This is a genomic window from Lysobacter firmicutimachus, from assembly GCF_037027445.1.
Taxonomy (GTDB): domain Bacteria; phylum Pseudomonadota; class Gammaproteobacteria; order Xanthomonadales; family Xanthomonadaceae; genus Lysobacter; species Lysobacter firmicutimachus.
In genome coordinates, this window is sequence record NZ_JBANDL010000002.1 from 3670506 (window position 1) to 3785848 (window position 115343).

The 115343-nt window shown below is 68.1% G+C and carries 86 protein-coding genes and 1 pseudogene (1 of these 87 only partly in view); 54 read left to right on the forward strand and 33 right to left on the reverse strand.

Going from position 1 to position 115343, the window contains the following annotated elements; all coding sequences use genetic code 11:
• Positions 1 to 157: 157 nt before the first annotated feature.
• From V2J18_RS15960 to V2J18_RS16005, 10 genes are all read right to left on the reverse strand, one after another.
• On the reverse strand, positions 158 to 1747 hold the full coding sequence (locus tag V2J18_RS15960; protein WP_336132310.1) for a right-handed parallel beta-helix repeat-containing protein: 1590 nt from the start codon (positions 1745 to 1747) through the stop codon (positions 158 to 160).
• Between the two features lie 506 nt (positions 1748 to 2253).
• Positions 2254 to 4149, reverse strand: coding sequence for a M61 family metallopeptidase (locus V2J18_RS15965; protein WP_336132311.1), 1896 nt, complete (start codon positions 4147 to 4149; stop codon positions 2254 to 2256).
• Between the two features lie 19 nt (positions 4150 to 4168).
• A complete protein-coding gene (locus V2J18_RS15970) occupies positions 4169 to 5239 on the reverse strand; it encodes an alanine dehydrogenase (protein ID WP_336132312.1) in 1071 nt (356 codons plus the stop codon).
• Between the two features lie 198 nt (positions 5240 to 5437).
• Positions 5438 to 8257 carry a collagenase gene (locus V2J18_RS15975; RefSeq protein ID WP_336132313.1) on the reverse strand — a complete coding sequence of 940 codons (2820 nt, stop codon included), beginning with the start codon at positions 8255 to 8257 and terminating at the stop codon, positions 5438 to 5440.
• A 297-nt stretch (positions 8258 to 8554) separates the two neighbouring features.
• Complete coding sequence (locus tag V2J18_RS15980) at positions 8555 to 11401, reverse strand: collagenase (protein WP_336132314.1); 2847 nt, start codon at positions 11399 to 11401, stop codon at positions 8555 to 8557.
• A 264-nt stretch (positions 11402 to 11665) separates the two neighbouring features.
• A complete protein-coding gene (locus V2J18_RS15985; RefSeq protein WP_079248164.1) occupies positions 11666 to 14500 on the reverse strand; it encodes a collagenase in 2835 nt (944 codons plus the stop codon).
• 724 nt (positions 14501 to 15224) lie between these two features.
• Positions 15225 to 17066 carry a right-handed parallel beta-helix repeat-containing protein gene (locus tag V2J18_RS15990; RefSeq protein ID WP_336132315.1) on the reverse strand — a complete coding sequence of 614 codons (1842 nt, stop codon included), beginning with the start codon at positions 17064 to 17066 and terminating at the stop codon, positions 15225 to 15227.
• Between the two features lie 371 nt (positions 17067 to 17437).
• On the reverse strand, positions 17438 to 19735 hold the full coding sequence (locus V2J18_RS15995) for a S9 family peptidase (RefSeq protein ID WP_336132316.1): 2298 nt from the start codon (positions 19733 to 19735) through the stop codon (positions 17438 to 17440).
• Between the two features lie 153 nt (positions 19736 to 19888).
• Positions 19889 to 22912, reverse strand: coding sequence for a TonB-dependent receptor domain-containing protein (locus V2J18_RS16000; RefSeq protein ID WP_336132317.1), 3024 nt, complete (start codon positions 22910 to 22912; stop codon positions 19889 to 19891).
• A gap of 422 nt (positions 22913 to 23334) precedes the next feature.
• Positions 23335 to 24216, reverse strand: a complete 882-nt coding sequence (locus V2J18_RS16005; RefSeq protein WP_064747916.1) for a sulfite exporter TauE/SafE family protein — start codon at positions 24214 to 24216, stop codon at positions 23335 to 23337.
• A 332-nt stretch (positions 24217 to 24548) separates the two neighbouring features.
• On the opposite strand from V2J18_RS16005, the gene V2J18_RS16010 reads away from it, so the two are divergent.
• From V2J18_RS16010 to V2J18_RS16020, 3 genes are all read left to right on the forward strand, one after another.
• Positions 24549 to 25469 carry a dihydrodipicolinate synthase family protein gene (locus V2J18_RS16010; RefSeq protein WP_064747903.1) on the forward strand — a complete coding sequence of 307 codons (921 nt, stop codon included), beginning with the start codon at positions 24549 to 24551 and terminating at the stop codon, positions 25467 to 25469.
• Positions 25470 to 25615: 146 nt separating this feature from the next.
• Entirely contained in the window at positions 25616 to 26305 is a 690-nt protein-coding gene (locus V2J18_RS16015; protein WP_336132318.1) for a GntR family transcriptional regulator, read from the forward strand.
• A gap of 119 nt (positions 26306 to 26424) precedes the next feature.
• Positions 26425 to 26880, forward strand: coding sequence for a transposase (locus tag V2J18_RS16020; protein ID WP_336132319.1), 456 nt, complete (start codon positions 26425 to 26427; stop codon positions 26878 to 26880).
• A 385-nt stretch (positions 26881 to 27265) separates the two neighbouring features.
• Here V2J18_RS16020 and V2J18_RS16025 read toward each other — a convergent pair whose 3' ends face one another.
• Together V2J18_RS16025 and V2J18_RS16030 are read right to left on the reverse strand one after the other, a co-directional pair.
• On the reverse strand, positions 27266 to 30286 hold the full coding sequence (locus V2J18_RS16025; protein ID WP_064747905.1) for a TonB-dependent receptor domain-containing protein: 3021 nt from the start codon (positions 30284 to 30286) through the stop codon (positions 27266 to 27268).
• Positions 30287 to 30426: 140 nt separating this feature from the next.
• Positions 30427 to 33780, reverse strand: a complete 3354-nt coding sequence (locus tag V2J18_RS16030; RefSeq protein ID WP_336132320.1) for a TIM-barrel domain-containing protein — start codon at positions 33778 to 33780, stop codon at positions 30427 to 30429.
• 323 nt (positions 33781 to 34103) lie between these two features.
• On the opposite strand from V2J18_RS16030, the gene V2J18_RS16035 reads away from it, so the two are divergent.
• From V2J18_RS16035 to nagA, 5 genes are read left to right on the forward strand one after another with little or no spacing between them, the layout of a single operon-like run.
• On the forward strand, positions 34104 to 35258 hold the full coding sequence (locus tag V2J18_RS16035) for an SIS domain-containing protein (protein ID WP_064747907.1): 1155 nt from the start codon (positions 34104 to 34106) through the stop codon (positions 35256 to 35258).
• Positions 35251 to 36192, forward strand: a complete 942-nt coding sequence (locus V2J18_RS16040; protein WP_064747908.1) for an ROK family protein — start codon at positions 35251 to 35253, stop codon at positions 36190 to 36192. Before V2J18_RS16035 ends, V2J18_RS16040 begins: the two co-directional genes overlap by 8 nt.
• Before the next feature lie 19 nt (positions 36193 to 36211).
• Entirely contained in the window at positions 36212 to 37534 is a 1323-nt protein-coding gene (locus V2J18_RS16045; RefSeq protein ID WP_336132321.1) for a D-tagatose-bisphosphate aldolase, class II, non-catalytic subunit, read from the forward strand.
• Positions 37535 to 37568: 34 nt separating this feature from the next.
• Positions 37569 to 38345 carry a DeoR family transcriptional regulator gene (locus V2J18_RS16050; RefSeq protein ID WP_064747918.1) on the forward strand — a complete coding sequence of 259 codons (777 nt, stop codon included), beginning with the start codon at positions 37569 to 37571 and terminating at the stop codon, positions 38343 to 38345.
• Positions 38342 to 39448 (forward strand): N-acetylglucosamine-6-phosphate deacetylase, encoded by a 1107-nt coding sequence (gene nagA / locus V2J18_RS16055; protein ID WP_336132322.1) that lies wholly within the window; start codon positions 38342 to 38344, stop codon positions 39446 to 39448. Before V2J18_RS16050 ends, nagA begins: the two co-directional genes overlap by 4 nt.
• A 151-nt stretch (positions 39449 to 39599) precedes the next feature.
• On the opposite strand, the gene ssb is transcribed toward nagA, so the two are convergent.
• Positions 39600 to 40154 (reverse strand): single-stranded DNA-binding protein, encoded by a 555-nt coding sequence (gene ssb, locus V2J18_RS16060; RefSeq protein WP_336132323.1) that lies wholly within the window; start codon positions 40152 to 40154, stop codon positions 39600 to 39602.
• Between the two features lie 309 nt (positions 40155 to 40463).
• Here ssb and V2J18_RS16065 point away from each other — a divergent pair, with 309 nt between their 5' ends.
• Entirely contained in the window at positions 40464 to 41462 is a 999-nt protein-coding gene (locus tag V2J18_RS16065; RefSeq protein ID WP_064747914.1) for a polyprenyl synthetase family protein, read from the forward strand.
• 874 nt (positions 41463 to 42336) lie between these two features.
• Here the strand turns inward: V2J18_RS16065 and V2J18_RS16070 are convergent.
• From V2J18_RS16070 to V2J18_RS16085, 4 genes are all read right to left on the reverse strand, one after another.
• The gene (locus tag V2J18_RS16070; protein WP_064747808.1) at positions 42337 to 43134 is read right to left on the reverse strand and encodes a dienelactone hydrolase family protein; all 798 of its coding nucleotides are present in this window, start codon (positions 43132 to 43134) and stop codon (positions 42337 to 42339) included.
• 237 nt (positions 43135 to 43371) lie between these two features.
• Positions 43372 to 44763, reverse strand: coding sequence for a UDP-N-acetylmuramoyl-L-alanine--D-glutamate ligase (gene murD / locus V2J18_RS16075; protein ID WP_336132324.1), 1392 nt, complete (start codon positions 44761 to 44763; stop codon positions 43372 to 43374).
• Entirely contained in the window at positions 44744 to 46102 is a 1359-nt protein-coding gene (gene murL / locus V2J18_RS16080) for a UDP-N-acetyl-alpha-D-muramoyl-L-alanyl-L-glutamate epimerase (RefSeq protein ID WP_336132325.1), read from the reverse strand. The genes murD and murL overlap by 20 nt, the downstream gene beginning before the upstream one ends.
• A gap of 57 nt (positions 46103 to 46159) precedes the next feature.
• The gene (locus V2J18_RS16085; RefSeq protein WP_336132326.1) at positions 46160 to 48757 is read right to left on the reverse strand and encodes a bifunctional aspartate kinase/diaminopimelate decarboxylase; all 2598 of its coding nucleotides are present in this window, start codon (positions 48755 to 48757) and stop codon (positions 46160 to 46162) included.
• Positions 48758 to 49077: 320 nt separating this feature from the next.
• Here V2J18_RS16085 and V2J18_RS16090 point away from each other — a divergent pair, with 320 nt between their 5' ends.
• Entirely contained in the window at positions 49078 to 49959 is an 882-nt protein-coding gene (locus V2J18_RS16090; protein WP_064747804.1) for a PhzF family phenazine biosynthesis protein, read from the forward strand.
• 197 nt (positions 49960 to 50156) lie between these two features.
• Here V2J18_RS16090 and V2J18_RS16095 read toward each other — a convergent pair whose 3' ends face one another.
• The 3 genes from V2J18_RS16095 to V2J18_RS16105 all read right to left on the reverse strand — a co-directional run bounded on the left by V2J18_RS16095 (position 50157) and on the right by V2J18_RS16105 (position 52088).
• Complete coding sequence (locus V2J18_RS16095; protein WP_064747803.1) at positions 50157 to 50819, reverse strand: glycine zipper 2TM domain-containing protein; 663 nt, start codon at positions 50817 to 50819, stop codon at positions 50157 to 50159.
• A gap of 102 nt (positions 50820 to 50921) precedes the next feature.
• Positions 50922 to 51623, reverse strand: coding sequence for an alpha/beta hydrolase (locus V2J18_RS16100; RefSeq protein WP_336132327.1), 702 nt, complete (start codon positions 51621 to 51623; stop codon positions 50922 to 50924).
• A 33-nt stretch (positions 51624 to 51656) separates the two neighbouring features.
• The gene (locus V2J18_RS16105) at positions 51657 to 52088 is read right to left on the reverse strand and encodes an OsmC family protein (RefSeq protein ID WP_064747801.1); all 432 of its coding nucleotides are present in this window, start codon (positions 52086 to 52088) and stop codon (positions 51657 to 51659) included.
• A gap of 347 nt (positions 52089 to 52435) precedes the next feature.
• Here V2J18_RS16105 and fusA point away from each other — a divergent pair, with 347 nt between their 5' ends.
• The 14 genes from fusA (at position 52436) to V2J18_RS16175 (ending at position 65943) form a co-directional block, all read left to right on the forward strand.
• Positions 52436 to 54484, forward strand: a complete 2049-nt coding sequence (gene fusA / locus V2J18_RS16110) for an elongation factor G (protein WP_064747800.1) — start codon at positions 52436 to 52438, stop codon at positions 54482 to 54484.
• A gap of 176 nt (positions 54485 to 54660) precedes the next feature.
• Positions 54661 to 55080 (forward strand): DUF4087 domain-containing protein, encoded by a 420-nt coding sequence (locus V2J18_RS16115; RefSeq protein ID WP_336132328.1) that lies wholly within the window; start codon positions 54661 to 54663, stop codon positions 55078 to 55080.
• Positions 55077 to 56309, forward strand: a complete 1233-nt coding sequence (locus V2J18_RS16120) for a mechanosensitive ion channel family protein (RefSeq protein ID WP_336132329.1) — start codon at positions 55077 to 55079, stop codon at positions 56307 to 56309. The genes V2J18_RS16115 and V2J18_RS16120 overlap by 4 nt, the downstream gene beginning before the upstream one ends.
• 49 nt (positions 56310 to 56358) lie before the next feature.
• Complete coding sequence (locus V2J18_RS16125) at positions 56359 to 56739, forward strand: thioredoxin family protein (RefSeq protein WP_222423752.1); 381 nt, start codon at positions 56359 to 56361, stop codon at positions 56737 to 56739.
• 94 nt (positions 56740 to 56833) lie between these two features.
• Positions 56834 to 57460 carry a LysE family translocator gene (locus V2J18_RS16130; RefSeq protein WP_336132330.1) on the forward strand — a complete coding sequence of 209 codons (627 nt, stop codon included), beginning with the start codon at positions 56834 to 56836 and terminating at the stop codon, positions 57458 to 57460.
• Between the two features lie 122 nt (positions 57461 to 57582).
• Positions 57583 to 58305 (forward strand): tellurite resistance TerB family protein, encoded by a 723-nt coding sequence (locus V2J18_RS16135; protein WP_336132331.1) that lies wholly within the window; start codon positions 57583 to 57585, stop codon positions 58303 to 58305.
• Positions 58306 to 58471: 166 nt separating this feature from the next.
• On the forward strand, positions 58472 to 59014 hold the full coding sequence (locus V2J18_RS16140) for a hypothetical protein (RefSeq protein WP_336132332.1): 543 nt from the start codon (positions 58472 to 58474) through the stop codon (positions 59012 to 59014).
• A gap of 134 nt (positions 59015 to 59148) precedes the next feature.
• Positions 59149 to 59853 (forward strand): hypothetical protein, encoded by a 705-nt coding sequence (locus V2J18_RS16145; protein ID WP_336132333.1) that lies wholly within the window; start codon positions 59149 to 59151, stop codon positions 59851 to 59853.
• Entirely contained in the window at positions 59853 to 60632 is a 780-nt protein-coding gene (locus V2J18_RS16150) for a hypothetical protein (protein ID WP_336132334.1), read from the forward strand. Before V2J18_RS16145 ends, V2J18_RS16150 begins: the two co-directional genes overlap by 1 nt.
• Before the next feature lie 19 nt (positions 60633 to 60651).
• Positions 60652 to 61116, forward strand: coding sequence for a putative toxin-antitoxin system toxin component, PIN family (locus V2J18_RS16155; protein ID WP_336132335.1), 465 nt, complete (start codon positions 60652 to 60654; stop codon positions 61114 to 61116).
• A 46-nt stretch (positions 61117 to 61162) separates the two neighbouring features.
• Positions 61163 to 62005: an AraC family transcriptional regulator gene (locus tag V2J18_RS16160; RefSeq protein ID WP_064747791.1), complete on the forward strand. Its 843-nt coding sequence runs from the start codon at positions 61163 to 61165 to the stop codon at positions 62003 to 62005.
• 58 nt (positions 62006 to 62063) lie between these two features.
• A complete protein-coding gene (locus V2J18_RS16165) occupies positions 62064 to 63029 on the forward strand; it encodes a DMT family transporter (protein ID WP_336132336.1) in 966 nt (321 codons plus the stop codon).
• A gap of 114 nt (positions 63030 to 63143) precedes the next feature.
• Positions 63144 to 65198: a TonB-dependent receptor family protein gene (locus V2J18_RS16170; protein WP_075575094.1), complete on the forward strand. Its 2055-nt coding sequence runs from the start codon at positions 63144 to 63146 to the stop codon at positions 65196 to 65198.
• A gap of 322 nt (positions 65199 to 65520) precedes the next feature.
• Positions 65521 to 65943 (forward strand): DUF4288 domain-containing protein, encoded by a 423-nt coding sequence (locus V2J18_RS16175; protein WP_064747810.1) that lies wholly within the window; start codon positions 65521 to 65523, stop codon positions 65941 to 65943.
• A 131-nt stretch (positions 65944 to 66074) separates the two neighbouring features.
• Here the strand turns inward: V2J18_RS16175 and V2J18_RS16180 are convergent, their stop codons facing one another.
• The 4 genes and pseudogenes from V2J18_RS16180 to V2J18_RS16195 form a co-directional block, all read right to left on the reverse strand.
• On the reverse strand, positions 66075 to 68330 hold the full coding sequence (locus tag V2J18_RS16180) for a DUF5916 domain-containing protein (protein WP_336132337.1): 2256 nt from the start codon (positions 68328 to 68330) through the stop codon (positions 66075 to 66077).
• 188 nt (positions 68331 to 68518) lie between these two features.
• Positions 68519 to 69778: a DUF3734 domain-containing protein gene (locus V2J18_RS16185; protein ID WP_336132338.1), complete on the reverse strand. Its 1260-nt coding sequence runs from the start codon at positions 69776 to 69778 to the stop codon at positions 68519 to 68521.
• Positions 69779 to 70113: 335 nt separating this feature from the next.
• Positions 70114 to 70914, reverse strand: coding sequence for a 3-hydroxybutyrate dehydrogenase (locus V2J18_RS16190; protein WP_064747787.1), 801 nt, complete (start codon positions 70912 to 70914; stop codon positions 70114 to 70116).
• A gap of 826 nt (positions 70915 to 71740) precedes the next feature.
• Positions 71741 to 72205, reverse strand: a pseudogene (locus V2J18_RS16195) (SET domain-containing protein); the annotation flags it as partial.
• A gap of 188 nt (positions 72206 to 72393) precedes the next feature.
• Between V2J18_RS16195 and V2J18_RS16200 the strand changes: the two are divergent.
• The 15 genes from V2J18_RS16200 to V2J18_RS16270 all read left to right on the forward strand — a co-directional run bounded on the left by V2J18_RS16200 (position 72394) and on the right by V2J18_RS16270 (position 88059).
• On the forward strand, positions 72394 to 72867 hold the full coding sequence (locus V2J18_RS16200) for an SUF system Fe-S cluster assembly regulator (RefSeq protein ID WP_064746634.1): 474 nt from the start codon (positions 72394 to 72396) through the stop codon (positions 72865 to 72867).
• A gap of 15 nt (positions 72868 to 72882) precedes the next feature.
• Positions 72883 to 74358: a Fe-S cluster assembly protein SufB gene (sufB, locus tag V2J18_RS16205; RefSeq protein ID WP_064746633.1), complete on the forward strand. Its 1476-nt coding sequence runs from the start codon at positions 72883 to 72885 to the stop codon at positions 74356 to 74358.
• On the forward strand, positions 74355 to 75047 hold the full coding sequence (locus V2J18_RS16210) for a hypothetical protein (protein ID WP_336132339.1): 693 nt from the start codon (positions 74355 to 74357) through the stop codon (positions 75045 to 75047). Before sufB ends, V2J18_RS16210 begins: the two co-directional genes overlap by 4 nt.
• A 73-nt stretch (positions 75048 to 75120) precedes the next feature.
• Positions 75121 to 75885, forward strand: a complete 765-nt coding sequence (sufC, locus tag V2J18_RS16215) for a Fe-S cluster assembly ATPase SufC (protein WP_064746631.1) — start codon at positions 75121 to 75123, stop codon at positions 75883 to 75885.
• Entirely contained in the window at positions 75882 to 77216 is a 1335-nt protein-coding gene (sufD, locus tag V2J18_RS16220; RefSeq protein WP_064746630.1) for a Fe-S cluster assembly protein SufD, read from the forward strand. The genes sufC and sufD overlap by 4 nt, the downstream gene beginning before the upstream one ends.
• 103 nt (positions 77217 to 77319) lie before the next feature.
• A complete protein-coding gene (locus V2J18_RS16225; RefSeq protein ID WP_336132340.1) occupies positions 77320 to 78555 on the forward strand; it encodes a cysteine desulfurase in 1236 nt (411 codons plus the stop codon).
• Entirely contained in the window at positions 78552 to 79100 is a 549-nt protein-coding gene (locus tag V2J18_RS16230) for a GNAT family N-acetyltransferase (RefSeq protein WP_336132341.1), read from the forward strand. Before V2J18_RS16225 ends, V2J18_RS16230 begins: the two co-directional genes overlap by 4 nt.
• A gap of 186 nt (positions 79101 to 79286) precedes the next feature.
• Positions 79287 to 79610, forward strand: coding sequence for a Rieske (2Fe-2S) protein (locus tag V2J18_RS16235; protein WP_336132342.1), 324 nt, complete (start codon positions 79287 to 79289; stop codon positions 79608 to 79610).
• 448 nt (positions 79611 to 80058) lie between these two features.
• Complete coding sequence (locus tag V2J18_RS16240; RefSeq protein ID WP_064746626.1) at positions 80059 to 82356, forward strand: TonB-dependent receptor; 2298 nt, start codon at positions 80059 to 80061, stop codon at positions 82354 to 82356.
• Between the two features lie 120 nt (positions 82357 to 82476).
• On the forward strand, positions 82477 to 83163 hold the full coding sequence (locus tag V2J18_RS16245) for a Fe2+-dependent dioxygenase (RefSeq protein ID WP_064746625.1): 687 nt from the start codon (positions 82477 to 82479) through the stop codon (positions 83161 to 83163).
• A gap of 56 nt (positions 83164 to 83219) precedes the next feature.
• On the forward strand, positions 83220 to 83852 hold the full coding sequence (locus tag V2J18_RS16250) for a PepSY-associated TM helix domain-containing protein (protein ID WP_336133126.1): 633 nt from the start codon (positions 83220 to 83222) through the stop codon (positions 83850 to 83852).
• Between the two features lie 57 nt (positions 83853 to 83909).
• The gene (locus tag V2J18_RS16255; RefSeq protein ID WP_064746623.1) at positions 83910 to 84425 is read left to right on the forward strand and encodes a DUF2271 domain-containing protein; all 516 of its coding nucleotides are present in this window, start codon (positions 83910 to 83912) and stop codon (positions 84423 to 84425) included.
• A gap of 115 nt (positions 84426 to 84540) precedes the next feature.
• Positions 84541 to 85350 (forward strand): DUF4198 domain-containing protein, encoded by an 810-nt coding sequence (locus V2J18_RS16260; RefSeq protein WP_336132343.1) that lies wholly within the window; start codon positions 84541 to 84543, stop codon positions 85348 to 85350.
• A 112-nt stretch (positions 85351 to 85462) separates the two neighbouring features.
• The gene (locus V2J18_RS16265) at positions 85463 to 86416 is read left to right on the forward strand and encodes an FAD:protein FMN transferase (protein WP_336133127.1); all 954 of its coding nucleotides are present in this window, start codon (positions 85463 to 85465) and stop codon (positions 86414 to 86416) included.
• Positions 86413 to 88059: a sulfite reductase subunit alpha gene (locus V2J18_RS16270; protein ID WP_064746618.1), complete on the forward strand. Its 1647-nt coding sequence runs from the start codon at positions 86413 to 86415 to the stop codon at positions 88057 to 88059. The genes V2J18_RS16265 and V2J18_RS16270 overlap by 4 nt, the downstream gene beginning before the upstream one ends.
• Positions 88060 to 88074: 15 nt before the next feature.
• Here the strand turns inward: V2J18_RS16270 and V2J18_RS16275 are convergent, their stop codons facing one another.
• Together V2J18_RS16275 and V2J18_RS16280 are read right to left on the reverse strand one after the other, a co-directional pair.
• Positions 88075 to 88695: a HutD/Ves family protein gene (locus V2J18_RS16275; RefSeq protein ID WP_336132344.1), complete on the reverse strand. Its 621-nt coding sequence runs from the start codon at positions 88693 to 88695 to the stop codon at positions 88075 to 88077.
• Between the two features lie 559 nt (positions 88696 to 89254).
• On the reverse strand, positions 89255 to 89593 hold the full coding sequence (locus V2J18_RS16280; protein ID WP_064749266.1) for a ComEA family DNA-binding protein: 339 nt from the start codon (positions 89591 to 89593) through the stop codon (positions 89255 to 89257).
• A 220-nt stretch (positions 89594 to 89813) separates the two neighbouring features.
• On the opposite strand from V2J18_RS16280, the gene V2J18_RS16285 reads away from it, so the two are divergent.
• Together V2J18_RS16285 and V2J18_RS16290 are read left to right on the forward strand one after the other, a co-directional pair.
• Complete coding sequence (locus tag V2J18_RS16285; protein ID WP_336132345.1) at positions 89814 to 91307, forward strand: M20 family metallopeptidase; 1494 nt, start codon at positions 89814 to 89816, stop codon at positions 91305 to 91307.
• Between the two features lie 507 nt (positions 91308 to 91814).
• Positions 91815 to 92057: a GlsB/YeaQ/YmgE family stress response membrane protein gene (locus tag V2J18_RS16290; protein WP_064749268.1), complete on the forward strand. Its 243-nt coding sequence runs from the start codon at positions 91815 to 91817 to the stop codon at positions 92055 to 92057.
• 312 nt (positions 92058 to 92369) lie between these two features.
• Here V2J18_RS16290 and cysN read toward each other — a convergent pair whose 3' ends face one another.
• On the reverse strand, positions 92370 to 94358 hold the full coding sequence (gene cysN, locus V2J18_RS16295) for a sulfate adenylyltransferase subunit CysN (protein ID WP_336132346.1): 1989 nt from the start codon (positions 94356 to 94358) through the stop codon (positions 92370 to 92372).
• Entirely contained in the window at positions 94358 to 95332 is a 975-nt protein-coding gene (gene cysD / locus V2J18_RS16300; RefSeq protein ID WP_425606040.1) for a sulfate adenylyltransferase subunit CysD, read from the reverse strand. Before cysD ends, cysN begins: the two co-directional genes overlap by 1 nt.
• 286 nt (positions 95333 to 95618) lie before the next feature.
• Between cysD and V2J18_RS16305 the strand changes: the two genes are divergently transcribed.
• From V2J18_RS16305 to V2J18_RS16320, 4 genes are read left to right on the forward strand one after another with little or no spacing between them, the layout of a single operon-like run.
• Positions 95619 to 97454 carry an assimilatory sulfite reductase (NADPH) flavoprotein subunit gene (locus tag V2J18_RS16305; RefSeq protein ID WP_425606041.1) on the forward strand — a complete coding sequence of 612 codons (1836 nt, stop codon included), beginning with the start codon at positions 95619 to 95621 and terminating at the stop codon, positions 97452 to 97454.
• On the forward strand, positions 97454 to 97693 hold the full coding sequence (locus tag V2J18_RS16310) for a hypothetical protein (protein ID WP_141233555.1): 240 nt from the start codon (positions 97454 to 97456) through the stop codon (positions 97691 to 97693). Before V2J18_RS16305 ends, V2J18_RS16310 begins: the two co-directional genes overlap by 1 nt.
• Complete coding sequence (gene cysI, locus V2J18_RS16315) at positions 97690 to 99429, forward strand: assimilatory sulfite reductase (NADPH) hemoprotein subunit (RefSeq protein ID WP_336132347.1); 1740 nt, start codon at positions 97690 to 97692, stop codon at positions 99427 to 99429. Before V2J18_RS16310 ends, cysI begins: the two co-directional genes overlap by 4 nt.
• Positions 99426 to 100175 (forward strand): phosphoadenylyl-sulfate reductase, encoded by a 750-nt coding sequence (locus V2J18_RS16320; protein ID WP_064749271.1) that lies wholly within the window; start codon positions 99426 to 99428, stop codon positions 100173 to 100175. The genes cysI and V2J18_RS16320 overlap by 4 nt, the downstream gene beginning before the upstream one ends.
• Positions 100176 to 100633: 458 nt before the next feature.
• On the opposite strand, the gene V2J18_RS16325 is transcribed toward V2J18_RS16320, so the two are convergent.
• The gene (locus tag V2J18_RS16325; protein WP_336132348.1) at positions 100634 to 101617 is read right to left on the reverse strand and encodes a LysR family transcriptional regulator; all 984 of its coding nucleotides are present in this window, start codon (positions 101615 to 101617) and stop codon (positions 100634 to 100636) included.
• Positions 101618 to 101941: 324 nt separating this feature from the next.
• On the opposite strand from V2J18_RS16325, the gene cysG reads away from it, so the two are divergent.
• The 7 genes from cysG (at position 101942) to bluB (ending at position 108479) form a co-directional block, all read left to right on the forward strand.
• A complete protein-coding gene (gene cysG, locus V2J18_RS16330; protein ID WP_064749273.1) occupies positions 101942 to 103405 on the forward strand; it encodes a siroheme synthase CysG in 1464 nt (487 codons plus the stop codon).
• A gap of 40 nt (positions 103406 to 103445) precedes the next feature.
• The gene (gene cysK, locus V2J18_RS16335) at positions 103446 to 104426 is read left to right on the forward strand and encodes a cysteine synthase A (protein WP_064749274.1); all 981 of its coding nucleotides are present in this window, start codon (positions 103446 to 103448) and stop codon (positions 104424 to 104426) included.
• A gap of 427 nt (positions 104427 to 104853) precedes the next feature.
• On the forward strand, positions 104854 to 105903 hold the full coding sequence (locus V2J18_RS16340) for an aminoglycoside phosphotransferase family protein (protein WP_064749275.1): 1050 nt from the start codon (positions 104854 to 104856) through the stop codon (positions 105901 to 105903).
• Complete coding sequence (gene murU, locus V2J18_RS16345) at positions 105900 to 106628, forward strand: N-acetylmuramate alpha-1-phosphate uridylyltransferase MurU (RefSeq protein WP_336132349.1); 729 nt, start codon at positions 105900 to 105902, stop codon at positions 106626 to 106628. The genes V2J18_RS16340 and murU overlap by 4 nt, the downstream gene beginning before the upstream one ends.
• Positions 106629 to 106696: 68 nt before the next feature.
• On the forward strand, positions 106697 to 107251 hold the full coding sequence (locus tag V2J18_RS16350) for an RNA 2'-phosphotransferase (protein ID WP_064749277.1): 555 nt from the start codon (positions 106697 to 106699) through the stop codon (positions 107249 to 107251).
• A gap of 2 nt (positions 107252 to 107253) precedes the next feature.
• Complete coding sequence (locus V2J18_RS16355) at positions 107254 to 107748, forward strand: O-acetyl-ADP-ribose deacetylase (RefSeq protein WP_064749278.1); 495 nt, start codon at positions 107254 to 107256, stop codon at positions 107746 to 107748.
• 20 nt (positions 107749 to 107768) lie between these two features.
• On the forward strand, positions 107769 to 108479 hold the full coding sequence (gene bluB, locus V2J18_RS16360; RefSeq protein WP_064749279.1) for a 5,6-dimethylbenzimidazole synthase: 711 nt from the start codon (positions 107769 to 107771) through the stop codon (positions 108477 to 108479).
• Between the two features lie 152 nt (positions 108480 to 108631).
• On the opposite strand, the gene hda is transcribed toward bluB, so the two are convergent.
• The 3 genes from hda to V2J18_RS16375 are packed head-to-tail and all read right to left on the reverse strand — an operon-like array spanning position 108632 to position 111603.
• On the reverse strand, positions 108632 to 109357 hold the full coding sequence (gene hda, locus V2J18_RS16365) for a DnaA regulatory inactivator Hda (RefSeq protein ID WP_064749280.1): 726 nt from the start codon (positions 109355 to 109357) through the stop codon (positions 108632 to 108634).
• Positions 109354 to 110523, reverse strand: a complete 1170-nt coding sequence (locus V2J18_RS16370; protein ID WP_064749281.1) for an AI-2E family transporter — start codon at positions 110521 to 110523, stop codon at positions 109354 to 109356. The genes hda and V2J18_RS16370 overlap by 4 nt, the downstream gene beginning before the upstream one ends.
• Positions 110524 to 110526: 3 nt before the next feature.
• Positions 110527 to 111603, reverse strand: coding sequence for a DUF2066 domain-containing protein (locus V2J18_RS16375; RefSeq protein ID WP_336132350.1), 1077 nt, complete (start codon positions 111601 to 111603; stop codon positions 110527 to 110529).
• Between the two features lie 324 nt (positions 111604 to 111927).
• Here V2J18_RS16375 and purM point away from each other — a divergent pair, with 324 nt between their 5' ends.
• Together purM and V2J18_RS16385 are read left to right on the forward strand one after the other, a co-directional pair.
• Complete coding sequence (purM, locus tag V2J18_RS16380; protein WP_336132351.1) at positions 111928 to 112992, forward strand: phosphoribosylformylglycinamidine cyclo-ligase; 1065 nt, start codon at positions 111928 to 111930, stop codon at positions 112990 to 112992.
• Positions 112993 to 113148: 156 nt separating this feature from the next.
• Positions 113149 to 113760 (forward strand): DUF2238 domain-containing protein, encoded by a 612-nt coding sequence (locus tag V2J18_RS16385; RefSeq protein ID WP_064749283.1) that lies wholly within the window; start codon positions 113149 to 113151, stop codon positions 113758 to 113760.
• A 786-nt stretch (positions 113761 to 114546) separates the two neighbouring features.
• On the opposite strand, the gene V2J18_RS16390 is transcribed toward V2J18_RS16385, so the two are convergent.
• Positions 114547 to 115343, reverse strand: the 3' end of a protein-coding gene (locus V2J18_RS16390; protein WP_336132352.1) for a tetratricopeptide repeat protein. It continues 1360 nt past the right edge of the window; 797 of the gene's 2157 nt are visible here — the last part of the coding sequence; the start codon falls outside the window, past its right edge; it ends in the stop codon at positions 114547 to 114549.

A 115343-nucleotide genomic window follows, 5' to 3' on the forward strand; every position in this document is an offset into this window, starting at 1 on the left:
CAGATCGCTCGCTTCGGAGCGATCCGAGCGCGGGAAAGCCCACCCGCGCCCATTCGTTCAACGGAGCCAATGCATCGATGTCTCGCCGCGAGTACGCCAGCGACCCGTTGCGAGCCACCAGGCCGAGCTATGAGCGCTCCATCGTCGTGCTCGTGCGTCAATTGACCGTGCACGTCAGGGTGACGGTCACGGATGCGCCAGCGGTCAAAGTGCCCAGCGCGACACCGGCTTCCAGCGCGGCAAGGGAAATAGGCGACGCCGGACAGCCCGCGCCGCTGCAAGTGGGGGGCGTGGTGCAGGTCAGGCCGACCCGACCGGCCGGATCTTGCACCACGGCACCGGTCACCGAACTGGAACCGTTGTTGGTCACGACTATGGCGTAGGTCGTGGTGGCGCCGCGAGCGAGACTATCGGCAGGCTGGTCGCTGGGACCGACGCCCGGCGTGTTGGTCTTGGTGATCAGAAGATCCGCCGTAGCCGGGCCGCTGAACTCCGAAGTCGATCCGATCGAGGTCGTCGCGGTCGCGACACAACCCGCGTTCTGGCACCTCGTAGCGGTCATCCTCAAGCTTGCAGGAGCAGCCCCGGAGACCGTGCAACTGCTAGGCGCGGTTGCGCTTACCCCCGTGACCACGCAAAAGCCAAGCCAGACTTGGCCCTCACCGAACCCTGTCGGGTCCAGACCTCCGGGATTGTTGTAAAAATCGATCCGATAGCCGTTGGCATTGGCCGCGGCATCCAAAGTGAAATTCACTGTGGTTCCGCTGATCCCCGACAGCACGGGAAAGTTCTGCAGCTCATTGGGGCCGGTGTCGCCATCGCCGGCATCGTTGAGCGTTACTCCGTCGTTGGTCAGATCGATGCCCAAACCGCCGTTGCCCGAAATGTTGGTATTGGCATAGACGGCATTGCCGGTGGCCGTAGCGCCCGTTATCCGAACGCCGTCGCCGGTGTTCCCCGTTATCGTATTGCCCGTTATCGTATTCTGGCCGATGACCGTATTGGCGTTGCCGGTCAATGCGATGCCCGCTCCGCCGTTGTTGGTCAGAATATTTCCTTGCACCAGGTTGTCGTTGATCTGGGTCGCCCCGACGACTCCAGCCCCTTCGAAAGCGATGCCTGAACCGATGTTTCCGGTGATCGTATTGTTGGTCAGCGTATTGCCGTCGGTATTGCTGCCGACGCCGCCGAACTGGGGTACCAAACGGATGCCGGCGAAGTTCGTTCCGGTAATGTTGTTGGAATCCACCAGCACGTTCGTGGCGCTTGCGACGCCGACGCCGTAATTCGTCCCGCTTATGGTATTGCCGGTAACCGTAGCGTTGTAGCCCGCGATCGCCGGGTTGTTGAAGATGCTGATGCCATAGAAACCGTTGGTGATGGTGTTGTTGGTCACCGTGCAGTTGTCGCTATTGAAACAGCGGATGGCGTCCACGCCGCCAACGACGCCGGTGAACGTATTGCCGCTGATGACCATGTTGCTTACGCCGCTTACCGCCACGGCTGGCTGACCGAAATTGGTGATGCCGATATTCAGCAACTGGCTGTTCGTGGCCGTCGATAGGAACGAGAGGGCCGAAAAATTTCCGCCGCCGCCATTCAGCGTGATGTCGCCGCCGCCGTTTATCACTACCGTATCGCTGATCGCCGGAAGCGCGGCTACCAAGTTGATGGTGCCCGCGCCGCTGAACACGATCGTGTCGTCGACGATCGCCGTCAGATCCGCTGCGGCTAGCGCCGCGCGCAATGTCGTACAACTGAAGTTCGGGGCGATACCGGTACAAACCGGGGGGGGTCAATGTATCCGTTAGGCCGGTGACGGTATAAGTCGCGCCGACCGCCGCCCCGGACATGAAGATTAGACAGAAGGCCGCGTATCGCCATCGACGTAACGGTGCGCGCGACCCATTATTGCGCCGTCGATCTTCTACCGCCGGCTCCTTCGCACCGTCCGTCGGCGACCGCTGCGCAGCGAAAGCCCGATCGGCCGCGTCGAGAGGACATCGCAACGCGCCCGCCAGCCGATGGGTGCGCCCTCCGCGGCACGCATTGCGAAAATGCCCAAATACCGGAACGACGGAAGTAGTGCCCATCGACGCCCCCTTTAGTCGAAGACCGTGACTGCCTCACGCTCCCTTTCGATCATCCTTTAATGCCCATCGACATAGCAACAGGTTTGATTGTCGGATTTATGCTGCAAGCAAAAATCGTGCCAAATCCTCCGATAGGACGAAGGCAGTGCAGGTGGCCGCCTCACTTCGGCGCATAAATTTCCGACAAGCGATCCGGACGCCCTTGGATTCGCTCGAGCTTGGGATACCTGTGGCCTCCGCGGTAGTCGATGCGGACCGATTTGATTGCATCGCCATCCTTGATCAGCAAGTCGATCCCCCGCCCCGCCTCTTTCGCAGCCGACACCGCATCCTTGAGCCGCTCGCCATTGCTTGCGTAGCCGTCGATCGCGATTACAGTGTTCCCGGGCGCGATGCCAGCTTCGAAAGCCGGCCCGTCCCAGCGCACGCTGGCCACCACGGAATCGGCCTTGGACATGCTCATCCCCAGCGAGTAGGTCAGATCCACGGTCTTCGTCTTTTCTTCGGAGAACTTCTCGAAGTCGCCCGGAACCTCGCCGTACACCAGCGTCCAACCGCTCGCAGCCAGACCGTCCAAAGGCGGCGCATGAGCGCCGAGGCGGTCGCGCAGATAACCGGCCCAGTCGAACTCGACGATTCCGTCGAGCGCCGACACCACTTGTTCGAAATCGTAGGCTTTGACCCGATAGTCTCCGTTCCTGCCGCCGAAGAACGCTCGGGCGAAGTCGTCCAGAGAATGCCGTTCGCCGCTGAGTTCGCGCAACTTGGCGTCGACCGCCAGCCAGACCAGTTGCGCGCCGGCATAGTAGTCCTCGGCGAGCTGGTAGCTGGTGTACGACTTCGGCCTGCGTTGGGCGATGACCGGGTCGTAGACGGTGTCCTGCAACGTGCGCCAGGCCAGACCGGGCCGATCTTCGCTATAGCGCGCCGCGGTCTGCGCCAAGGCCTCGCGGGCGAACTCCGGCCGCCATAAGCCGGAGCGCGCGGCCAGGACCTGTCCCCAATACTTGGTCTGACCTTCGTAAACCCACAGCAGATCGCCGCTAAGCGGCGAGTTGAAGTCGGACGACACGATTCCGGCCGGACGCCGGTACTTGCCGTTCCAGGCATGAACCAGCTCATGCGCCAGCAGGTCGTGCCTCAGCACGCCGGGGCCATCCCAGGAAGTGAAATAGTCGACGTCCAAACCGTTTTCGCTGGAGCGTTGATGCTCCAGGCCTATGCCCCCCATTTGCCCAGACAATGAGAACAGGAAATCGTAGCGGTCGAACGGATGCGATCCGAACAACTTGTACGCCTGGCTCAGCAATTCGCGATGGAACCGGATCTGCTCGGGCGTAGCCTCCAGGTACTTTGCAGCGTCGGCAAAAACGTTGAGCCGCACCGGCGTCTGCGCCCCCGGGCTCAGATCGAACTGCCGGTAGTGACGTCCGGCGAATACCGGCGAATCCAGCAAGGTATCCAACGACACCGGGCGATAATTCAGGCACCCGCCCTGGTGCGATCCGACCTCCAGCGCCGAGGCCGACTGCCAACCGCTCGGCAACTTCAACCCCGCGGCGACCTCGACGTCGCGCACGTCGCTCCCGGCCGGATACAGCACGACTTGGTTCCACTGCACGTTGAGCATGTCCGGCGTCATGACCACTCTCCCCTGGGTACCGCCGGTGGGGGTAAGCATGTCGAAGCTCAGCTCCAGCTCGGCCACACCGTCGGGCACGACCAATCTGAAGGCGTAGACATTCAGCGCATCGCGATGCCAGGCGATGGGCCGACCGTTGCCGAGGATGCGCAGACCGGCGAACTTGTCGATCGGACCAACCGGCGAGTGATGCCCCTGAATCCATTGCGGAAACAACAACGTCAGCGCGCCCGGCCGCACCGGGACACGCTGACGCACGCGCAGGACCCGCCGCGCCACATCGGTGGCGTCGACTTCCAGCCGAAGCGTGCCCGGCGGTCGCGCCTGGTCGGGCGCGACCGCCTGAGCATCCGGCGACGACAGCGAAACGGCGATCAACAGCGCCGGAGCGAGAATTCGAACGGCAAGGGTCATGGTCTTCTCCGACGATGGCTTACAGCGCCATGCCCTTCAGCGCCGGATGGATCAGCTTGCCGCCCTCGACGTTGATGCCGCGCACCAGGGCCGGGTTGTTGCGCCACTCGTTGCCGGCCGCCAGCTTGTTGACCCACGGCAGGATCGCCGCGCAGATCGCTTGCGAGGAGGTCTGCGGCACCGCGCCGGGCATGTTGGTCACGCAGAAGTGGGTCACGCCCTCTTCGACGTAGGTCGGCTCCTTCCAGGTGGTCGGGCGCGAGGTCTCGAAGCAGCCGCCCTGGTCGATCGAAATGTCGACCACCACGCTGCCGTCTTCCATGCCCTTGAGCATTTCTCGGGTCAGCACGTGAGGCGCGCGCGCGCCGGTGACCAGCACCGCGCCGATCACCAGGTCGGCCGAAGCCACTTCGCGCGCGACCACGTCCACGTAGGGGTACAGCGCGGTGACGTTGTTGCCCAGGCGCATCATCTGGTCCATGCGGTCCTGGCGCATCTCGAACACGGTGACGTTGGAACCGCCGGCCGCGGCCAGCGCCGCCGACGCGCCGCCGGCCTGGCCGGCGCCGAACACCACCACCTTGCCGCGCTCGGTCGACGGCAGGCCGCCGAGCAGCTTGCCCTTGCCGCCCATCGGCTGGTGCAGCAGGTGGGTACCGACCTGCACGCCGATCTTGCCGGCGATGATCGACATCGGCGCCAGCAGCGGCAGGTCGCCGTTGGGCAGCTCGACGGTCTCGAAGGCGACGCCGGTCAGGCCGATGTCCAGCAGCTGCTTCGTCAGCACCGGCTCGGCGGCCAGGTGCAGGTAGCAGAACAGCAGGTGATCGCGGCGCAGATGCTGCAGGTCGCCGGCGATCGGCTCCTTGACCTTGACGATCAGCTCGCCCTTTTCGTACAGCGCGGCGGCGTCCGGCGCGATCTTCACGCCCAGGCGCGTGTAGTCCTCGTCCTTGAAGCCGCTTTTGATGCCCGCGTCCTTTTCCAGCCAGACCTCGTGGCCACGCTTGACCAGGTCGCCCGCCGCGGCGGGAACGAGCGCCACGCGCCCTTCGAGAGTCTTGGTTTCCTTCGGTACGCCGATACGCATTGCAGTCTCCAGTGCGGCCCAGAAAAAACGCCGCATGCGCGGCGCTTGGGCCAGTTCGCCTAAGTGGTGGTTTCGTGTAGTGAACGCGCCGATGAGTAATACAGGCGACGGCGCACGCCTTTGAACCAAGCTTCGTCTCTCGACGATTCCGAAAGCGGGGCGTGGCAGCCGCGACGCCTCGCTTCGTTGTCGCAGCGATCAGTTAGTAACGAACTGCGAGGAGATGGTCATGCCGCTCGCCACGCCCCCCTTGCTATATACCGCCAAGGTATGCACGCCTGGGATCGGCCGATCTATCAGGATCGACTCGCCGTTGCCTGGCTGGATAGAGCGATACATGTTCCAGGTCTGGTCCGCCCAGGTGACCGGGGCCGGATTAACGGAAGACGGACCGAGGACATAGAGATCCGCCTCGCCGGTACCGCCGCCGAGAGTTATCCGAAGCTGCTTGATACCCACGGGAACCGTCACATAGAAGGCAGCCCGATAGGTGCCGCCATACAGAACCGTAGACGCGGTGCGCTTACAGCTCTGGCCCAGGCGACGCGCATCCGGGTCCGAGCACGTCGGAAATTCCGCAACAGTGACCGAGTCCCGAACGATACTCTCGGCACCCTTGTCGTCGACGACTTTCAGCGTTACGTCATAAGTACCCGGGGCCGAAAAGCGCTTGACAGGAAACAAGCCGGTTACTGTGGCGCCATCGCTGAAGGACCAGGTCTGAGAGGCGATACTGCCGTCCACATCCTTTGAATAGTCGGCGAACTGAACCGTCAGACCACTAATGATCGACTTGAAATCGGCCGTCGGCGGCTTGTTCATGGGGCAGCCTTGTGCGCCCACATTCCCGACGCAGGCAAGCCAGTTTTTGAAGTCGACATCGAGCGATGTGCCGATATCATTCATGTAACCGGCGTAGTCGCTGTAGTCAGGAGCAGAACGCAGATACGACAGGATCGAGCTCACTTTTCCAGGGCGCTTTTCGAACATATAGCGTACCGCGAGATAGCCCCATTGATAGGTTCGAGTCTGTCCGCTGTTCTTATCGTTTTTGAAGATCGTACTGATTGGATAAGTCGCCAACCGAGCTTGCGCAATCGCCTGGTGCGCTCCGATCTTCATGTATTCATAGGACACGTACTCGGCGAGACCTTCGATCCACCATCTGGTCTTTGCCGTCTGACCCAACGCGTAATCTCCGTACGTGTTAAAACGCCCATCTAGGTAGTGAACGTATTCGTGATTTAGGTTCCAGATCGAAAACTTGGCCCTCTCCCATTGCGCTTCGTGCGCAATGAATTTGGCCTGATTACCTACCGCGGCCGGTTTCCCTTCGAGGTACTTACCGCCGTTATTAGTGTCGATCCCAAACAGGGCGTGGCCATAGGCGTCATACATAAACTTGCTGTTGAAGGCGAACACCTCCAGCGAAGAGGTATTATCGTCTGCTACCGGCACCTTATTCGTCATTAGCTTGCTGTGAAAGAAGCTCTCCTGGCCCGATAGCTCGGCGCATGTCGCCGACAGCTCCGACGCGAGCATTGATTGCGCACGGATCTTCAATGTCGAGCTGCACACGTGGGTATCCGGAAAGACGTCTGCCATGACGCTTTCCTTGTAATTGCAGGTTCCATATGCGGAGCAATTGGCGGCATCGTAACTGCTCACCGCTTCAGCCAAGCGCATCCAAACCCCGGCGGTGACCGATCCATTAATAGGCGACGATTTTGCTAGCAGATTTTTCACTCGAGATGAGGCTGCAGCCTCGGCTGCGCCACCATGCTGCATGAATCGGGTCATCTCGCCGACCGCACTCATTATCACATAATAGTGCTTACTGTAGAGAACCAAAAAATTTCGGTCGACGAGGTTATAAAGCGAGGTAATGATCGAGGTGTCCGTCTGAACGTACTGTCCGAGCTCACTCCCAATTTTATTTTTCTTGGAAAGGGCGATTAAAGTGCGATCAAGCGCCAACCTCATCCAATTGTAGTTATTCCATGAATTGTCGTATCTCGCATACATGTCTTTGAACACAGGTAGCTTGTACGTTACAGAGTCGGATCCGATAACGAGGATGAAGTAACTTTCGAGTACCTCGCCATTGGCATCGTCGACCTTCTTAAAGTTGGTATTGGCCGAAAACTTGTCTAATGCGTTTCGGATAGCTGCAGTCAGGCTAGTTCCGTACTCTCCGACCGCCGACTTTTGGTAGTACTGCACATAATACCCAGCCCGCATGAAGTACATCAGGTTCAGTATTCCGTTGCTGTTCGTCCCGTCATAGCCTGCCGAGTGACTCGTGATCGCATTCGCGACAGTTATCATCTTCGATTCCGCGAACGTGGCCCCCGCATCCGTGCCCGTCAGGCTATGCAAGGTGTCGAGGCAATCGAGGCTGGCGGCCTTTATGCTGGACACCAGTTCGCTACCGCTCACGCTGGAGAACTGCTTCGAATCGCAGGTTTCGGTCGTTGCCGCGACGGCGCCGTCCTCGAGCCCAGCCGGGCCTTCGACTGGTTCCGACTTGGCTCGTGCTTTCTCTTCCAGCTGCCGCGAGGGACGCGGATAGAGTTCCTGTCCCGGCCGCAGCGGATTGTTGTAGTCGGACGCCAGGCGGACCAAATCCGGATCAATCAGCGGGCCAAGATCCGGCAGAGCCGTGATTCCGTGATGATCATGCAGCACGCTGAGCTCCATCTCCAACGTGCCCGGCGGTCCGCGACGAGGGTCGTGGCGATCCGCATCCCGGCCTTGAGCCTCGCTTCCACGCAAGTCGCTCTCGTCGCTGGACATGCTGTCGGGGCGAGGATCGGCCTCTACACGTGCATGCAAGGACCGCGCTCCGACCTGTCCGGGCTCCGCATGGGCGGCGTTCGAAGTCGCTCCGCTGTCCCTCCCTGTGAGCGTTGCGGTTGCGCGCGAAATAGCCGCGACCAGCGCATTGCTTTCGCCGGACGCCCCGCCCCCCATCGTCGAGAGCGCGGCCACCGCGATTATCGCGGTGCAGGCCGCCACTCTGCCCTTCGTTTTCCCAACTGACATGAATCACCTCATATCAACGACTGCTGCTGTGATGCGGCACTGGCTGCTCGACGTCCTTGCTCGTACCGTTCGGCTTAGCTGCCTATAACGCGCTCGGGCCGCGACTCGTTTCGCGTTCGCGAATAAGCGGATCCCACCCGCCAGAATCGAAAGGGATACACTCACAGGCTTCGATGGCGATGCTTAGCTTGTAAAGCGCGCAGCCCCGCCCCTACCCATGTGACGCCGCGGGCGAGGCATCGTCGCCTCGCTCGTTTTCGTGCGGTCTTTTCAGTTCATCAAAAACTGCGCAGTAATAACGCCGGCCACCGGCGTTGATGGGGTAACCGAGTTGTTATGGATCATCACCGTGTGGTCGCCCACGGCTGGACGATCGATCAGGATCGCTTCGCCGCTGCCGTCCATGACGGATTTGTGCATGAACCTGTACTGGCTGGCCCAGGGCCCATTGTTAGGAGGCATGACGTAAAGATCGGCATTTCCCGCTTCGCCGCTCACCGTGAGGCGGACCTGCTTAACGCCCGCCGGAACTTTCACATAGAAATAGGCGCCCCCTGGATTCGTAACGAAGCTGCGTTCGCAGTCCTGGCTGAAACGCCGGACGTCCGCGTCGGGGCAAGACGGGAGAGCCGATACCGTGACGGTTCCCGTAGTGCTGCGCTTGCCTCCGTTATCGTCCTCGACGGTCAGGCTGACCTCGTACGTGCCCGCAACGGCAAACCGCTTGACCGGCCGCGGCCCTTTGGCCGTCGTTCCGTCGCTGAAGAACCAGGTCCGAGAGGCGATGTGGCCGTCGGCGTCGGTGGAATAGTCCATGAACTGAACCGTCAGCCCGCTGGAAACCTTTCGAAAAGCGACGCTCGGCAACTGATTGCCTGCGCACCCTTCGGCGTCGACCGTGCCCACGCAGGTCAACCACGAACGGAAGTCGGCATCGTTGCTGGTGCCGATGCTGGTCATGAAATTCGTGTAACCGGCATACTTGCCGGGACGCAGGTAGGACAGAATCGAATCCACCGAGGGGCGTTGCCGCTCGAACATATAGCGTGCCGCCAGATATCCCCAGCCGTACACCCGGGCGTCCCCTACGCCATAAACGTTCTGATATATCGTGCTGATCGGATAGGTCGCCAGCTTCGCTTCCGCTACCGCCAGCGACGACCCGACCTTGGTGTAGTCGTGATACATGTATTCGGCCAAACCTTCGGTCCACCACACTGTCTTTGCGGTTGTGCCGAGCGCGTAATTGCCATACATGTCGAATCGCCCATCCAAGTAATGAACGTATTCGTGATAGAGATTCCAAATATCGAACTTCGGCCTCTCTTCCGGCCGCACATTCTCATAAGCGTGGAATCTGGCTTGGTTGCCCGGTCTCGCAGGATCTCCCTCCAAGTAGATGCCGCCATTGTTCGTGGGGGCGCTGTACAGAACGCCGGCATAGGTGGTGTACATACGCCGGCTGTCGTACACGACCAACTCCAGCACGGCATTGTTATCGTCCGTTACCGGAACCTTCCCGGTCCTGAGCCTGTCGTGGAAGTAGCTCTCGATGCCTGCAAGCTGCGCGCAGGTCTCAGCCAACTCGGACGGAAGCATGGATTGCGCGCGGATCTTCAGCGTCGGGCTGCAGGTATGGACCGGCTGAAACACCTGTGCAATGACGGATTCACGGAAATTGCAGACCCCGTATGCGGAGCAGTTGGCCCTGTCGCTTTCCTCCACTGATCGAGCAGAAACCAGCCACAGCTTCGCGGTCGCCGAACCGAATGCGGGCGATGAACGCCCAATCAGCTGCTTGATCCGAGCCGATGACTCCGTCCTGGCGGCACCGCTGTATTTCAGGAACCTGACCATTTCCAGCGCCGCATTTTCGACCACGTAGTACTTGTCCGAGTACAGCGCGGCGAAGTTCCGGTGGACAAAATCGTAAAGCGCGTTGACGATCGAGGCATCCGTCTGAGCCAGCGAAGCCATCTCACTGGCTTCGAACAGATGCACGCGACTCAACGCGCCGAACGTTACGTCGACCGCCCGCTGCATCCAGGCATAGTTGGCCCAAGCGCTGGCATTGGACTGACTCCCCCAAATCCCGGTGTAACGAGAGTACAGATCCTTGTACACAGCAAGCTTGTAAGTCACCTCGTGCGCATTGTCGATCAGCACCATGTACTCAGTCAGGATCTCGCCATGAGCATCGTTGACCAGAGTGAAATTAGCGTTGCCGGAGAACCGGTCCAGCGCCGACCTAAAGGCCGTCTTCAGCTCAGGCCCATATACCCCTACCGGCCTGTTGTAGTGCTTGAGGTAATAACCAGTATGCAAGAAGGTCATCAGATTCAAGATGCCGCTGCTGTTGGTTCCGTCGTAGCCGACCGCCTCGCCAGCCATGGCATTCGCCACGGCCATCATCTTCGACTCTGGGAACGTCGCACTGATGTTCGAATCGCTGAGTTGTTGCAGCCGTCCCAGGCATTTAATGGTGGTGGCCTTGATCCGGGCCACAAGCTCGCCTCCGCTCAGGCTCGCGAACTGGGTCGGATCGCAAGCCTCTTCCTCCCCGGCGGCTGCGGCGCCTTCGGCGCCAGGCGCTCCGTCGACGGAGGCCGCCTTTTCGAGTTGACGCGAGGGGCGCGGATAGATGTCCTGATCCGGCGACAAGGGATTGCTGTAGTCCGAAGCCAGAGCGATCAGCGTCGGGTCCAATTGCGGCTCCATGTCATCCAACGTCGCTGCGGGATCGCGACGCGAATGCAGCGCACTCAGCTCTGCCGCCAATGTTGGCGGCGGAAGCGAGCTCGCCCGCCTCCCGCCCCGTTGCGCCAACGCATAGGCCATCGGGGCGGACTGCCCCTCGCCTGTTTTCAATCCGCTTGCATGATCGAAGTCGCCAGCGGTATCGGCGACTTCTCGCGCCTTGCGCGACTGCGTGTGCGCTTCGGCCGACTCTGCGCCCGAATCGTCGCCGAGACCCACGAGCGTGCCGGCAGCGTGCGCAATGGCCTTGGCGATTCCGGTTCGCTCGTCCGCGACGCCCGCCCCCAGCATCGAAAGCGCAACCACGGCCACGGCAACGCCGCCAGCCGACAATTTCCTACCCGAGCCTGTCCACGACATGACTTACCCCCCATTTCAACAACGGCGATACGGCCGGTTGCGCAAATTTCGTTCGGCGCACCTGTTTCGCTGATTGCCAAGCGCATAGACCGCGACGATTGCAGCGGACCGCGACAGAAGAAGCGACGCGATGCCCCGCGGAATAGGCACCATGCCGTGTATCGGACGATGAACTGGACCCTTGAAAAGAGCCGTTTCCGCACCCGTCGCTTGCGCCGGGTGCGATAAACGGACGGGGCCGACTCAACGCCCCCATCCGACAGCTCAATTCATTACGAACTGGGACGTAATCGTCGCCCCCATGGCTGCGACCGACGCACCGTTGCGCACCATCAACGCGACATCGCCGGGCATGGGACGGTCGATCAGAATCGACTCGCCATTCCCCTGATTGGTCGATCGATGCGTATACGCACTCGGTCCTGCCCACGTCGTCGAAAGCGGGGCCATCGCGAATAGGTCCACATCCCCGGTTCCATCGGCGAGCGTAATCCGCAGCTGTTTGACCCCTTTCGGAACCGTCACGTAGAAGTACGCTGCGCTAGGATTGGTCGCCACGGTCCGTTTGCAATCCTGACGCATACGCCGCACGTCCGGGTCGGCGCAGGTCGGCAGCTCAGCGACGGTAATCGACTGCGTCTTGCTCTGCGCCATACCGTTGTCGTCGACGACGGTCAAAGTGACGCTGTAGGAACCCGGCAATGCGAAGCGCTTGATGGGCATCGGTCCGCTTGCCGAGGTACCGTCGCTGAACGACCACGACTGCGAGGCAATGTGGCCGTCGACATCGGTGGAGTAGTCCATGAACTGGACCGTGAGGCCGCTGTCGATCGACTTGAAGTCCGCCACCGGCGCCTTGTTTCCGGCGCAGCGGGACGCCGTCACATCGGCGACACAACCCAGCCACCAACGGAAATCGTAGTCGTAGTCGTAGTTCGCGTTGGTTCTGATGCCGTCCATGAGGACCGCATAGCCCGCGTAGTCTCCAGGCCGAAAGTACGACAAGATCGAAGTGACTGAGCCACGCTGCCGCTCGAACATGTAGCGCGCTGCCAAGTATCCCCAGCTATAGACCCGGTTGTTGCCGCTCGCGTAGTCGTTCTGGAAGATCGTGCTGACCGGATAGGTCGCAAGCTTGGCTTCCGCGATCGCCTTGGGCGACCCGGTCTTCATGTATTCGTGCGAGATGTACTCTGCCAAGCCTTCGATCCACCAAACGGTCTTGTACTTGACACTGAGCCCGTAGTCTCCGTAGCGATCGAAACGGCCGTCCAGGTAGTGGACGTACTCATGGTTGAGATTCCAAATCGAGAACTTCGGCTTTTCCCACTGCGCCTCGTGAGCGAAGAAACGCGCCTGATTTCCGGCGGCGGACGGGTTCCCCTCGATATAGATGCCTCCGTTTCTTGTGTCGATACCAAACATCGCCCCGGCATAAGTCGTGTAGGCGCGATAGTCGTTGAACACCACGAGCTCCAGCGACGCGTTGTTGTCGCCAGCCACAGGAACGTTTCTCGTGTATAGCTTTCCGTGGAAGAAGCTCTCTTGCCCCGTCAACTCCGAGCAGGTCGCTTCCAGCTCGGCTGCCAGCATCGACTGCGCTCGGATCTTCAGGGTCGGGCTGCACACATGCGTACTCGGCAGAACTTCAGCCATCAGCCTTTCCTTCATGTTGCATGTGACATATGCCGAGCAATTGGCGGCGTCAAACCAAGACACAAATTGGGCTACCCCCACCCAGATTCCGGCCGTAGGGGACCCGACAGCTGGCGATGATTTGGCGACAAGTTCCTTGATTCCTGACGAGGCTTCCGACTTGGCGGCGCCGCTGTACTGTAGGAAACGCGCCATTTCCCGCGCGGCGTTTTCCACCTTGTAGTAGTCCTCGTTGTAGAGGTTGGCGAAATTTCGGTTGGCGAAGCTTCTCAAATCCGAAATGATCGAGGTGTCCGATTGAATCATCGACACCAACGCATTCTTCTCATCGGTATGGGCGCGCCAAAGCGCGAGGAATGTCGTGTCGACCGCCCAACTCATCCACTCGTACTGCCTCCAGCTTATGGAGTAGCGCGCGTACAAGTCCTTGTATACGCCGATCTTGTAGACGGTCTGATCGGAAGCTTCGATAAGATTGAGGTATTGGCTCAGGATTTCGCCGTGCTCGTTGTTCACCAGGGCGAAATTGGCACCGGCCGAGAACGCATCGAGGGCCGCACGAAGAGCGTTCGTCGTCTCCTGGCCGTACGGACCCACCGGCCGCCCCTGGAACTTGACGAAGTATCCAGTGTTCAGGAACCTCATCAACCCCAGTATGCCGCTGCTATTGGTCCCGTCGTAGTTGACCGCTTCGGCCGCCATCGCATTCGCCACGGCAACCATCTTCGACTCGGCGAATGTCGCACTTGTATCCGAATCGCTCAAGCCCGTCAGCATGTTGTAGCAACGCAGGCCATAAGCTTTAACGCGAGAGACCAGTTCGTCACCATCGACGCTTACGAACTGCGTCGGATCGCCGCACTCCGACTCGGCCTGGATCGTTGCGCTCCCATCGGCGCCGGCGGCCCCTTCGATGCTCCCTGACGTGGCCGAAGCGCCCTCTTCAAAGCGACGGGAAGGACGCGGAAACACTTCCTGCCCCGGCTGCAGGGGATTGTTGTAGTCGGTGGCCAACCGGATCAGCGCGGGATCGATTTGCGGCGCGATCTGCGCCGGGTCGGTGATCACACCGCTCTGGCCGTGCAGCGAGCTCAGTTGCATCTCGGGCGTCAAAGGCGACAGGCGCGCCGCTTCCATCCTTCTGCGCCAAGCCTGCGCTTGATCGGAGGCCCCGTCGCCTGTACCGGCCGGGCGAACGCCCGTTCGATCGTCTCCTCCGACGGTCGCTGCCGTAGCGCGCTGTCCTGATGTCTTTGCCCTGTCCATCGACGATGCAGCGGCCAACTGTTCACCGCTGCGATTCAGAGTCTCGGCGATGCGCGAAAAGACCGATCCGACGCCCCCCACTCCTCCGTCCGCTTCGGCGCCGAGCAGCGATATCGCCGCCACGGCGGCTATCGCGGTGCAAACCAGCCCCTTTCTTCTGATACGTTCAAGCGACATGTTTCACCCCTTACATGCTTCTGCAACGGTGATGCGGCTTCGAATGCGCAACTTCCATGCGTAACGTGTTTCGGTCGGTTCCATGGCGCTTGAAAACCGCAGTGATTGCGATCGATCGCACCAGGCCTTATCGGCTACTCGTCGGCGCGATCGCTGCAGGAACGCTCATCGTCGATAGGCAATGGCCTCCTTCCAGATGCGCGTGAGGAAACCGCCGCGGCAGCGGCGCCGCCCCAACGGAGGCGAACAGCGGCCAAGTCCCTGGGCGCAGCCACGGACAGCAGTGAGCGGCCGGTATCGGAGCAAGCCATCGCGTGCGCCACCGGTTCCAGGCGCCGCAACGTCCGCGCGTTTTCCGACCGGCATCGACTCCACGGAGCATCCGTCCGCCGCGCCCGCAAACGGACGTCTTCTGGAGCGACTGCCGCTGCTGCGGATCGGCAAAGCATCGGAGCTATGTTCCGGCCGCCCCCACGTCATCCGCCCCGCCGATGTCCGATGTGCCATGCCGCCCCCTCAAATTCCGGCGACCGAGTCGCCATTCGTATAACGTATACGTATCGATATCAGGCACGTCCCGAGTGCTGCAAGACACACTCGAAACCTCCCTCATCGCACCGTGTCTCCGACCAGGTACCGAGGCCGGCGACCTCGCGCCAAGTCGTCGAATCGCTTCCGTGCTTTCGTCCTGGCGGCCGCCCTGCGCCGCGGGCTGCCGCCGGGCTCAGTTGACCGTGCACGACAAGGTCACCGTTACGCTTGCGCCGGCGACCAGCGTCCCGAGCGCGATGCCGGCATCGAGCGCTGCCAGAGAAATAGGCGAGACCGGACAGGCGGCACCGCTGCATACGGGAGGCGTCGTACATGTCAGCCCCGTGCGGCTCGCCGCCGGATCGCGCAGTACCGCAGCGATGACCGAACTCGTACCGGCGTTGGTCACCACGATGCTGTAGGTGGTGCTTTGGCCGCGGTTGAGCGTGTCGCCTGCCAGATCGCTCGCCCCCGAGGCGGGCGTATTGGTCTTGCTGATGCGCAGATCGACGGAGGTCGGGCCGCTCAACTCCGAGGTCGCGCCGAACGAGGTGGTGGCGGTCTCCGCGCAGCCTGCATTCTGGCAACGCGTTGCGGTCATCCGCAGGGTAGCGGGCGCGACTCCGGCGATCGTGCAGCTGCTTGGGATCGTGGCGCTGGGACTGGCGACCGAACACGAGCCCAGCCACACCTGGGCTTCTCCGAACCCCGTGGGGTCCAAGCCACCCGGATTGTTGTAGAAGTCGATGCGATAGCCATTGGCGTTCGCGGCCGTGTCCAAGGTGAAGTGCACGGTGGAGCCGACGATCCCAGCCAGTACCGGGAAGTTCTGCAGCTGATTCGGCCCCGTGTCCGCGTCGCCGGCATCGTTGGGGGTGACGCCGTTGGCGCCCAGATCGATGCCGAGCCCACCGTTCCCGGAGAGATTGGTGTTGGCGACGATCGCGTTGTTCCCGGCGGTGGCGCCGGTTGCCTGGACGCCCGCGCCTGTGTTTCCGGTGATGGTGTTCGCTGTGATGGTGTTCTGAACGACCGATCCCAGTGCGGTCCCCGCCATCGTTATGCCAGCGCCGCCGTTGTTCGAAATCGTGTTGTTCTCTATGCGATTGGCGGCGACTTGAGTGGCGACCGCAAAGTTTCCTCCGTCCATAACGATGCCGGCGCCGAGATTTGCGCTGATCGTGTTGTTGGAAATCGTGTTGTTCTGCGTGAAGCCCCCCGCTCCGCCGAACTGCGGAATCAATCGGATGCCGGCGAGCCTGCTGCCCGAGATGTCGTTGGAACTCACCGTTACGTTGGAGACGCTGGCCAGGCCTATGCCGAAGTTCGAGCCTCGGATCACGTTGCCGCTTACCGTCGCGTTGTAGCCCGCGATAGAACCGGTGTTATAGATGCTGATTCCGTAGTTGCCGTTGGTTATCGTGTTGTTCGTCACCGTGCAGTTGTCGCTGTCTAGGCAACGAATGGCGTCGAAACCAGTGCCGGGGCTGGAAATATCGTTGCCGCTGATGACCATGTTGGTCACGCCGCTAGCCGTCACGGCGGGCTGAGCGAAGTTGGTAACGCCGATGTTCAGCAACTGGCTGTTCGCGGCCGTCGCCAAAAATGTGAGGCCGACGAAGCTCCCCCCGCCTCCGTTCAAGACGATGTCGCCGCCTCCGTTTATCACTACCGTGTCGGTGATGGCCGGCAGTCCGGGGGCGGTGACGTTGACCGTACCGGATCCGCTGAAGACGATGGTATCGTCCACCGTCGTGGTCAGATTCGCGGCCAAGATCGCCGCCCGCAGCGTCGTGCAGCTGAAGTTGGGGCTGGTGCCCGAACAGGTTCCGGCGACATCGCTCAAGCCTGTGACCGTATAGGTCGCAGCCAGCGCCGCCCCCGCCCAGAGCGGAAGCGGAATGATCGCCGCCCCGATGCAGACGCCGCGGAAGCAACGGCGACCACGGGAGGAGCCACCGGCGCAAACGTCGGCGCCGTCGCTTACGGTTGCCGAGCGACGAGTGAGAGAAGCGGGCCGCAAGCGAAAAAACATATCGATATCCCTTGGAAAGGCCACAGACCGGCGCTCTAAGCCCGGGCAGCGTGACTCCCCGAAGAAGCACTGGCCGGCGCCGACGTCGGTCCGACGCAGTGCTGTTGAATGGACAATAGAAATGCCTGTGACGGGCCGGCCGGCTCGATTAAGCCAACGTTAAGCTTGGTGAGATTGCCGCTCTGCGGGCCCGTACAGCAGCTAAAGACGGGCTCTGCCCCCTGTCGGCACGAGCGCGAACCACCGCAGGCCGCCCGGCAAGCGAGGCGACACCGGAAACCGTTTTCGAGGCAGAACCGGGCGGCGCAGACGCGCGGCCGCAAAGGAATCCGACGATTCCTCGCATACCCGAGCCTTCGCATAACCTGCCCTTACATGGATCGAGCCCGTTCTTGCCTTGCGGCCCGGCCATCGGGCTCCGGATCCAACAGCTCTCTCTTGAAGAAGCTCCGGACCAGATCGTTGAATGCCGGGCCCGTGATCTGGTGTCCGACGTTGGGCAAAACCACGGTCTCGTGCGCCTTCCCAGCGCGGTCCAATGCGCGCGAGAGCGCCAGCGTGCTCTCCAACGGGACGTTGTCGTCGATGTCGCCATGCACGAGCAGCAGTTTTCCTTGCAGCTTGTCGGCATAAGTGAGATTGGAGTTGCGGGTCCAATCGGCATCGTCCGCCAGCCCCATCCAGGCCTCCGGCCACCAGGCCTTGTCCAGCCGCAGGTCGTGGTTCCCGGACTGGGAAACGCCGACTTTGAATACGTCCGGACGATGGGCCATGAACCGGAACGCGTCGTAGCCGCCGGCCGATCCGCCGATGACTCCGACCCGATCCAGATCGAGATAGGGATATTTGTCGCGCATCGCCCTCAAGACGCGCACGTGATCTTCGATGCCCACCCCGGTAAGGTTCCTGTAAGAGGGCAAGCGGAATGCACGGCCCCGCTGCGACGTTCCGCGTGCGTCGATGGTGACCACCACCGCGCCCAGCTGGGCGAGCGCCGTCGCCATGCCCGACACATTGCGTTCGTAGTTCTCGCGGAACCGGTGCGTGTTCGGACCGGTGTAGAGATGATCGATCACCGGATAACGGCGGCTTGGATCGAACCGGCTGGGCCGGTAGATCATCGCGTACAGCGTGGTCTTGCCGTCTCCGGCCAGGGTTTCGAATACCTCCGGCGGCGTGAACCCGCTGGCCGTCATCGCGCTCGGATCGGCGCGTCCAAGCTCCATCGCTATCCGCCCATCCGCCGTACTGCGCAGCAAGGTCCGGGTCGGCTGAGTCGGACTCGACATCCGGTCGATGAACCAGCGCCCGTCTTCGGACACGGTCACTCGATGATCGAGAGGCTCGGGCGTCAGATTGACGATCGAGCCGTCCAGCCCCACCCGATACAGCATTCTGAAATAGGGATTCACGCCGGTCTCGCGACCGACGCCGCTCACCAGCACGTCGTCGTCGGAGACGTGCAACACCTCGCTCACTTCCCAGGCGCCCTGGGTAAGGCGCCTGCCGCCCTCGACCGGGTCGCCGTTCCGGATCAGGTACAGTTGGGCCCAGCCGCTGCGCTCGGAGATCAGCAGCGCACCGCCCAACGCGGGCGCCGACCGGATCGAAGTGGCGGTCGCAGTCACGTTCGGCTGCATCGCCTCACGGATGCGAGTCACGGCCTTGCCGCTGGCCGGGTCCACCTCGATCAGCTTCAATTCGCCGTAGCCTCGTCGCGTCCACTGGTAGTGAACACGACCGCCTTGCCAACTCAGAGACGGCGATATCGGAAACAACAATTCCTGTGCCGGCACATCGAGCAGCTTCGTGGTCCGGGACGCGACATCGATCAGAAGCGGACGGAACAGGGGCAATTTCGCCGCGCCAGCGGTCGGATAGACGTAACGGAATCGCTTGGGGCCGCCGCCGCCCGGCGGCCGAGGCTGTACGCCTTCGTGCAAAGTCGCCTGGTTGCGGTCGAGACGGTGGGTCAACAGGGTCGACGAATCCTGCGACCAGTACGCCTCGACCGTCATCGGCGGCGACTCCATGCCCGCCTTCACTTGATAGCCCAGTCGCGGATAATTAATTCCGTATCTGCGGTCATGGCTGCCGTCGGAGGTCAGGGGCACTTCCCGCCCTGAGCCCGTGTCCACCAGCACCAGGTTGAAGTCCCGCGAGATCACGCGAAACCTCCCATCCGGCGAGAGCACGCCTTGAACGCGGGCATCGGGCTCCCTCGATGCTTTTCCGCTCGCCAGGTCGTATCTCCAGCGCTTGTCGCCTACCGAGACTATCAACGCACCGCTTTTGCCGAGATAGTCCTGGACGCCGACAGCCTCGTTCCTGTCGGAGAAGGCTCCGGCCGCGGCGAGGGACGCGCGCAGCGCGCCGTCGCCGACCAGCACCCTGCTCGACTGCGTCTGCGGACTCGCCAGCCGGACTTCGCCACTGCGCTTGGGCCCTTTGTGGAAGACGACGTCGCTGCCGCCGCCGGCAAAAATCGCGCCCATGTCCAGATCGACGATCCATTCCCCTTCCCGCTCGGGCACGTATTTGTCGAACTCGGCATAGCGCAGCGCCCAGGCGTCGGCATCGCCCGGAGTCCCGGCGGATACGGGCGACAGGGCGAGCAACGCAAGCGCCGCGGCTACGGATCTCGGGTCGAAGCTGGCGATGAATCGCATTGACGGACGTTCCTCAGCTATTGGATTGCTTCGGCCGACTCGCAGCACCGAAGCGCTCATGCGCTCCGGCGACCTGAGAACGGCCCCACGAGACTGCCGTTCCGCGAGGAGGCTCGGAACGCCTCCCCGCGGAACGGCCGAGCTTTCGCTCGCTCAGAACCTCTGCGTGTACTTCAGGTAGACGAAGCGACCGACATCGAAGCCGCCGTAGTAGGAAACGTTCGAGCTCGGCTGCGTGTACATGACCGGTCCATAGCGCTTGAAGACGTTGTTGACGCCCAGTGCGACCGATGCGTCCCAGGGGGTGTTCCAGCGGAACTGGACGTCGTTGAAAGTCGTCGACCCGTGGCGGTTCCGGCGCTGGATCTGCGTGACCGTCCCCTGCCCCGGCAGGCTCCCGGTCGGCGCCAGGCGGATTTCGCTGCATTCCAAATGGGGATCGCTCACGCCGGCGATGAAGTAAGTGCAACCTTCCTTCATGGAGGAGTAATAGCGGGCGGACCAGCTGATTCCGAAGTGGCCCCAATCCCAACCGATGTTCAGATTGGAGCGAACCCGGAACGTGCTGGTGACGCCGACGTCCGAGATAGGAATGCGCGGGTTGTCCGTGCTGACGAAGTAGTCGCGCGACGTATAGGTGCTGTTGGACGTGACGACGAAATCGCCGTATCCGGTCTTCTTGCGATAGGTGACATCGACATCGAACCCTTCGACCTTGCGGAAGCCGGCGTTGATGCTGGAGAACTTCAGGCTATTGACGTACCCCAGCGCCGGGTCGCGGGTGAACGACGATCCCGCGGACGCTTCGCAGCGGCTCTGGATGCCCAGAACATAGCAGTCCGCCAGCATGTTGGTCGGGCTGTCGGCGACGATCGTCTGCGAAATACGCATCTTCCACCAGTCCACCGCGATGTTCAGCCCGTCGATGAAATCCGGGCTCCATACCGCTCCGATCGTCTGCGACTTCGACACCTCCGGGGTCAAGCCGGGGTTCGACTCCGACCTGAACGCCACCGGCGTCTGCGCATTCGGCGCTCCCGCCGGCACCAGCCCCTGCGCGAGCTGGCGGAAGGTATTGGCCTTCGCGCCCATGTCGCGAACGCAATTGGCGCGCGTGGTCGGGTTGCTGCTCGAGCTGCCGAAACTGGTGTCGCAGGGATCGGTGAAAGCCGAGAACGTGTCCGACCCGCCACCGTACAGGTCGGCGATGGTCGGGGCGCGGAAGCCGTCGTTCACGGTCGCACGCAGCAGCAACGACGCCACCGGGCGCCACTTCAAACCGAACTTGTTGTTGGTGGTCTGGCCGAAGGTGTCGTAGTCGGAGAAGCGGGTGGCGATATTGAGCGTCAACTCCTTGGCGAAAGGCTTGTCGGCCAGAATCGGAATCTCCGTTTCGGCGTAGAACTCGTTAACGCTGTACCGTCCGCCGGTGGGTCCGGCCGCCAGCGCGGTCGTCGTTCCCGCGATCGCCGCCGCCGAGGGCGTGAAGGTGCCGGACTCCACCCGGCGTTCGATGCCCGCGGCCAGCCCGACCGGGCCGGCAGGCAGGTCGAACACGGTGGTTGAGACGTTGGCCGATACCACCTTGGTCTTCGTCTCGCCGCGCGCGGTCTCCGGCTGCGACAGGAACGCCTGCAGTTCCGGATTCCCGGTCAGACCGCCTTCGCCGATCACGCCGTATCCCAGGAACGGGTTGAACGGCACGCAATCGCTGAACGGGATCGGCGCGGCCGCCGTGCCGCACTGGACTCGCCCCTGCGCGTTGAGGAACGAAGGCCCCACCGCCATCTGCGTGTTGGGCGTATTGAGGTTCCCGTAGCCCACATGGCGCGACTTGTTGTCGTTGTAAAGAACGCCGACATCCCAATCCACATAGCGATCGCGCCATTGGAAGCTGCCCTCCAATGCGCTCGAAACCCGAAGCGTCTTCAGGTTGCCTTCGGTGATCCGGGGCATTTCCCACGTGCGGCGCCACCAGCTCCTGATGGGTGCGGAGGTCGGGTTGAAGTAGCTCTGGGCCGACATGCCGGGCACCGTCGGAGCGAACGACGCGGCCTGCATGGGCATGCCGGCGGTGCTGCGGGCGTTGTCCCGCTCGCCGTACAACAGGTTGGTCCGCCAGCTGAGGCTGTCGCTGAAGCGGTACCGGCCGTCGACGAAGAGCGACTTGGACTTCAACGGGGTCCGCAGATCCGTCTGGGCGTTCGGATTGCTCTTGTGCCGGCTCGATCCGGGCACGCACCCGTTGATCGAGGCGCCAGCCGATACGGCGCAGCTGCCGGTGTTTACGTCTTGACGAATATAGTCCGCCGGCGTGCGCGGATTGCCGCCGTCGCGCAGGACCACCCGAGTCCCGTTGGGAATGCCCGGGATGCGATTGGTGGCCGAGGTCACGAAGCCGCCGCCGGCGCTGACGGTAGACCAACCGTCCGTTGGATGCAGATTGGAACGAGGATACGCGCTGAATTCCCGGTCGCTAGCAGCCACCCTGTCCTCGTCGCGGATTTCGCCCCCCACTGCAATCGAGAAGCGCTCGCCGGTATGCCCATAGGAGAAGTTGGCGTTGGTGATTCCGCCATCGCCCTGGCTGTATTGGCCTATGTATCCGCCGATGCTGGCGCCGTTGAAGTCGGCGCGGGTGATGATGTTGATGACGCCGGAAATCGCATCGGAGCCGTAGATGGAGGACGCGCCGTCCTTGAGCACTTCGATGCGTTCCACCATCGCCGCCGGAATCGACGAGATGTCGGCCAAGCCCCCGGTGGTCACGCCCAAGCGTCGACCGTTGAGCAAGACCAAAGTACGCGCCGCGCCGAGATTGCGCAGACTCACGTACGACCCGCCGACCGCTTCGCCCGACAACAGCGGAGAGGCTCGACTCGCCGGCGGCGCGCCGGTCGCCGACACCGCCTGGAGAATGTCCGACACCGATTGGAAGCCCTGCTTCTCGATACTCTGCCTGTCGATGACGGTCACCGGCTGCGCCGTCTCCATGTCGACTTGCCGCAATCGGGTCCCGGTCACCTCCACTCGATTGACCGTCACCGGCGCCTTTTCGGCTTCTACGCCGCTGTTTCCGCCTTGCTCGGCTGCGTAACCCACGCAGGAGAAGACGGAAACGCCCGAGGCCAGCGCGACTACGATGGCGTCGCGGAGCGGATTGGTTTGCATGAACATCGTTTACCCCCTGTGATACCGGCCCCGCATCCGGAGCCTGTGATGGAGTGGATCGAAAGGCGGGTTTCCGACCTCTTGCAGCGGTACGTCCTGCGCCGTGCGGTTGAAAACGGATCGCCACGTCGGCCAGGGGCGCGACATGACGACCGGAGAAACCCGGGTACACCGGTAGAGGCCGGCCGCGATCGCCGCGACCGCCCTCTTTCCGTCTGATGACCGTCCATGGGCGAATTGCTCGCTTTCCGCATGTCTTTCGGTTATGCGCGCAGCTCCCAGCCCTCGTTCGCGGCCGCCATGACGGATTCCGCGGAGCTCGCTCGCGTCCGACGATGCGATCCGGCGCCTCGGCGCCGGCCCGAGCCGATTGCGGCCCGGTCGTATCCGCGAAGCTGGCGATAACTTAGGCACGGCGGTTCTCGTCCTTAATTCGGACTTGCCGGCACGCGCGCGACTCGGCGCGACTTGGCCGCCGATCGCAGCAGCAGCAGGGCCGTGTACAGCGCCACCGAGACCACGCCCCAGCGCAGTGCCGCCAACGGCAGTTGCTTGACCACGTACGCCGCCAGCATCACGGCGGGAACGCCGCCGATCGCCAGCCCAATCACCACTTTCAGATCGATGCGCCGGGAGCGGACGAATCCCATGCCGCTGATCGGCATCAGGAAGGCGCAGGCTCCCATCATCACGGGGAAGGCGGCAGTCGGGCTCAGCCCGAGCAGGCTCAGAATCACCAGCGAAGGCGCGTACAGGCCGATGCCGAAGCTCATCAGCATGCCCAGTACGAGATGCGCCATCACGGCGACCGCGAACTTCGCGCCGCCGAGAGCGAACGCGTCGCCGCCGGCCGGCAACAGATCGAGATTGGTCGCCGCATACAGAGCCGCGGCGATCAGCATCGCCAGGCCGACCATCCATTGCACATGACGCGTAGCCACTTTGGTGGCCAGCTGCGTACCGATCAGCGCACCGTTCACGGCCGCTGCGATGCAACCCAGAAGCAGCAGCGGGTCGATGTATATCAAATGGATGAAGACCAGCGCCTGCACCAGCGTCGGCAACGCATGGCCGGCGTTGAGGACGGCAGGCATGTAGCTGTCGGGCACGAGCTTGCGCAGCTTCAGATACGCCGTCGTCGGCGCGAAGGAGCCGATGCCCAGCGTATCGAAGAAGTTCGTCGCCGCGCCCAATCCGATCGCTTCATAGTTCGGGCGCAGTTCGGATCGTTGATAAGCGGTCGCCGTCAAGACGATCAGGAACAACACGGCCAGCAAGCCCAGCGCAGCGAACAGAAGGATCGTCGTCACGGCACAGCTCCGGCGCTCGCCGAGCGCATGCCCGGACCAGGAGCGCAGCCACGCCGAAGCGGCGACTTCCGCAACCGCCATGACGGTTGCGGCAGGTGATCGAGCGCGATCGAACCCAGCCTGCGCTCGCGCTTACCGTCGCACGTCGACGGATTCCGGCCGCGTGCTTGGCGGAGCGATGTCCCCCCCGGCACCAGGCGTACAGCCTCGTGCTTGGCCAGAACCGATTCCCCTTCACGGATACGCAAAGTGAGCCCCTCGCCGACGCTTGACACTAAAATTTGTATCTTGTATACGATATACCGTGACAGCTGTCAACAAAAGGTCCGCAGATGATTCGCGATGTCTCTCTATGGCGCGGCGTGGTGCCCGCGGCGACGACTCAGTTCGCCACGGACATGTCGGTCGATATCGACGCCACGCAACGCGTCCAAGACGCGTTGATCCGCGACGGCGTCCACGGGCTGATAGCGATCGGTACGGTCGGAGAGAACAACTCGCTGGAACCGGACGAGAAAATCGCGGTTCTCGCAGCGGCGGTAGAAGTGGCCGCCGGGCGGGTGCCCGTCATCGCAGGCGTCTGCGAACTGACCACGGCACGTGCGGTCGCATTCGCCCGGGCCGCCGAGGACATAGGCGTATCGGGACTGATGGTCTTGCCGGCGATGGTCTACGTACCGACGGAAGCCGAACTGGTCGCGCACTTCCGCGCGGTGGCGACCAGCACCTACTTGCCGGTCATGCTCTACAACAATCCCCCGGCCTATCGGGCCGAGGTCACGATGCGCACCCTGGCCGCCCTCGCGGACCTGAAGAACGTCGTCGCGCTGAAGGAAAGCACGCCGGACCCTCGTCGCTTTACCGATATACACAACGCCTTCGGCGATCGTTACGCGCTGTTCGCCGGACTGGACGACATCGCCCTGGAGGGGCTGCTGCTGGGCGCCCGCGGCTGGGTTTCCGGGCTGACCAACGCGTTCCCGCAAGAATCGCTGGCGCTATGGAAAGCGGTGCAACGCGGCGACCTGGCTCAAGCCTTGATCATCTACCGCTGGTTCATGCCCCTGCTCCATCTCGATGCGGCGCACGACTTGGTGCAGGCCATCAAGCTCGCCGAAACCATCATGGGCCGCGGCAGCGAGCGGGTACGCATGCCGCGCATGCCGTTGACGGGAGCGCGCTACAACGAAGTCAAGCGCTTGGTGGAAACGGCCGCGGCGACGCGCGCCTGCCTGTCCGATGTCGTGGCCTGATCTGTCCATCGGCGCGGGATGTCCGCGGCCTGACTTGGCCACCGCACGCAGCGAAAAACGCGCCGCGTTTTCGGCCGTACGGCCGGCGGAACCGGCCGGAGCCGAGCGCGGATTTTCGGACAAAGACTCTGCGCTAGACTGGGTGCATGACCATTGTGAACCGCACTCTTTCCGAGCAGGCTTTCCAGATCATCCGCGAGCGGATCCTGTCGAATCGAATGCCGCCGCTGACCCTGCTCCGGCAGGAGGCGCTGGCGGCCGAACTCGGCATCAGCAAGATTCCCCTGCGCGAGGCGCTGACCCGATTGGAGCAATACGGATTGCTTCGCTCTAGCATCAATCGCGGTTACTACGTTCCGCCCTTGACGATCGCGGAAGCCGAGGAGGTTTTCGCTCTGCGGGTAAAGATCGAGCCCGAGGCCGCGGCTCAAGCCTGCCTGGAAGCCAGCGACGACGAGATCGAGACGGCGAAAACCGCCTTGGCGGCGCTGGAGGCCATATCAGGGGTCGATCCCCAGCAGACCGTAGCCTTCAATCGCGCATTCCATTTGGCGCTGATTCGGCCGGGAAACCGCCAGGTCACGTATTTGCTGGTGGAACGCCTGCACGTGTTGGCCGAGCGCTATGTTCATATGCATCTCGAGCCCGCGGGACGCGACGCCAGGGCCCTGCGCGAACATAGGGACTTGCTGGCCGCCTGGCTCGCGCGCGACGCCAAGAACGTAAGCCTTCAGCTGACCCGGCACATCGTGCTTACTCTCCACGATCTTCGCCAGCAATTGTTCGAGAACGAAACCATTATCAAGTCGAACGTGCCGCCCAGACCGAACGATTGAACCCAGGCGCACCTTGCCTTCTGCATTCCGGTGAGGGCGCGCTTGGTTTCGGCGTCACGATGAGTTCGCGATCGCGGGAAGCTCGTGGATTACGGCTTGCGCATTCAAAGGATATCTCAATGCCGCCGACCGGAACGTTACCGCTTATGCCGCCGTCATACCTGACCGACGCGCAATGGACCGCAGTGCTGGATAACCTTCCTAGGCGCCTTGGCATACGCGCCCGCAACCGGAGCGCCGATTATCGGCGGTTCGTCGATTCCATCATCTGGGTATCGGTCGACGATCGGCCGTGGACCAACGTATCGGCCAACCAATTCAGGGCCAGGCAGATCTATGCCAGATTCCTCCGTTGGCGCAACGCCGGTGCGTGGAACGCCGTCGCCGACGCTATCGGCGCCGACTCAGACCTTTCTGCGGCGTTGAAGCGGCGTGTGCGGCTGCACATCGAACACAGCTCCAAGCTCCGCAATCGCAAGGCCGACCTGGTGCAGCGTTATCGCGCGCAATCGAGCCCGGAAGAGGCACTCCCCACCACCGCATGGGCCAACGCATCGCCAAGCCAGGGCATGTAACGGCTACAACGCAGTCCGCCGCGGGCCGGCGCACCATCGCATCGAGCTTGGGTTCGTCTGTCGCGATAGCGGAACGGGACAGCGGCTGCACGAAGATCGACGCTGTCGGCTCGGTGGCGGTCAGGCCGCAGCGGACGGCTTGCGGCCGCCTGAACGACCAGCGGTGCGATCGCTACTGGCCGAGACGAGTAAACCGCGTTGTCGCGTTGCGTTCCACCGGCGCATCGACGGGTAGCTCGCGCAGTGACGCTAGGCCGTTGGAAGTCCGTTCGCCATCGGCGCGCTCCGGCATCGAAGCGGCCCTGTCCTTCCAGTTCGGCTCCCATCCGCAGGACAGCCTCGTGCCGCACGACCGCGCCGGCGACAGCCGGCGCGGTCGGTCCCGTCAGAACTTGTAGCCGACGGTGAAGCTGTAGCTGCGGCCGAAGATGCTGGCGTAGTCGCTGGAATCGCCAAGGAAGCTGTTCGGGTCGTAGAACGGCTGACGGTCGAACAGGTTCTTGACCGTGACGCCGAGGTTGAGCTTCTCGGTCGGGCGCCAGGCCAGGCTCAGGTTGGCCGTCCACCACGACGGCACACCGTCGCATTGCGCCTCGGGCAGGGCAAGGTGGCCGGCGGTGCAGGTCTCCTCGTTGTTGTCCTCGGCGTCGATGCGGTCCCAGCCCCACTTGGTGTGGCCGACGTAATTGACGAAGAAACTGGTGGTGAACTGGCGGTAGTTCCAGTCGGCGTTGACCGTGGCGCGCAGGCGCGGATTGCCGTAGTAGCCGATGGTGTTGCCGTAGTACCAGCCGTTCTCATCGTCGAGATAGGCCTGCTTGCGGCGCGCGATGGTGGCGGCCAGGCCGATGTTCAGGCTGCCCCACTCGCCCAGCGAGAAACGGCTGCGCGCATCGATGTCGAAACCGTCGACCAGGGTGCGGCCCTTGTTCTTGTACTGGCCGACGACGCTGGCGACGTTGCCGACGCTGTAGCCCGGCAGCGTGCCCGGACAGCGCACGCCGCTGGCCGGGTCGGCGCACATCGCCGCCACTGCCGCCACCGCGGCGCGGTCGGAATCGGTGATCGGCGAACGGGTCGAGGACAGGATGTCCTCGGCCTTGCTGTAGTCCGGCGCGGCGATCTCGTTGCGACGGTAGATGAACCAGTAGTCGGCCGACACCGACAGCCAGTCCAGCGGCTCGAACACAAAGCCCAGGGTGGCGATCTTGGCCTTCTCCGGCTTGAGGTCCTGGTTGGGCTGGGTCATGCGCGCCACAGTGCGGCTGCAGTCGGCGTTGAGCAGCGAGTTGCCCAGGTCGACGTCGCCGCTGCGACGCGACTGGCGCAACAGGTTGGCGATGGCGTTGGTCTCGGCGCAGCGGACTTCGTCGCGATAGCCGCCGAGCTGGGCGAACACGCCGCCGGTGCCGGCTTCGGCCAGGCTCGGAGCGCGGAAGCCTTCCGAATAGGTGCCGCGCAGCAGCAGCTCCGGCAGCACCTGATACTTCAGGCCGATCTTCGGCGCCAGGTTGGCATTGAAGTTCGGGTACTTGTCGATGCGCAGCGCGGCGTCGAGTTCGAGCTTGTCGGTCAGCGGCGCGACGGTTTCGGCGAACAGCGCGTAGGTGTTGCGCTTGCCGTCGAACCAGGATCCGCCCTGCTGGGTGATCAGGCCGTTGGCGGCGTCCTCGTTGCCCGGGGTATAGAAGGTCTCGCGGCTGATGTTGAAGCCGAACGCGGCTCGCATTTCGCCGCCCGGCAGATTGGCCAGCGGGCCTTCGATCTTGCCGTCCAGGGTGTGCAGGCGGGTCCAAGACTGGATATCGAAGGTCGGATACGCCTCGCGCAGCAAGGCCGCGTTGGCCTCGCTGATCTCGCCGAACTTGTACGCGGGATGATCGGAGATGATCACGCGGCCGGTGCCGGGATCGATGGTGAACGGGCCGAACGCCTTGCGAAAACCTTCCAGGTTGACGTTGACGGTCTGGTAGGTGACCGAGTGGGTGCCGGCGGTGGCGAACGCGGTCTCCCAGTTCCAGTCGCCGAAGCTGCCGCGCAGGCCGGCCAGGCCGCGGTAGCTCTTGTCGGTGTTGCGCTGGCCGAAGTAGTTGCCGCCGGCGTCCTGCAGCAAGTACTGCAAGCCGACCACGCCGCCCATCAACGCCTTCAGCTCGGGGCTGGCGCGGTTGTACTCGTTGTTCGGGCCGAGGAAGGGATAGCGGAACTGGTTGACCGTGGTGCCGGTGTCGCGCGAGAACCAACTGGTCGGGTTCCCGGTGGTGGTGCTGAAGGCGCGCGGCGTGCCGCCGTTGGCGCGCAGGTCGATGTCGGTATAGGTCAGCTCGGCGAAGGCTTCGGTGGTCTCGCCGAGCAGGAAGTGGGCGTTGACGTAGCCGGTCATGCGCTCGGTCTGCGCGCCGGCGTCGATCTCGTTGTTCATCCAGGTCTGCCAAATACAACGCGGGCCGGCGGCTTCGCCGGTGAGCACGTTGTTGCAGCCCGGCGCGGCTTCCTGCACCCGTGCGCCGGTCCGGGGGTTGAAGGCGAAATAAGTGCCGGGGTTGAACTCGCCCGGCTTGCTGCCGGTGCCCAGGCGCAGGTTCTTCAGATAGTTGGGGTTGTTGACGTAGTACTGATCGGGCCGCTTGTCGTAGAAGTCGCTCAACGGGATCGCATCGCGGCGATAGAAGTTGAACGAACCGTAGACGTTGTAGCGGTCTTCGTTGAGATCGCCGAAGCCGGCGGTGATGCTGGCCTGATGCTCGCCGTAGGAATCGATGCGCGAGGACATGTCGGTGGTGGCGCTGACCTCCGCCCCCTGATAGTTGCGCTTGGTGATGACGTTGATCACGCCGGCGACCGCGTCGGTGCCGTACACCGCCGACGCGCCGTCGGTCAGCACTTCCATGCGTTCGATCGCCGCGGCAGGGATCGCGTCGATGTTGACGAACTGGGTCTGGAACCCGGCCGGCGCGCCGTAGTAGGACAGGCGACGGCCGTTCAACAGCACCAGCGTGCCCTGCGCGCCGAGGCCGCGCAGGTTGGCCTGCGACGCGCCGTCCGAGCCGGTGAACAGCGAGCGCGAGTCCTGCTGCGCCGGACGCGCGGCCGGCAGATTATCGAGCACCTGCAGCAGGGTGCGTGCACCCATGTTCTCGATGTCCTGCTTGCTGATGACCTGCACCGGCGAGGCGGTTTCCACGTCGAGACGACGGATATTGGAGCCGGTCACTTCGACCCGCGACAGTTCGGTGGTCTTGTCCGAGCCGCCGGCGCTGTCGACGTCGGCCGATCCGTCCTGTGCGGCTGCGAACGAAGCGTGGCCCAACAGCGCGGCGGCCAAGGCCAGCGACAACGGGGTGGCGGAATAGCGGGATGGACGGTCGGCGCGTTGACGGCGCGGGCGGCGGCTAGCGGGCAACATCGGAACTCTCCTGGCAGGATCTGCGGCGCGGATGGCGGACGAAAGGCAACAGCGATCCCGGGCCGCGGCCGGACGGCCGCAGTCGGTATGGCGGGGGGAGGAGCGGTGTTACGTTTTCGGTACGGCGGGGTCGAGTGGGTTCATGGCGCGAGGATGCTGGCGGTATCGCCCTCCTGGCCGATCAGCACGGCGTTGGCCCAGTTGGCGCAGACCTGGGCGGGTTGGTTGCCCTGCGCGCCGAGCGTGCGCAGGCTGAGGGAAGACAGGCCGCGGATGTCCAGTTCCGGCTTGACCACGCCCGGCGCTTTCACCAGGCCGCTGTCGTAGAGCAGGCGTCCGTCGCCCCAGACCTGGAATTGCAGGCCGCCGGCGGCGCGGCAGGCATCGTCGATGCCGAGGTCGGCGCGCAGCAGGCGCCACTGCCCTTGCAGGCGCAGGTCGATGCGGCTGGCCGGGCCGACGCCGAGGCCGCGGCGGAACAGCAGGCCGTTCATGCGCAACGCATCGTCGCCGCGGAAGGCGCGGTCGCTGCGCACGGTGTGGGCCAGCGCGGCCGGCAACGGCAGCTCGGAGAGGTAGCGTTGCTGTGCCGGCCGCTCCGGTTCTTGATGTTCGAGGATGTGGAAGCTCGACAACGCGATCGGGCCGACGTCGCGCGGCTGCAAGGCATCGACCGCGCGCGCCGCGCCGCCCTGGGCGGCAACGACCATCGGGTCGGCGCCGGAGGCGCCGTCGCCGTCGGGGTTCTGCACGCTGAGCACACGGAAGCGCAGCAGGCGGCCGGCGCGCGCCGGTAACTCGATGCGCTGCGGTTCCTGCTTGAGCTGCAGGCGGCCGCGCGCGATCGGCTCGCCCCATTCGCCGTTGCTGTCGCCCAGGTAGATCTCGTAGTCGCGGACCTGGCCGTGCTTCCAGTGCTGGTCGTTGCGCGGCGCCAGCTCGATGCCGTCGATCAGCTTGCGCTCGCCGAAGCCGATCGTCCATTCGTGCGCGCCGGTGCGCACGGCCTGGTTGCGCACGCTGCGGAACCAGGTCTTGGGGTCCTCGTCGAAGGCGTTTTCCAGCGCATGGCCGGGTTCTTCGGCGGGACGATTGACCACCAGCAGGCTGTCGGCCGGCAGCGCGCGGCCCAGCGCCGGCGCGGCCGGGTAGGCATCGTCGGCGACCGCCGCCGCGACGGGAATGTCGAGCACGACCTGCAGCGGCTTGCGGATATCGACCGCGGCGGTGCGTACGTGCACGCTGCCCTTGCGCTCGGCCGGATCGAAGTACCAGCCCTCGGACGCGGCCTGCCACGCGGCGGCATCGGCCAGCTTCGGCAGTGCGCGGCCGTCCTGCGACACCGCGCGCGGCGCCTGCCGAGTGAGCACGCGCAAGCCGTAGCGGCGTTGCGGCAACTGGCCTTGGTACTGGCCTTGCACCGCGTCGATGCGCACCGTCACCGGACCGCTGCCCTGCGCCGGCGCGCTCATCCGCACCCGTTGAGTGCTCGACTCGCCCTGCTCGAAACGGCGGGTATTGCCGTCGTCCTCGTACAGCGCGTACTGCGATTCGCCCTGCGGATACAGATCGAAAGTGATTTCGTCGAGCGGCTTCTCGCCGTCGTAGAGCATCGCCGGATGCATCGGCACGATCGCGCCGGCGCGCACGAACAACGGCAGCGTGGCGAGGTCGACCTGCCGGTCCAGCTCGCGCCCGGCGGCGCCGGCCTGCACGCTGCGCCCGTCCCAATAGTCGATCCAGCGCCCGGCCGGCACGTGGATGCCGCGCCGCCAGCCGCGGCTGGCGGCCTGGCTGCGGTAGACCGGCGCCACCAACAGATCGCGGCCGAGCAGGAACTGATACTTGTAGGCCTCGTCCTGCGCGTGCGGGTCCTGCGGGTAGTCCCACATCAGCCCGCGCACCGGCGGCGCGCCGGTCTGCGCCGCCTCATGGGCCAGGCCGTACATGTACGGGGTCAGCCGCATCTTCAATTTCAGGTAATCGCGGTTGATGCTGCGGTAGGGCTCGTCGAACCACCACGGATGCTTGCGCGCGTTCGACGACCAGCCCGACATGCCCATCAGCACCGGAGTGAAGGCCTTCCACTGCAGATCGCGGGTGTAGGTCTCGGCGCTGCCACCGAAGATCGCATCGACGTCGCCGGTGGCGTAGGCCATGCCCGACAGGCCCGAGCCGATCAAGGTCGGCACGTGCCAGCGGATGTAGTCCCAACTCGCGCTCTGGTCGCCGGTCCAGGCCACCGCGTAGCGCTGGATGCCGGCCCAGCCCATCACCGTCCACAGGAAGGGACGCGAATCGGAGTTGTGCAAGATGCCGTTGAACGCCGACTGGTTGGCGTCCATCGCGAACTGATAGCCCTTGCCGGTCCAGGCCACGTCGAGCTTCTGCACCCGGCTGCCGGCGGTACCGACTTCCCAGGCGATCTTGTCGACCCCGTTCTCGGTCCACAGGCCGGTGCGGAAACCGTACTTGGCCAGCCCCTTCACCGTCTCCGGCAGTTGCTTGTAACCGCAGCCGTAGCCGTCGTTGGGCAGGATCCAGCCGCCGGGCATGTCGTGCTCGCGGTACTGGCGCGCCACGCTTTCGACCACGTCGGGCGTGGTGCCGGTGGCGCCGTCGCGCCAGCCTTCCGGCACGGTGCCGGGCTTTTTGCCGTTGTCGCCGTCGTTGTAGCAGTCCGCGTCGCCGTAAGACAACGCCCAGCGCGGCAGCAGGCCGGGGCGGCCGGTCAGGCGAGTGTAGCGTTCGAGCAAGCGCGGCAGCTCGCCGACGAAGTAGTAGGCGTCGAAGCGGTCCTCGCGATGCAGCAAGGTGGCCTGGTCGGGCTGGCGCAAGTCGTAACTGCCGTCGCTCCAGGTGTTGCGCAACATGCCCCAGCCGCGCGAGCTGAGCAGCATGGGCGCCGGGCTGGGCCGATCGCCCTCTTCCCAGCCGCCGGAATAAGAAACCTCCAGTTCGCGGCCCTTGAACTGGTAGCGGCCGTTCTGCTGGCCGCCGCCGTAGAAAGCCTCGTCGGCCTGCGACGACAACACTTGCACGCTCTGGGCCGCGTCCAGATCCAGCGGTTGCAGTTCCTGCCACAGCGGCACGCGGCGCTCGCCGTCGATCCGCTCCAGGCGCAGCTTCAGCGGCTGTCGCTGCACGTGCAGCACCAATGCGCCGGTGCGCACGCGCAGTTCGCTCGCATCCTCTTCCAGGGTCGCCGCGACCGCGGCCGCCGGCTGCGGCAGCACGATCGGCGCGGCCTTGTCGCCGGCCGGCGCCAGCTTGCCGCGGCGTCCGGCCTGCACCCGCACGATGTCGTCGGCCAGCACCTCGATGCGCAGCACGCTGCCGGTGTCGGTGCTCAACTCCCAACTCGGAGTCGCGCCGGCCGCGGCGCGCACAGCGCGCAGGTTGCCGACCGGTTCGGCCGCGGCCGGAACGGTCGAGGCCATCAGCGCCGCCAGGATCGCAGTCGACAGTCGCGGACGACGCACGCGGAATTCCACCTTGCCCCCAGCGCCCGCTCGACGGGCATTCGTAATGTATTGCGACCGACTCTAGGACAGGGTTTCGAAATCTGTCAACAAACTGAAAGTAAAAAGGAAGAATTTTTACAGCAAAACGAAAGATTGTGCATTGCAATACTTTCTAATAACTCCAAAAACCCCTGTTAAGCCCGCGACGAAAGCCGAATCCGCCTTAACTTTCGCTTTTGTCCCCGGGCCGGCCGCAACGAAGCCCAACCCGACGTTTTCTTTTGTTTTACTTTCGATAATTGACTTTCCGAAAGAAAACACAGATCGTGCCCTCGCTTCGACAGGAACCCTCCATGGACCTCACTCCGCTTCCCGACTCGTCCGCCTGGCAACGCCTGGGCGGGGCCGACACCGCTGCCGAGATCGCCCAACAACCGGCCTTGTGGGACCGGCTGGCCGAGGATCTGGCGCAGGCGCGCGAACGCGTGCAAGCCTTCCTCGGCGACCGTCTGAACGATCCGCGTCAACGCGTGCTGTTCACCGGCGCCGGCAGTTCCGGCTTCATCGCCGACATGGTCGCCGACCGCATCAATGCGCAGTGGCCGGCCGACGTGCGCGCCGTGCATACCACCAGCCTGCTGACTCATCCGGGGTTGTACCTGCAGCGCGACCGCCCGACTCTGCTGGTGTCGTTCGCCCGCAGCGGTTCCAGTCCGGAAAGCGTGGCGGCGGTCGAGCTGCTGCGCGCCCAGGTCGACGACGCGCGCTTCCTCGACATCACCTGCAATCCCGATGGCGAATTGGCTCGTCGCGGCGCCGATCGCGAAGACACTTGCACCCTGCTGATGCCGGCCGCCAGTTGCGACCGCGCCTTCGCCATGACCAGCAGTCTCAGCTGCATGCTGCTGGCGGCGCTGAGCGTGTTCGACGCCGCGCCGTGGCCGCAGCGCGGCGAACGCCTGCGGCAATTGGCCGTGCTGGCGCGCGAAGGCCTGGCGCAGTGGGATGCGCCCGCCGGCGCCCTGGCGCAACGCCCCTTCGATCGCGTGATCTACCTAGCCAGCGGCCCGCTGGAAGCGCTGGCGCGCGAAGCGGCTCTAAAGGTGCTCGAACTCACCGCCGGGCAAGTGCTGGCCCTGGCCAACACCCCGTTGGGCTTCCGCCACGGGCCCAAGTCCACCCTCAACGGCGACACGCTGGTGGTGGTGATGCGCAGCGCCCAGGCGCTGGCGCGCCGTTACGAGCAGGATCTGCTCGACGAACTGCGCCGCGACGGCGTCGCCGGCCGGGTGCTGGCGATCGGTCCGCATTCCGACATCGGCAGCGACGACGACCACAGCCTGCGCGCACCGCCGCTGGACGACGCCTGGCTGGCGCCGGTGTGGCTGATCTTCGCCCAGTTGTATGCGCTGCAACGCTCGGCCGCGCTCGGCCTGACGCCGGACAACCCGTTCCCGGACGGCACCGTCAACCGGGTGGTCAAGGGCGTTACCATCCACCATGGCTGACGCCCCGCATCCCGAAATTCGCTACGGCATCGACATCGGCGGCACCAAGATCGAACTGGTCGCCTGCGATGCCGCGTTGGAGGTGCGCTACCGCCGGCGCATAGCCACGCCGCAGGGCGACTACGCCGGCTTCCTGGCCGCGTTGCAGGCGCTGGCGGCCGACGCCGACGCCGAACTCGGGCAAACCGATACGGCGATCGGCATCGCCCTGCCCGGCGTGCGCGACCGCCGCAGCGGCCGGCAGCTCAGCGCCAACGTTCCCGCCCTGACCGGACACAGCGTCGCCGCCGACCTGCGGGCGCGGCTGTGCCGGCCGCTGCACTTCGGCAACGACCTGCAGTGCTTCGCCTTGTCGGAAGCGCACGGTGGCGCCGCCGAAGGCTACCCGAGCATGTTCGGCGCGATCCTCGGCACCGGCGCCGGCGGCGGCTACTGCCTGCACGGCCAACTGGTCGCGGGCTTCAACGGCCTGGCCGGCGAATGGGGCCATTGGAGCGTGCCGGCGCACCTGCTGCAGCGCTACGAACTGCCGGTGCTGGATTGCGCCTGCGGCCTGCGCGGCTGCGTCGAACGTTATGTCTCCGGCAGCGGCCTAGTCGCGCTGCATCGCCATCTGCACGGCGAAGCCGCCGACGCCGGCGCGGTGATCGCGCAGGCCGAGGCCGGCGACGCGCGCGCGCGCCGGGCCCTGGCGATCCATCTGGATCTGCTCGGCCACAGCCTGGCCGCGCTGGTGCTGCTGCTGGATCCGCACGTGATCGTGCTCGGCGGCGGTCTGTCGCAGCATGCCCCCTTGTACGCCGCCTTGCCGGCGGCGGTCGCCGCGCACCTGTTCGACGGAGTGCAGGTGCCGCCGGTCGTGCCGCCGCGTTTCGGCGATGCCGGCGGCGCCCGCGGCGCTGCCCTGCTGGCCTGGCGGCCGGCCCTGTCCTGAATCTCGTCGGAGCTGCCCCATGTCGCCCGTGCAATCGCTGATCGCCTCCCACCGTCAGGGCCGCAACGTCGGCCTGTACAGCGTGTGCTGCAGCAACGAGCTGGTGTTGCGCGCGGCCATGGACGTGGCCCGCCGCCACGACACCCTGCTGCTGATCGAAGCGACGTCCAACCAGGTCGACCAGTTCGGCGGCTACACCGGCATGAACCCGCCGCAGTACCGCGACTACGTGTTGTCGCTGGCGCGCGAGGAAAACTTCCCGGTCGACCGGTTGGTGCTCGGCGGCGATCACCTCGGCCCCAATGCCTGGCAAAAGCGCCCGGCGGAGGAGGCCATGGCGAACGCGCGGGTGCTGATCGAAGCCTACGTCGCCGCGGGCTTCCACAAGATCCACCTCGATTGCAGCATGTCCTGCGCCGACGACCCCACGCCCTTGCCCGACGCGGTCGTCGCCGCGCGCTCGGCCGAGCTGGCGCGCATCGCCGAAAGCACCGCCGCCGCGCACGGACTGGCGCCGCCGGTCTACGTGATCGGCACCGAGGTGCCGGTGCCCGGCGGCGAGGCTTCGCTGGCCGGCGGCCTGGCGGTGACCACGCCGCAGGCGGCCGAGCAGACGCTGGCCATCCATCGGCAGGCGTTCTGCGCGCCCGACCTGGCTGCGGCGTGGGAACGGGTGATCGCGATGGTGGTGCAGCCCGGGGTCGACTTCGATCACAGCAGCGTGCACGACTACGACCCGGCCGCAGCCCGCGCCCTGACCGACTTCCTGGAACGCCAGCCGCGCATCGTGTTCGAAGCGCATTCCACCGACTACCAGCGCGAACAGGGGCTGCACGAACTGGTGCGCGATCACTTCGCCATTCTCAAGGTCGGCCCGGCCGCGACCTTCGCCTACCGCGAAGCGCTGTTCGCGCTGGCCGCGATCGAAGCCGAGCTGCTGCCGGCCGAACGGCGTTCGAATCTGCCGCAGGTGCTGGAGCGCTGCATGCTCGACAACCCGCGCCATTGGCAGCAGCACTATCATGGCGACGAGCGCGAGCTGCACCTGCTGCGCCTGTACGCGCTCAGCGACCGCTGCCGCTATTACTGGGGCGAACCGGCCCTGGTGGCCGCGGTGCAGCGCCTGTTCGACAACCTGAGCACGCATGCGCCGCCGGCCTACCTGCTCAGCCAGTATTTGCCCGAGCAGTACCGGGCACTGCGCGCCGGCACCCTGGCCGACACGCCGCAGGCCTGGGTCCGCCACCGCATCGGCCTGTGCCTGGACGAGTACGCCCGCGCCTGCGCGGCCAATGTCGCCGGCCTTCGCGAGCACGGCGCCCGCGCCGCGGCGAACGGCTAATCTTCAGGCTTTCAGCGCGGATCGACACATGGCCATGCGCAACACCCGCTCCCGCCGGCAGCAGATCCTGCAATGCCTGATCGAGCAGGGCTCGGTGCAGGTCGCCGAGCTGGTCGAACGCTTCGGCGTCTCGGCCGTGACCGTGCGCGCCGACCTCAGCCACATCGAGTCCCAGGGCCTGGCCACCCGCACCCACGGCGGCGCCACCCTGGTGCGCACCCCGCCGCGCGAACAGGACATCCACGAGAAGGACGCGCTCAACCTGCCACTGAAGGAGCGCATCGGCGCCCGCGCCGCGCAGTTGGTGCAGGGCGGCGACAACATCATCATCGATTCGGGCTCCACCACCATGACCCTGGCCCGCCACCTGCGCGGCCACCGCGAGGTCACGGTGATGACCAACGGCCTCAACATCGCCTGGGAGCTGGCCAACGCGCCGGGCGTGGAGGTGCTGCTCAGCGGCGGCCTGCTGCGCAAGCAGTCGCTGTCGCTGCAGGGCAGCCAGGCCGAGGCCAGCCTCAACGCTTACAGCTTCGACACCCTGTTCCTGGGCGTGGACGGCCTGGACCTGCAGTTCGGCCTGACCACCCACGACGAAGCCGAAGCCCGCCTCAACCACCGCATGGTCGAGCGCGCGCGCCGGATCGTGGTGCTGACCGACGCCTCCAAGTTCGGCCGGGTCAGCCTGCACCGCATCGCCCGCCTCGACCAAGTCCACGCCATCATCACCGACGCCGGCATCGACGACCGCTACCGCGAGGGTCTGCAACGGCTGGGCATCGAGGTGATCATCGCCGAGCCGTTGCCGTGACCGACCTGCGCACCCTGCAAGGCCGCATCCTGACCCCCGCCGGCTGGCGCCGCGGGCGCATCGTCTTCGACGATCGCATCCGCGGCATCGAGGATGCCGAAGGCGACGAGGGCACCGACGCCATCGTCCTGCCCGGCTTCATCGACTTGCACGTGCACGGCGCCGCCGGCGTCGACCTGATGCAGGGCGGCGACGCCGCGCGCACTGTGGCGCGCGCGCACGTACGCCACGGCACCACCGCCCTGCTCGGCACCACCATGACCGCCGCCGAGGCCGACATCGCCCACGCGTTGCGCGGCCTGGCCAACGCCATCGCAGAGCCCGATCCACAGGCGGCGCGCGTGCTCGGCGTGCATCTGGAAGGGCCGTTCATCAGCCCACAGCGGCTCGGCGCGCAACCGCCGCTGACCGTGGAAGCCACGCTGGAATCGGTACAGCGCCTGCACGCGCTGGCGTCGATCCGGGTGTTGACCCTGGCGCCGGAAATCGGCCGTCACACCGAATTGATCCCATCGTTGAACGCGATGGGCATCCGGGTGCAGATCGGCCACAGCGCCGGCACCTACGAGGACGGGCTGGCGGCGCTGCGCGCCGGCGCATCCGGTTTCACTCATCTGTTCAACGGCATGACCGGGGTCGATCACTACCGACCCGGCATCGCTGCGGCCGCCCTCGCTCACGCCGAGTACGCCGAGCTGATTCCCGACCTGCAACACGTGCACCCCGGCGCGATCCGCCTCGCGCTGCGCGCCATTCCGCGCTTGTACGCGGTCACCGACGCCACCGCCGCCACCGGCATGCCCGACGGCGAGTACGCGCTGGGCTCCCAGCGCGTGCACAAGTGCCTGGGCTGCGTGCGCCTGGCCAGCGGCTCCCTGGCCGGCAGCGCCCTGACCATGGACCAGGCCCTGCGCAACCTGGTCGACGTCGGCCTGGACTTGGCCGATGCCGCGCAACGCGTCTCCACCTTCCCGGCCGATTACCTGGGCCTGAGCGACCGCGGCCGCCTGCAACCCGGCGCCTGCGCCGACCTGGTCGTCCTCGATCCGCAATTGCGCATCGCCCAGGTGCATGTCGCCGGCCGCGCGGTCGATCTGAGCTGAGCCCGCGGCCCGGTTCCCGCGATGGCCTTCGCCGGCCTTGTGCGGCGCCGCCGGGTCGCGCCGAATGCCCCCCCGACGCCTCGCTCGCCCTTCGTTCTGACAACGAAAAAGCCCTCCGTGCGGAGGGCTTTTTCCTGGATTCTGCGTTCGCTCAGAACGGAATGTCGTCGTCGGCAAAATCGTCGCCGAAATCGTTCGACTTGGCCGGGGGCGCTTCGCGACGCGGCGCGGACTCCTGACGACCGCCGCCGTAACCGCCACCACCACCGCCACCGTACTGACGCGCCGGACGGTCGCCGCCGCCACCGCCGCCGCGGAACTCGCCACGACCGCCGCCTTCGGAGCGTCCACCACCACCGCCGCCACCGCCTTCGCCGCCGCCGAGCATCTGCATCTCATCGGCGATGATGTCGGTGAAGTACTTCTCGACGCCGTCCTGGCCGGTGAACTTGTCGTAACGGATCGAGCCTTCGATGTAGACCTGACGGCCCTTGCGCAGGTACTCGCCGGCGATCTCGCCGAGCTTGCCGAACAGCTTGACCCGGTGCCATTCGGTGCGCTCCTGGTTGTTGCCGTCGCGATCCTTGCGGACGCTGGTCGTCGCCAGGCTGATCGTGGTCACGGCCATGCCGCCCTGGGTGTATTTGGTCTCAGGATCGTTGCCGAGGTTGCCGACCAGGATGACCTTGTTGATGCCGCGTGCCATGGGATTGCGTGTCCTTCTAGATGCCGAGGGTATGGCCTGACGATGGATTATAGCCGCCGCCCCGTCCACCGGCGGCCGCCCCGCGGCCGGGTAGGACAGCTCCGAAACCGCCGTCGGGGCTTGCCCCGGGCGCAGCCGGGGCCGTCCGAGGCCGCCCGGGCCCGTCCTCGGGGCGCCCCGAGCCGGCCGGGCACGGCGGTACGAGACCGCCCCGGCCCCGCGAACGGACCGCCGCCGCACTTTGCCGCAACCGGCCTGCCAAACGTGACGCAACCCTTATAATTTCGTTTCCTACGAGCCGACCTGCCCATGCCTTCCAGCGCCACGACCTTGTCCGCCGCCGACCTGGCGAGCATCCAATCCCTGGCCCGCGACGACATGGGAGCGGTCGATGCGCTGATCCGGCGGCGCCTGGCCTCCGATGTGGTGCTGATCAACCAGGTCGCGGAGTACATCGTCGGCGCCGGCGGCAAGCGCCTGCGGCCGATGCTGCTGTTGCTAGCGGCTGGCGCCCTCAACCACCGCGGCCCCGACGCCCACCAGCTGGCGGCGGTGGTCGAATTCATCCATACCGCGACCCTGCTCCACGACGATGTGGTCGACGAGTCCGACCTGCGCCGCGGCCGCAAGACCGCCAATGCCGTGTGGGGCAACGCCGCCAGCGTCCTGGTCGGCGACTTCCTGTACTCGCGCAGCTTCCAGCTGATGGTCGAGCTGGACCGGCTGGAAGTCATGAAGATCCTCGCCGACACCACCAACCAGATCGCCGAGGGCGAGGTGCTGCAGTTGCTGCACGTGCGCAACCCGGACACCGACGAGGCCGCCTACCTGCGGGTGATCGAACGCAAGACTGCGGTGCTGTTCGCCGCCGCGACCCGCCTGGGCGCGGTCCTGGCCGGCGCGCCGCCGCAAATCCAGCAGCGCATGCACGATTACGGCCTGGCCCTGGGCTATGCCTTCCAGATCGCCGACGACGTGCTCGACTACGCCTCCGACGCGCAGACCCTGGGCAAGAACCTCGGCGACGATCTCGCCGAGGGCAAGGCCACCCTGCCGCTGATCCACGCCATCGCCCACAGCGACGACGCCACCCGCGCCCGTCTGCGCGCTGCGGTCGAACACGGCGATACCGACGCCATGCCCGACGTGCTGGCCGCGATCCACGCCACCGGCGGCCTGGACTACAGCCGCCGGCGCGCCTGCGATTACGCCGACGCCGCCGAAGCGGCGCTGGACGCGATCGAGGACAACGACTACACCGCGGCGCTGCGCGGGCTGGCGCGGTACGCGGTGAGCCGGGATCACTGATCCGCGAATCCGCTTGCGCGCACCGCTTCGGTGGTCGCGGCTCACGCCGCTCCTACAAGGGCGGCGCATCGCTTCCTGTAGGAGCGGCGTGAGCCGCGACAGCCGCAGCGGTGCGATACCACGCCGGTCTCCGAAGCCGATTTCGCATTCGGCGATCTGCGCGCAGGTCGGGTATCCGGACTCTTTGCGAGTCCGCTTGCATGCGCCGCTTCGATGGTCGCGGCTCACGCCGCTCCTACAAGGGCGGCGCATCGCTTCCTGTAGGAGCGGCGTGAGCCGCGACAGCCGCAGCGGTGCGATACCACGCCGGTCTCCGAAGCCGATTCGCATTCGGCGATCTGCGCGCAGGTCGGGTATCCGGACTTTTTGCGAGTCCGCTTGCGTGCACCGCTTCGGTGGTCGCGGCTCACGCCGCTCCTACAAGGGCGGCGCATCGCTTCCTGTAGGAGCGGCGTGAGCCGCGACAGCCGCAGCGGTGCGATACCACGCCGGTCTCCGAAGCCGATTCGCATTCGGCGATCTGCGCGCAGGTCGGGTATCCGGACTTTTTGCGAGTCCGCTTGCGTGCATCGCTTCGGTGGTCGCGGCTTACGCCGCTCCTACAAGGGCGGCGCATCGTTTCCTGTAGGAGCGGCGTGAGCCGCGACAGCCGCAGCGGTGCGATACCACGCCGGTCTCCGAAGCCGATTCGCATTCGGCGATCTGCGCGCAGGTCGGGTATCCGGATTTTTTGCGAGTCCGCTTGCGTGCATCGCTTCGGTGGTCGTGGCTTACGCCGCTCCTACAGGGCCTTGTACGCGGCGGCGCCGCGAGGAGGCTTCGCGGTCGCGGCTCGCGCCGCTCCTACCCGTAGGGCGGGGCAACGCCGAGCGGTTCAGCGCTGGCCGAAGCGCTCGCCGAAGAATGCGCGCATGGCGGCGAAGGAACGTTTGGCCGTGCGCTCGTCGTAGCGGCAGTTGTCGCCGGGCGGATTGGCCGCGTCCTCGATCTGCGAGAAGCAGTGCACTGCGCCGCTGTAGTTGACGAATTGCCAGTCCGCGCCGGCCTCGTTCATTTCCTGCTCGAACGCGACGATGTCGGCCTGCGGCACCGATTTGTCGGCAGCGCCGTTGAGCACCAGCACCGGCGTGTCGATCTTGACCCCGTTGCCCGGCAAGTACGCCTTGAGTCCGCCATGGAAGCTGACCGCGCCGGCCAGGTCGGCGCCGGTACGGGCCAGTTCCAGCACCGCCGAACCGCCGAAGCAGAAGCCCAGCGCGCCGATCCGCTGCGGGTCCAGCGGCGCGCTCTTGGCCTGCGCCTTGAGGTTGGCGACGGCCTCGGCGACGCGTTTGCGCAAAGTGACGCCGCCGTCGCCGTAGACCTTGCCCACCGCCGCCTTGGCCTCGGTCTTGTCCTTGGGCCGCACGTCCCGGCCGTACACGTCGGCGACCAATACCACGTAATCGTCGCCGGCGATCTCGCCGGCCAGGCGGATCGCGTGGTCGGTGACGCCCATCCAGTTCGGCACCATCACCAGCCCGGGCCGCTTGATCGCATTGACGTCGTCGTAGACCAGCACGCCGCGGAACCGGTCCTCGCCCAAGGTCCATTCCACCGGCTGGGTCTTGATCGCCGCGAACGCGGGCGAGGCGCACAGCAAGAGCGACACGGCGGCGACGAGACGGCGCATGGCAGGACTCCGGCGGTTGGGATCGCGAGACTAGCGCGTTTACAGGACCGACGCTGTGACGGTCTTGGAGCGAGGCAGGCCCGCCAGCACGAGCGACCGCCGCGCGGCGGACTCATGCGGGCGTCCGTCGCCGTCTTCGCTCTCGGGTCGATGCGCGACTCGCGGCCGGCGTCGCGGATCGGGCACGCGAGCCGGGACGATGATCGACGCCAGGCCGCTCGCTGTCCGTTCCTTGCCTCAGGCTATGCCCAGTCCGGCGATCGCACTGATCGCCTCCGGGTCGAACCCGGCCAGTTCGGCGAAGTGCCGGCCGCGGGCGACATAGTCCTTGTACGGGCCATAGCTCGGCGCCCCCGGCGACAGCAGGATCACCCCGCCCTCGGCGCCGAGCGCAGCGCGAGCCTGCTGCATGGCCTCGCCCAGATCGCGCGCCGCCGACAGGCGGACGTCGGACTGCGCCGCGATCGGCGCCAACAGTTCGTGGATGCGCGGGCCGTTCTGGCCCATGGTCACGATCGCCACCGGCGCCTGCCGGCGCATGGCGTCGGCGAAGGCCTGCCAGTCCAGGCCGCGGTCGTGGCCGCCGACCAACACCGCGATGCGGCGGCCGGCGTAGACCTCGAGCGCGGCCAGAGTCGCGTGCGGGGTGGTGCTGATCGAGTCGTTGACGTAGTCGATGCCGTCCCTGCGCCCGATCGGCTGCAATCGGTTCGGCAGCGGCCGGAAACTCGCCGCCGCCGGCGCCAGCGGCGCGGCGTCCAGGCCCAAGGCCTCGATCGCGGTCAGCACCGCGCACAGGTTGCCGCGGTTGTGCCGGCCCGGCAGCGGCAGGCCGGCCGTGTCCATGATCTCGCGCTCGCCGCGCCACAGCGCGTCGCCGCGCAAGTGCCAGCCGCGTCCGTCGCCGAACCAGCGGATCTCGCTGTCGGGCAGGCGCAGGCCGGCCAGCACCGCGTCATTGGCGTTGAGCACGGCGATGCGCGGCTTGGCCTCGGTCAGCAAGCGCAGCTTGTCTTCGACATAGCGCGCCTGCGAGCCGTGCCAGTCCAGGTGTTCGGGATACAGGTTCAAGGCCACCGCGACCTCGGGCCGCGCGCCGCTCGCGCCGACGTCGCCGGTCTGGTAGCTGGACAGCTCGATCGCCCAGAACTCGGGCATAGGCTGCGGGTCCAACGCCTCCAGCAGCGGCAGGCCGATATTGCCGGCCAGCGCGGTGCGGTGGCCGCCGGCGCGCAGCAAGTGCGCCAGCAGCGAGGTGGTCGTGCTCTTGCCCTTGGTGCCGGTCACGCACACCGTGCGTGCGTCCGGATGCTCGCCGAACCACAGCGCAGTGCCGCCGAGAAAACGCGTGCCCTGCCCGGCGGCGGCCTGGGCCTCGGCGCGGTACGGGCTGATCCCCGGCGACTTGATCACGAATTCGAACGCGGCCAGGCGCTCGGCGCTGGCCATGGTTTCGATCGCCAGCAGCGGATCGCCGAGGCCGCGCGCGTCGGCGGCTTCCTCGACGCTGCAGAACAGGGTCAGTGCCGACCGCGGCAGGCGCGAACGCAGCGCGTGGTAGGCGGCGCGGCCCTCGCGGCCCCAGCCCCACAACGCGACCCGGCGGCCGTCAAGCTGCGAAATGCGCACGCAGGCGTTCCCACAGCGCGGCCGGAATGCGGTGCTGGACGTCCAGCGCCAGCACCGACTCGACGCTCAGGTCCTCGTCCTGCAGCTGCGGCCGGATCTCGCGCGCGAAGCGCTCGACCAGCGCATCCTCGCGCCACTGCGCCTGCTCGCTCAGCGCCGCCATCGCCGCGCGCGATTCGCGGCCTTCGCCGACGCACTCGAAGGGCTTGTGGTCGCGATACTCGAGCAGCGCGTCGTAACCGCCGGTCTGGCCCGGATCGTCGAGCAGATTGCGGCCGAAGATGCCGACCAGGCGCGGCTTGGTCATGAACGGCGCCAGCGCCAGGAATACGAAGTGGCACTTCGGGCATACGCCGCACCAGCGGCTGGCCGGACGCTCGCCGAGGATGTGGAAATTGCGGTTGCAGCTGCTGAAATGGGCGTCGTAGCGGTCGCTGCGGGCGAACTGGCGCGCCACCGCCAGCTCGCTGAGCGGACGCAGCAGCGAGTAGTAGCGCAGATCCGCGGCGACGTGCCGCTGCAGGTAGTCGCCGAAGGCCTGTTCGCAGGCCCAGCCCTTGGACCACTGATGGTTCACCTCGCCGGTGCCCTCGATCAGGCTGCCGTAGCTGGCCGAGCGCTCGTTGGAGAACACCACCTGGTCGGCGCCGCGCAGCAAAGCGGCCAAGGCCATGATCGCCGAGTTCACCACGGTGACCGGGATGTGGCCGTTGTAGGCGCCCTGGCGGTTGAGTTCGAACAACTGCGGCGCCAGCGCGCGGCCGAGGTTGAGGGTCGGCAGTTCGGTGCGCTGGGCGCAGGCGGCGATCAGCTGCGAGCCGCCGATCCAGGTCACGGTCTGCTCGACGCCGAGGCTGCGCAGGGCCTCGATGCTGACCAGCGAGTCCTTGCCGCCGCCGATCGCGACCAGCGCGTGCTCGCGCAGGCCCAGCGCCGGCGCCTGCGGCTGCGCGTCGGCGCCGACCGGGAAGCGGATCTTGCCGTGCAGGTCCAGGCCGTTGCGGTAGGCGAACTCGCCCAGGCCGTTGACGTAGATCAGTTCCAGCAACTGCGCGGTGTCCGAATCGATGGCGTAGCCGTCGATGCGGATCTCCGGCGGCACCGCCGCCTTGTAGTAGCTCACGCCGGCGATCAGGTGCAGCAGGCGCAGCATGCGTTCGACCGCCGTGCGGCGCGCGTCGTCGAGGACGAAGGGCGCGCCGGGAACGGTGACGGTCTCGACCAGCTCCGGGCCGTCGTCGAAAGCGTAGACCAGTTCGGCCACGCCGGTGGCCGTATCCAGGCCGCAGCGGACGAAGCGGAAGGCGCGCACGGCGTCGCGTTGGAATTGATCGCTCACGGGTTCACTCTCGGATCGTAACGGTCGCGCACGGCGGTTTTTTCTTCGAACGGGAGATCATTCGACGATCTCCTCGGCCGGCAGCGCGCGCAGGTTGTAGGTGTTGGCCATCGCCATGCCGTAGGCGCCGGCGTCGGCGACCAGGATCGTGTCGCCCTCGGCGGTCGCGGCCGGCAGCGGCCGGGCGCGACCGAGCACGTCGCTGCTTTCGCACACCGGGCCGACCACGTCGAAGATCGCGGTGTCGGCGTCGTCGTAGCGGCTGAGGTTTTGGATGCCGTGGTAGGCCTCGTACATCGCCGGCCGCATCAGCGCGTTCATGCCGGCGTCGCAGCCGACCCGGCGCACGCCGTCCTTCTCCACCACCTGGGTCGCGTGCAGCAGCAGCACGCCGCTTTCGGCGACCAGGTAGCGGCCCGGTTCGACGATCAGGCCGTAGCGCGGATACGCGGCCTTGATCTCGGCCAGGCCGGCGCGCCACTGGCCGAGGTCGAACTGCGGCGCCTCCGGGGTGTAGGCGACCGGCAGGCCGCCGCCGATGTCGATGGTTTCGATGGTGCCGACGCTGTCGGCCAGCCCGGCCAGGCTGGCGTAGACGCCGCGCCAGTGCTGCGGGTCGTCGATGCCGCTGCCCAGGTGCGCGTGCAGGCCGCTGATGCGCACGCCGAGCTGGCGGGCTTCTTCGACGAAGGCGTCGAAGCGCGCCAGCGGCAGGCCGAACTTGGCCGCGACGCCGCCGGTGCGGACCTTCTCGTGATGGCCCTCGCCGTGGCCCAGGTCCAGGCGCAGCCACAGGGTGCGGCCGCGGAAGGTCTCCGGCCAGCGCTGCAGGGCTTCGATGTTGTCGAGGGTGACGATCACTCCGCGCCGCAGGGCCTCTTCGTATTCGCGCCGCGGCGCGAAGCTGGGAGTGAACAGCACCCGCTCGGGCGCCATGTGCGGCACGGCCTCGAACACGCGCTCGATCTCGGCCAACGACACGCACTCCAGGCCGAAGCCTTCGCCGACGATGGCCTTGAGCACCGCCGGATGCGAATTGGCCTTCATCGCGTAGAAGCAGCGGTCGATCGATTCGATGCCGATCAGCGAACGCGCGCGTTCGCGCACCGTGGCCAGGTCGTAGACATAACGCGGGGTGCCGGCCTCGGCCAGGGCCAACAGCTTCTCGCGCTTGCCCTGCCACCAGGCCGGCGCGCGCTGCGGCTTGCCGTGCGCGATCTCGATCCAACTCGGCCCGAACACGCTGTCGTCGCGCACCGGCATGGCGCCGCCGCGGATCAGTTCGTGGTGCAGGTGCGGCAGCAGGCCGTCGGCGTCGGCCTCGTCGATGACGAAGGTCAGGTTGAGATCGTTCGAGGACTGCGAGATCAGGTGCACGCGCTCGCGCCCGAACGCGGCCCAGATGTCGGACAGCCGGTGCAGCAGCGAACGCATGCCGCGGCCGACCAGGGTGATCGCCGCGCACGGCGCGATCACCTTGACCCGGCAGACCTCGGCCAGATCGGTCGACAGCGCTTCCAGCACGTTGCTGTTGACCAGGTTCTCGCTGGGGTCGAGCGACACGGTGACGTTGGTTTCCGACGAACCGATCAGGTCGATTGACAGGCCGTGGCGCTTGAAGCGCTCGAACACGTCGGCGAGGAAGCCGACCTGCTGCCACATGCCGATGCTTTCCATCGACACCAGGACGATGCCGTTGCGGCGGCTGATCGCCTTGACTCCCGGTACCGTCGCCGCGCTGGCGTCGATGCGGGTGCCGGGCAGATCGAAACGCTCGGTGTCGAGGATCGCCATCGGCACGCCGGCGTCGCGGCACGGCGCGATCGAGCGCGGGTGCAGCACCTTGGCGCCGGTGGTGGCGATTTCCTGCGCTTCGGCGTAGTCCAGCCGCGCCAGCAGGCGCGCCTCAGGCACTTCGCGCGGGTTGGCGCTGAACATGCCCGGCACGTCGGTCCAGATCTCGACCCGCTGCGCTTTCAGCAGGGCGCCGAAATACGCGGCCGACGTGTCGGAACCGCCGCGGCCCAGGATCGCGGTGCCGCCGTCGCCGTGGCGGGCGATGAAGCCCTGGGTGATCAGCATCGCGGTCGGCTGCGCGCTGAAGCGCTCGACGAAGCCGGGCTCGGCCTGATGCCGGCAGTTCACCGACAGCCGCTGCGCCCACTCGCTGGCGTTGGGCAGCGAGACAGCGTCCAGCCAGTCGCGCGCGTCGCTCCAGCCGAAGTCGTGGCCCTGCGAGCGCAGGTAGGCCGCGCCCAGGGTCGACGACAGCAACTCGCCCTGGCCCAGCACTTCGGCCTGCCAGTCCAGCGCGCGACTGGCCGCGCGCGGATCGGTTTCCAACGCAACCAGTTTCGCCAGGCGCTCGCCGAGCACTGCGTCCGGATCCAGGTCGAGTTCCGCGCAGAAGCTGCGATGGCGCTCGACCAGGCCGGCGAAACGCGCCGCCAGCCCCTCGTCGCTGCCGACCGGGGCGTAGGCGATCGCCTGCAGTTCGTTGGTGACGCCCGACAGCGCCGAGACCACCACCAGCACCCGGCGGCCGTCTTCGTGCAGGCGTTTCGAGGCCAGGCGTCCGATCGTGTCCCAACGGTTGCGGCGAGATACCGAAGTACCGCCGAACTTGAGCACCACCCAGCCTGTCTGTTGCGCCACCACTGTTTCCTCGATTGTCGTTCCGCTTGATTGGGCCCGGCATGCGCCGGGGCAGGTCGATCCGCCCGCTACGGGCCGCGCACGGCCGCACCGGGATTCCGCACTTGCTGCTCGTGCGCGCCGGGGCGTGCAGCCGTCGGCAGGCGCCCTTAGAATCACGCGCTCGCCCGGGGACCCGGGCACGAAACGACGATTCTAGTCCAACCTGCCCGCTCCCGAGCGCCGCCCCGCCCCCTTCCTTCGCTGTTCTTTCCCAGGCCCCGCCTTTCGCACTCCCTGTGTACCGCCACCTGCACGGGCCCTACGGAACCTCTCCCGAAATGACGCAACGCCGCTATCTGCAACTGGACGTGTTCGCCGACCGCCCCGGCGCCGGCAATCCGCTGGCCGTGGTCCTCGACGCCGAAGGCCTGGACGACCGCGACATGCAGGCCATCGCCCGCTGGACCCGCCTGCCCGAGACGACTTTCGTGTTCCCGCCGACCCAGCCCGGCGCCAGCTACCGCATCCGCATGTTCAGCCCGCGCCGGGAAGTGCCGTTCGCCGGCCACCCCAGCGTCGGCACCGCCTGCGTGGTGTTGGAGGCCGGACTGGCCGCGCCGGTCGACGGCCGCCTGGTCCAGGAAGGCGTGGCCGGTCTGCTGCCGCTGGCGGTCGACGGCGAAGGCGAGCAGCGCACGATCGCGGTGCGCACGCCGCGCGCGCGGGTGGTCGAGGTCGCCGACGCCCGCGATCCGCGCCTGACCGACACCTTGCGCAATCTGCCGCTCGGCGCACTGCCGCCGGCGCTGATGGACGGCGGCCGCCGTTGGTGGCTGGCCGAACTGCGCGACGAAGCCGCGCTGCGCGCCGCGACCCCGGACTGGGCCGCGATCGGCCGCTTGGCTGAAGCCACCGAGAGCATGGGGCTGTGCGCCTTCGCCCGCGCCGACGCCGGCTGCGACTACGACCTGGTGGTGCGCGCCTTCGTCGGCGCCCCGGCGCAATTCGAGGACGCCGCCTCCGGCGCCGCCAACGCCACCCTCGCCGCCTGGCTCAACCACAACGGCGCCCTGCCCGGCCACGACGGCCGCTACACGGTCAGCCAGGGCCGCGAAGTCGGCTTCGACGCGCGCCTGCAACTGCGCGTGGACGGCGACGGCGAAGTCTGGTCCGGCGGCCGGGTCAGCAACGTGGTGCGCGGCCACATCGACTGGCGCTGAGCCTCGGCCCGCGCCGGCCGCGACCTTGTCGGAGCCGTTCGAACGCGCTCGAACCGCCCCGCGAACCCAGGCCGCGAAACCCGCAAAGAACCGCAAACAGAAACGCCGGGACCTCGCGGCCCCGGCGTTCCACCGGTCCGGCATCGCTGCCGGCTGAAGCGACGCACCCGTTCCTTGCGCCGCCCCGGTTCGTCGGTTCAGTCCGGACGCACGTCCACGCGCACCCGCAAACGGTCGCCGGGGTGATGATTGGTGCGGGTGTGGTACGTCTTGCCGGCGTATTCGTAGGTCACGTCGTAGGCGCTGACCGAGCGCTCGCCGCCGGAGTAGTAATTGTTGCCGCCGGCCGGCTCCGGGTCGCAGACCCGCACCGTACCGGTGCGCGGGGCCTGGTTGCGCTTGCTCTGCTCGTAGATGCTGCGGCCGGCCATGCCGCCGACCATCGAGCCGATCGCCGAGGTCGCATAGCGCGCGCTGCCGCCGCCGACCTTGCTGCCCAGCACCGCGCCGACGATGCCGCCGACCACGGTCGCGGCGGTGCGGCCGCCTTCGGTGCCGGCGCTGCGGCGCTGGTTGCCGTAGGAGTCGTAGTACTCGTCGCGGCGGGTGTAGTCGTCGCCGTAGTAGGAATCGCCTTCGACATAGGTCGGACGCTCGTAGCAGCGGCTGCCGCCGACCGGCTGCGAGCGGTAGTTGTCGAACACCGGATCGACCCGGATCACCCGCGCGTAATCGACCTGCGAGGCGCCGTAGCCGGCATCGTAGCCGTTGCTGCCGGAATGGCCGTACGACTGCGCCGAGGCAGCGCCGGTAGCGACGGCCAGGGCCAGGCCCAGGCCGGTGACGAGCGAGCGGTTCATGTGGACTCCCATGCGCCGACAGGGCGCGAGGTGGATCGTCGGGCCCGCGCGGTCAACACGCGCTGAATGCCGCCGCCTGTCCCCCTCTTGTAACGGCGGCATTCACCCGCCCGTTAGCCAGTCTGCGACTTCGGTCGCGATCGCGGCGGCGCCGCGGCCGAGCAAGGGGTCGACGTGTCCGGCCGTAGCGAGGGTCCGGTGCTGCGCGCCGACCGCGGCGGCGAACTCGGCGACCAGCGCCGGCGGCACGTCCCGGTCGGTGCGCGAGGACAGGCACAGCACCGGGCAGGCCGGCGCCGGCGCCGCGATGCCGGCGTGCGCGGCGCGCAGCACCGCACCGGACTCGTCGCGCCAACGACGGAACGCGTACAGCGCCGCCGCGTCGTCGGCCTCGGCTATGGCACGCCGGGTCGAGGCCAGTCGCGCCTGACTGTGCCAAGCCACCCGCGGCGGCCAGTCGCGCGTCGGCAGGCGCGTCGCCCAGGGCGCTGGCAGCAAGGGGTTCACCAATACCAAAGCCTCGGCGCGATCGGCCGCGACCCAGGCCAGCAAGCCGCCCAGGCTGGCACCGACGACCGCGCGCGGCCGCGGCAAGGCCTCCAGGGCGGTGCGGACTTGGTCCAGGTAGTCGGGCCAGTGGGTACCTTCCAGCCCCGCCGGCGCCGGTTGCAGGTCGGGCGCGGCGACGACGAGGCCGCGCGCGGCCAGTACCGGCGCCCATAGATTCCATTCCCAGCCGCCCCCGCCCGCGCCGTGGATCAGCAGGACATGGCGTAACGAGGGAAGCGAGGCGGACGGCGACATGCGGCCATTGTCGCCGCCCGCGCGCGCCGGCGCTCAAACCAGCTTGGCGTCCAGGCTGATCGGCACCGCGCTCAAGGCCTTGGACACCGGGCAATTGGCTTTGGCGTCCTCGGCGATGGCCTGGAACTTGGCCGCGTCGATGCCCGGCACTTCGGCGGTGGTCTTGAGCCGGATCTGCGACAGGCTCGGCCCGCCTTCCAGCGACAGGTCGACTTCGGCGCGGGTGTCGAGCCGCGCCGGCGGATGCCCGGCCTCGGTCAGCTTGGCCGACAGGGCCATGGTGAAGCAGCCGGCATGGGCCGCGGCGATCAGCTCCTCGGGATTGGTGCCCTTCTCCTCGCCGAAGCGGCTGTTGAAAGCGTAGCGGGTCTCGCTCAACACCCCGCTCTGCGGCGTGCTCAACCGACCCAGACCGCTCTTGAGATCGCCTTCCCAGTGCGCGGTGGCGTGACGCGAAATACCCATGGTGCCGCTCCTTCGTCGAGGGGCGGCCAGGGTAGCGGGTCGGACGTTACAAGCGAGCAAAGAGTGAAGAGAAAAGAGAAACGAGCCGAAGCGCCGCAGTGCCGCCCTCTCGCCCTGCTCGCGGCTCGTTCCTCTCCACTCGCTCCTCGCCTTGCCGCGATGCAGCACGCGCATTCGCGCCTCCGGGCGCCGTTCCGGGCTTGACCCGCCCCCCTCGCTGCGGGAGGCTGTGGTCCCGGCGCGCGCGCCGGCACCCGCCATGACCGCCCGCCGAGCGCCACGCTCGGGCGCGCAGCGCGGACAGCCATGACGGCCTTCCCACCCTTGCCTCAGGGAGAAGTCCGCTCATGTCCTACAGCACAGAATCGATCCGCAACGTGGCCTTGGCAGGCCACCCCGGCGCCGGCAAAACCACCCTGTTCGAAGCCCTGCTGCAGGCCGGCGGCGCAGTCCAGACGGCAGGCAGCATCGAACGCGGCAGCACGGTCTCCGATTTCGACCCGATCGAAAAACAACGCGGCCACTCCATCGACGCCGCGATCGCCAGCACCGACCACGCCGGCATCCACGTCAACCTGATCGACACCCCCGGTTACCCCGACTTCCGCGGCCCCACCCTGTCGGCGCTGGCCGCGGTCGAGACCGCCGCGGTGATCGTCGACGCCGACCGCGGCGTCGAATACGGCACCCGGCGGATGATGGAACACGCCAAGACGCGCCGATTGTGCCGGGCGATCGTGGTCAACAAGATCGACCACGAAAACGCCGACGTCGCCCGCGTGCTCGACGATATCCGCGACAGCTTCGGCCCCGAATGCCTGCCGCTGAACCTGCCCGCCGACGGCGGCGCTCGGGTGGTCGACTGCTTCGGCAGCGCCGAAGGGAACAGCGACCTGGGCGCGGTCGCCGACTGGCACCAGAAGATCATCGACCAGGTGGTCGAGATCAACGAAACGGTGATGGAGCACTATCTCGATCTCGGCGAGGGCGGCCTGTCCGGCGCCGAGTTGCACGACGCCTTCGAGCAATGCCTGCGCGAGGGCCATCTGGTGCCGGTGCTGTTCTGCTCGGCGCGCAGCGGCGCCGGGATCAAGGAACTGCTCGACGTCGCCGAGCGCCTGTTTCCGCACCCGGGCGAAGCCAACCCGCCGCCGTTCGTCAAAGGCACGGGCGAGGACGCGCAGACCATCGAGGCTCAGCCCGACCCCAAGGCGCACGTGATCGCCGACGTGTTCAAGATCGTCAACGATCCCTTCGTCGGCAAGCTCGGCGTGTTCCGGGTCTACCAGGGCACGGTGCGCAAGGACACCCAGTTGTTCGTCGACGACGGCAAGAAGCCGTTCAAGGTCGGCCATCTGTTCAAGCTCAAGGGCAAGGACCATGTCGAAATCGACCAGGCGGTGCCCGGCGACATCGCCGCGGTGGCCAAGGTCGACGAACTGCATTTCGACGCGGTGCTGCACGACAGCCACGACGAGGACCAGATCCACCTGGCACCGCTGAATTTCCCGCGGCCGATGTTCGGCCTGGCGGTCGACGCCGCCAGCAAGGGCCAGGAGCAGAAGCTCTCCACCGCCCTGCACAAGCTGGCCGAGGAAGACCCCTGCTTCCAGGTCGAGCGCGAAACCGAAACCAACGAGACCGTGATCCGCGGCCTGTCCGACCTGCACTTGCGCATCAACCTGGACCGGCTCAAGGACAAGTACGGCGTCGAAGTGGTCTCGCGGCCGCCGCGCATCGCCTACCGCGAGACCGTCGCGGCCAAGGCCGAGGGCCATCACCGGCACAAGAAGCAGACCGGCGGCGCCGGCCAGTTCGGCGAGGTGTTCCTGCGCATCGAACCGCTGCCGCGCGGCGGCGGCTTCGAGTTCGTCGATGAGGTCAAGGGCGGCACCATTCCGGGCCAGTTCCTACCGGCGGTGGAGAAAGGCGTGCGCCAGGTGCTGCACGACGGTGCGGTCGCCGGCTATCCGATCCAGGACGTGCGGGTGATCGTCTACGACGGCAAGTACCACAGCGTCGACAGCAAGGAAGTGGCCTTCGTCGCCGCCGGCAAGAAGGCCTTCCTCGACGCGATCGGCAAGGCCCGGCCGCAGGTGCTGGAGCCGATCGTCGACCTGGAAGTGGCCGCGCCCGAGCAGCACATGGGCGACATCAGCGGCGGCCTGGCCAGCAAGCGCGCGCGCATCAACGGCACCGACAGCGTGCGCGGCGGCGAGATCGTGGTCCGCGCCCAGGTGCCGCTGTCGGAGCTGGAAGGCTACGCCGCCGAACTCAAGTCGGTGACCGCCGGCCGCGGGCGTTATTCGCTGGACTTCAGCCACTACGAGCCGGTGCCCGGCAACGTGCAGCAGAAGCTGGTCGAGGCCTACAAGCCGCGCCACGAAGAGGACTGAGCCGTACGGCCGGCCCGACTGCCGGCGCGCGCCGCGCCGGCAGTCCGCTCGCGCGCGTCCGCGCGCGCGGCCTCGCGACGGCCGGGCGCAGGGCCGATTATGATCGCCGATCGGTTCACGCCGAACGCAAGCATGCGTTCTTTCATTCGCCGGGCCGGATCGCCCAGGAGTCGCCGATGCCTTCGTTCCGCATTCCCTCCATGTGCGCTGCGGCGCTGCTGCTCGCCCTCGCCGCCGCGCCCCTGCACGAGGCGGGCGCGCGCAAGCCCGCACCCGCCACACCGGCCGTGCAGAACCGCTGCGGCTGGTTCATCAACCCGACCCCGGGCAATGCCTGGCTGTACGACCGCGACGCCGAATGGACCGTCGGCCTGCAGGGCGGCCACCAGGCCGAGGGCGACTGGCCGGCGATCGCCGAGGGCGAGTGGGTCGAGACCAACCGCCACTACGGCTACGGCTGCGCCTGCATGCGCGTGATCGCCGACGATCGGAGCAAGCAGGTACTGCGCATCGTGTCCGCGCGCGGGCTCAAGCTCGAGCAATGCCGGCGCGACCGGGCCCTGACCGAACCGCTGCAGGAGCTGCGCGGCGAATGATGCCCGACGCCCCGCCCACCGACCCGGAGCTGCACGAGATCGTCTCCGACGCGATGACCGCGGTGTCGAGCCCGACCGATCTGATCGTGGCGCTGATCGCGGTCGCCGCCGCGCTGACCGCCGGGGTGCTGGCCACGCGCTGGCTGCATCGCCGGCTCGGCCACCATCGCCGGGTGGCGTCGACCCTGATCGACTACCTGTGCACGCCCCTGCTGGCCACCTCGGTGCTGGTGGCGCTGCAGGTCGTCGGCAACCCGTTGATCGGCCTCAGCGCGACCTTGCTGGTGCTGTTCCTGGCGATCCGCGTGCTCGCCGCGCTGCTGGAACTGCTGTTCCGCCCGACCCTGCCGCTGCGGCTGATGCTGCGCCTGACCACCGTGGTGTCGTGGCTGGCCGCCGTGTTCGCCCTGTTCGCCGACCGCAGCGCCACCATCGCCAAGATCTACAGCGCCAACGTCAAGCTCGGCGGCATCTCGCTGTCCAGCCAGGGCATCCTGAGCGGACTGGTGGTCGGCGTGGTGGTGGCGATCGTCGCCCTGTGGGGCGACAAGACCGTGGCCGCGCTGCTGCGCCGCAGCCGCACCCTGCAGCCGAACTTCGTGCTGGCGCTGTCGCGCATCTTCAGCGTCGCGATCTGGATCGTCGCCACGGCGTTGATCTTCAGCGCCAGCGGCATCAACCTGACCGCGCTGGCGGCGTTCAGCGGCGCGCTCGGCATCGGCCTGGGCCTGGGCCTGCAGAAGCTGGCCGCCAGCTACATCAGCGGCCTGATCGTGTTGTTCGAACAGTCGGTGCGGGTCGGCGACAACATCGCCAGCAACGGCATCGTCGGCCGGGTCACCCGCATGACCGTGCGCTACACCATGATCCGCACCCGCGACGGAGTCGAGGCGATCGTGCCCAACGACAGCCTGACCGGCAACGTGATCGTCAATCAGTCCTGGTCCGACCGCAATCTGCGCCTGGTGTGCGGCGTGCTGGTCAAGGGCGATACCGACATCGCCCTGGCCCGCCGCTTGTTCGTGGACGCGATGCGGGCCCAGGAACGGGTGCTGGAGCAGCCGCCGCCGCACATGTACATCACCGGCATCAACGACAAGGGCATCCAGCTCGACGGCCATTTCTGGATCAACGACCCCGAGAACGGCCAGCACAACGTCGCCTCGGACGTCTACGACGCCATGCTGGCCGGGTTCCGCAGCCACGGGGTGCAGTTGGTGGCGCAGTGACGGCGACGGACGGCGCGCAGCGGCGCGCCTGCGGCGCTAGGATGGGGGCGTGACCGAGACCGCTCACCCGCGTTTTTTCTGGCAGTTCCCGATGCAGCTGGTGCGCGAGGCGCGGCTGGCCGAGTTCCTGCCCGACGACGGCCGCCTGCGCATCCTGTTCCTGTGGGGCAAGGACTGCCCGAACTGCGACATCGCCAAGGGCCAGATGCTGCTGGCCCAGGACCGCTTCAGCTGGCCGGACGTGGAATGGCTGCACGACAACGTCTACGAAGACCCGGTCATGGCCACCCGCTTCGGCCTGCACGGCATTCCAGCCTTTTTCGTGTTCCGCGGCGGCAGGAAGCTCGGCCGCATCGGCCAGTGGCCCGGCACCGAGGCCTTCGTCGCCGCGATCGAGAAGCTGCGCCCGGCCGAGCCCGGCGCCGCCTGAGCGCGGCCGCCGCAACGCAGCATCGTGCCGCGGCGCTTGGCGGCGACGCGGGACCGGGCGCAGACTGCGGTTCCGCCCGCCGCCCTCTGCCGCCATGTTCGACGCCGCCACCCTCGCCGCCTATCTGGTCGCCGCCGCCGTGCTGGTGCTGATTCCGGGACCGGGCACGGCCTGGATCGTCGCCCAGAGCGCCGCCGGCGGCACCGCGCGCGGGGTCCAGGCCGCGTTCGGCCTGGAGACCGCGACCCTGATCCATGCGCTGGCCGCCGGCCTGGGCCTGTCGGCGCTGCTGGCGACCTCGGCGCTGGCCTTCGAAGTGCTCAAGTACGCCGGCGCGGCCTATCTGATCTGGCTCGGCATCAAGGCCTGGCGCAGCGGCGAAGCGGCCGCCTCCGAGCCGGCCGCCGCGGCGCCGGTGTCGGCGCGCGGGGTGTATCTGCGTTCGGTCCTGACCGGGGTGCTGAACCCCAAGGTGGCGCTGTTCTTCCTCGCCTTCCTGCCCCAGTTCGTGCATCCCGAGCGCGGCATGGTCTGGCTGCAGTTCCTGATCCTGGGCGCGCTGCTGTCGCTGATCGGGCTGCTCAACAGCCTGCTCCTGAGCTTCGCCGTCGGCCGCTTCGGTCGCCGCTTCGCCGGCCGCGGCGGGCGCTGGAAGGAGCGCCTGACCGGCAGCGTGTTCATCCTGCTCGGCCTGCGCCTGGCCGTGCAGCAGCGCGGCTGAGCCGCCCTCGCCGCGGCACCGACGAGGTTCAACCGCGCCTGTACGCCGGCCGCGCGCGGCTTGAAGCGCGCGGCGCCGCCCACAGGTCGGACGTTCACGACCTCAGCCACGGAGCGCCGCGCATGAAGACCCAGGGCTTTCTCGACCAGTTGCTCAAGACCGCACAAAGCAGCCTGGGCGGCGCCGGCGGCCTGGAGGGACTGCTTGGCGGCGGCAAGCCGCCGGCGCGCTACGAGCAACGCAGCGAAGCCCGCGAGGACACGCGTGGTCTGCTCAACGCCGACTTCGGCAAAGGCGCCCTGACCGGCGGCGCGCTCGGCTTGCTGCTGGGGCACAAGAAGCTGCGCAAGCATGCCGGCAAGATCGCCCTGTACGGCGGCGTCGCCGCGCTCGGCGTGCTGGCCTATAAGGCCTACGGCGACTACAAGCGCCAGCAGGGCGATGCCGGCATCGATCCGCAGACCGTCGACCGCCTGCCGCCGCCGCAGGCCGAGCAACACAGCCAGGCCATACTCAAGGCCCTGGTCGCCGCGTCCAAGGCCGACGGCCACATCGACGCGCGCGAACGCGAGGTGATCGAAGGCGAGTTCGTGCGCATCGACGGCGATCCGGAACTGCGCCGCTGGCTGCACGAGGAACTAGAAAAGCCGCTCGACCCGGCCGAGGTCGCGCACGCCGCGAGCGGCCCGGAAGTCGCCGCGGAAATGTACCTGGCCAGCCTGCTCGCCGCCGACGAACAGAGCTTCATGGAGCGCGCCTATCTCGACGAACTGGCGCGCCAGTTGAAGATCGACGACGCGTTGAAGGCGCGCCTGGAGCAGCAACTGCGCGACGCGCAGGGCTAACCCGCGGCGTCGCGGCATGCCGGACCTCGATCACAACCCGCGCCGGCCGCGCCACGTCCATGCCGCCGATCGCGCCGCCGGTCGGCGACGGCGCACGCGGCCGTCGCGCAGGCGCTAGCATCGCTGCGCCGCCGGCCGGGCGGTTCGCCGCCGTGGAGCTTCGCCGATGCGTCTGCCGATACGTTTACTGGTCCCCGCCCTGCTCGCTCTCAGCGTCGTCGGTTGCTCCTGCCAACGCCAGACCGACGACCGCGCCGCGGCGACAACGCCGGCGCCGGCCCGGCCCCAGGACGATGCTGCGGCGCGCGCCGCGGCCGAGGCGGCGCAGCGCGCGCAGGCGCAGAACCAGCAGCGCGTCGAGGCCATGACCGAAGCGGTCAACACCTTGCATCTGTATCTGCAGCAACTCAGCAGCGGCAAGCGCGAACTGGCCGAAAAACACTGGGCCTACGGCCGCCAGCCACGCGGCAACGAGGAAGCCGGCCTGCACCAGATCGAACAGTTCAGCGGCATGCGGATCGAAAACGACACGCCCGAGCCGCTGGACCAGGAAAGCGTGCCCGAATCGCTGGAGATTCCGGTCGAACTGCGGGTCAGCCTGCCCGGCGGCGAGAACCGCCGCTATACCGGCTGGTACCGGATGCGGCGCGATCCGGTCGACCGCAGTTGGAAGCTCACCGCGACATCGCTGAGCGTGGCCTTGCGCTGAGTCGCGGCCGAACGCGGGCGCCGGCGGCCGCGACCGCGGCTTTCGGCACAGCCTGTGTACGCGGACGGGCTTATACACTGGCGATCCTCGCCGCGGCGCTTCGGCACGCCGCCCACCGGCCCTTGGATTCCGTCATGCGCAGTCACCCGCCCCGCTTTTCCGTCTTCGTCCTGGCCCTGGCCCTGACCGGCGCCATCCTGTCCGGCGCCTGCGGCGATAAGACCGCCGCCAACGGCAGCGACGGCGAAGGCGATTCGGCGGAGGCGCTGCCGGCGCCGGAGGGCGCCGGGCGCGGCGGCGTCACCGGCATGCCGGCCACGCCGGGGCCAGGCCAGATCGGACCGCCGGCCGATGCAGCGACGGCGCCGCAATTCGACGAGGACGGCAATCCTCTGCCCGGCACCGCGACGCCGGCCGATGGCGTCGACGGCACCTTGCCGGCCGACGGCGGCGCGGTCGCGGCGGAGCCGACGCCCGACGACGCGGTGGCGGTGGTCCGCGACTACTACGCCGCGATCAACCACGGCCAGTTCGACCAGGCCTATGCGCTGTGGTCCGACGGCGGCCGCGCCAGCGGCCAGAGCGCACAGCAGTTCGCCGCCGGTTTCGCCGACACCACCGGCGTATCGGTGGAACTGCTGCCGCCGGGGCCGGTCGACGCCGGCGCCGGCCAGCGCCACATCGAGGTGCCGGTCGCGATCACCGCCACCCAGCGCGACGGCAGTCAGCGCAAATACGTCGGCGCCTATGTCCTGCGCCGCAGCGTGGTCGACGGCGCCAGCGACGAACAGCGCGCCTGGCGCATCGGCAGCGCCGACATCCGCGAGGTGCGTCCGTGATGCAGCGTTGGCTGGCGCCGGCGGTCGTGGCGGCATTCGCATTGATCGCGGTCGTATTGCTGTTGGCCGCCTGCGGCCGCAACGATCCGCCGAACGCCGGTCCGGCCTCGGCCGCGACCGCACCGACGCCGGCCGCATCGACGCCGGCCGCTGCAGCGCCCGCCGACGCAACGCCCGCGCCGGGAACGGCCGACTCCGAGCCGGCCTCGACCGACTACGTCCTGCCCGGCGCGCTCGCCCCCGACGTCGGCCCCGAGCAACTGCGCCGGCTGTTCGGCAGCGCCAACGTCACGATCGACGACCGGTTGCCCGGGCCGGAAGGCGAACCCTTCCGCGGCGTGGTGCTGTTCGACGGCGACCCGAGCCGGCGCGCCGTGTTGCACTACCAGGACGAGCAAAAACTGCAGGGCCTGGCCGTGGTCGAAGTGCGCGAACCGACGACCCGCTGGCGTCTGGACAACGGCGTCGCCATCGGCCAATCGCTGGCCGACCTGGTGCGCCGCAACGGCAAACCGATCCGTTTCAGCGGCCTGGGCTGGGACTACGGCGGCACCGTCACCGACTGGAACGGCGGCAAGCTCGGCTCGGGCGAAGGCGATGCGGTGATGCGCCATGCGCGCCTGGATTTCCAACCGCAAGCAGGGCGCGACGACGGCGTCGACGCGGTGCCGTCCGGCGACAGCGAATACGCCAGCGACGACCCCACGTACCCGCGCCAGGGCGAGCTGTTGCGCGTGGTCGAGATCGGCGTGTCCTTTCCCGGCGAAGACGACCTGTGACCCGCCGCGTAGCCCGCGCATGAGCGTCCACCCGCCGCGCATCGTCCTCGACAGCAACGTCTGCCTGGATCTGTTCGCGTTCGCGGACCCGGCGGTGGCGCCGCTGCTTCATGCGCTGCGCGACGGCCGGGTCCGCGCGGTCACCGACGCGGCCTGCCGCGACGAGTGGCTGCGGGTGATCGAGTACCCCAAACTCGGCCTCGACGCCGCCGTGCGCGAGGCCTGCCGGCGCGACTACGACGGCTTGTTCGAGCTGCACGCCGATGCGGCGGCCCCGACGACCGCGCTGCCGCGCTGCGCCGATCCCGACGACCAGAAATTCCTCGAACTCGCCCACGCCGCGCAGGCGCGCTGGCTGCTCAGCCGCGACCATGCGCTGCTGGTGCTGGGCCGGCGCACCGCCCGCGCCGGCCTGTTCGACATCCTGACTCCGCGCGCCTGGGTCGCCTTGCAGGCGCTGCACGCCGAGGCCTCGCCCCGCTGAGGCGGCCTGGGCCGATCGCCGCCGCGACCCGTGCCATACTCGGCCCATGCAAGGCGTGCCCGCCCACTTCGTCGATGCCCAGGACGCGGCCGAGTTCCGCCAGCCGGCGCACCGCGCCGGCATCGAGCTGTACCGCGCGCATATCGTCCGCCACGCCTTCGAGCCGCATACCCACGAAGCCTACGGCCTGGGCGCGATCGAATCCGGGGTCGAGCGCTTCCGCTACCGCGGCAGCGATCACCTGGCGCCGCCGGATTCGCTGGTGCTGATGAACCCCGACGTGCTGCACACCGGGCGCGCCGAAACCGAAGGCGGCTGGCGCTACCGCATGGTCTATGTCGATCCCGAGGTCGCCGAAGAGATCACCGGCGAACGCGGCTGGTGGTTCGATCAGGCGGTCCGCCACGACCCGGCGCGCGCGCGCCGCATCACCGCGCGCCTGGACGCGCTGTGGCTGGCGCGCGAGGCACTGGATTTCGACAGCCAGTTGTTCGCCCTGCTGGCCGAGTTCCGCGACCACGCCCGCGTCGCCCGGCCGCTGCGCGACCAGGCGCCGGTACGCTTCGCCCCGGTGATCGAGTACCTGAACGCCCATCTGGCCGACCGGATCGGCCTGGAGCAGTTGGCTGCGGTGGCGGGGCTGAGCCCGTTCCATTTCCTGCGCCAGTTCCGTCGCCAGTACCACGTCACCCCGCAGCAGATGCTGATGGCGCTGCGCCTGTACCGGGCCAAGCGCCTGCTCGCCGCGGGCTCGGCGCCGGCCCAGGCCGCGCTCGACAGCGGGCTGGCCGACCAGGCGCACCTGACCCGCGCCTTCTCGCGCCGGTACGGCATCACCCCGGCGCGCTATCAGCGCCAGATCCTCGCCGGCCGACGTTCGCCGAAGTGAAGCGCGCCGGCGCAATCTGAGACAAGACAACAGCAACGGCCTCGGCGAGGCTGGGCGCATGCTGCTGGGAACCCTCTACGCGCTCGCCGCCGGCCTGATCTGGGGCCTGGTCTTCGTCGGACCGCTGTTGCTGCCGGAGTACCCGGCGGCGCTGCAGTCGTTCGGCCGCTACCTCGCCTTCGGCCTGATCGCCCTGCCGCTGGCCTGGCTCGACCGCGGCGCGCTGCGCCAGCTGCGCCGCAGCGACTGGCTGGAAGCGCTCAAGCTGGTCGCAGTCGGCAACCTGCTCTACTACCTGTTCCTGGCCAACGCGATCCAGCGCGCCGGCGGGCCGCTGCCGACCATGATCATCGGCACTTTGCCGGTGGTGATCGCGGTCTGCGCCAACCTGCGCGATGCGCGCCGCGACGGCCGCCTGCCGTGGCTGCGGCTGTTGCCGTCGCTGTCGCTGATCGCGCTCGGCATCGCCTGCGTCAACCGCGCCGAACTGCAGGCCTTGCGCGCCGATCCGCAGGCCGATCTGCAACGCTACGCGCTCGGCGGCCTGCTCGCGGTCGGCGCGGTGGCCTGCTGGACCTGGTACCCGCTGCGCAATGCCGACTGGTTGCGCGCGCACCCCGACCGCAGCCCGCGCACCTGGGCCACCGCGCAAGGCGTGGCGACTCTGCCGCTGGCGCTGTGCGGCTACGCCGCGCTGTGGCTGTGGATGAGCGCTCGCGGCGATGCGTTCGCGATGCCGTTCGGGCCGCGGCCGCTGTTCTTCGTCGGCCTGATGGCGGCGATCGGCCTGCTCGCGTCGTGGGTCGGCACTCTGTGCTGGAACGAGGCCAGCCAGCGCCTGCCGACCGCGCTCGCCGGCCAGCTGATCGTGTTCGAAACCCTGGCCGCGCTGAGCTATGCCTTCGTCCTGCGCCAGCAATGGCCGCCACCGCTGACCCTGCTCGGCATCGCATCGCTGATCGCCGGCGTGGTGTGGGCGCTGCGGATCAAGCCGGTCGCGACGACAGAAGCGGCGACCGCCTGAGCGCACACACGCCGGCGGGCCCCGCGCATGCGCCGTTCGTGCGGCGTTATGCCGCAGCCGGCGCGTGGGCCGGCTGACTAATCTGGCCGCCCCCGCGCTCCTCGGACGGCCATCATGCAACACCGTGTCTTGCGTCTGACTTCGCTCGCGATCGCGTTCGCGTTCGCATCCGATGCCGCGGCCCAGGCCGAGCGCGGGCCCGACGGCGCAGCCACTACGCTCGACACCGTGCACGTGCGCGGTCCCGACCGGCCGCGCACCGTCGACAGTCTCGAGGCCGCGCGCGCACGGCTGGATCGGCGCGCCGGCGCGACCGCACTGATCGACGGCGAGTCCTATCGCGACCGCCGCATCGGCACCCTCGCCGATGCCCTGGGTTACGCCGCGGGCGTGTTCGTGCAACCGCGTTTCGGCGCCGAAGAGGCGCGCCTGTCGATCCGCGGCTCCGGCCTGCAGCGCACCTTCCACGGCCGCGGCCTGGAGCTGCTGCAGGACGGCAGCCCGCTCAACCTCGCCGACGGCGGTTTCGATTTCCAATCGGTGGACCCGCTGGCGGCGCGCTACATCGAGGTCTATCGCGGCGCCAACGCGCTGGAATACGGCGCCGCCACGCTGGGCGGCGCGATCGATTTCGTTTCGCCGACCGGCTACGACACCGCGCCGCTGACCCTGCGCGCCGAAACCGGCGCCTTCGGCCACCGCCGCGGCCAACTCGCCCTGGCCGGCGTATCCGGCCGCGCCGACGGCTATCTGAGCCTGGGCGGCGCGCACCAGGACGGTTTCCGCGACCATGCGGCGCAGGAGAACCATCGCCTGTTCGGCAATGCCGGCTATCGCTTCGGCGAGCGCCTCGACGGTCGCATCTACCTGACTCACGTCGACACCCGCTCGGCCCTGCCCGGCAGCTTGACCCTGGCCGAAGCGCGGCGCGAGCCGACTCTGGCCGCACCGGCCGCCTTGAGCCAGAACCAACGCCGCGACTACCGCCTGGATCGCCTGGCCGCGCGCCTGAGCTGGACGCCCGCGGCCGACGGCGAGCTGCGCCTGTCGGCCTACTACGCCGACAAATCCCTCGATCATCCGATCTTCCAGGTGCTACGCCAGGACAGTCGCGACATCGGTCTCGATCTGCGCTGGCGCGGCGAGCATCGATGGCTCGGCCGCCGCAACGTCATCGTCGCCGGACTGGCCTGGGCGCGCGGCGACATCGACGACCGACGCTACTTCAACCTCGCCGGCCGCGCCGGCGCGCCGAGCAATCGGTTCGATCAGCGCGCCATCAACCGCAAGGCCTATGTCGAGCATCAGACCTGGCTGACTCCGGCCTGGACGGTCGCGCTGGGCGCACAGGCATTGCACGCGCAGCGCCGCTCGCGCGACCGGCTGATCCTCGGCGGCCGCGACGAAAGCTTCGACGCCGACTACTCCGGCCTCAGTCCAAAGCTGGGCCTGCGCTACCTCATCGACGACGGCGCCCAGCTCTACGCCAACCTCAGCCGCAGCCTGGAACCGCCCAGCTTCGGCGAACTCAGCGGCGGTCCCGGCGTCACCCCGGTCGCCAGGCAGCGCGCGACCAGCGCCGAACTCGGCTTGCGCGTGAACCGCGCCGCCGTGTCGCTGGACCTGGCCGCGTACCGCGCGCGCCTGGACGGCGAACTGCTGTCGCTCAACGATGGCCAGGGCAATCCGCTGGGCACGGTCAACGCCGGCCACACCCTGCACCAGGGCATCGAACTCGGCCTGGGCTGGCGCATCGACGAGGCCTGGACCGTGTCGGCCAACTATCTCTACAACGACTTCCGCTTCGACGGCGACCGCCTCTACGGCGACAACGAACTCGCCGGCGTGGCCCGGCAGCTGTTGCGGGCCGAAGTGCGCTGGTCGCCGAGTTCGCGCGTCTACCTCGCGCCGAACTTGGAATGGACCCCGCAGGGCACCTGGATCGATCACGCCAACAGCTACCGCGCCCCGGGCTATCGCCTCTTCGGCCTGCGCCTCGGCGGCCGCATCGCGACGCAATGGTCGTGGTTCGCCGACGCACGCAACCTCGGCGACCGCCGCTGGATCGCCAGCAGCAACGTAATCGCCGATGCGCGCGGCCAGGACGGGCGAAACTTCCTGCCGGGCGACGGGCGGGCGGTGTATGTCGGGGTGGAGTGGCGGGATTAGCGCATTGGGGATTCGCAGAAGCGGTTGCGCCGGCGTTTGTAGGAGCGGCGTGAGCGGCGACCGCCGGAGCGGGTGGACTACCACGTGGGGACCCGACGCCTGGCTGCATGCGGGTGGCGGGCTCGCTCGTCCCGCTCGCGCACCTCGCTTCGGCGATCGCGGCTCACCCCGCTCCTAACAGGAGGCGGCGGCGACGCGGGACCGGTGCATGGCGCCGGATTGTCGTATCTGCGACTGCGGCCGCGCCCGAACCAAGACCGTCGTCGTTGCGGAGCCGCCGACCGGCGCCGATGATCGGGGCATCCAGGCGATGGATGCCGCCATGAACGCCGAGATTCCGCAACGCAACCGTTCGCCGCACGGCTGGTGGGTCGCGACCTACCTGGAGCGCGCGGCCTGGGACGACGAGCCGGCGCCGGTCGACGACACGCGTTGCCTGGTGTGGGAGAACACCCTGCTGATCCGCGCCGGCGACCGCGAGGCCGCCTACGCCAAGGCCTTGGCCTACGGCCGCGGCAAAGGCAACGGATTCGCCGACGCCGAGGACGGCCGCCACGGGCGCTGGGTGTTCGAAGGCCTGTCGCGCCTGTTGCCGGTGTACGACGAACTGCGCGACGGCGCCGAGCTGATGTGGACCGAATACCGCGGCCAGCCCTATGCGGCGCTGCGCGCCAAGCTGCGCCTCAAACACGAACTGGAAGCCTTCGACGATCTGTCCGGCGGCGATCCGCCGACGCCCTCTTAGCCGGCCGCGCGCCGAGGACGGGCGACGATCGCCTGGCCCAAGCCTCGAACCGGCGCGACACCCCGGCGGGGCCGGAAACCGATCGCCCTGGCGATCGGCCGGACGGCGTCGGCCGGTCACGCCTGCATCGCTCAGATTTCGAACCGGTACGACAGCTTGACCAGGAACTGCTCGTCGTCGCGCAACTCGAACGCGTCGGAGAATTCGCGCCCGACCCGGGTCGAGCGCGGGCCTTCCTCGAACAGCTCGCCGCCGCGCACGTAGGCCAGGTACAGATAGGACAGCGGCGCCAGTTCGTAGCGATAGCGGATCTGGAAGCCGAGGTTGCTCAGGCTGAAATCCGGAATCTCTTCCTCCACCGCCAGCGGCCGCCCCTTCGGGTCGACCCGATAGGCCTGCTTGAGCCGCGCGTCCATGCCGATCGCCTCCAGGCGCACGCGCAGTTCCTGCTTGTCGTCGATGAACCATTGCAGGCCGGCATTGAGGTTGAGCGCGTCGGAACGGAACGCGCCCAGCCGGTTGCCGCCGCGCCACAGCAGCCAGTCGGGGTTGTGGCTGTACTCCATGCCGGCGAACAGCAACAGCCGATCGCTGACCTGGTAGTTCGGTTCCAGGTAGATCCGGCTCTGGCCTTCGTCGATCCCGCCCAGGCCTTCGGCGCTGTAATTCAGCTCGGCGCTCAGCGACCAGGGGCTGTCGCCGCGGCGCGGGCGCAGACGCTCGTAGCTGACGTACAGCCGCTCGGGCAGGCGCAGCACGCCGTTGCCGCGGGTGATCAGATCGTCGTGGCCGGCGCTCCACAACCCCAACTCGACGAATTCGTTGCCGCCGTCGCGCAACTCGCTGCGGCGGTTGACCGCGATCGCGTCGGCGATATGCACGCCGTCGTCGCTGTAGCGGCGCGAAGCGGCGTAATGCCAGTCGTGCGAGGCATAGGACGAAGCCGCCGGCAGATCGGTCACGCGCCGACCGAGGTCGTAGCGCAGGTAGTTGAAGTTGTTGCGTTCCAGATAGCCGAAGTCGTTGAGTTGCAGGCGCTTGCCCAGGTGCAGGCCGTACAGCTGCTGGCGCCAGCCGCCGCCCATGTCGTAGTCGATGCGGATCTGGCCGCCGCTGTCGCGCGCGCTGCGGCCGTTGTGTTCGACGTCGGACGCGACCAGGGCGCTGCGGATCGCCCACTGCGCGTTCGGGTTCCAGCGCTGGTCGAATTCGTAGACGTTGGCGCTGCGGTCCTGGAACGGCCGCACCACCCGGGTCGCCATCGCGCCGAAACCGAAGCGCTCGAAGTCGCGGGTCGCGCGCAGGGCGTAGAAGTCGCGCCCGGCCTCGTCGCCTTCGCTGGCCGCGAACAAGCCGTAATTGAAGCCGCCGGCGCTGCCGTTGAGCTTGATCGCCGCGGTCACGTCGCCCGAACCGTTGCCGTCGTCGGCGCGCGCGCCGACGCGGCGGGTGTAGATCAGCCGGCTGTTGGAGTTGTAGGAGCCGAACTGGACGTCGAAGAAGCTCTGGTTCTCGGTGAAGAACGGCCGCTTGTCGCTGAAGAAGGTTTCGGTGGCGCTGAAGTTGACCGTCAGCTCGTCGCTCTCGACCTGGCCGAAATCCGGATTGAGGGTGGCGCTGAGCTGGAACTTGCCGCTCGGCTTCCAGAACAGGTCGGCCCCGGCGTCGAAATCGCTGTCGTGGCCGACGAAGTCGCGCACGCCGACCACGTAGGGCGTGATCGCCAGCAGCGACTGCTTGTATGCCGGCACTTCGACCCGGTTGAAGGTCGACAGGAAGCGCGCCTCGTTGTAGTGCACCGCCGGCCACGACGTGCGCTCGCCGGTCGAAGCGATGACCCGGTCGAGCTGGATGCCGAGAGTGCGGGTGCCGTCGCCGGCCTCGCGCATCGGCGCGATATGCCAGGGGATCAGCATCTCCGCCGACCAGCCGTCGGCGTCCTCGCTGGTGGCGTGGCGCCAGTCGCCGTCCCAGTCGTCGTTGAACTGGTTCTCGCTGGTGATGGTGGCGTCGACGATGCTGTTGGCCAGGGTCACGGTGAAGTTGTAGCCGGCGCGGCCGTCGCCGTCGAAATCCACGTACAGGTTGACCCGGTCGACCGTGCCGTTGCCGTCGCGTTGAGTGCGCTGGCGCAGCCGCGGCACGCCCGCCGGCTGATGATTGCGGAAGCCGATCGCCAGGCCTTCCGGGGTGGCCAGCAGCCAGGCCTCGGTGGCCTGCGAGGCCGGCTGACGCGACAGCGGCTGGGTCAGACGGAACTCGTCGATGCGCCGGGCGCCGCGCCATTCCTCCGGGTCGATGCGGCCGTCGATCTCGACGGCGCAGGCGGCGGGCACGGCGCAGGCCGCGGCGGCCGCAAGCAGGGAGGGCAACAGATGAATACGCATGGGACGGCACCGGAAAGCGGACTGACCGCCTCGCTGCGCGCGTTTCCCCGGCGCCGGCGATGGCGGACCGCGACGGAGCCCGTCGCGATGCCGCGCAGACTAGCGGCGGCGCGCCTTTGCGCCGCATGGCGTAAGTCATGGCAACCTTTGTCCGCGCCGCGGCATCCCTGCCTGCAGCGGCACCCGGATCAGGGCGCGGTGGCGTCGTGGGTGACGAAGGCCGATTCGCCGGCCGGCAATTCCATCCAGTCCGGATGGGCCAGGGCGCGGGCGATGTCGCCCTGCCCCGACAACCAGTGCTCGCGCATCGCCACCCGGCCGAACTGGTAGTCCTTGAAGTGACCGATCCGGGCACGGTCGCGGTAGATCAGGTGGATCACGCTGTAGCGGCGGTCGCAGGCCAGTTCGGCGGCGTGCTGGGCCCAGGGATTGCTCGCACGCACGTCCCCGGGAATCTCTTCCAGCAGTTCGCGCAGCAGCCGGCGGTAATGCTGGAACACGCGCTGGGTGTCGGTGATCAGGCGCGTACGGCTGGAGTACTGGATTTCCTTCTGCCGCTCGGCCACGTCGAGCAGGTTCTGCGGCAGCTCGCCGCGCGCGTTCCACAGGTCGACCTGGAACACCAGGGTGTCGCGCCGCGGAGAGGCGGTGAGCACGTGCGACAGCGGCGTGTTCGAGACCAGTCCGCCGTCCCAGTAGAACTCGCCGTCGATCTCGACCGCCGGAAACGCCGGCGGCAGCGCGCCGGAGGCGAGGATGTGGCGGGCGTCGATGCGGGTCCGGGTGCTGTCGAAGTACTCCAGATTGCCGGTGCGCACGTTGACCGCGCCGACCGAGACCCGGATGCCGTCGTGGTTGAGGCGGTCGAAATCGACCAGCCGCTCCAGGGTGGCGATCATCGGCGAGGTGTCGTACCAGCTCGGCTGGGCGGCCGCGGAAGCGGCGCCGAACAGGCCCGAGGGGTCTTCGCCGAGCCAGGCGCGCGGCCGGTAGAAGCCGCGCTGCCCCTCGACCAGGGCGCGCCAGGCCTCCCAGGTATCGAGCCAGGCCCGGGTGTCGGCCTCGAGGTCGGCGAAACGGGCCTCCTGGCCCAAGGTGGTGGCCGGGAACAGGCTCGGCTGCGAGATCGTGTCCCAGAACTCGCGCAGCGCCTGCAGGCGTTTTTCCGGCGGATTGCCGGCGATGATCGCGGTGTTGAAGGCGCCGATGGAGATGCCGGCGATCCAGTTCGGCGCGATGCCGGCCTCGTGCAGGCCCTGGTACACCCCGGCCTGGTAGGCGCCGAGCGCGCCGCCGCCCTGCAGCACCAGGGCGATGTTTTCCGGCAATGAAGGCCCGGAGTCGCGGCGCGAGCCCGCGGCCGGCGCGGCAGGTTCGCGCCGTCGCGGCGGATCGGAGGCGCGTTGGGCGTGGGGGACTTTGCGGCCGGTGGAGCGCTTGCTGGGCATTGCGATGGTCTCTTCGGGCGTCGCTGCGATTCGCCGCCTATCTTGGGGGGCGCTTGCGGTGGCGCCGTGAAGGCCGGCTCGGCAAGGCAGCGCGACGGCAACGGCACACCGCCCCAACCCCGCCGCTTCGAACGGAACGCTGGTGCGAGGGCAAAGCAGACCGGGGAGCCGGTGGGCGGGAAAGCGGCCTCGCCGCCCCGCCGCGCTGTCCTCATCCCTGGCTCTGCGAAGACGGGGGTCCAAGGACGTCAGCGCCATGCCGCGATCCAGCCCCGGCTCCCCGCTTTCGCCGGAACGAGCGCGAGCCGGCTCCGCATTGCCGACGCGGCTCCCGCTTACTGCATGTACCAGCCGTGGCTGACCACGATGCTCTGCCCGGTCAATGCCGCGCTGGGGAACTCGGCCAGGAAGCGCACGGTCTTGGCCACGTCTTCGACGGTGGTGAAAATGCCGTCGACGGTGTTGCCGAGCATGACTTTCCTGATCACCTCTTCCTCGCTGATCCCCAGCTCCCTGGCCTGCTCGGGAATCTGCTTGTCGACCAGCGGGGTGCGCACGAAGCCCGGGCAGACCACGTGGCTGCGCACGCCGTGCTTGGCGCCTTCCTTGGCCAGCACCCGCGACAGGCCCAGCAGGCCGTGCTTGGCGGTGACATAGGCCGACTTCAGCGGCGAGGCCTCGTGCGAATGCACCGAGCCCATGTAGATCACGGTGCCGCCGCGGCTCTGGCCCGAACCGTTGTCCTTGTACATATGCGGCAGCGCCGCCTTGGTGGTCAGGAAGGCACCGTCGAGGTGGATCGCCAGCATCTTCTTCCAATCGCCGAAAGCGTAGTTTTCGATCGGGTTGACGATCTGGATGCCGGCGTTGGAGACCAGGATGTCGATGCCGCCGAACTCGGCGACGACTCGCTCGATGCCGGCGTTGACCGCGGCCTCGTCGGTGACGTCCATGGCCACGCCCATCGCCCGCCCGCCCTGGGCGACGATTTCGTCGGCGGTGGCTTGCGCGCCGGCCTGGTTCAGGTCGGCGATCGCGATCGCGGCGCCCCCACGCGCCAACTCATGGGCGATTTCCTTGCCGATGCCGCTGGCGGCTCCGGTGACGACGGCGACTTTGCCTTGGATCGAGCTCATGGGGACTCCTGGACGAGACGGAAAGGGAGAGGTCGGCGCAGCGCCGGCGCAACCGGGCCATTGTCGCCGCCGCAAGTGATCGCAGCGTGGCGGCCGATGCAGCGCAGTGTTCCGCCGGAGCCGGCCAATAACCATCGGACCTTCGTACCCAGCCCGGCTTTGCCGGGTCGGGCGGCCACGCCGATATCCGGCCCGCCCGAGCTCCGGCCTCTCGCCGTTGCCGTTGCCGTTGCCGTTGCCGTTGCCGTTGCCGTTGCCGTTGCCGGAAAGAGCTTGGCGCCGTTTCGGCCTCGCGAGAACGCCCTGAAGCCCCGAAGGGCGGCCCGCAGGGAGGCGGGCCGTGCGCAGCCAGGCCAGGGAGGGCCTGTGCGGAGCAGCCCCGCGCAAACCGCGTCCCATAGTGGCTTTTGATTCGAAACAGGAATGGCGTTTTCTTTGGTTACTTGACCGAAGGAAATCCAGTAGGACTTTGTCGCCTTGGACAAAGAAAGTAACCCGGCCGCTTGCGGACGGAAGCTTTGCTTTGAAGCTTTGAGCTTTGAAGCTTTGAGCTTTGGAGCTTCAGAGGCCTTCGAACGACAGACGCCGCGAGGCCGAAAGGACGCGGTCGCGGCTTACGCCGCTCCTACAGGGGGCCCAGGACAAAGCGCGGCGAGAGTGAAGGATGGCGGCCGCGGCCGGCGCCGCGCCTGCAGGGGACGGCGGGCCAGAGCGAGGCCCGGTGCCGCACCGGGCCGGGAAAGCCTCAATCCTTCTTCTTGCCCTTCTTGTCCTTCTTCTTTTTCTTGTCTTTCTTCTTGTCCTTGCCCTTCTTCTTTTTCTTGTCCTTCTTCGGCTGCAGCATGGTCCCGGTGCAATCCGGCGAACCGCAGCGGCACTCCCAGATCTTCTTCAGTTCCTTGGTGTGCTTCTCGGCCAGGGTGATGCCGTAGTTGTAGGACAGCTCCTCGCCCGGGGCGATGTCGCGGATCGCCTCGATGAACACCTGGTCCTGGCGACGGTCGTCGCCGTCGTCTTCCTCCAGCACCGCCTCGCAGTTGGGCGAACAGCTGTGGTTGATCCAGCGCGCGGTGTTGCCTTCGTAATTGGCGTCGATCACGTACTCGTCGTTGAGCGTGAACAGGAAGGTATGGCCGGAATCGGCATCGCCCGTATCGCCGGCGTCGGCCTCCTCGTGGGTGCGGCGGCGGCCCTTGTATTCGATGATGCGTTCGCCCTTGGCGATCGGGGCGACGGCGAATACGCCGTTGCCGTGGATGGCGGAACGACGGGCGGCGATCTTGCGCGGCATAGCGAATCCCAGAATGACGAACGGCCATTCTGACCCAGCTCGCCCGGCCGCCGCTATCGCCCGCCCGACGGCCCCCCCGGCGCCGGCCGCAGGGGCTGAATCGCGCAAAACCGCCCGCTTGGCCCGGCCCGGATAAAAACGTACAATTTCGGTACGAATTACCCTCCCGCCCAGGCCGCGCCCAGACGATGCTCCGCGTCACCAAGCTCACCGATTACGCCACGGTCGTCCTGACCGTGCTCGCGGCCCAGTCCCAGACCGGGCCTGAGCGCGTGCTGAGCGCGGCCGAGTTGGCCGAGCGCTCAGGGCTGGAGGCGCCGACGGTCAGCAAGCTGCTCAAGCCGCTGGCCCAGGCCGGGCTGGTCGAGGGTTTCCGCGGCGCCAACGGCGGCTACCGCCTGGCCCGCGCGGCCGACGAGATCGGCCTGATCGAAATAGTGGAGGCCCTGGAAGGGCCGCTCGGCATGACCGAGTGCAGCGTGCACGAAGGCAACTGCGGCCTGGAGCGGCAGTGCGGCGTGCGCGCCAACTGGCGGCGCATCAACGACGTGGTCGTCGAGGCGCTGCGCAACGTGACCTTGGCCCAGATGCTGGCCCCGGACGCTTCTTTTTCATCCGCACCCCCCGGCCGGCGCATCGACCTGCGCCTGGCCAACGCATAGACAGTAGGCAGCCGCATGGCCACCGACATCCGTTCCACGTCCGCTCCCGCGGGCGACATCGCCAATCGTGAGATCCACGAGCAGCTCGGCCGCCGCTACGAGGCCGGCTTCGTCACCGACATCGAGTCCGACAGCCTGCCGCCGGGCCTGGACGAGGACACCATCCGCGCCCTGTCGGCGAAGAAGAACGAGCCGGAGTGGATGACCCAGTGGCGGCTGGAGGCCTACCGCCATTGGCTGACCATGCCGATGCCGCACTGGGCCAAGCTCAACATCGCCCCGATCGACTTCCAGGCGCTGAGCTACTACAGCGCGCCCAAGGCCAAGTACAAGTCGCTGGACGAAGTGCCCGAAGAGCTGATCGCGACCTACGACAAGCTCGGCGTGCCGCTGCACGAGCGCGCCCGGCTGGCCGGCGTCGCGGTCGATGCGGTGTTCGACTCGGTCTCGGTCGGCACCACCTTCCGCAAGGAGCTGGCCGAAAAGGGCATCATTTTCTGCTCGATGTCCGAGGCGATCCGCGAGCATTCCGAGCTGATCAAGCAGTACCTCGGCAGCGTCGTGCCGACCGGCGACAACTATTTCGCCGCGCTCAACTCGGCGGTGTTCTCCGACGGCAGCTTCGTGTTCATTCCCAAGGGCGTGCGTTGCCCGATGGAGCTGAGCACCTATTTCCGCATCAACGCCGGCCACACCGGCCAGTTCGAGCGCACCCTGATCGTGTGCGAGGACAAGGCCTATGTGTCCTACCTGGAAGGCTGCACTGCGCCGATGCGCGACGAGAACCAGCTGCACGCGGCGGTGGTCGAGCTGGTCGCGCTGGAAGACGCCGAGATCAAGTACTCGACGGTGCAGAACTGGTACCCCGGCGACGAGGAAGGCCGCGGCGGCATCTACAACTTCGTCACCAAGCGCGGCGAGTGCCGCGGCGCGCGCAGCAAGATCAGCTGGACCCAGGTCGAGACCGGTTCGGCGATCACCTGGAAGTACCCCAGCTGCGTGCTGCTCGGCGACGATTCGGTCGGCGAGTTCTACTCGGTCGCGCTGACCCATCACCGCCAGCAGGCCGACACCGGCACCAAGATGATCCACATCGGCAAGCGCACCAAGTCGAAGATCATCAGCAAGGGCATCAGCGCCGGCCGCGGCCAGAACACCTACCGCGGCCAGGTCAAGGTCGAGAAGCACGCCGCCGGCGCGCGCAACCACACCCAGTGCGACAGCCTGCTGATCGGCAAGAAGTGCGGCGCGCACACCTTCCCCTACATCGAGGTCAAGCACCCCGACGCCACTGTCGAGCACGAGGCCACCACCTCCAAGATCAGCGAAGACCAGCTGTTCTACTGCCGCTCGCGCGGCATCGGCGAGGAAGATGCGGTGTCGATGATCGTCGACGGCTTCTGCAAGAGCGTGTTCCGCGAACTGCCGATGGAATTCGCGGTCGAGGCCAAGAAGCTGCTTGAGGTGTCGCTGGAAGGATCGGTCGGATGAGCCGCCCCGTCCCGTCCGCACTGGCGGCCCTGCTGACCGCGGCGCTGGCCGCCTGCAGCCCGGCGCCGGCGCCGCAAACCGCCGCGCCCAGCGCGCCCGCCGCCACGTCCGAAACCGCGCCGCCCGCGGCCGAGCCGAAGCCAACCGCGCCGGCCGCCGAGGCCGCCCCGGCCTCCGCCGAGGCGCCGATCGCGCCGCCCGGCTCGATCCAGCACGCGCTGGCGGCGGGCGAGTACCTGCTGCCGTTCACCATCGATCCCAAGCACGAAAACGTCCGCGACCCGCGCGTGCTGCAGTGGAGCGAGCATCCCTGCGGCGCGACCCCCTACGCGCGGGTGCGCGCGATGCCTCTGGGCGACGAATTGCTGCTCGCCGACGACGTGATCGAATTCGGCGACGGCGGCAAGGAACTGCGCCGCTGGAGCAAGCCGTTCGAGGCCGATGTGATCGCCGTCGACGGCGACCGCCTGCGCCTGCGCGTGCTCGACGGCAACGGCGTCGAGCAGGTGCTGTGGGCCGACCCGGCCGGCGCCCTGGCCGTGGCGCAGGACGCTGCCGCAGCCGAACCGCGTTCGCTCGATTGCCCGACCTTGAAGGCCTTCGCAGATTCGGACTACCTGCAGTGCTACGAGTACGTCGACGCCGGCGGCGCCAAGCGCCGGCTCGCCTACGAAGGCGTCTGTACCTGAGCGCCGGCATTCGCCGCCCGCTCCGCAACCCGTTACCGGCGCCGCGAGCGCCCACCCGTTTCCGGAAACCCTCATGTTGAAGATCCAAGACCTCCACGTCCAAGTCGCCGGCAAGGACATCCTCAAGGGCCTGAGCCTGGAGCTGCAGCCGGGCAAGGTCCACGCGATCATGGGCCCGAACGGCGCCGGCAAATCGACCCTGGGCAACGTGCTCGCCGGCCGCGAAGGCTACGAGGTCACCGCCGGTTCGATCGCATTCGAGGGCCGCGACCTGCTGGCGCTGGAACCGGAGGAGCGCGCCGCCGCCGGCGTGTTCCTGGCCTTCCAGTACCCGGTCGAGATTCCGGGCGTAAACAACACGTATTTCCTGCGCGCCGCGCTCAACGCCCAGCGCAAGGCGCGCGGCGAGGCCGAACTGGACTCGATGCAGTTCCTCAAGCTGGTGCGCGAAAAGCTGGCCGTGCTGCATCTGAAAGACGAACTGCTGCACCGCGGCGTCAACGAGGGCTTCAGCGGCGGCGAAAAGAAGCGCAACGAAATCTTCCAGCTGGCCCTGCTCGAACCGAAGCTGGCGATCCTCGACGAAACCGATTCCGGCCTGGACATCGACGCGCTCAAGGCCGTCGCCGACGGCGTCAACGCGCTGCGCTCGCCGGAACGCGCATTCCTGGTCATCACCCACTACCAGCGCCTGCTGGACTACATCAAGCCCGATGTGGTCCACGTGCTGGCCGACGGCCGCATCGTCGAGACCGGCGGCGCCGAACTGGCGCTGGAACTGGAAACCCACGGCTATGCCTGGCTGAAGGACCGCGTGGCGCCGGAGAACGCGGCGTGAGCGCGCTGCTCGACGCCTTCGCGTCGGCCTTCGACGCTCTGCCCGCACGCGACGCCGCCGGGCTCGGCGCGACCCGCCGCGCCGCCCTCGATGCGGCCCTGCGCGACGGCCTGCCGGGACCGCGCACCGAAGCCTGGAAGTACACCCCGCTGCGCGCGCTGGAGCGCCGCACCTTCCTGCCCGCGGCCGGCGTCGCCCCGGCCGCCGACGGCGCCGCGCTCGACGCCGCGATCGCCGGCATCCCGGCGCCGCGGGTGGTGTTCCACAACGGCCGCTACGACGCCGACCGCTCCGACCTCGCCGGCCTGCCGGCCGGCATCTCGTTGCGGCCGCTGTCACAGGTGCTGGGCGACGGCGACGTGCGCGAGGCCAATTTCCTCGCTCGCCGCTACGAGCGCCCGGACGAAGTGTTCGCGCGCATCAACGCCGCGCTGGCCGACGAGGGCGCGGTGCTGCGGGTCGAAGCCGGCGTGCAGGCGCCGGGCGCGGTGCACCTGGTCTGCGTCTCCAGCCCGAGCCAGAACGCCGACTCGGCCGCCAAGGGCGGGCCGGACCTGGCCTGGCACCTGCGCCATCTGATCGAACTGCGCGAGGGCGCGGCGCTGACCCTGGTCGAGCATCAGCTCGCCGCCGACAGCCACAGCCATTTCGGCAACTCGCTGGCCCATGTCCACCTCGCCCCGGGCGCCAGCCTGGTGCATGCGCGGGTCCAGGACGAGGCGCTCGGCGCGACCGCGATCGCGCGCACCGACGCGGTGCTGGCGCGCTCGGCGCAATACCGCCGGATCGACCTCGAACTCGGCGCCGCGCTGTCCCGTCACGAACTCAACGCCGCACTGCACGGCGAGGGTGCGCAGGTCCAGGCCAACGGCGTGCTGCTCGCCAGCGGCCGCCGCCATCTCGACACCCGCCTGGGAATCGATCATGTCGGCCGCGACAGCCGATGCGAACTGACCTGGCGCGGCCTCGGCGCCGGCCGTTCGCGCGCCGCCTTCCACGGCGGCATCCTGATCCGCGAAGGCGCGGACGGCAGCAACGCCGCGCTCTCGAACAAGAACCTGCTGCTCAGCGAAGGCGCCGAAATCGACACCCAGCCGGTGTTGGAGATCCACGCCGACGAGGTCCAGGCCGCGCACGGCGCCACGGTCGGCCAGCTCGACGCCAACGCCTTGTTCTACCTGCGTTCGCGCGGCGTGCCCGCCGAACAGGCGCGGGCCTTGCTGACCACCGCTTTCTGCCGCGAGACCTTGGCCGTGATCGAGAACGAGGACGTGCGCGCGATGCTGGAAGTGCGGTTGAATCTCGCTTTGGAACGCCTGCAGATCGCTTGAGGAACAGAAGGCAGGAGACAGGAGATCGCGACGGCCGCGTCGCCTCCGCTTTTCGCGACCCCTTGTCTCGCGTGCGCCGACTTCCCGCTTACCGGACCCCAGAATGACCGCCGCCGTCCCCTCCTCCCCCGACTGGGCCGCTGTCCGCGCCGACTTCCCGGTGCTGACCCGCCAGGTCCACGGCAAGCCGCTGATCTATTTCGACTCGGCCAACACCGGCCAGAAACCGGCCGCGGTGATCGAAGCGGTCGACGACTTCTACCGCCGCCACAACGCCAACGTGAGCCGCGCCGTGCATGCGCTCGGCAGCGAGGCCACCGAAGCTTACGAGGGCGCGCGCGCCAAGCTGGCGCGCTTCCTCAACGTGCGCACCGACGAACTGGTGCTGTGCAGCGGCACCACCTTCGCGATCAATCTGGTCGCCTATTCCTGGGCTCTGCCGCGGCTGCAGCCGGGCGACGCGATCGTGCTGACCCGGATGGAGCACCACGCCAACATCGTGCCCTGGCAGTTGGTCGCCCAGCGCACCGGCGCGACGATCAGGGTCGCCGAGATCGACGAACGCGGCCAGCTCGACCTGCCCCAGTTGTACGGCCTGCTCACCCCCGAGGTGAAGCTGCTCGCCCTGACCCATGTTTCCAACGTGCTCGGCACGGTCAATCCGGTGCGCGAGATCTGCCGCGAGGCGCGCAAGCGCGGCATCGTCACGCTCGTGGACGGCTCGCAGGCGGCGCCGCACCGCCCGCTCGACGTGGCGGCGATCGGCTGCGATTTCTACGCCGTCACCGGCCACAAAATGAGCGGCCCGACCGGCACCGGCGCGCTATGGGCGCGGCGCGAGCACCTCGACGCGATGCCGCCCTTCGTCGGCGGCGGCGAGATGATCAAGGAAGTCCGCTTCGAAGGCACGGTGTTCGCCGACGGCCCGCGCAAATTCGAGGCCGGCACGCCCAATATCGCCGGCTTCGTCGGCCTGGGCGCGGCGGTGGACTATCTATCGGCGCTGGGCATGGCCCAGGTCGACGCACGCGAACAGGAGCTGCTCGCGCACTTCAACGCCGCGCTGGCCGAAGTGCCGGGGCTGCGCATCTTCGGCCAGGCGCAGGAGAAGGCGGCGGTAGTGAGCTTCCTGATCGAGGGCGCGCACGCCCACGACCTGGCCACCCTGCTCGACCTGGAAGGCGTGGCGATCCGTTCCGGCCACCACTGCGCGCATCCGCTGATGCAGCATTTCGGCGTGCCGGCGACCTGCCGCGCGTCGCTCGCCTACTACAACACCCACGAAGAGATCGACGCCTTCGTGGCGGCCCTCCACAAAGTCCGCAAGCTGCTCGCATGACCGCCTCCGACACTCTCCGCTTCCGCCACGCTACCGTGGCCGACACCGACGCCATCGTCGCCCTGGTCGAATCGGCCTATCGCGGCGACGCCAGCCGGGTCGGCTGGACCACCGAAGCCGATTTCCTCGACGGCCGCCGCACCGGCGCCGACGAGATCCACTCCTTCTTGGCCAAACCCGACAGCGTGATCCTGCTCGGCGAGCGCGAAGGCGCCGAAGGCGCGATCGAGTTGCTGGCCTGCGCCCATGTCGCGGTCGAGGACGGCGCCGGCTATTTCGGCATGTTCTCGGTCAAGCCGACCCTGCAGGGCGGCGGCATCGGCAAGCGCATGATCGAAGAATCCGAGCGTATCGCGCGCGAGGACTGGAAGCTGCCGGCGATGCGCATGACCGTGATCAATGTGCGCGAGGAGCTGATCCAGTTCTACCTGCGCCGCGGCTACGCGCGCACCGGCGTGTTCAAGCCGTTCCCGTACGGCGACGCGCGCTTCGGCCTGCCCAAGCGCGACGACCTGAGCTTCGAAGTGCTTGAAAAGCGGTTCTGAGGAGCGGGGATTCGGGATTTGGGATTCGGGATTGGTCGAGCAACAGCAGATGCTGCGCTTGGCCGACGAATCGCGGCTCCCGGTCCCGCCTTCGCCACAAAGGATCGGGATCGAGGAGCGATACGGTCTTGCTCTGACCAATCCCGAATCCCAAATCCAAAATCCCGTTCCGAAGGAAACCACGCCATGGGCGACTGGGTATTCGTCTGCGCCACTTCGCAACTGCTGCCGGGCGAATCGACCGTCGCCTGGGATGGCGATACCGCGATTTTCGTCTGCAACTACGACGGCGACTACTACGCACTCGAAGACCGCTGTTCGCACGAGGACTTCGAGCTGTCCTCGGGCACCTACGACGGCGAGGAAGCGAGCATCGAATGCGTGCTGCACGGCGCGCGCTTCGACGTGCGCGACGGCCGACCGCTGTGCGCACCGGCCTACGAGCCGGTGGCCAAGTTCCCGGTCAAGGTCGAAGACGGCGGCGTCTGGACCCGCGACGATCGCGAGTGAACGCCGCGGGCATTGCCCCGCAACCGAGTTCCTCGCAACGGCCATCGACCGCGCGCGCCGGCGAACCGCGCGCCCTCTCTTTGGCTTCTCCTTTCTGCTCCCCCTTCGAAGCGGGGCGACAGGGGGATTTGCTTCCGCTGCGGCCCAAGGCCAATCGCGCGCCGCCAGGCACGCCGGACTTCGCGCTCACGCAGGGCGTTCGCCCTCTATTTCCAAAGGCCTCACGCGCACACGTCGCAAGGACCGCGCCGCCCCTGCTGCGCAGCCCGGCCGGGCTGCGGTCGTCCGTACCCCTGAGCACGAAGCGCCCGATTGCGCATGCGGCCCCATCGGAAACGGTTAAAGCCCCTCGAATCGTTCACAATTCGTTGCAAATGAGAATCCATCTCATTAAGATTGCGACCTGACGCGGCCCCCGCGCCGTCAACCCGCAATCCCAGAGACTCTCATGACCACGAAGTTCGTCGTGTCGCCGCTCGCCGCTGCGCTCGCCCTCGCCTTCACCCTGCCCGTGGTCGCCGCCCCGGCGCCCGAGCCGCAGGCCAAGGACCTCGACGGCGTCGCCGTCCACGGCCAGCGCGTGGAGAAGGCCAGCAGCGGCAAGTACACGGCGAATCTGCGCGATACCCCGCAGACGATCAGCGTGATCGACCGCAACACCATCGACGGCCAGAACCTGCTGTCGCTGACCGACATCCTCAGCACTCTGCCGGGCATCACCTTCGGCGCCGGCGAAGGCGGCGGCGGTTTCGGCGACAAGATCAACCTGCGCGGCTTCGACGCCAGCAACGACATCACCGTCGACGGCGTACGCGACAGCGGCCTGTACAGCCGCACCGATCCGTTCAACCTGGAAGCGGTGGAAGTCGTCAACGGTGCCAACTCGGTCTACTCCGGCGCCGGCTCGGTCGGCGGCACGATCAACCTGGTGACCAAGAACGCCAGCCTCAACGAGTTCCACAAGGCCTCGATCGCCGCCGGCACCGACAGCTACGCGCGCGTGACCACCGACAGCAACTTCGTCCTCGGCGAAGGCAGCGCGCTGCGCCTGAACGCCATGGCGCACCAGAACGACGTGCCGGGCCGCGACGTCGAGCAGAACGAGCGTTGGGGCGTGGCCGCCTCGCTGGCCTTCGGCCTGGGCAGCGACACCACCTGGACCCTGAACTATCTCCACCAGGAAGACCAGAACACTCCGCAGTACGGCCTGCCGTTCTTCAACGGCGACGTCCTGCCCGGCATCGACCGCGGCAATTACTACGGCTACAGCAACATCGACAAGCAGGAAATCGAACTCGATTCGCTGACCTCGATCATCGAGCACAACTTCAGCGACGCGTTCAAGGTCCGCAACCTGACCCGCTGGCAACAGGTCGAGCAGTTCTCCCTGGTCGACGCCGTGCAGGGCACCTGGTGCCTGGCCAACAACCGCACCCCGCTCGGCGCCGCCTGCGGCAGCACCCGCCCGGGCAACTACAGCCCGAGCGGCCCGCGCGGCTACGGTCGCGACACCCGCAATACCGCGCTGTACAACCAGACCGACCTGACCGTGCAGTTCAACACCGGCGCGATCGAGCACGACCTGGTCGCCGGCTTCTCGGTGCTGCACGAAGAATTCGATCTCGACGTCACCAGCGATTTCCGCAACGCCAACGGCAGCAACCCGTTCCTCGCCGGCCTGCCGCAGATGAACATCGCCCGCCCGGACCACATCTACCGCGGCCCGCTCAACCGCACCCTGACCGGGCGCACCGAAGGCGAGCTCGACAACCGCGCGATCTACGTGTTCGACACGCTGAAGTTCAACGAACAGTGGCAGTTGAGCCTGGGCGCGCGCTACGAGCGCAACGAGGGCAAGACCACCAATGCGGTGGTAGTGCAGGCCCCGACCGCGGCCAACCAACCGCTGCCGGCGCTGCCGATCGGCACCGTCACCGGCTATGGGGTGCCGTTCAAGAACACCGACGACCTGTTCTCCTACCGCGCCGGCCTGGTCTACAAGCCGGTCGAGAACGGCAGCATCTACGTCGCCTACGGCAACTCCAAGACCCCGTCGAAGGCCTCGGTCAACGGCTCGTGCACCGCGCAGACCTGCTCGGTCGATCCGGAAACCGCGGTCAATTACGAAATCGGCACCAAGTGGGACTTCCTCGACGGCCGCTTGGCGCTGACCGGCTCGGTGTTCCGCAACGACCGCAAGAACTACAAGGTCGCCGACCTCGACAACCCCGCCAACCTGACCGGCCTGCAGCAGCTCGACGGCCGCGCCCGCGTCGACGGCGTGATGCTCGGTCTGTCCGGCCTGCTGACCGACCAGTGGGCGGTGTACGCCAACTACGCCTTCCTCGACAGCGAAGTGCTGCAAGGCGTGTCCGACCGCCAGGCCAACCTCGGCCTGGACTACACCCGCGGCGACCGCCTGACCCAGGTGCCGGAACACGCCTTCAGCCTGTGGACCACCTACGACCTCAGCCCGCGCTGGCAGATCGGCTACGGCGCGACCTACCAGGGCAAGCTCTGGCTGACCCAGCACAGCGCGACCAACGTCAACGGCCCGCTGACGACCTACGGCAGCTACTGGACCCACCGCGCGATGGTCAACTACAAGATCAACCGCCAGGCCTCGCTGCAGCTCAACGTCAACAATCTGACCGACGAGGAATACTTCACCCGTATCCGCAACAACGGTTGGGCGACCCCGGGCGACGGCCGCCAGGTGGTGCTGAGCGCGAACTTCGCCTTCTGACCGGCGCCTTCTGACCGGCGCGACCCGGCTGGCGCACGCCGCCGGGTTCACGCTCTAATCGGGCCTTCACGGTCCAGCGCGCCGCCCGGGACCTCCCGGGCGTCCGCATTGAGGAAAGCCATGCTGCTGCACGTTCCCAAAGTGCTCACCGCCGAACAGGTCGCCCATTGCCGGGCGCGCCTGGATCAGGCCGGCTGGGCCGACGGCCGCATCACCGCCGGCCACCAGTCGGCCAAGGCCAAGGACAACGCGCAACTGCCCGAAACCGATCCGGCCGCGCGCGAACTGGGCGCACTGATCCTCGACGCGCTGTCGAAGAACCCGACCTTCTTCTCCGCCGCGCTGCCGCAGCGGGTGTACCCGCCGCTGTTCAACCGCTACGCCGGCGGCCAGTCGTTCGGCTTCCATGTCGACAACGCGATCCGCTACGACCGCAGCCGCGGCGGCATGGACGCGGTGCGCACCGACCTGTCGGCGACTTTGTTCCTGAGCGCGCCGGAGGAATACGACGGCGGCGAACTGGTGATCGAAGACACCTACGGCAGCCACAGCGTCAAGCTGCCGGCGGGCGATCTGGTGCTCTACCCCGGCACCAGCCTGCACAAAGTCACCCCCGTCACCCGCGGCGCCCGGGTGGCGTCGTTCTTCTGGATTCAGAGCCTGCTGGCGGAAGACGCGCAGCGGCGGTTGATGTTCGAGCTCGACGTCTCGATCCGGCGCCTGAGCGCCGACGTGCCCGAGCATCCGGCCCTGGTCCAGCTGACCGGCGTCTACCACAACCTGCTGCGGCGCTGGAGCCAGACGTGAGTGCGGCCAGCAGCGACGACCGCGCGATCAAGACCGGCTCGATCAAAGCCGGCCCAATCAAGGCCACTTCGGGCACGATCGATCCCAATCGTCGCTCTTATTGGCTCAAGACCCTGCACCGCTGGCACTGGATCAGCGCCGCGGTCAGCCTGATCGCGCTGTTGCTGTTCGCCGCCACCGGCATCACCCTCAACCACGCCGCGCAGATCGAATCCGAACCGGTGGTGGTCAATCTCAAGGAAACCCTGCCGGCCAGCCTGCTGCGCAGCCTCAAGGCCGAGCGCGCCGAAGACGCGCCATTGCCGGGCGCGGTCAACGACTGGCTCGCCGATGCGTTGGACGTGCGCGCCGAGGGGCGCAAGGGCGAATGGTCCGATGCCGACGTCTACGTGTCCCTGCCCCGCCCCGGCGGCGACGCCTGGCTCAGCATCGACCGCGAGAGCGGCGCGATCGAGTACGAGCGCACCGACCGCGGCTGGATCGCCTGGCTCAACGACCTGCACAAAGGCCGCAATACCGGCACCGCCTGGCGCTGGTTCATCGATCTGTTCGCGGTCGCCTGCCTGCTGTTCGCGCTGACCGGGCTGTGGCTGCTGCAGCTGCATGCGCGACAGCGCGGCAAGACCTGGCCGCTGGTCGCGCTGGGCCTGGCCGTGCCGCTGCTGATCGTGGTCCTGTTCATGCACTGACTCACGCATCGATCCACCCACCGAGTTAGCAACCGTCTTCCCGTTAGGAGCCGCCCCATGAAGCTGTCGTCGTTCAAAGTCCTGATCCCGGCGCTGGCGCTGCCGATGCCGGCGTTCGCGGCCGATCTGGAACTCAACATCGAGATCCCGCGCATCAACGCCGCCGAGTACCACCGCCCGTACGTGGCGGCGTGGATCGAAAAGGCCGACAACACCGTCGCCAGCAATCTGGCCGTCTGGTACGACGTCGACATGAAGAACGGCGAAGGCACCAAATGGCTGAAGGACATGCGGCAATGGTGGCGGCGCAGCGGCCGCAGCCTGAGCATGCCGGTCGACGGCGTCAGCGGCGCGACCCGCCCGGTCGGCCAGCACGCCCTGTCGTTCAAGGGCAACAGCAAGCCGCTCGCCGGCCTGGCCCCGGGCAACTACACCCTGGTGGTGGAAGCCGCGCGCGAAGTCGGCGGCCGCGAGATGCTCAGCATCCCCTTCCAGTGGCCCGGCAAGGCGCAGAACCTGTCCGCGCAGGGCAAGACTGAGTTGGGCAAGGTGAAGGTGACGGTGAAGCCGTGATTCGGGATCGGGGATTCGGGATTCGCAAAGCGGATTCCCGGACCTCTGACCGCAGCGGCCGCTTTTCGCTCTTGCCAATCCCGAATCCCCAATCTCGAATCCCGGACCCAACACCATGAAACTGAAACTTCTCGCCGCAGCCGCCGTCGCCACCTTCGCTTTCGCCGGTGCCGCGCAGGCGCACAAGGCCTGGCTGCAGCCCTCGCAGACCGTGTTCTCGAGCAAGGGCGCCTGGCTCACCGTCGATGCGGCGGTGTCCAACGACCTGTTCTATTTCAATCATGTGCCGCTGCCGCTGGAGCGTCTGCAGATCACTGCGCCGGACGGCAGCGCCGTGCAGCCGCAGAACGCTTCGACCGGCAAGCTGCGCAGCGTGTTCGATGTCGAGCTGGCCCAGGAAGGCACCTACAAGATCGCCATGAACAACGAAGGCATGTTCGCCAGCTACAAGCTCGGCGGCGAAGCCAAGCGTTGGCGCGGCAAGGCCAGCGAGTTCAAGGCCGGCATTCCGGCCGGTGCCACCGAGGTCAACGCTTCGGAAAGCCTGGGCCGGGTCGAGACCTTCGCCACCGTCGGCCAGCCCAGCAACGGCGCGCTCAAGACCACCGGCAAGGGCATCGAACTGGTGCCGGTGACCCATCCCAACGATCTGTTCGCCGGCGAGAGCGCGAGCTTCCAGTTGCTGATCGACGGCAAGCCGGCTCCGGGCCTCAAGGTCGAGATCGTGCCGGGCGCGACCCGCTACCGCGATCAGCAGAACGAGATCCACCTCACCACCGGCGCCGACGGCAAGTTCGAGGTGAAGTGGCCGGCAGCCGGCATGTACTGGCTGGAAACCGCCAGCGAAGACGCCAAGACCACGCTCGCCGAAGCCAAGCAGCGCCGGCTGAGCTACGTCGCCGTGTTCGAAGTGCTGCCGCAGTAAAGCGATGACCTCGCCGACGCCGACGCCGCGCTGGAGTTGGTCGGGTGCCTTGACCGGCGCCGCGGCCGCCCGTGCCGGCGCGCCGGCGACGGCGAGTTTGCGTTTCGCCGCGATGGCGACGATGGCGCTGCATACGCTGAGCGGCGCGACCATGGGCACGACCTGGTCGGTCAAGCTGATCGCCGCCGTGTCGGCGTTGCCGGCGCTGGAACGCGGCATCCAGGCCCGACTCGATCAGGTCGTCGCGCAGATGAGCACCTGGGAACGCGGCTCCGACATCAGCCGTTACAACCGCGCCGGCGCCGGCAGCCGGCATACCTTGCCGGCCGAGTTCGCCGAAGTGCTGGACGCGGCGCTGACGTTGGCCGCGGACAGCGACGGCGCCTACGACCCCACCATCGGGCCGCTGGTCGACTTGTGGGGCTTCGGCCCCGCCGGCGCCTGCGCGCAGACGCCCACGGCCGACGCATTGGCCGACGCGCGCGCGCGCGTCGGCTGGCGCCGCCTCGGCTACGACGCAGCAACGCGCGCGCTGACCCAACCCGGCGGCGCCTGTCTGGACTTGTCCTCGATCGCCAAGGGCTACGGCGTCGACCGCGTCGCCGACTGGCTGCTCGCCCAGGGCGTCGAACACTGCCTGGTCGAAGTCGGCGGTGAGTTACGCGGCCACGGCCGCCGTCCCGACGGCAGCGCCTGGCGGGTCGCGGTGGAACGACCCGGCAGCGACGGCGACGCCGCGACCGCAGTGATCGCGCTCGACGGCGACGCGATCGCCACCTCGGGCGACTACCGCCGCTACTTCGACGCCGACGGCCGCCGCTATGCGCATACGCTGGACCCGCGCAGCGGCGCGCCCATCGACGGCGAGTTGGCCTCGGTCACCGTGCTGCACGCGCAGTGCATGCAGGCCGACGGCCTGGCCACCGCGCTGAGCGTGCTCGGCGCGCGCGAAGGACTGGCCTACGCCAATCGCCGCGGACTGGCCGCCTTGTTCGTCGTGCGCGAAGGCGAAGGCTTCGTCGCCCGCGGCACGCCCGCTTTCGTCGCCCGGCAGCGCGCCGCGTGAGCGCTGTCGCACCGCGCCGCCGCATCGAGCCGGGGACGATCGGCAGCGCCTTGGCGGTCCTTGCGTTGATCGCGCTGGCCTGCGCACTGGCGTATTGGCAGGCCGACCCTTGGCAGTGGATTTCGCCCGGCCGCGGCCGCTGGTGGATGGCCGCCGCCCTGTTCGCCGCCTACGCCGGTTTCGTCGCCGCAGTCGCGGTGTCGCGTGCGCGCCACGCACGGCGCGAGGCCCTGCCGGCGCTGTCGCCGGAGTCGCCCGGCGAGTGGCTGATCGCCTTCGCCAGCCAGACCGGCTTCGCCGAGCAGTTGGCGCGACGCAGCCACGCCGCGCTGGCCGAGGCCGGACTGCGCGCCGATCTGGCCGTGCTCGGCACGCTCGATGCCGAGCGCCTGGCGCGCTATCCGCGCGCTCTGTTCGTGGTCAGCACCACCGGCGAAGGCGACGCGCCCGACAGCGCTGCCGCGTTCGTGCGCCGGGTCATGGGCGCGGCGGCGGCCTTGCCGCAGCTGCGCTACGGTGTGCTCGCGCTCGGCGATCGCGAGTACCGCGAGTACTGCGCCTTCGGTCATCGCCTCGATCACTGGCTGCGCCATGCCGGCGCACAGCCGCTGTTCGATCTGGTCGAAGTCGACAACGGCGAAACCGGCGCCCTGCGACATTGGCAGCATCATCTGGGCCTGCTCGCCGGCCGGACCGACTTGCCCGACTGGAGCGCGCCGGCCTACGCCGCCTGGCGCCTGCAGCAGCGTCGCGAATCCAACCCCGGCAGCGCCGGCGCGCCGGCCTTCCATATCGCGCTTACGCCGGCCGACGGCGGCGGTGCGCACTGGCGCGCCGGCGACATCGCCGAGATCGGCCCGCGCAACGCCGGCGACGAAGTGGCGCGGTGGTTGGCGCAGGCCGGACTCGACGGCGCACAGACGGTGCGGCGCGACGAAACCTCATTGCCGATCGCCGAGGTCCTGGCCGGTTCGCGCCTGCCCGATCCGGCAACCTGCATCGGCCAAAGCGCGCAAGCGGTCGCCGACGCCCTGCAACCGCTGCCGCATCGCGAATACTCGATCGCCTCGCTGCCGGCGGACGGTTCGCTGCAGTTGCTGGTGCGGCAGATGCGCCGCGACGACGGTCGGCTCGGCCTGGGCAGCGGCTGGCTGACCGAACACGCCGCGCTCGGCGGCGAGATCGACCTGCGCATCCGCAGCAATCCTTCCTTCCACGCTCCCGACGACGCCCGGCCGATCGTGCTGATCGGCAACGGCACCGGACTGGCCGGCCTGCGCGCCCTGCTCAAGACCCGGATCGCCGCCGGCCACCGCCGCAACTGGCTGCTGTTCGGCGAACGCAACGCCGCCTGCGACCTGCACTATCGCGAGGAGCTCGAGGCCTGGCGGGCGGGCGGCGCGATCGAACGCGTCGACTATGCGTTCTCGCGCGACGGCCAGGCGCGGGTCTACGTGCAGGACCGCTTGCGCGAACAACGGCCGCGCGTGCGCGAATGGGTCGCCGCCGGTGCGGCGATCTACGTCTGCGGCAGCCTGGAAGGCATGGCGCCGGCGGTGGAAGCGGCGCTGCAGGAAGCGATCGGCGTCGAGGCCCTGGAAAACCTCGCGGCGCAAGGCCGCTACCGGCGCGACGTGTACTGAGCGCCGTCCTCCGGCTCAGTCCAGCGCGGCCACTCGCACCAACAACACTTCGCCGCCGCCGTCGAGCATGCCGCGCAGGCGCTCGCCGCCGGCGGCGAGGAAGGCGGTGTCGCCCATCTGCAGCGGCGGCAACGAGGCATCGTCGGCGAAACGCGCCTGGCCGGCGAGCAGGTGCACGGCCCAGGTCTGGCCCGGCTCGGCGAACAGCACCATCGGCCCGACCAGCGGCCGGTGCCAGAGCTCGGCGCGGACCCGGTCGCGCCGCCACATCAGGTTCAAGTCGTGGGTCGGACCGTCGAGCAGTTCGCCCTGCACCGTGCGCTCGCCGGCGAAGCGCAGTTTGTCGTGCGGCGGCAGCAGTTCGTGGCTCTCCCCATCGTCGAAGCGCAGGCGCAGGCCGTTGCCGCTGAGCAGGACCAATTCGCGGTCGATGCCGGGAAACGCGGAGAACGGCGCATCGCGTTCGATCTCGGCGATCGACAGGCGCCAATCCCAGTCCTCGCCCTCGCAGGGGCGGTCCAGCCCGGCCGCGTCGCGGCGCATGCGCACGATTTCGCGGGTCCAGCCGAACTGATTGCGCCAGCGTTCGCGCCGGTATTCGTTGGCGGGAATGGACCAGGACAGGCTGTCGGACATGGGCGCGCGGGCGGAGGGCGATGGCGCAGTTTAGGGGCTGCGGCGTGGTGGCCCAAGCGCGGGACGTGCGCACGGCGCGATCGGGGCGGGCCGCGGTGCGGCCGGGTGCGGGCAGAGCCGCTGGGCGACGGCGTGACGCCTGGAGGCGCGGCGAGGGCGAGGACCGGGCGTCGCTGGGCGCCTGTGGAGATTGTTTTTTCTGCGCGTCCCGTGGTCGCGGCTCACGCCGCGCCTACCCCTTGGGTAACGGGCTTCGATGAGGAGACGACGCCATCGGGGCGTTCTGCGCGTCCCCTGTCGCGGCTCGCGCCGCTCCTACAAAAAGCCCTGGGCCGGAGATCCGCCGCGCCAATCCCCAATCCCCAATCCCCAATCCCGAATCCCGAATCCCGAGCCCCGAATCCCGAATCCCGAATCCCGAAAAAGGGTGTGCCCCACCGCGGATCCGTCCGCGGCGGGGCAGCGTACTTCCGTGTCCAGGGACCTCCCCCCGAATCCTTCGAGCATCCTTGCCCGATCAGCTGCCGGCACCGCGTCCTTACGGCGCCGGCAGACTCATTCAACGCTTGCTGGCAGCGCGCGGGGCGGCGATCGCGCCCGCGGTGTTGATCGGACGGCCCTGGGTGGCGCCGCCGACCACGATCCGGTCCCGGTTCTTCTCGACCGTCTTCAGACCGATCCCTTTCACCAGGGCCAACTGCTCGGCGCTGCGGAAGGCCCCATTGGCCTTGCGGTAGGCGACGATGGCTTCGGCCTTGGACGCTCCGACGTTGAGCAGCACGCGATCCAGCGTGGCCGCGTCGGCGCTGTTGATGTTGACCTTTTCCGAGGCGATGGCACTGCCGGCGAGCAGCAGCGACAGGACCAGCGACTGGGCGATGAGGGCAAACGACTTCATGGTTGTGCTCCTGAGAGTGGATTCCTTTCCGGGCCGGCGGCCGTACGTCCTTGAGTCCTTGTGTTCCGCCGGTGGAGACAGTCTCCATGTCTCGACCCGCACAGGTTATCGCCGGCCCGGCCCCTACGAAGTCGGGGGGAGCCGCAGCGCAGGGTAGGAAAAGTCCTACACGGCCCGGGAGGCGTAAACTGCCCCCCTTCCCCGCTCAAGAGGCTCCTCGATGGACGCCAGCCAGGTCGACCGCTACGTCGGCCAGAAGTGGGACGACGAGATCGTCCCGCAACTGGTCGAATACATCCGTATTCCCAACAAGTCGCCGATGTTCGACGCCGATTGGGTCCAGCACGGCTATATGGACGACGCCGTCCGGCTGATGGAGACCTGGGCCAAGGCGCAGTCGATCCCGGGCATGCAGGTCGAGGTGGTGCGCCTGGAAGGCCGCACGCCGCTGATCTTCATCGACATCCCGGCCGCTCATGGCGGCAGCGACGAGGACTGCGTGCTGCTCTACGGGCACCTGGACAAGCAGCCGGAGATGACCGGCTGGGACGACGGCCTCGGCCCCTGGACCCCGGTGCTCAAGGGCGACAAGCTGTTCGGCCGCGGCGGCGCCGACGACGGCTACGCGATCTTCGGCTCGCTGGCGGCGATCCTGGCCCTGCAGGACCAGAAGATCCCGCACGCGCGCTGCGTGATCCTGATCGAGGCCTGCGAGGAATCCGGCAGCTACGACCTGCCCGCCTACGTCGACCACCTCGCCGACCGCATCGGCAAGCCCTCGCTGGTGGTCTGCCTGGACTCGGGCTGCGGCAACTACGAGCAATTGTGGTGCACCACCTCGCTGCGCGGCCTGGCCGGCGGCAATTTCACGGTCAAGGTGCTTAGCGAGGGCGTGCACTCCGGCGACGCCTCCGGCGTGGTGCCGTCCAGCTTCCGCCTGCTGCGCCAGCTGCTGTCGCGGCTGGAGGACGAGACCAGCGGCAAGATCCTGGTCGAAGGCCTGTACGTCGACGTGCCGGAAGAGCGCATCGAACAGGCGCGCCAGGCGGCCAAGGTGCTGGGCACGGCGGTCTACGACAAGTTCCCGTTCCTGCCCGGCATGAAGCCGATGGCGGACGACCTGGCCGAGCTGGTGCTCAACCGCACCTGGCGCCCGGCGCTGTCGGTGACCGGCGTCGACGGCATGCCGCCGTTGGCCTCGGCCGGCAACGTGCTGCGCCCGCACACCTCGGTCAAGCTGTCGCTGCGCCTGCCGCCGACCCTGGACGGCAAGCGCGCCGGCGAACTGCTCAAGGACGTGCTGCTGCGCGACCCGCCGAACGGCGCTCAGGTCTCGCTGGAGCTGGAAAAATCGTCCAGCGGCTGGAACGCCCCGGCGATGTCGTCCTGGCTGTCCAAGGCCATCGACGCCTCCAGCCGCGAGTTCTTCGGCCAGCCGGCGATGTACATGGGCGAAGGCGGCTCGATCCCGTTCATGGGCATGCTCGGCGAGAAGTTCCCGGGCGCGCAGTTCATGATCACCGGCGTGCTCGGCCCGCACTCCAACGCCCACGGCCCGAACGAATTCCTGCACATCCCGATGGGCAAGCGGGTCACCGCCTGCGTCGCGCGGGTGGTCGCCGAGCACCACCTGGCCGGCCAGCGCGGCGAAACCACCGGCGTGGCCGCGGTCGCCGACAGCGGCGATCGGCATGGCGATCACGGTTGTTGCTGAGCGGCCGGGATGGGGGATTCTGGATTAGGGGTTGGCAGGAGCAGTGAGGCTGCCTCGCTTGAGTCTTCGCTTCGGCTGGCTCGGTTTCGATCCTTCCGGCATGAACAAAGCGGACCCGCGAGGGTCCGCTTTTGTTTTGGGGCCGGTGAGCCGCTGCGAGCCGGGATGGCTACCGCCCGGACCGCGCCGGCCGGACTCTCTGAGGCGACTGGCGTGCCGCAACCGCATGCTGACGTCTCCGGCCCCGCTTTCGCGGAAATGCCGGGCAGAGCCAGCGACGCCGGCGCCCGCCCCGCGAGAGCCGAGATCCGGCTTCGGCCGGCCGCCTACCGCTCTCCAGCTCATCCCTCGCCCCCGGCTTCTACCAATCCCGCATCCCCCACGCCTACGCCAATCCCCAATCCCGAGTCCCCAATCCCGAATCTCCCATTCCAGCCCTCACGCAACAGCGACAGCCCCCGCCACATGATCCAGCGGCGTCAGCCACCCATCCGAAGGAGGCAAGCCATGCTCGGCGGTATCGTGTACACCATCATCATCGGCGCGGTCATCGGCGTACTCGCGCGTTTCTTCAAGCCCGGCGCCGATCCGATGGGCTGGATCCTGACCATCCTGCTCGGCATCGCCGGCGCCTATATCGGCAGCCTGCTCTACGCCGGCGGCGGCCTGATCGGCCTGATCGTGTCGGTGATCTGCGCGATCGTGCTGTTGTTTCTGTACGAGATCATTCGGGCCAAGGCGGCCAAGTGAGGCCGGGATTCGGGATTCGGGATTCGGGATTAGGGATTCGGGATTAGGGATTAGGGATTAGGGATTGGAAAGAGCGGCGGTGCGCCGGCTCGGTTTCGTGAGGGCAGGCCGCAACAGAGCGGTTCGGCAAGTCCCCGACGCGCAAAAAGAAAGCGGACCCTCGCCGGTCCGCTTTTTTCTTGATGCGAACACGGCAGAACTTGAATCCACCGCCTTCCATCGCACCACCAATCCCGACTCCCTAATCCCTAATCCCGAATCCCGAATCTCCGCTTCTAGCGAATCCCCAATCTCCAATCCCACATCCCGGCTTCACCGCAAATAGTCGATCACCCGCTGCGCCAGCGCCTGCGCATCGTGCTCCAGGGTCGGCAGGCGCAGCTCGGGGGCTTCGGGGACTTCGTAGGGCGAATCGATGCCGGTGAAGTTGGGGATGCGGCCGGCGCGGGCCTTGGCGTACAGGCCCTTGACGTCGCGCCGCTCGGCTTCCTGCAGCGGGGTGTCGACGAACACTTCGACGAATTCGCCGTCCTCGAACAAGTCGCGCGCCAGCCGGCGCTCGGCGCGGAACGGCGAGATGAAGCTGACCAGCACGATCAGGCCGGCGTCGGTCATCAGCTTGGCGACTTCGGCGACGCGGCGGATGTTCTCGACCCGGTCCTCGTCGGTGAAGCCCAGGTCCTTGTTGAGCCCGTGGCGGACGTTGTCGCCGTCGAGCACGAAGGTGTGGTGGCCGAGCGCGTGCAGTTGCTTGTCGACCAGGTTGGCGATGGTCGACTTGCCCGAACCGGACAGGCCGGTGAACCAGACGCAGCGCGGCTTCTGGTGCTTGCTGCGGGCGCGCGCGGCCTTGTCGACGTCGACCGGGTGCCAGTGCAGGTTGCCGGCGCGGCGCAGGGCGAAATCCAGGGTGCCGGCGGCGACGGTGGCGTTGCTCTGGCGGTCGATCAGGATGAAGCTGCCGAGCTCGCGGTTGTCGCGGTAAGCCTCGAACGCGATCGCCTGGTCCAGGCCCAGGTTGACCGCCGCGACCTCGTTGAGCTCCAGGTGCTTGGCGGCGAGTTGGGCCTGGCTGTTGACGTCGATCTTGTGCTTGATCTCGGTGACGCTGGCGCCGACCGTGCGCGCGCCGATCTTGAGCCAATACGAGCGCCCCGGCAGCAGCGCGTTCGCATCCATCCACAGCAGGTGCGCAGCGAACTGATCGGCCACTTCCGCCGGACGTTCGGCCGCGGCGATGACGTCGCCGCGGCTGATGTCGAGTTCGTCCTCCAGGGTCAGGGTGACCGCCTGGCCGGAACGGGCGTAGTACAGGTCGCCGTCGGCGGTGACGATGCGCTGCACCCGCGAGCGGCGGCCCGACGGCAAGGCGACGATTTCGTCGCCCGGGCGCACTTCGCCGGCGGCGATGGTGCCGGCGAAGCCGCGGAAATCCTGGTGCGGGCGGTTGACCCACTGCACCGGCAGGCGCAGGCCCAGTTCCGCCTCGGCGCGCGCGGTGTCGACGGTTTCCAGGTACTCGAGCACGCTCGGGCCGTCGTACCAGGGCGTGGCCGGCGAACGCTCGATCAGGTTGTCCCCCTCCAGCGCGGACAGCGGCACCGCCTGCACGTGCTCGATGCCGAGCTGGGCGGCGAGCTCGCGGTATTCGCCGGCGATGCGCTCGAACACATCGCGATCGAAATCGACCAGGTCCATCTTGTTGACCGCCAGCAGCACGTGGCGGATGCCGAGCAGGGACACGATGTAGCTGTGGCGGCGGGTCTGGGTCAGCAGGCCTTTGCGCGCGTCGACCAGGACCACGGCCAGGTCGGCGGTGGAGGCGCCGGTGGCCATGTTGCGGGTGTACTGCTCGTGGCCGGGGCAGTCGGCGACGATGAACTTGCGCCGCGCGCTGTCGAAGAACCGGTAGGCCACGTCGATGGTGATGCCCTGCTCGCGCTCGGCGGCCAGGCCGTCGACCAGCAGGGCGAAATCGATCTCGCCGTTGCGGGTACCGTGGCGGCGGCTGTCGGCGCTGAGCGCGGCCAGTTGATCGTCGAACAGGCGCTTGGTGTCGTGCAGCAGGCGCCCGATCAGGGTGCTCTTGCCGTCGTCGACGCTGCCGCAGGTGATGAAGCGCAGCAGGCTCTTGCGCTCGTGCTGGCGCAGGTAGTCGGCGACGCTGTCGCCGACGGGATTGGGGATTCGGGATTCGGGATTGGCAAAAGCCAGAACCTCCCCGCTCACCGGTTCCACCTCCGCGTCGCCGCGCTCCGCTTCGACCAATCCCGAATCCCCAATCCCGAATCCCGGCTTCATCAGAAATACCCTTCCTGTTTCTTGCGCTCCATCGACGCCGTGGGGTCGTGGTCGATGACTCGGCCCTGGCGCTCGGAGGTGGTCGCGACCAACATCTCGGCGATGATCGCCTCCAGCGTGTCGGCCTCGGATTCGATCGCGCCGGTCAACGGATAGCAGCCCAGGGTGCGGAAGCGCACCTTGCGCTGCTGCGGCACCTCGCCCTCGCGCAGCGGCAGGCGCTCGTCGTCGACCAGGATCAGGCTGCCGTCGCGTTCGACCACCGGACGCTGCGCGGCGAAGTACAGCGAGGGCACCGGGATGCGCTCGCGGTAGATGTACAGCCACACGTCGAGTTCGGTCCAATTCGAGATCGGAAACACGCGCACGCTTTCGCCGGCGTGGATGCGGGTGTTGTACAGGCTCCACAACTCCGGGCGCTGGTTCTTCGGGTCCCAACGGTGCTGCGGGTTGCGGAACGAGAAGATCCGTTCCTTGGCGCGCGACTTCTCTTCGTCGCGGCGCGCGCCGCCGATCGCGGCGTCGAAGCGGTTCCAGTCCAGCGCCTGCTTCAGCGCCTGGGTCTTCATCACGTCGGTGTGCACGGCGGCGCCGTGGCTGATCGGGCCCACGCCCTGGGCCAGGCCGTCGGGATTGACGTGCACGCGCAGGTCGACGCCGGTCTCGGCCGCGCGGCGGTCGCGGAACGCGATCATCTCGCCGAACTTCCAGCCGGTGTCGACATGCAGCAAGGGGATCGGCGGCCGCGAGGGATAGAAGGCCTTGAGCAGCAGATGCAGCAGCACCGAACTGTCCTTGCCGACCGAGTACAGCATCACCGGATTGCGGAACTCCGAGGCGACCTCGCGCAGGATGTGGATGCTCTCGGCCTCGAGCCGGTCGAGATGGCTCAGCGTGCGCGCGGCCAGCCGCGGCGGCGCGGACGGGTCGGCGACGGTGTCGAACAGCGGGCTCAGTTCGGGTGACGCACTCATGCAAGCGGACTCGTGGTGCTCGGGCGGCGGCGGCCGGCGGAGATTGTGCGCATAGTCGGCGAGGTCGGTCGCCGGCGCGGCGCAGCGGGCGCCGGCTGTGCCGGCGAAGGCGGGGTGCGGCCGGCCCGGCACGGCCGGTCCGGAGCCTCGACCCCGGGGGCCATTAGAAATCCCCTCGGAATCGCGGAGAAATGAGCGCAGGTCATGAACGCATAACCGAGCATCCTTTCCGCGCCCCCGGCACCGGCTCGTAGCCTGCTGACTCCCAAGCCAGAAGCCGACCGCCGTGCCCGCCGCCGCCCTGTCCGCTCCCGCCCTGCTCGCCACTCCGCTGCCCGCGGACCGGCTCGACTCGCTCGCCCGTCTCACCGACGGCCTGGACAAAGACAGCCTGTGGTGGCTGTCCGGCTACGCCGCCGGCCTGGCCCGCGCCGGCGGCGGCCTCGCCGCGGCGGTGCAGGCGCCGGTCGCCGACGCCCGCAGCGGCGAGCGGCTGAGCATCGTCTACGGCAGCCAGACCGGCAACGCCAAGCGCCTGGCCGAGCAGCTCGCCGGGCAGGCCGAAGCGGCCGGTCTCAACGTGCGCCTGCTGCGTGCCGACGCCTACCCGACCCGCGAACTCAAGAACGAGCGCCTGCTCTATCTGGTCGTCAGCACCCAGGGCGACGGCGACCCGTCCGACGACGCCCGCGGCCTGGTCGAGTTCATCGCCGGCAAGCGCGCGCCCGAACTCAAGCAGCTCAGCTACGCCGTGCTCGGCCTGGGCGATTCCAGCTATCCGCAATTCTGCGCGATCGGCCACAAGCTCGACGCGCGCCTGGCCGAACTCGGCGCCCACCGCCTGTTCGCCCGCGGCGACGCCGACCTGGACCTGGAGACCGTGGCCGCGCCGTGGCTGCAGCAGGCCCTGGCCCAGGCCAAGGAAACCCTGAAGCCGGCCGCCGCGCACCTGGCCACGGTGACCCCGCTGCGGCCGCTGCCGAGCGCGCCGGCGCACCACCGCGATGCGCCGTTCGCGGCCGAGCTGATCGGCAACCAGCGCCTGACCCAGGCGATCGCCGGCCGTTACCGCTCCGACAAGGACGTGCGCCACATCGAACTCTCGCTGGAGGGCTCGGGCCTGCATTACCAGCCCGGCGACGCGCTCGGCCTGTGGCCGCGCAACCCGCCGCAGCTAGTCGAGGCGGTGCTGCACACCCTCGACCTCGACGGCGACGCCGCGGTCGCCCACGCCGGCCAGGAACTGCCGCTGCGCCAATGGCTGAGCGAGAAGCGCGAGCTGACCAAGCTGGCACGGCCGTTCGTCGCCAGCCACGCCGCGCACGCCCGCAGCGACGAACTCAACCGCCTGCTGGCCCCGGACCAGGCCGCCGCGCTGACCGACCTGCTCGCCAACAGTCAGGTGATCGACCTGCTGCAGCGCTACGACGGCCACTGGAGCGCCGACGAGCTGGTCGCGGCGCTGCGCCCGCTGACGCCGCGGCTGTACTCGATCGCCTCCAGTCAGAAGCTGGTCGGCGACGAAGTCCATCTCACCGTCGCTCACCTGCAGTACGAAACCGCCGCCGGCACCCGCTGGGGCGCGGCCTCGCACCAGCTCGCCAGCGCCGCCGAAGGCGATCGCCTGCCGGTGTTCGTCGAACACAACGAACGCTTCCGCCTGCCCGCCGACGGCTCGCGCGACGTGATCATGATCGGCCCCGGCACCGGCGTCGCGCCGTTCCGCGGCTTCGTCCAGGAGCGCGCCGCCGACGGCGCCGGCGGCCGCAACTGGCTGCTGTTCGGCAATCCGCACTTCCGCACCGACTTCCTCTACCAGACCGAGTGGCAGGCCGCGCTCAAGTCCGGCCAGCTGCACCGCCTCGATCTGGCCTTCTCGCGCGACCAAAGCCACAAGGTCTACGTCCAGCATCGCCTGCGCGAACGCGGCCGCGAACTCTACGACTGGCTGCAGAACGGCGCCCACCTGTACGTGTGCGGCGACGCCACGCGCATGGCCAAGGACGTGCACGCGGCGCTGGTGGCGGCGATCGCCGAGCACGGCGGCAAGAGCGCGGAAGACGCGGAGGACTATCTCAATCAACTGCAGCAACAGGGCCGCTACGCCCGGGACGTGTACTGATGCGCGCTGTCGGCCATCGTCAATCGATCGAATCGGGCCGCACGTCGCAGGCCGCCAGGTTCGGCTTCGTGTCTACTGATCGCAACGGATCGCGGCTTGCCCCGGCGGCCCGGATGGAACGCGGCAACGTCACCGATGCGATCGAGCGCGCCGGCAAGAGCGTGCCGACGCCCACGGGCCGCGTTTCATTCGGGCTGCATCCGCGCAGCGCGCAGCGCCGCGCCGGAGCCGCGGCATGAGCGCGCATTCGGTCGAGGACATCAAGCGCTCCAGCGCGCGGCTGCGCGGCAGCCTGCTGGAAAGCCTGGCCAATCCGGTCACCGGGGCGCTGAACGACGACGATCAGACCCTGATCAAGTACCACGGCAGCTACCAGCAGGACGACCGCGACCTGCGCGAGGAGCGCCGCCAGGCGCGGCTGGAGCCGGCCTACAGTTTCATGATCCGCACCCGCACCCCGGGCGGCGTGGTCTCGCCGGAGCAGTGGCTCAAGCTCGACGCGGTGGCCACGACCTACGCCGAACGCGGCTTGCGCGTGACCACGCGCCAGGCGTTCCAGTTCCATGGCGTGATCAAGACCGAACTCAAGCCGACCATGCAGGCGATCAACGCCGCGCTGATCGACACCCTGGCCGCCTGCGGCGACGTCAACCGCAATGTCGCGGTCGCCGCCAATCCGCAGCTGTCGGCCAGCCACGCCGAGGTGTTCGCCCAGGCCGCGGCGCTGTCCGAGCACCTGCTGCCGAACACCCGCGCCTACTACGAGATCTGGCTGGACGAAGAGCGCGTCGCCGGCAGCGGCAGCGAAGACGAGCCGATCTACGGCGAGGTCTACCTGCCGCGCAAGTTCAAGATCGGCTTCGCGATTCCGCCCTACAACGACGTCGACGTGTTCGCCCAGGACCTGGGCTACATCGCGGTGATCGAGGACGGCCGCGTGCTCGGCTACAACGTCACCGTCGGCGGCGGCATGGGCGCGACCCACGGCGATCCGGAAACCTATCCGCGCCTGGGCGATGTGATCGGGTTCGCGACGCCCGAGCAGGTGATCCCGGTCGGCGTGGCGGTGGTCACCGCCCAGCGCGACTTCGGCAATCGCGCCGTGCGCAAGCGCGCGCGGCTGAAGTACACCATCGACGACCGCGGCCTGGACTGGTTCAAAGCGGAAGTCGAACGGCGCGCCGGTTTCCCTCTCCTTCCGGCGCGCCCGTTCGCCTTCCGCCACAACGGCGACCGCTTCGGCTGGGTCGAGGGCGACGACGGCCGCGGCCACCTGACCCTGCGCATTCCGGCCGGACGGATCGTCGACGGCCCGTTGGACGGGCAAGGCGCCGCGGTGAGCCACCTCAGCGGCCTGCGCGAAATCGCCCGGTTGCTGCTGGCGCACGAGGGCGCGCAGTTCCGCATGACCCCGAATCAGAACCTGGTCATCGCCGGGGTTCCGGCCCCGGTGCGCGCCGAAGTCGATGCGCTGGTCGCGCAGCACGGCCTGGACGGCTACCGCGCCGCCAGCCCCGTGCGTCGCAACGCGATCGCTTGCGTGGCGCTGCCGACCTGCGGCCTGGCCATGGCCGAGGCCGAACGCTACCTGCCCGACTTCGTCGCCCAGGTCGAAACCCTGCTCGACCGCCACGGCATTGCGCAGGCGGCGATCAACCTGCGCATCAGCGGCTGTCCGAACGGCTGCTCGCGTCCCTACCTGGGCGAGATCGCCCTGGTCGGCAAGGCGCCGGGGCGCTACAACTTGATGCTCGGCGCCGACCATCGCGGCCAGCGCCTGAACACGCTGTACCGCGAGAACATCGCCGAAGCCGAGATCCTCGCCGCGCTGGATCCGCTGCTGGCCGGCTACGCCAGAGACGCCGCCGCCGACGAAGGCTTCGGCGACTATCTGGTGCGCAGCGGCGTGGTCGCGATTCCGTATCCCACCCCCACCGGCATTCCCGTCGTCCTGATTGCAGAGGCCGCCGCATGAGCGCTCCGATCGATCCCGTCACCGCCGCCGAGTCGCCGCGCGCGCTGGCCGAACTCAACGCCTGGCTGGGCACCCGCAGCGCCGAGCAGCGCGTGGCCTGGGCGCTGGAAAACACCGCCGGCGAACACGCGCTGTCGTCGAGCTTCGGCGCCCAGTCGGCGGTGTCGCTGCACATGGTCACCCGGCAGGCGCCGGCCATTCCGGTGATCGTGATCGACACCGGCTACCTGTTTCCCGAAACCTACCGCTTCATCGACGAGCTCGGCGAGCGCCTGCAGCTCAATCTGCAGGTCTATCGGCCGCAGATCGGCGTGGCCTGGATGGAGGCGCGCTTCGGCCGGCTGTGGGAACAGGGCGTGGAGGGCATCGAGCGTTACAACCGCATGCGCAAGGTCGAGCCGATGCAGCGCGCCCTGGCCGAACTCGGCGTGCGCACCTGGATCGCCGGCCTGCGCCGCAGCCAGTCCAGCAGCCGCGCCAACATCGACTTCCTGCAACTGCGCGACGGCCGCTGGAAACTGCACCCGCTGGCCGACTGGAGCGACCGCGACATCTGGGACTATCTGCGCGCGCACGACCTGCCGTACCACCCGCTGTGGCACCAGGGTTACGTCTCGATCGGCGACGTCCACACCACGCGTCCGCTGGAAGCGGGCATGCGCGACGAGGACACCCGTTTCTTCGGCCTCAAGCGCGAATGCGGCCTGCATTTCGACAGCGAACCGGCGGAACCGCAGGCGGCTTGAGTTCGGTTTTGGTGGGAAGCGAACAGTACAGGCGGAAACAAATCCCCCCTGCCCCCTTTTTTTAAAGGGGACGGCAGAAGCTTCAAGAGAAGAGCGGCAAAAGCGGCGTCTCGACTCGAACGACCTGCACCCGCCAACGACCCGCACCTGCCAACGGTCTACCCGTGGCAGCGATCTACTCGCGCAGGCGATCCAATGTACTCGCGCCGCCGCTTTAGCCGTACCGACGGCTTATCGGCATGAGCGACGCACCGGTATCAGCGGTGTAACGCCTCGGGCGATGCACCGGCGCCACTCACCTACGACGCCCGCGACGTAGCGGCATGCCGTAATGGAGCAGACACCTACACCTCCACGTCTCCCACCCAAAGCATTCCCCTTTGAAAAAGGGGGCCAGGGGGTATTTGCTGTTAGTTGTCGCCGCCCCTCACAACGGTCTATCCGACCAACCCGCCGCATCAAGTCCCGATCGACTGGGTCAGCTCGGCCCAGGTCGGCGCCAACGGCCATTGCGGCTCCAGATTGCCTTCCAGCACCCGGCGCAGGTCGCGGCGGTCGATCTGCGGCGCCAGCCCGTGGATCAGCTCCAGCGCATAGTCGCGCAGCACCCGCGCACGCGGGATCACCGCCCAGGTCACGCACTCCGGCAGCGCATCCGGCGCAGTCAGCGCGCGCAGGTCTTCGTCGCGCGCGGTGACGGCCATCTCCGCCAGCAGGCCGACGCCGAGACCGGCGCGCACATAGGTCTTGATCAGATCGGCGTCGCGCGCCGTCATCGCCAGCAACGGTTCGTGCCCGCCGGCGACGAAGGCGCGGCGCAGCGACGACTCGGGCCGGGTCGAGGATTCGTAGCTAATCAACGGCTCGGCGGCGAGTTCCGACAACGTCGGCGGCCGGCCCAGCTTGGCCAGGGCGTGCGCGCGCGGCACCAGCACCACCCGGCGCCAGCGGAACAGCGGCACCGCCAACCCGCCCTCGGGCGCGGCGCCGGCGGTGCTGATCACCGCCAGGTCGGCATTGCCGTGCGACAGGTTCGACAGCACCTCGCCGTCCGAGGCCGCCTGCAAGTGCACGCTGACCTGGGGGAAGTTGCGCTTGACCTGGGCGATCACCGGCGGCAGCACGAAGCGCGCCTGGGTATGGGTGGTCGACAGCACCAGCCGGCCGGCATGCTGGCCGCGCTCGTTGGCGGCGTAGGCGCGGATGTTGGCCGCTTCTTCCAGGATCCGGCGGGCATGTTCCAGCACCCGTTCGCCGGCCGGTGCGATCGCTTCCAGGCTACGGCCCTTGCGCACGAACAGCAGGAAGCCGAGCTCGTCCTCGAGCTGCTTGAGCTGCTTGGACAGGCCGGGCTGGGTCGCGTGCACACGCTCCGCGGCCAGGGTGATGTTCAACCCGGAATCGGCGATCGCGACCAGGTAGCGCAGTTGGGTGAGGGTCATGGCGAGGCGGTCCGTAAGAGGGAGGGATCGGCGGCGCGACGGCGCAGGCGGCGACAACAGCCGGTCCCGGAACGGAGGGGACGGTGCGGTCGGCAGCGGCTCGGGCGGATCGCGTCCACGTGATCTATCGCTCTATTCGGATGGAAGGATTTCTAGATTAGCCAGCGCGGCAACAGCTTGTCCAGTTTTGGTTTCTGAACGCAAGTAATAGGTAGCGCGGCTCATTACGCCGCGGCATGTGCAAAGGCGGCGCCGTCATTTCCCGCCGCCGGCAGGGGGCCGTAGCGTCGTACCGTCCTCCCACCCCGCTACCCGGTCGCCGCCATGACCCGCGCTCTGTTTCCCCTGTTCGCCGATCTGCACGGACGCGAGGTGCTCGTGGTCGGCGGCGGCACGGTGGCGCTGCGCAAGGCCGCGGCCCTGCTCGAAGCCGGCGCCCGGGTCCGCCTGGGCGCCCCGGCGTTGATCCCCGCGCTGTCCGATTGGGTCGCCGAGGGCCGCATCGAGCACCGCCCCGGCCGCTTCGTCGAAGACTGGCTGGACGGGGTATGGCTGGCGATCGCCGCCACCGACGATGCCGCGGTCAACCGCGCCGTGGCGGAAGCCGGCACAGCGCGGCGGATCTGGGTCAACGTGGTCGACGACGTCGAGGCGTCCAGCTTCCACGTGCCGGCGCGGGTCGAACGCGGCCCGGTGCAGATCGCCATCTCCAGCGGCGGCGCCGCGCCGATGCTCGCCCGTCACCTGCGCGAAAGCCTGGAAACCCGCTACGACGAATCGCTGGGCGCGCTGGCCGAATTGCTCGCCGCGCAGCGCGAACGCATCCGCGCGCGTCTGCCCGAGCTCGGCGCGCGCCGGCGCTTCTTCGACCGCCTGCTGGCAGGGCCGCTGCAGGCGCTGTTGCGCCAGGGCCGCCAAGCCGAAGCGCAACAGGCTTTCGACGCCGCGCTCGGCGAGGATGCCGCGCGCCAGGGCGAACGCGGTTCGGTGGCCTTGGTCGGCGCCGGCCCCGGCGATCCGGGCCTGCTGACCCTGCGCGGCCTGCGCGTGCTCAACGAAGCCGACGTGATCCTGCACGACCGCCTGGTCAGCGCCGAAGTGCTCAAGCTGGCGCGCCGCGACGCCGAGCTGATCGACGTCGGCAAGCAGGCCGCCTGCGCCGCGATCGAACTCACCCACCCCACCGATCACCAGTCCACCCAGCAGCGCATCCACGCGCTGATGCTCGAGCACGCCCGCGCCGGCAAGCGCGTGGTCCGGCTCAAGGGCGGCGATCCGTTCGTGTTCGGCCGCGGCGGCGAGGAACTCGAAGCGCTGCGCGAGCACGGCATCGATTACGAAGTCGTGCCCGGCGTCACCGCGGCCCTGGCCTGCGCCGCCTACGCCGGCATTCCGCTGACCCATCGCGACCACGCGCAGTCGCTGCGCCTGGTCACCGCGCATCTGAAAGACTCGGCCGAACCGCTGGACTGGCGCGCGCTGGCGCTGGAGCGGCAGACCCTGGCGGTGTACATGGGCGTGTCCGGTCTGGACGTGTTGCGCGACAAGCTGATCGAACACGGCCGCGCCGCCGACACGCCGTTCGCGCTGATCGAAAACGGCTCGCGCCCGAACCAGCGGGTGGTCGCCGGCACCCTGTCCAACCTCGCCGAGCGCGCTGCCGAACACCAGGTGCGCTCGCCGGCGCTGCTGATCATCGGCGAAGTTGCCGCTCTGTCCGAACGCCTGCACTGGTTCGGCCGCGCACCGCTCGGCGACACCGGCGCGCACTACGCCGCGGCCGCCTGAGTCACTCACCGCATCCGAACCCACGCCACGGGAGCCTTTCATGCCTCTGTACGACAGCATCCTCGACACCGTCGGCGACACGCCGATCGTCAAGCTCCATCGCATCGCGCCCAAGCACGTATCGCTGTACGCCAAGGTCGAATCGTTCAATCCCGGCGGCTCGGTCAAGGACCGCCTGGCGCTGGCGATCGTGCTCGACGCCGAACGCAGCGGCGCGCTCAAGCCCGGCCAGACGATCGTGGAGGCGACCTCGGGCAACACCGGCATCGCCCTGGCGATGGTCGCCGCCGCGCGCGGCTATCCCTTCGTCGCGGTGATGACCGAGACCTTCTCGGTCGAGCGGCGCAAACTGATGCGCGCGTACGGCGCCAAGGTGATCCTCACGCCCGCCGCCGAACGCGGCAGCGGCATGGTGCGCAAGGCCGCCGAACTGGCCGAGCAGCACGGCTGGTTCCTGGCCCGCCAGTTCGACAACCCGGCCAACCCGGCCTACCACCGCAGCACCACCGGCCCGGAAATCCTGCGCGATTTCGCCGGCAAGCGGCTGGACTACTTCGTCACCGGCTGGGGCACCGGCGGCACCCTCAGCGGCGCCGGCCAGGTGCTCAAGCTGGCCCGTCCGGATCTGAAGATCGTCACCTCCGAGCCGGCCGGCGCCTCCCTGCTCAGCGGCAAGGACTGGCAGCCGCACAAGATCCAGGGCTGGACGCCGGATTTCGTGCCCGGCGTGCTCGACCGCACGATCGCCGACGAGATCCGTCCGGTCGACGACCTCAGCGCGCGCGACACCGCGCGCCGCCTCGCCGCCGAGGAAGGCCTGTTCGTCGGCATCTCCGCCGGCGCTACGGTCGCCGCCGCCTTGCAGGTCGCCGAGCAGGCGCCGGAAGGCTCGGTGCTGCTGGCGATGCTGCCCGACACCGGCGAGCGTTACCTGTCCACGTTCCTGTTCGAGGGCGTTGCCGAAGGCTCCGACGACGAGTGGCTGGCGTCGCTGGAAGCGCGCCAGACAGCGGCCGCCTGACCTCGTTCGACCCGCGGGATGGGGCCGCGCGCGGCCGTACGCTGCGCACGTGCCGCCGCAACGGAACGGCGCCGCGCCGGCTCCATCCCGCAACTGCGCAGGCCGCGGCCCGCGCACCGGGCACCCGTAGGGCGGGGCCCACGGCTTCCTAGGCCGGAAGCAGCGGTGGCGACTGCATCCGGGCGACGGCGACGTGGGCTTCGCCCTACATCTTTACGGGCGAGGGTACGGGCGAGGGGTTGCCGCGCCGCTTCATGAAGACGGCGATGCGACGCGCGCGGCGGTGCGGTGGTCCGGGAGCGGCGTCGACGCCGCCGAGGGAGCACGGCCGCGGCGAGCGCCGCTCCTACCCCTGAACGCGCGAGGTTGCCAACGCGGCGCGGCCGGCTACCCTGTGCGCCTGCGGCCTTCGCCGCATGGAGCCTGCATGACCCAGCCGTCCCCTACCGACCGCGACGCCGCCCGCCTGGCCTGGGCCCGTGCCGCGACCGGCGACGATCGCCTCGACCTCGTCCGCGCCTCCTTCGACGCCGGTTTCCGCAGCTACTGGCGCGGCAGCGTGGGCGACGCAGAGCGCCGCTTCGCCGGCGCCAGCGTGATCGTGATGGACTCGCCGCCGGAACTGGAAGATCCGCGTCCCTGGCTGCGCCTGCGCGACGTGCTGGCCGCCGGCGGAGTGCGCGTGCCGCACGTGTTCCAGGCCGACCCCGAGCGCGGCTTCCTGCTGCTGGAAGACCTGGGCCAACGCACCTTCCTGCAGGCCGTGGAAGCCGGCGAGGCCGACCCCGACGCCCTGTTCGAGCTGGCTTTCGACCAGTTGCTGAAGGTCCAGTCCCTGCCCTGCCCGGACGATCTGCCGCCTTACGACGAAGCCTTCCTCAGCCGCGAACTGCGCCTGTTCGACGAATGGTTCCTCGGCCGCCACCTCGGCCTGAGCCTGGACTGCGGCGATCTGGAACGCCTGGACCTGGCCTACCGGCGCATTCTCGACAATGTCCTGGCGCAGCCGCAGGTGTTCATCCACCGCGACTTCATGCCGCGCAACCTGATGCCGGTGCCCGGCGGCCTGGCAGTGATCGATTTCCAGGGCGCCTTGCGCGGCCCCATCGCCTACGACCCGATCAGTCTGTTCCGCGACGCCTTCGTCAGCTGGCCGGAGGAACGCATCGAAGCCTGGCTGGCGCGCTACCACGCTCGCGCCGCCGCCGCCGGCATCCCCCTGCCCGACTACGCGCGCTTCCGCCGCGACGCCGACTTCGCCGGCCTGCAGCGCCACATCAAGATTCTCGGCCTGTTCGCGCGCCTGCACCATCGCGACGGCAAGCCCAAGTACCTGGCCGACGCGCCGCGCTTCCTGGCATATCTCGACATCGTGCTGCCGCGTTATCCGGAACTGGCCCCGCTGGCCGAGATCGTCGAGCGCCACGTGCGGCCGGCCCTGACCGGCAACGCCGCAGCCGCGGACGCGCGCGCATGAAGGCGCTGATCTTCGCCGCCGGCCTGGGCGAGCGCATGCGGCCGCTGACCCTGCACACGCCCAAGCCCTTGCTCAGCGTCGGCGGCAAACGCCTGATCGAATGGCACCTGGACAAACTCGCCGCGCTCGGCGTCGACGAGGTCGTGGTCAACACCTCCTGGCTGGCCGAACAGTTCCCGGCCACGCTCGGCGACGGCGCGCGCTGGGGGTTGCGCCTGCGCTATTCCTACGAGGGCGCGACGCCGCTGGAAACCGGCGGCGGCATGCTGCATGCGCTGTCGCTGCTGCAAGAAGACGCCGCCGCCGATGCGCCGTTCCTGGTCGCCAACGGCGATATCTGGACCGACTACGACTTCGCCGCGTTGCCGCGCGCGCTCGACGGCGACGCGCATCTGCTGCTGGTCGACAATCCGGTCCAGCATCCGCACGGCGATTTCCATCTCGGCGACGACGGCCGCATCGGCAACGAAGGCGCCGCCAAGCTCACCTATTCCGGCATCGGCCTGTATCGCGCTTCGCTGTTCGAGCGCTGGCGCGAGATTGCCGGCGACGCGGCCGGCGCGCGACTCGACCCGCCGCGCTTCAGCATCGTGCCGCTGCTGCGTCAGGCCGCCGACGCCGGCCGCTTGAGCGGCTCGCACCATCGCGGCCGCTGGACCGACGTCGGCACGCCCGAGCGCCTGCAGCGACTCGACGCCGCGCTGATCGCGGCGGCGCACGGCTGAATGTCCCCCCAATCGATATCGCGCGGCCTGAACCACCGCAGCCTCTCCTCCCTGCGAACTGGAATCCCATGACCGCCGTCAGCCTCACCAAGACCAGCAAATTCCTCAGCCTGGTGCTGCGCCACGAACCCGAAGCGATCGGCCTGAGCCTCGACAGCAACGGCTGGGCCGACCTCGACGACCTGATCCGCCTGGCCAATGCCGACGGCAAGCCGGTAACGCGCGCGTTGATCGAGCAAGTCGTGCGCGACAACGACAAGCAGCGCTTCGCGATCAGCGCCGACGGCACCCGCATCCGCGCCAATCAAGGCCACTCGATCGAGATCGACCTGGCGCTGACCGCGCTGGCGCCGCCGGCCGTGCTTTACCACGGCACCGCGACCCGCTTCGCCAAGTCGATCCGCAACCTGGGCCTGGTCAAGCAGAGCCGCCAGCACGTGCACTTGTCGTCCGACGCGGACACCGCGATCGAGGTCGGCAGCCGCCACGGCAAGGCCCTGGTGCTGTCGATTCGCGCCGGCGACATGCACGCGCGCGGCCTGAGCTTCTTCCAATCCGAAAACGGCGTCTGGCTGACCGACGCGGTGGCGCCGGAATTCATCGACTGGCCGGCCCAGGACTGAACATGCGCCTGCACGCCATCCGCGCCGACATCACCACGCTGAGCGTGGACGCGATCGTCAACGCCGCCAATTCGTCCTTGCTCGGCGGCGGCGGCGTCGACGGCGCGATCCATCGCGCGGCCGGCCCGGAACTGGTCGCCGAATGCCGCCTGCTCGGCGGCTGCAAGACCGGCGAGGCCAAGCTCACCCGCGGTCATCGCCTGCTCGCCGCTTATGTCATCCACACGGTCGGGCCGGTCTGGCGCGGCGGCGAACACGGCGAGCCGGATCTGTTGGCGGACTGCTATCGCAACGCGCTGGCGCTGGCCGAACGCCACCGCCTGCGCCGCATCGCCTTTCCCTGCATCGGCACCGGCATCTACGGCTATCCGCTGCAGGCCGCGGCGCGGATCGCCATCGACACCGTGCTCGCGCATACCGGCACGGGCATCGAGGAAGTCGTGTTCTGTTGTTATTCCGAGGCCGACCTGGCTGTCTACGCCGGCCTGCTCGGCTGAACCGCGATCTTCCTGCCCGCATGAGCGCCGACCACCGCTTCTCCGAAGACGAACGCCGCGGCTTGTACCGGGCGATCTTCGAACGCCGCGACGTGCGTTCGCAGTTCCGTCCCGATCCGATTCCGCCCGATGCGCTGGCGCGCCTGCTGCGCGCCGCGCACCACGCGCCCTCGGTCGGCTTCATGCAGCCCTGGGACTTCGTCCTGGTAGACGACCCGGCGCTGAAGCGGCGGGTCAAGGCGCTGTACGACGAGGCCAACGCCGAAGCCGCGGCGAACTACAGCGAGGAGCGCGCCGCGCTGTACCGGCGGCTCAAGCTAGAAGGCATCGTCGACAGCCCGATCAACCTGTGCATCACCTGCGACCGCCAGCGCGGCGGCCCGCACGTGCTCGGCCGCAACACCCTGCTCGACGCCGACCTGTTCAGCGCCTGCCTGGCGGTGCAGAACCTGTGGCTGGCCGCGCGCGCCGAAGGCATCGGCGTGGGTTGGGTCAGCATCCTGGAACCGAACGAGTTGGCGCGGGTGTTGAACCTGCCCGAAGGCGTGTTCCCGCTGGCCTACCTGTGCCTGGGCTATGTCAGCGAATTCCTGCCGCGTCCCGAACTGGAAACCCAAGGCTGGCGCTCGCGCCTGCCGCTGCACGAGCTGATCCACGGCAACGGCTGGGGCGGCGCGATCGAAGACGAGGCGCTGCGCGCGGCGGTCGCGCAGGACGACGGGCAAGGTTGAGCGGTATTGCCTTGGGGCGCCGCGCTTACAGGCGCGGGTCCATGGCTTCGATCGATGACATCGGCGTTGGGCTCTCTGCGCGTCCAGCGGTCGCGGCTTGCGCCGCTCCTACTCCCGGGAAGCGGCACTACGCGGGCACCGACGGCGCAGAATCAATCCGCGCCCAGAGTCTGGCGCAGGAACGGCACGGTGATGCGACGCTGCGCGGCCAGCGAGGCGCGGTCGAGCTTGTCCAACGTCTGGGTCAGCCCGCCCAGGTCGCGGTCGGTGCGCTTGAGCAGCCATTCCAGCGCGGCCTCTTCCAGCGCCAACCCGCGCCGCTGCGCGCGTTGCCGCAGCACCTGCGCCCGGCCTTCGTCGTTCAGCGGCGTCAGCACCAGGCGCGTGCACTGCGACAGTCGCGAACGCAGGTCCGGCAGGGTCAGGGCCAGTTCGTCGGGGTTCTCGCGCGCGGCGTAGATCAGCGCGATGCCGGCCTGACGCGCGCGGTTATGGGTGTCGAACAACGCGATCTCGTCCTCGCGCCGGCCGGCGATGGCTTCGATCCCGTCCAACGCCAGCAGGTCGTTGCCTTCCAGCGCATGCAGCGCGTCGCGCAGACGCCCGACCGCGGCCGCCAGCGGCAGATAGGCGGCGCGACGTCCGGCCGCGTCGGCCTCGGCGCAGGCGCCGAGCAGCAGATGGGTCTTGCCGACTCCGGACGGGCCGGCCAGATAGACCCAGTCGGCGCCGCTGGGATCGACGTAGCCGGCGGTCTCGTGGGTGTGCGTGGCCAGCGCGCGCAACTGCGCGATCGCTCCGTCCGGCGCATCCACATAGGTTTCCAAACGCTGATCCGGCGGATAACGCAGGGTCAGCGGCAACTGCGGAACACTCACTCGACTTCGCGCTCCGTACGACCGGCGTCGTTCGCCTTGGGCACGATCGGCGCCTGCGCCGGATCGATCAGAATGGTGGGCTGCTCGCCCGCGTACAGGCGGCTGTGGGTGTAACGCTCCTGCGCGTAACGCAGCAGCACGTTGGCGACCGCGGCCACCGGCAGCGCCAGCAGCATGCCGAGGAAGCCGAACAACTGGCCGCCGGCGAGCACGGCGAAGATCACCGCGACCGGATGCAGGCCGATGCGGTCGCCGACCAGTTTCGGAGTCAGCCAGTAGCTCTCCACCACCTGGCCGACGCCGAACACCGCCAGCACGCCGAGCACGTGCTTCCAGTCGCCGTACTGCACCAGCGCGGCGATCACGCCGAGGATGATGCCGCTGGCCGGGCCCAGGTAAGGCACGAAGGTCAGCAGGCCGGCGATGATGCCGATCAGGATGCCCAGGTCCAGGCCCACGCCCCACAGGCCCACGCCGTACATCACGCCGAGCACCAGCATGACCAGGAACTGGCCGCGCAGGAACGCGCCGAGCACCTCGTCGGACTCCTTGGCCAGGCGGCTGATCGTGGCCAGGTAATCGCGCGGGATCAGCGAGGCGACCCGGTCGACCAGCACGTCCCAGTCGCGCAGGAAGAAGAAGGTCAGCACCGGCAGCAGGGCGATGTTGGCGACCAGGCCGATCAGGGCGAAGCCCGAGCGCGACAGATAACCCAGCAGGGTCGTGGCGAAACCGCCGGCGCGCTCCCAGTTGCTGCGCACCAGTTCGATCAGGTGGTTGAGGTCCAGCCAGTCGCTGATTTCCAGCCGGGTGCGCTGCTCCAGCCACGGAATCGCGGTGGCGGTGAACCAGTCGCGGTAGCTCGGCAGCGACACGATCAGGGTGCTGATCTGGCGTTCGATCAGCGGCACCAGGATCACCAGCACCAGTACCACCAGCAGCGCCATGAAGGTGAACACCAGGGTGACCGAGGTGTTGCGCGAGCGGCCGGTGCGTTCGATCCGGTCGACCAGCGGGTCGCCGAGCCAGCCGAGCATGGCCGCGACCACGAACGGGGTCAGCACCGGCGCCAGCACCCACAGCAGCCAGCACGCGCCCACGCCCAACGCCGTCCATTGCAGGCGGCGCAGGAACAGGGCGATGTCGTCGATAGGAGCGCGGTGCATCGGTCAGCGCAGCCGGTAGACCGGCGGCTGGCCTTCGAGGCCTTCCAGCGCCTCGATCGTGCCGCCGGTATCGGCCATGCGCTTGAGGCCAGGCAAACCGGACAGCAGCTCGAGGTCGAACTCGACGCTGTCGGGCGTGGCCCGCACCGGGGTCATCTTGCGCACCACCGGCAGGCCTTGCAGATAGCCGGACAGGCGGATGTAGCCCTCGGCACTGTGCACGCCGCTGAACACCACCCGATAGGTGCCCGGCGGGCCGGCCACGCTGCGCTTGGCGTAACGCTTCATCAGCGCGTCGGCGGCGCCGTCGGCCCCGCCGGCCATGACCCGGCGCGCGTCGGCGTCGGTGGTCGACCAGCTGTTGAGGGTCTTGCCGCCGTCGACGAAGGTCCAATCGCCCTTCCAGCCGCCGGTCTTGACCCGGTAGACCTTGCCGATCAGCTGCATCGGCGGGCTGTAGCGGGACGAGGCGCGCGCCACGGCGGCGACGTCGCCGCGCCAGATCGCGCCGACGGTGGCCTGTTCGGCGGCGCTGCCGGACGGCAGGCCGAGGCGGTAGCCGCGATCGACCGCGCGGTTCAGCGCCGAGCGGGCGGCGTTGGCCTGCGCCAGACCGACCAAGCGCGGGCCGCTGCCGTCGTCGATCGCCATCCACAACACCGGCTTGGGCCGCGGCTGCGGCCAGATCGGCAGCCCCAGGGTCGAAGCCAGCGCCTCGACCTTGGCTTGGTCGAAGCTGACGACCAGGGTGGTCTGGAAGGTCGGCGCGCCGGTGACCGGCGAGACGCCTTCGTCCTGGCGGTAGTCGTAGCCGCTGACGTAGTCCTTGGCCCGGCGCAGCTCCTGGCCGACGCCCGGCCGGCCGGCCGCGCCGCGGTCGCCGGACATCTTGCCCAGCACCTGGGCCAGGGCTCGCGCCATCGCGCCGTTGCGCTCGGCTTCGCCTTGGCCGTTGACCTGGACTTCGGCCGAGAACGCGCCTTCGGCCTGGGCGCGATCGCCCTCGACCCGCTGCGCGCCGGCCGCGAAGCTCGCCAGCAGCAGCGCTGCGATCGTCCAACCTCGGATTGCCTTACCCATCGACCAGCCCATCGCTGTCCCTAATTCGTCTGTGGAGCGGGCTTCCCGCCCGCGTTGCGAGCCGCCGGCCCGGCCCGGAGACCGGCCGCCGCAGCGGATCCGGACGACGGCGTTCAAGGTCCGAAATGGTGCCGCAGGCGGGGCGGCGAGTCCATTGCGGGGCTGAATGGGCCGGAGGTGGACTACAGCGGAGCGGCGTCGGGAGACAGCGAAATGCCCGGCCGGCTTGGCTTTCGCGGTCTCATGGCAGCTATCGGCTCACGCTCGCCCCGCCCCAGCCTGCTAAAATCGCGGGCTTCCCTCCGCGACCACCCCGGGGCCGCCGTGACCGCTTCCTCCTCCGACACCTCTCCCAAGCCGCTGACCTACCGCGATGCGGGCGTCGACATCGACGCCGGCAACGAGGTCGTCGAACGCATCAAGCCGTTGGTCAAGCGCAGCTTCCGTCCCGAGGTGATGGGCGGCCTGGGCGGCTTCGGCGCCCTGTTCGACCTGTCGGGCAAGTACCGCGAGCCGGTGCTGGTGTCCGGCACCGACGGCGTCGGCACCAAACTCAAGCTGGCCCAACAGCTCAACCGCCACGACACCATCGGCATCGACCTGGTCGGCATGTGCGTCAACGACGTGCTGGTGCAGGGCGCCGAGCCGCTGTTCTTCCTCGACTACTTCGCCACCGGCAAGCTCGACGTCGACACCACCGTGGCCGTGGTCGGCGGCATCGCCAAGGGCTGCGAACTGGCCGGCTGCGCGCTGATCGGCGGCGAAACCGCGGAAATGCCCGACATGTACCCGCCGGGCGAGTACGACCTGGCCGGCTTCACCGTCGGCGCAGTGGAAAAGTCGCAGCTGCTCGACGGCGCGCGCGTGCGCAAGGGCGACGTGCTGATCGGCATCGCCTCCAGCGGCCCGCACTCCAACGGCTATTCGCTGATCCGCCGGATCTTCGACCGCGCCGGCCGCCCGGGCGACATCGCCGTCGGCGGCGTGCGCCTGATCGATGCGCTGATGGCGCCCACCGCGCTGTACGTGAAGCCGGTGCTGGAACTGCTGCGCGCCAACGGCGGCGAGCATTCGATCCACGCCATGGCCCACATCACCGGCGGCGGCCTGACCGAGAACATCATCCGGGTGATTCCGGACGGCCTCGGCCTGGACATCCGCACCGCCACCTGGACCCTGCCGCCGGTGTTCGACTGGCTGCAGCGCGAGGGCGCGGTGCCGCGCGAGGAGATGTGGCGCACCTTCAACTGCGGCATCGGCTTCGTGCTGGTGGTGCCGGACGAAGCGGTCGCCGCGACCGAGGCCGACCTGGCCCGCCTGGGCCTGACGCACTGGCGCATCGGCGAAGTGGTCGCCCATACCGGCGGCGAACGCGTGCACATCGGCTGATCGCGCGCGATTCGTGGCGAGAGAGCGGCGGGCTTCGGCCCGCCGTTTTCGTTTGCCGCGCCAACCCCGCTCGCCGGGCGCGCACGGGGCACGCAGCCCCCAAACGGAGCGCAGGGAATTAAGCTCACTCGATCCCTTCCGTCCCTGTCGGTGCGCATGAGTCTCGTCAAGAAATCGGCCCTGGCCGTGGTGCTGTTGGTATTCGCGCTGACCTGGATCGCCCCGACCAGCCCGTTCGAACAGGGCATGCACAGCGTGCTGACCGTGGTCGGCCTGTTCTGGCTGTGGCGCCACGACCGCCGTTGGCCGCTGCGCGACGGGCACTTCCTGGCGATCTGCGGCTTCATGCTCACCCACTGCATCGCCGCGCGCTGGTTGTATTCCTATGTGCCCTACGACCGCTGGATCCAATGGCTGACCGGTGGCTGGTCGCTGGACCGCGCCCTCGGCTTCCAGCGCAATCACTTCGACCGGCTGATCCATCTCCTCTACGGACTGTGCTTCGCCCCGGCGGTGCGCGAGTACTTCCGCCAGCGCTGGCCGGCGCTGAGCGCGCGCCAGGCCTTCGCGCTCGCGGTCGCCGCGGTCATGTGCACCAGCCTGATCTACGAATGGATCGAATGGGCGATCGCCCTGACCATGTCGCCGCAGGACGCCGAGTCCTACAACGGTCAGCAGGGCGACGTCTGGGATGCGCACACCGATATGTTCCTGGCCACTCTGGGCGCGCTGGCGGCCTGGCCGCGCGGCAAGCGCGGCGCACGCTAACGGCCGGCGCACTCGCCGGCGTCGCGCAGCGCCGGCGGATCGGTCGGGTCGATTCGTCCGCCGCGTGGAGATCCGCGCTCCGCGGTCCAACGGGATCGGATCGGGCCGGCCCGCGGCCGGCCGCATCCATCGACGGGCCATGGCGGCGTCGTTCCGCCATGGCCCGCCTCGCCGAATCCGGTGTCTCCCCGCCGGACCGGCCACTCCCCGCAGCGTCGTTGGACACCTGACCGCAGCAGCTTCCTGCCGTCGCGGCGCGGGTGGTACGTCCCTGTACCTTCGAAGACCGCGGCCCGGCGCCCTGCCGGTGTCCGTGACGGCCCGCAGGCCGCACCGGCCGGCGCACCGACCGCGTTCTTCGTTGTCGTGTTCTTCGTTGTCGTGTCCGTTGCCGGTCGCCGACGGCCGCCGCCCCCCTCTCCCGCCGTGAGGCGGGTCCCCTGGTCGCGGCGACCGTCGACTCGCGACCGTCCCGGCCGCAGACGATCGAACCCGGCAGCGATTCGATCGTCCTGAAGTCCCGTCGGCGCCCGCCCTCCTGGCAGGTCCGTCCGGCTCCGGTCGGACCGCCCTCGCCGTGGCGTCGGCGTTGTTCGGCCCAGCACATTTCTACCCCCGCCGACCACCCCTGGCGAGGAACGAGCCGGGATCGAATCGGGACGCAGCGGGTATGTTTGGCCTGTAAGTGGTTGGCCGTGCTGGGGATTAGGGATTGGGGATTAGGGACTCGGATGAAAGCGCCTTTGCCTTGCCAATCCCGAATCCCCAATCCCTACTCCCGACCCCTCACACCAAGGCATGCCGCCGCGTATAGGTCAGCACCGCGTCGACATGGCGCTGCAACTCGCTGCGCACCGCCTCTTCCAGCGGACACTCGGCCAGCACGTAGTAGCCCGAGCGCAGCACGTCGCGCCAGCGCGGCTGGCGCGGCAGCTTGGCCAGGCTGAGGTAACGCTCCATCGCCCGCGCCCGCAGCCGACCGTCGTCGACCGTGACCCGCCAGATCCGGCTCTTCTCGGCCAGTTCCAGCCGGCCCTGGCCGGTGCTGCGCTCCCAGGCCTCGACCACCGCCAGCATCAGCTCGACCAGGGCTCGCCGGAACGAGGAACGCATTTCCTCGTCGCCAGCATCGTGTTCGACCTCGATCGGCGCCGGCGCCGGCGCCGGATCGGCAGCGGCCGCCTCCGCCGCCAACGGCTGCAGGCCCAGCACCACCGAGCCCTCGCCCTGCCCGGTCTCGCTGAGCCGCGCCTGCAACCGCTCGCCGTCGCGCGGGCGGAATTCGAACCGCTGCGGCGCCGAAGACTCCTCCAGTCGCGCCAGCGCCTGGGCCAGGGCCGCCGCCGCCGGCTCGTCCAACAGCTCGCCTAAGGCGCGCCCGGGCAACGCGCCATCGGCGCCGCCGGTCTGGCCGAGCAAGCGGCCGGCACTGCGGTTGGCCGCGACCACCTGGCCGCCGGCGTCGAGAATCAGCACCGCGTCCTCGCGGCTGTCCAAGGCCGCCTGCAGCCGGGTGCGGTCGACCCCGAGGTCGGCCGCGGCGCGGCGGTAGTAATCCACTTCCTCGGCCAGCCGCGCCTGCC

Coding starts and splice junctions, on each gene's coding strand:
- V2J18_RS15965 (WP_336132311.1), bottom strand. CDS start 4,149: ATGACCCTTGCCGTTCGAATTCTCGCTCCGGCGCTGTTGATCGCCGTT.
- V2J18_RS15970 (WP_336132312.1), bottom strand. CDS start 5,239: ATGCGTATCGGCGTACCGAAGGAAACCAAGACTCTCGAAGGGCGCGTG.
- V2J18_RS15980 (WP_336132314.1), bottom strand. CDS start 11,401: ATGTCGTGGACAGGCTCGGGTAGGAAATTGTCGGCTGGCGGCGTTGCC.
- V2J18_RS15985 (WP_079248164.1), bottom strand. CDS start 14,500: ATGTCGCTTGAACGTATCAGAAGAAAGGGGCTGGTTTGCACCGCGATA.
- V2J18_RS15990 (WP_336132315.1), bottom strand. CDS start 17,066: ATGTTTTTTCGCTTGCGGCCCGCTTCTCTCACTCGTCGCTCGGCAACC.
- V2J18_RS15995 (WP_336132316.1), bottom strand. CDS start 19,735: ATGCGATTCATCGCCAGCTTCGACCCGAGATCCGTAGCCGCGGCGCTT.
- V2J18_RS16000 (WP_336132317.1), bottom strand. CDS start 22,912: ATGTTCATGCAAACCAATCCGCTCCGCGACGCCATCGTAGTCGCGCTG.
- V2J18_RS16010 (WP_064747903.1), top strand. CDS start 24,549: ATGATTCGCGATGTCTCTCTATGGCGCGGCGTGGTGCCCGCGGCGACG.
- V2J18_RS16015 (WP_336132318.1), top strand. CDS start 25,616: ATGACCATTGTGAACCGCACTCTTTCCGAGCAGGCTTTCCAGATCATC.
- V2J18_RS16020 (WP_336132319.1), top strand. CDS start 26,425: ATGCCGCCGACCGGAACGTTACCGCTTATGCCGCCGTCATACCTGACC.
- V2J18_RS16025 (WP_064747905.1), bottom strand. CDS start 30,286: ATGTTGCCCGCTAGCCGCCGCCCGCGCCGTCAACGCGCCGACCGTCCA.
- V2J18_RS16035 (WP_064747907.1), top strand. CDS start 34,104: ATGGACCTCACTCCGCTTCCCGACTCGTCCGCCTGGCAACGCCTGGGC.
- V2J18_RS16040 (WP_064747908.1), top strand. CDS start 35,251: ATGGCTGACGCCCCGCATCCCGAAATTCGCTACGGCATCGACATCGGC.
- V2J18_RS16045 (WP_336132321.1), top strand. CDS start 36,212: ATGTCGCCCGTGCAATCGCTGATCGCCTCCCACCGTCAGGGCCGCAAC.
- V2J18_RS16050 (WP_064747918.1), top strand. CDS start 37,569: ATGCGCAACACCCGCTCCCGCCGGCAGCAGATCCTGCAATGCCTGATC.
- ssb (WP_336132323.1), bottom strand. CDS start 40,154: ATGGCACGCGGCATCAACAAGGTCATCCTGGTCGGCAACCTCGGCAAC.
- V2J18_RS16065 (WP_064747914.1), top strand. CDS start 40,464: ATGCCTTCCAGCGCCACGACCTTGTCCGCCGCCGACCTGGCGAGCATC.
- V2J18_RS16070 (WP_064747808.1), bottom strand. CDS start 43,134: ATGCGCCGTCTCGTCGCCGCCGTGTCGCTCTTGCTGTGCGCCTCGCCC.
- V2J18_RS16090 (WP_064747804.1), top strand. CDS start 49,078: ATGACGCAACGCCGCTATCTGCAACTGGACGTGTTCGCCGACCGCCCC.
- V2J18_RS16095 (WP_064747803.1), bottom strand. CDS start 50,819: ATGAACCGCTCGCTCGTCACCGGCCTGGGCCTGGCCCTGGCCGTCGCT.
- V2J18_RS16100 (WP_336132327.1), bottom strand. CDS start 51,623: ATGTCGCCGTCCGCCTCGCTTCCCTCGTTACGCCATGTCCTGCTGATC.
- V2J18_RS16105 (WP_064747801.1), bottom strand. CDS start 52,088: ATGGGTATTTCGCGTCACGCCACCGCGCACTGGGAAGGCGATCTCAAG.
- fusA (WP_064747800.1), top strand. CDS start 52,436: ATGTCCTACAGCACAGAATCGATCCGCAACGTGGCCTTGGCAGGCCAC.
- V2J18_RS16115 (WP_336132328.1), top strand. CDS start 54,661: ATGCCTTCGTTCCGCATTCCCTCCATGTGCGCTGCGGCGCTGCTGCTC.
- V2J18_RS16120 (WP_336132329.1), top strand. CDS start 55,077: ATGATGCCCGACGCCCCGCCCACCGACCCGGAGCTGCACGAGATCGTC.
- V2J18_RS16130 (WP_336132330.1), top strand. CDS start 56,834: ATGTTCGACGCCGCCACCCTCGCCGCCTATCTGGTCGCCGCCGCCGTG.
- V2J18_RS16135 (WP_336132331.1), top strand. CDS start 57,583: ATGAAGACCCAGGGCTTTCTCGACCAGTTGCTCAAGACCGCACAAAGC.
- V2J18_RS16140 (WP_336132332.1), top strand. CDS start 58,472: ATGCGTCTGCCGATACGTTTACTGGTCCCCGCCCTGCTCGCTCTCAGC.
- V2J18_RS16145 (WP_336132333.1), top strand. CDS start 59,149: ATGCGCAGTCACCCGCCCCGCTTTTCCGTCTTCGTCCTGGCCCTGGCC.
- V2J18_RS16150 (WP_336132334.1), top strand. CDS start 59,853: ATGCAGCGTTGGCTGGCGCCGGCGGTCGTGGCGGCATTCGCATTGATC.
- V2J18_RS16155 (WP_336132335.1), top strand. CDS start 60,652: ATGAGCGTCCACCCGCCGCGCATCGTCCTCGACAGCAACGTCTGCCTG.
- V2J18_RS16160 (WP_064747791.1), top strand. CDS start 61,163: ATGCAAGGCGTGCCCGCCCACTTCGTCGATGCCCAGGACGCGGCCGAG.
- V2J18_RS16165 (WP_336132336.1), top strand. CDS start 62,064: ATGCTGCTGGGAACCCTCTACGCGCTCGCCGCCGGCCTGATCTGGGGC.
- V2J18_RS16170 (WP_075575094.1), top strand. CDS start 63,144: ATGCAACACCGTGTCTTGCGTCTGACTTCGCTCGCGATCGCGTTCGCG.
- V2J18_RS16175 (WP_064747810.1), top strand. CDS start 65,521: ATGAACGCCGAGATTCCGCAACGCAACCGTTCGCCGCACGGCTGGTGG.
- V2J18_RS16180 (WP_336132337.1), bottom strand. CDS start 68,330: ATGCGTATTCATCTGTTGCCCTCCCTGCTTGCGGCCGCCGCGGCCTGC.
- V2J18_RS16185 (WP_336132338.1), bottom strand. CDS start 69,778: ATGCCCAGCAAGCGCTCCACCGGCCGCAAAGTCCCCCACGCCCAACGC.
- V2J18_RS16190 (WP_064747787.1), bottom strand. CDS start 70,914: ATGAGCTCGATCCAAGGCAAAGTCGCCGTCGTCACCGGAGCCGCCAGC.
- V2J18_RS16200 (WP_064746634.1), top strand. CDS start 72,394: ATGCTCCGCGTCACCAAGCTCACCGATTACGCCACGGTCGTCCTGACC.
- sufB (WP_064746633.1), top strand. CDS start 72,883: ATGGCCACCGACATCCGTTCCACGTCCGCTCCCGCGGGCGACATCGCC.
- V2J18_RS16210 (WP_336132339.1), top strand. CDS start 74,355: ATGAGCCGCCCCGTCCCGTCCGCACTGGCGGCCCTGCTGACCGCGGCG.
- sufC (WP_064746631.1), top strand. CDS start 75,121: ATGTTGAAGATCCAAGACCTCCACGTCCAAGTCGCCGGCAAGGACATC.
- V2J18_RS16225 (WP_336132340.1), top strand. CDS start 77,320: ATGACCGCCGCCGTCCCCTCCTCCCCCGACTGGGCCGCTGTCCGCGCC.
- V2J18_RS16230 (WP_336132341.1), top strand. CDS start 78,552: ATGACCGCCTCCGACACTCTCCGCTTCCGCCACGCTACCGTGGCCGAC.
- V2J18_RS16235 (WP_336132342.1), top strand. CDS start 79,287: ATGGGCGACTGGGTATTCGTCTGCGCCACTTCGCAACTGCTGCCGGGC.
- V2J18_RS16240 (WP_064746626.1), top strand. CDS start 80,059: ATGACCACGAAGTTCGTCGTGTCGCCGCTCGCCGCTGCGCTCGCCCTC.
- V2J18_RS16245 (WP_064746625.1), top strand. CDS start 82,477: ATGCTGCTGCACGTTCCCAAAGTGCTCACCGCCGAACAGGTCGCCCAT.
- V2J18_RS16255 (WP_064746623.1), top strand. CDS start 83,910: ATGAAGCTGTCGTCGTTCAAAGTCCTGATCCCGGCGCTGGCGCTGCCG.
- V2J18_RS16260 (WP_336132343.1), top strand. CDS start 84,541: ATGAAACTGAAACTTCTCGCCGCAGCCGCCGTCGCCACCTTCGCTTTC.
- V2J18_RS16265 (WP_336133127.1), top strand. CDS start 85,463: ATGGCGACGATGGCGCTGCATACGCTGAGCGGCGCGACCATGGGCACG.
- V2J18_RS16275 (WP_336132344.1), bottom strand. CDS start 88,695: ATGTCCGACAGCCTGTCCTGGTCCATTCCCGCCAACGAATACCGGCGC.
- V2J18_RS16280 (WP_064749266.1), bottom strand. CDS start 89,593: ATGAAGTCGTTTGCCCTCATCGCCCAGTCGCTGGTCCTGTCGCTGCTG.
- V2J18_RS16285 (WP_336132345.1), top strand. CDS start 89,814: ATGGACGCCAGCCAGGTCGACCGCTACGTCGGCCAGAAGTGGGACGAC.
- V2J18_RS16290 (WP_064749268.1), top strand. CDS start 91,815: ATGCTCGGCGGTATCGTGTACACCATCATCATCGGCGCGGTCATCGGC.
- cysN (WP_336132346.1), bottom strand. CDS start 94,358: ATGAAGCCGGGATTCGGGATTGGGGATTCGGGATTGGTCGAAGCGGAG.
- cysD (WP_425606040.1), bottom strand. CDS start 95,332: ATGAGTGCGTCACCCGAACTGAGCCCGCTGTTCGACACCGTCGCCGAC.
- V2J18_RS16310 (WP_141233555.1), top strand. CDS start 97,454: ATGCGCGCTGTCGGCCATCGTCAATCGATCGAATCGGGCCGCACGTCG.
- cysI (WP_336132347.1), top strand. CDS start 97,690: ATGAGCGCGCATTCGGTCGAGGACATCAAGCGCTCCAGCGCGCGGCTG.
- V2J18_RS16320 (WP_064749271.1), top strand. CDS start 99,426: ATGAGCGCTCCGATCGATCCCGTCACCGCCGCCGAGTCGCCGCGCGCG.
- V2J18_RS16325 (WP_336132348.1), bottom strand. CDS start 101,617: ATGACCCTCACCCAACTGCGCTACCTGGTCGCGATCGCCGATTCCGGG.
- cysG (WP_064749273.1), top strand. CDS start 101,942: ATGACCCGCGCTCTGTTTCCCCTGTTCGCCGATCTGCACGGACGCGAG.
- cysK (WP_064749274.1), top strand. CDS start 103,446: ATGCCTCTGTACGACAGCATCCTCGACACCGTCGGCGACACGCCGATC.
- V2J18_RS16340 (WP_064749275.1), top strand. CDS start 104,854: ATGACCCAGCCGTCCCCTACCGACCGCGACGCCGCCCGCCTGGCCTGG.
- murU (WP_336132349.1), top strand. CDS start 105,900: ATGAAGGCGCTGATCTTCGCCGCCGGCCTGGGCGAGCGCATGCGGCCG.
- V2J18_RS16350 (WP_064749277.1), top strand. CDS start 106,697: ATGACCGCCGTCAGCCTCACCAAGACCAGCAAATTCCTCAGCCTGGTG.
- V2J18_RS16355 (WP_064749278.1), top strand. CDS start 107,254: ATGCGCCTGCACGCCATCCGCGCCGACATCACCACGCTGAGCGTGGAC.
- bluB (WP_064749279.1), top strand. CDS start 107,769: ATGAGCGCCGACCACCGCTTCTCCGAAGACGAACGCCGCGGCTTGTAC.
- V2J18_RS16370 (WP_064749281.1), bottom strand. CDS start 110,523: ATGCACCGCGCTCCTATCGACGACATCGCCCTGTTCCTGCGCCGCCTG.
- V2J18_RS16375 (WP_336132350.1), bottom strand. CDS start 111,603: ATGGGTAAGGCAATCCGAGGTTGGACGATCGCAGCGCTGCTGCTGGCG.
- V2J18_RS16385 (WP_064749283.1), top strand. CDS start 113,149: ATGAGTCTCGTCAAGAAATCGGCCCTGGCCGTGGTGCTGTTGGTATTC.